Below are 111,443 nucleotides of genomic sequence, written 5' to 3'. Positions count from 1 at the left end.
CATCAACGACCTGCCCAACCTCGACGAAGTGCAGCGCACGGTGTTCGACGCCAGCTACCTGGTGATGGGTCTGGGCGACGTTTACCTCGGCGCACCGGTCGCCACTCCGCTCGATCCGCGTCATCGTCTGGTGACCACCAAGTACAACCCGGCCCGCACCTGGACCGCGGAAAATTCGGTGGGCATCGGCGGCGCCTATATGTGCGTCTACGGCATGGAAGGCCCCGGCGGTTATCAGTTTGTCGGGCGCACTTTGCAGATGTGGAACCGCTACCGCGAAGTCGCCGCGTTCGATGGCAAACCGTGGCTGCTGCGCTTCTTCGACCAGATCCGTTTTTACCCGGTGAGCGCAGACGAACTGCTGCGCATCCGCAAGGATTTCCCGCTCGGGCGTTTCGAGCTGAACATCGAACACAGCCAGTTGAACCTCGCGGATTACCAGGCATTCCTGGCGAAAGAAGCCGAGACCATCGCTGCGTTTCGCGATCAGCAGCAAGGCGCTTTCAACGCTGAACGTGAACGCTGGATAGCCAGCGGTCAGGCGCATTTCGACAGCGAAGAATTGGTCCCGGAGGCGACCGAAGATGCCGCCCTCGCCAGCGGTGAAATGAGCGTGGACAGCCACATCGCCGGCAACCTCTGGCAGGTTCAAGTAGAGACCGGCAGCCGCGTGGAAGCCGGCGATGTGCTGGTGATTCTGGAGTCGATGAAGATGGAAATTCCGCTGCTCGCGCCGACGGCTGGCGTGGTGCGTGAGATTCGTGTGCAGCCCGGTTCCGCCGTGCGCGCCGGACAGCGCGTCGTGGTGCTGGAACTCGACTGAACCCATTTCGAAAAGGATTAACCCCATGAACATCAATCTTCAACTCGACGCCCTGCGCAGCGCTTATCGCCTCGGCAACATCACGCCCCGTCAATTGCTGCTGGGCCTGCGCGATAAAGCGGCGGCGCTGAACCCGGACTATCACCTGTTCATCCACTTGCTCAGTGTCGAAGAACTGGAACCGTACCTCGCCGCCCTCGACGGCCGCGACATCGACAGCCTGCCGCTGTACGGCGTGCCGTTCGCGATCAAGGACAACATCGACCTGGCCGGTATTCCCACGACAGCGGCGTGTCCTGACTTTGCCTATGTGCCGGAGCAATCGGCGACCATCGTCGAGCAGCTGCTGGCGCTGGGGGCGATCCCGTTGGGCAAGACCAACCTTGATCAATTCGCCACCGGCCTCAACGGCAGCCGCTCGCCGTATGGCGCGTGCCCGAACAGCGTGTTGCCGGAATATCCGTCGGGCGGTTCCAGCGCTGGGTCTTCGTTGGCGGTAGCGCTCGGCGTGGCGAGTTTTTCGTTGGGCACCGACACCGCTGGATCGGGGCGTGTGCCGGCGGGGTTGAACAATCTGGTGGGATTGAAAGCCACCAAAGGATTGATCTCCACGGCGGGTGTGGTGCCGGCCTGTCGCACGCTCGATTGCGTCACGACCTTCACCGCGACCGCTCACGAAGCCAGTCAGTTGCTCGCGCTCACCGCCCACCTCGACCCGCGTGATGAATACAGCCGCCGCAATCCGCAGTGGAATGACGGCGCGGCATTCGGTACACCGCGCCCTTTCCGCTTCGGCGTGCCGCGCGTGCAAGACCTGGAATTTTTCGGTTGCCCCGAAGGCCCGCTGTTGTTCGGGGATGCCATCGACCGGCTCAAGGCGTTGGGCGGTGAAGCCGTCGAACTGGATATGTCGCCGTTTCTCGAAGCGGCCCGTTTGCTCTACGAAGGGCCGTGGGTGGCCGAGCGCTACAGCGTCGCCGGGGAATTGATGGAGCAAAACCCGCAAGCGGTGCTGCCGGTGATTTGTGCAGTACTGGCCAAGGCACCGGCGGTAACGGGCGTACAAACCTTCCGCGCGCAGTACCGGCTGCAAGCCTTGAAAGCGCTGTGCGACAAAGCGATGGAAGGCCTCGATTGTGTGCTCACGCCGACCATCGGCCGCCCGGTGACACTGGCGCAACTGGAGGCTGAACCGGTGCTGCGCAATTCGGAACTGGGTTACTACACCAACTTCATGAACCTGCTCGACTACACCGCCGTCGCCGTGCCCAGCGCCTTCATGGGCAATGGCCTGCCGTGGGGCGTGACCCTGTTTGGCCGGGCGTTTACCGATCAGTATTTGCTGAGTGTGGCGGACGCTTTCCAGCGCCAGCAAGGTTTGACCACGGCGGCGCCGACGACGGTTGCACGCAATGATCGGGCGCGGCTGGTGGTGTGTGGCGCGCACCTGGACGGCTTGGCGCTGAACTGGCAATTGAAGCGCCGCGGGGCCCGGTTGGTCGAGACGACGTTCAGTTCGCCGAACTATCAACTGTATGCCTTGGCCGGTGGCCCGCCGTTTCGTCCGGGGATGGTGCGGGTGAAGGATGGCGGCGTGGCGATTGCGGTGGAGGTTTGGGAATTGCCAAGCAGCGAGTTGGGCTCGTTTTTAACCGGCATCCCGGCACCGCTCGGATTGGGCAAAGTGCAACTGGCGGACGGTCGTTGGGAGAGCGGGTTTATCTGCGAGGCGTATGGCTTGGAAGGCGCAACGGATATCAGCCATCTGGGCGGCTGGCGCGCCTACCTACACTCCCGAACCTGAACCCAATCCCCTGTGGGAGCGAGCCTGCTCCGGGCGGCGTTCCGACGATGGCGTCAGCACATCCAACACAGATTTCGACTGACCCACCGCCATGGCGAGCAGGCTCACTCCCACAAGGTACGTGTCCGACGCAATGCAGCAGTTATTTCCCGGCAGTGCCGTTAGAATGCCTGCCTTTGGCGCACAGCCAAGCAATCCGGCCGTAATCGCACCTGCGTGGAAAGTCTCACTCCAGCTATGAATAATCCTGCATGAACAAGCCTGACTTCTGCCCGGCCTGCGGTGCGTCCAACGACTGCACCCTGGCCGATCCGAAAACCGCCGATCGCGCCTGTTGGTGCTACGGCGTCAGCATCGACCCTGCCGTGCTCGAAGCGCTGCCGCCGGAACTACGCGACAAATCCTGCCTGTGCCCACGTTGCGCGCAGGTCGAGGCGCAGCTGTAAGCAAGCGCCCGGCCGATCACGTAAGATACGCCGCCCTTTTCCCACCGAACCCTTGCCATGCGCGTTGACCGTTTCCTCAGCAACCTGCCGCGCTTCAACCGTAAGCAGGTGCGCCTGTTGCTGGTGGAAAAGCGCGTGCGGATCGACGGCAACATCGTCAGCGACCCGCATGCCGAGGTGCTCGAGTTCAGCCGCGTCGAAGTCGATGACGAAGTCCTGCAAGCCGGCAAGCCTGCGCGCTACTTCATGCTGCACAAGCCGCCCGGGTGCGTCAGCGCCACCCGCGACCCCGAGCACGCGACAGTCCTCGACCTGATCCACGAGCCGGACAAGCACGAGTTGCACATCGCCGGTCGCCTCGACTTCAACACCACCGGTCTGATGCTGATCACCAATGACGGCAGCTGGTCGCGACGCCTGACCCTACCGCAAACCAAACTGCCCAAGGTCTACTACGTCGAGACCGAGCAGGACATCGGCCCGGAATATGCGTTGAAGTTTACGGAAGGTTTGTACTTCGCCTTCGAAGACCTCACCACCCAGCCCGCCGGGCTGGAGCTGTTGGGACCGAAATCGGCGCGGCTGAGCATTGTCGAAGGCCGGTACCACCAGGTGAAGCGCATGTTCGGCCATTTCGACAACAAGGTCCTACGCCTGCACCGCGAACGCATGGGCCCGCTGCAGCTCGATAACGCGCTAAAACCGGGCGAGTACCGCGCATTGCGCACCGAAGAGATTCAATTGATCTAAGCAGGCGACCGCTCAGCAGAAGTTGTCGAACAATTTACCAAAGACACTTGCGCGAAGACGTCGCCCCTGCTTGAATCAGGTCGTCAGCCGAAATGTGACTGATGAGTCACACCATACTTCTAAGAAACTTTTTGTCGGTTAGAGAACCCTCAGGTTCCGCCTCAGACCGGCAGACTGCCCGCCAATAATAATACCCGTCGACCTGCTGTACGGATCGACATGGGCCTCCAAATTCCAGGCGTATGCCTACCTGTCACAAAGCTCGTGCAATCTCATTTGCGCGCATACCCGCTTGCCAGGAGTCTTATGACATGAGGCCAGAAATCGCTGTGCTGGATATACAGGGTCAGTATCGGGTTTACACGGAGTTCTATCGCGCAGACGCCGCAGAGAAGACCATTATCTTGGTCAACGGCTCGATGGCCACGACTGCGTCGTTTGCACAAACCGTGAAAAACCTTCATCCGCAATTCAACGTGGTTTGCTACGACCAGCCTTACGCGGGCAAGTCCAAGGCCCACAACCTGCACGAAAAATTGCTGACCAAGGAAGTCGAAGGGCAGATCCTCCTGGAGCTGATCGACCACTTCGGCGCCGAACACGTGCTGTCGTTTTCCTGGGGCGGTGCCGCGACCCTGGTCGCCCTCGCCCAACGGCCACGCCGGATCGAAAAAGCCGTGATCAGCTCATTCTCCCCGGAGATCAACGCGCACATGCTCGACTACCTCGAGCGCGGCGTCGACTACCTCGGCAGCCGCGACGGCGACCGGGTCGGCAACCTGGTGAACAGCACCATCGGCAAACATCTGCCGACCCTGTTCAAGCGCTTCAACTATCGGCACGTCAGCAGCCTGGCCGACCATGAATACGGGCAGATGCACTTCCACATCAGCGACCTGCTGCACAGTGATCGCCAGTGCTTCCTGAAGGCGGCGGAGAAAATCAACGTACCGGTGCTGTTCATGAACGGCGAATGGGACGAATACACCGCCGCCGATGGCGCGCGATTGTTTGCCAACCATGTGCAACACGCCACCTTCACCACCCTGGAAGCCACCGGCCACTTTCTCGACATGGAACACAAAGCCGCCTGCCGAGACAGCCGCAATGCACTGCTGGGGTTCCTGAAACCTGAACCACACGCCAGCCGAACGCGTTACCACTACGTCCAGGATCACCATGCACTGGCAATCTGAAACAGCGTCCTCGCGAGCAAGCGTCGCCCTACAGTAGTTGAACGCATTCCTGTAGGCGCGAGGCTTGCCCGCGATAGACCGTTTTGCGGTGTGTGCCTTGCTACATCTGCGCTAAAGCCGCCCAGCGCAAAGAAAAACTTCATTTCCACGCGCACATCTGGTACAAAGTCAGCCGCTCTGAGCGGGTGTCGTATAATGGCATTACTCCAGCTTCCCAAGCTGATAACGAGGGTTCGATTCCCTTCACCCGCTCCAATCGAATTTTGGTCTCACGTTGAGGTTGTTTTGACGGGGGATGTAGAGATAGAGAAAAACCGGTCCTGAGTGGCCGGTTTTTTTATGGGCGGGATTTGTGTGAACTGCCAATCAACACCTGCCAATTCAGGTGTAGATCAACCATTCACTGATGGCACGAAAGTGGCCAATATCCGAAAAGGCAACGTCCTACACGACACAGGGAATTGTCCGTACACTTGCGCATTGCTGTGCTTTTACCATGAAGCCTATAGTCGACCCACGCCAATAATGGCGTATCGGGTTTGGCGACTCGATTCCATGGTACAGAAGCCTTCGAGTATTTCTCGGAGCGTTTTTGAACGCACTTGGCTACCTCTTTTTTGGTGGCTGTGCGTGGGAGACCCTAGGGTCTGCCGGTTTTTACCATGGCCCGGTTCGCCAACCCGCGTACAGCTACCACCCTATTGTTTGGCGACGATTGAGTGGCAGGTCCTCCTCCTATCATGGTAATCACGCATGAAAGAATATATGGCTTTAACCAGCAACGCCGACGATCTCCCTTCCCTGTTCGTCAACACCACCCAACCGCTGCACTCACTGCTCAGCACGGCCAGTTACAGAATTCGAGCCGTGACGCAGATCCTCGAAAACCTCGCCATGCGAGGTGACATCACCACCGACTCGGTCATCCTCAGCGATTTTGCATTGCTCTGCTGTGTGCCTTTGCGCGACGGTTGCGATGTGCTGGACGTGATCGCTCGACGCATGGATGCAGAGCCGTCCTGATGTGATACGGGGCGCCTTTCGGGGCGCCTTCGATTCGCAGCTGGCGAAGCCTGCGTTCGGCTGCGTAGCAGTCGTTAAATCAGGCGATGCGGCGTTTCAGGAAGACTTCGCGGCTACATAAATGATGGAAGCCAAGATATGGCAGCCCCCCCTACTTAGCGGAGCGACTTCACCTCTGCGGCATTTCCAAAAGGCACGGCTGCAGGAAGAACAGGGTGGTGACTTCTGCGGCACACAACCGAGGCGACTCGGTTAATAGCGGTGCCTGGTCAGATTGGCATTCAGGACGAGGGACGATGTGCCGACTAATCCGGACTGGATTCTGCGGCAGGACCTGATGTGAGTTATACGACGCCGCCGATCAGTTGAGGACGGTAGATAGCCGACAAGCGCTAGTTGATGGGAGGTTGCCCGAGAGGCACAGCGATGAGGTTTGTTTCAGCGCCTCCGATAGTACGAAAGAAGGTTTCTGAGCCGACAGAGAATTAAAGATGCTTTGCGACAAAAGCGACTGCGACAAACAGGGTTAGCGCGAACGCAGCACCAATGCTGAACGGCAACAACGTAGTGCGGATTTTGGTCGGGGCCGGGCGTCTCATCTCTTCAGCTAAAGCCTCCATCTCACGATGCAATTGCTCGATGCTTGCTCGATTACGATGTGTGGACATGTTTCTTTCTCCTCTCGCGGACCGTTTTGGGTCCGTGAATTTTCGCGGTCGTTCTGGAGCATTGATCCTCCTTCTCGGCTTTTAGCCGCCAACCTAAGCATCGCTTTCTGCGAAGCCGGCAAAATCTGTCGGACGTCAATCACTCATCACCTATCAGCAGTCCGTTCTACGGAGCACTATTTCCTATCTACCCACCAGTGGATAGCGGGTGATTCCCGCTTAGGTTGTAGGCAAAATCCGAGAGCTGCGCATGAAAGAGCGTTAACTGTTTTCCGGTCGGTGGATCGTCTTGTTGACCCTTGTTTCTTCGGGATACTCTCGCATTTTCACCATTTCCAATGCCCCCCCGCGCGGCCGTCAACGAATACGCGCTACAACGCTTCGAGGGAAACCAATCGGCGTGCCCCAAGTGCCGCCCGTGAACGATCTCAACAGAGCAACCCGACATGACTCAAAACATCTACGACGATCCGGAGTTTTTCCAGGGCTACAGCCAAATGGGCCGCTCCCTTGGAGGCCTCGACGCGGCACCGGAATGGCCAGCACTCAAATCAATGCTGCCGCCGATGAAAGAGCTGAAGGTAGTGGACCTCGGTTGCGGTTACGGCTGGTTCAGCCGCTGGGCCAGTGAGTAAGGCGCTGACAGTGTGCTCGGCCTGGACGTCTCGGAGAAGATGCTGGAGCAGGCTCACTAGACCACATCGGCGGGCAATATCCAGTAATCACGGGCAGATCTGGAACAGCTTGATTTACCCAAAGGCGGTTTCGATCTGGCGTATAGCTCACTGGCGTTGCACTACATCAAGGATCTGCCCGGGTTGTTCGCCACGATCCACGCGGCCCTTAAACCAGGTTCGCGCTTTGTGTTTTCCATCGAGCATCCGATCTTCATGGCCCCGCGCAATCCGGGATGGTTGATCGACGGCGAGGGCCGCAAGCGGTGGCCGGTGGACAGCTATCAGCGGGAAGGCGGGCGGGTGACGAACTGGCTGGCGGAAGGCGTGATCAAGCAGCACCGAACCCTTGGCACGCTGTTCAATACGCTGATTGGCGCGGGTTTCAGCATCGAGCATGTCAACGAATGGGGGCCGAGCGATGCCGAGGTGGCGGCGCAACCGGCGCTGGCTGAAGAGCGGGAACGGCCGATGATGTTGCTGGTAGCGGTCGAGCGCTGATTGCCGCAGCGATGGATAACCTGTGGCGAGGGAGCTTGCTCCCGCTGGGGTGCGGAGCGCCCCCCTCTTCACCAAAAAAGAAGGGACTGCTGCGCAGTCCAGCGGGAGCAAGCTCCCTCGCCACAGGTTCAGTGTGTTCTTAGCGTGTCGCTACAATAAACAACCGCGGGAACGGCAACAGCACCGAGCCATCGTTCAACGCCGGATAAGCCTGCTCGATCGCAGCGTGATATCGCTTGATGTATTGCGCCTTTTCCGCCTCATCCAACGGTTCGAGAAACGGCCGCAAGCCGCTGCCCTTGAACCACTCGACCACACCCGACGCGCCACCCGCCAGCGGATGATGGTAAGTGGTGCGCCACACATCGACGCGCGCACAGTGTGGTCGCAGCATCGAGTAGTAATCGCTGGCACTGGCCATCTCTGTGCGTTGCCCGGCGGCGTCCGCCAGTTTGCTGGCCCACGGACCTTCGGCAGCGACTTCGCGCATCAGACGATGGGAGGGTTCGTTGAGGTTGTCGGGCATCTGGATTGCCAGGCTGCCGCCCTCGGTCAGCCGGGTGGCCAGCGACGGCAATAACGTCGCGTGATCGGGCAGCCATTGCAACACGGCGTTAGCGAATATCACGTCAAACGGGCCGCGATCGTTCCAGGTTCCGATATCAACGGTGTCGAACTGCACATTTGGCAAGCGCTTGCGAGCGGCCTCGATCATGTCGGTCGAACTGTCGACGCCCCGCACCGTGGCGCCGGTGAAGCGCTTGACCAGCAACTCGGTCGAATTGCCGGGACCACACCCGATGTCGATGGCCGAGCGCGCCTCCACCGACGGGATGGCGGCGAGCAGGTCTCGCGCCGGGCGGGTGCGTTCATCTTCAAAAGCGACGTATTGTTTGGCGGACCAACTCATTGCGTTCTCCTGTCGGTGCGTTGTTGTGGGCCAGAGGCAGACAACCGGTCCGATACGATACCTCGGCAGGAGCTGTCTGCCCTATCCCACCTTTGGCCAGCGCAATCATTGTTCGGTTGCGTCGCCGCTGAATCCGCAAATGTAAGTCGAATTTTCAACACGCCGTCGCTGTCTGAAATTCAGGCGCATCCCAATAAGGAACACGGCAATGAAATTCGCAAAGATCTCGCAGAAACTCGCCCTGTGGGCCGGCAGCCCAATGACATTCATGGGCGCGCTGATTCTTATTATTCTGTGGGCCCTGAGCGGCCCTATTTTTGGTTTCAACGACACCTGGCAACTGGTCATCAACACCTCAACCACGATCATCACGTTCCTGATGGTGTTCCTGATCCAGAACACGCAGAACCGCGACACCGACATCCTGCATTTGAAAATCGATGAGTTGCTGCGGGTGAACAAGGAGGCGCAGAACGCGATGCTGGGGCTGGAGTTGCTGGACCTCAAGCAACTGGAGGCGCTGCGCCGGCACTATCGGGCCATGGGCGAAAAAGATGTGCATGACCTGGCGGGGCTGGCGACGACGAGCCAGCACAAACACGGTTTGAACAAGTGCTGAGCAAAAACAAAAACGGCGCGTGATGTGAATCACGCGCCGTTTGCTTTAAACATCGTAAACCCGGGTTATAGACCGGCCTGCAACGCCCTGGCCATTTGCAGATGGTTTTGCAGTTTGGGCAGGGTTTCTTCAGCAAACGCTTTGATTTGCGGTATGTCCGTGGTTTGCGCTTCCTGCTGAAGTTGTTCGATGGCTTGCTGAGTGGTTTTCACCTGACTGGCGGCGTAGGCCTGATCGAAGGTCGCGCCGTCCATCGCTTGCGGCATCAAGGCTTTGGCCTTGTCGACCACTTCTTCGCGCGGGGCCACCGGCAGATCCAGTTGTTTGGCAATTTTCGCCAAGTGTTGGTTAGCGGTGGTGCGGTCGTTGATGACGACGATGGTGTAGTCCTTGACCTCTTTGGATTCGGTTTTCTGGTGCGCCAGGCGACTGGCTTCGATGTCGGCCATGCCTTGGGCCGAGGCATCGTTGATGAATTCGGCGGGGGACTGGGCAAAGGCACTGCTGGCGCACAATCCCAGTAACGTGGCAAAACCTGCATGACGTATTCGGGTGGCCATCCGGCTCATGGTCGCGCCCTCCTTCTGAAAAAATTCAAACGGGAGCTTGCGCCCCCGCCTCTCGATCAAAACCACCTTCAATCACTACTTGGACTTCTGAGGACCTTTGCGGCCCATCTCGGGTTTCGTAGAGTCTTTATCGACAGTCGTTGTGGTGGTTTTCCCACCTTTGCGACCGGCTTCAGACGCCTTCGTTCGATCGTTGGCGAAGTTTCCCGAGTTCGAGTTTCTTGAGTTAGGCATGATTCTCTACCTCTTGGTAAATGATCCAGGCGAGCAACAGCCCGCATAAAATCAGAATGAACGAGCCCAAAAAGGTTTAGAAAACCTGAAAACGCCGCGACGAACGGCGGCGAAATCTCAGACTTCGAGGCGCAGGTGATGCTGGCGTTTGGCGGCGTACATGGCCTCGTCGGCATGCTTGAACAACTGCTTTTCTTCGGTGCCGTGCTCGGGGTAACGAGCGACGCCGATACTGGTGTGGATGTTCAGGTTATGCCCATCCAGACGCAGCGGCTGCGCCAGCACCTGGAGGATTTTTTCCGCCACGCTGTCGGCGTCTTCCAGGCCGTGGATGCTGTGCAACAACACCACAAACTCGTCCCCACCGATGCGCGCCACGGTGTCGGTTTCGCGCACGCAACCCTTGATCCGATTGGCCACCGCTTGCAACAGCATGTCGCCCACCGCATGGCCGTGGGTGTCATTGACATCCTTGAAACGGTCGAGGTCGACGTACAGCAACGCCATGCGCCCGCCATCGGCCCGGGCCAGCGCCAGTGAAGCCTTGAGACGATCTCGCAGCAGCTCGCGATTGGGCAGTTGAGTCAACTGGTCGTACTGCGCCATGCGCTGCAACCGGGCATGCAATTGCTTGCGCTCGATGGCAGTCGCGACCTGGGCGCAGACGTATTGCAGCAGTTCCTTGTCCCGCTCGGTGTAGCGTTCGCCACCCGGAACGCTTTTGACGATGAGCGCGCCGATGGTGCCGTTCTGCGAATTCAGGGGCACGCCCAGCCAGCACGGTGAATTCGGCCCCTCGACCAACGTCTCAAAGCCTGCGGGCGAATGGCCCTGGTCCGGGGTCAGCAAAATTGGCAGGCCGCTGCGGATCACTTCCGCACACAGGCGCCCGGTGATGGTGCCGGGCTGCTCGGGTTGCAATTCGTGGTCGTTGACGTGGTAGGGAAAATTCAGCTGCGCGCAGTGTTCGTCATACAGCGCCACGGAGAAATTCAGCGCGGGCAGCCATTCGCCGATGATCAGGTGAATGCGCTTGAACAGCGCCAGCAAGTCTTCCGCCGCGTGAGCGGCCTCGGAAATCGCGTACAACGCTGCTTGTCGGGACTCGGCCAGCTTGCGTTCGGTGATGTCCCGGGCCACGGCGATGCGCAATTGATCGACTTCCGACCAGCGCGCCGACCAGAGGATGTGCACCACCTGACCGTCCTTGCGCAGGTAGCGGTTTTCGAAATTGAGTTTGGGCTCGCCGCCCATGATTTCCCGTGCGGCGTCGAGGGTGCGCTGGCGGTCACCGGGATGCACCATGTCGATCATCGGCTGACCGATCAGTTCATCGGCGGTGTAGCCGAATATGCGCTCGCACGCTGCACTGACAAAAACGAAGCGACCTTGCTTGTCGACCGCACAAACGGCGTCCAGCAACAGATCGATGTAGCTCGCCAACGGCGCGGAATTTCTGGATGCCATGGTGTCCTGCATATGGCCTCAAGCCTTGTTCGTGACCAGCCCCGGCAACGCGTGCACCAGGGCATTAATGGCAAAACCGATAAACATGACCCCACACAACCGGGTGATCGCCAGTTCGTGGCGTTGATACAGGGTCCGAACCTGCCGCGCACCGACGATGCCGATGAGAATAGCGTAGGCGATCAGGCCACCGACGAAGCTCAGCGCAATCAACCACGGCAGCATCGACCAGTGCAGCAACTCCGCGCGGCTAGACAGCAGCGCCGTGAAGGTCGCCACTGCCACCGGGTAAGCCTTGGGGTTGGTCAGACCGAACAGAATGCCGTGCCAGAACGGCTGGCGGGCCGCGCCTTGCGGCGCTTCGGCACTGCTGCGTTTCGCCCGCACGGCACGCAAGCCGAGCCAGAACAAATACAACCCGCTGAACACGCCCAGCACATCGAATGCCGTGCTACCGATTTCCCGTGCGCCGACAATCGCAATCAACGCGGTGCTGCACCAGACCACATCGCCCAGCAAATGCCCGCACAAGAACCCCGCCCCCGCCCGCCGACCGCGCGCCGCGCCAATGCCGAACACCGCCAACACACCCGGCCCCGGCGTGATGCCGTAGATAAAGCCCGAGGCGAGAACAGCCATTAGCAGCGATGGGGTCATCAGGAAATCCTTTTGAACTGTCTGGTGAATGGGCGCCAGTCTATCTCAGGTCCTTGCGCGTGGACTTACAGATCGTCGAAGAACTTCATTGCGGCATAAGGCCGTCGTCGATAAGCCCTCCGCAATCCGCCCATTCAACCAATTCAACGCCTGATCCCCTCCCCGCCGCTTGTGCCAAACCAACACGAATGTAAACGACGGAATATGAAACGGTGGCGGGACGACGATCAGCGACCGCTGATCGATGTTGAGCAAACCTCGCGAAGCCACCGTCAGGATCAAATCCGTACCACTGATGAACTCCGGCGCAACGCTCCAGTGCGGCAGGCTGACGGCCACTCGGCGGCGCTCGCGCAACGCGGTCAGCGCCCGTTCGATTTCGGGCGTGCCGCTGCCGCGCATTTCCAGCAGGACATGCGGGCGGGCGAGGTAGGTTGGCAGGTCGAGGATGCCGTCGGCCGGCAGGCTGTTGCGGTCGATAAGGCAGGCGTAGTGCTCTTCGAACAACGGGGTGCTGCGCAGCTCGTTCGGCATTTCCGGAAATACCCCCGCCGCCACGTCGATATCGCCGTTGAGTACGCCATCGAGCATGCCCTCGCGGCTGGCGTGGGTGATTTGCAGGTCGATCCCCGGCGCTTCCCGGCGCAAGGTTCGAATCAGCCCCGGCAAGACAATAGCGGCACCGTAGTCCGACATCGCCAGGCGAAAGGTGCGTTTGGCGGTGGCCGGATCGAACGCGTTGGGTGCCAGCAGCGATTGCACCTGGGCCAGCGCCTCGGCCAGCGGTGTCATTAACTCCAGCGCTCGCGGCGTGGCGACCAGCCCCGCACCCGCGCGCACCAGCAATGGATCGCCGAGCATGTCCCGCAACCGCGCCAAGGCGTGGCTGACCGCCGGCTGACTGAGGTGCAGGCGCTCGGCGGCGCGGGTCACGTGCTGCTCGCTGAGCAGGGCGTCGAGGATCACCAGCAGGTTGAGGTCGATGCGCCGTAGATCATTCATCTGATGCATGTTCTGGATAGCAATTCGGAATTTAAATCTGCGCGACGAATACTCTAGAGTCCAGCAAAACCTGTTGGAGATGGATCATGAGTACGTTGCATTGGGCCGGGCTGTTGCTGCTGGCCGTGATAGCCGGGGCGGTGGTGCCTTTTCAGAGTGCGATCAATGCCAACCTCACGCGCGGTCTGGGGCATCCGTTGTGGGCGACGCTGGCGTCGTTGCTGGTGAGTATCGGGGTGTTGTTGCCGATTATGTTGGCGCTGCGCTTGCCGTTGCCATCGCTGTCGTTTATCAGCAAGGCGCCGCTGTGGATATGGGCTGGAGGGGCGTTTGGGGTGTGTTTTGTTGCGTTGTCGCTGATCATGCTGCCAAAACTGGGGGCGTCAGGGTTTATTGCGCTGGCGCTGGCGGGGCAAGTGGTGGCGGCGCTGGTGTTGGATCACTTTGGGTGGTTCGGCTTAGTGGAGCGGCACATGACCTTGCCGCGGGTGTTGGGGGCTGTTTTGTTGGTGGCAGGGGTGGCGTTGATTCAGTTCAGTGGCGCGCCAGCGAAGGGCTTGGTGGCGACGGGTTGATGGGCGCATAAAAGATCGTCTGTGAATGTCAGTCCGTCTTCGCGAGCAGGCTCGCTCCCACAAAAGATCTTTGGCGTGACAAAAATCCAGGGTGGGAGCGAGCCTGCTCGCGAAAGCGATCTATCTGACAATGCAGATTTTAGAACTTGTCGAGCGTGCGCAGCTTCTGCGGCAACCCCCACATCAGCAGCGCAACCGCGATCAGCGCGCAGACACCGATGACATACAGCGCCGGCGTTGTGCTGCCGGTCAGGTCCTTGATCCGCCCGACCATGACCGGACTGACGATGCCGCCAAACTGGCCCAGGGTGTTGATCACCGCAATCCCGCCCGCCGCCCCTGCACCGGCACCTGCCAGCAGTTTCGGCGGCAGGGTCCAGAAGCTCGGGATCGACGCGATGATCCCGGCGCCAAGCAAGCCCAGCGCAACAATCAGGAAGGTCGTGTGATCAGCGAAGATCCCGGCGCAGAAGAACCCTACCGCGCCCACCGCCACCAGGCCGGCGACAAACTTGCGCCGTTCGCCGGTCGAGTCGGACAAGCGCCCGATCACCACCATGCTGATCGCGCCGCAGATGTAAGGAATGGCGGTGAGCAAACCGATCATCACCGGGCTTTCGGTGCCGGCACTGCGGATCAGTTGCGGCGCCCAGAAATTCAAGCCGTAGGACGCCACCTGGATCAGGAAGTAGATCAGCCCCAGCTTCAGGAAGCCCGGAATACGCAGCGCGGCGAGCAGCGAGCCGCCACTCTTGTGCGGTTCATGGTGCGCGATACGGCTGGCCAGCAGGGTCTTCTCGGAAGCGGTCAGCCAATGGGCGTCTTCGATGCGGTCCTTGAGCAAGGTCAGCACCAGCAAACCGAGGCCGATGCACGGCACGCCACCGAGCAGGAACAACCAGTGCCAGCCGCGCATGTCGAGGAAACCGTCGAGGTGTTGCAGCACCAGCCCGGAGAACGGCGCGCCGACCAGACCGGCAAACGCCGACGACAGAAACAGCATGGACGTAATCCGGCCGCGATAGTGCTGCGGGAACCACAGCGTCAGGTAATACAGGACGCCCGGTGCAAAACCGGCTTCCATCGCACCGATCACAAAGCGCAGCGCGTAGAACTGCCATTCGCTGTTGACGAAGACCATGGCCGCGGTGGCGAGGCCCCAGGACATCATGATCCGGGCGATCCAGCGCCGCGCGCCGACCTTGTACAGCATCATGTTGCTTGGCACTTCGAACAGCACGTAGCCGACCACAAACAGCCCGGCGCCGAGGCCGTAAGCGGTGTCGCTCAGGCTCAGGTCAGTCTGCAACTGGAACTTGGCGAAGCTGATGTTGATGCGGTCGAAAAACGCGAACAGGTAGCAGACCATGATCAGCGGCATCAGGCGCCAGGCGACCTTGCTGACCAGGGCTTTTTCTTCGTCGTGGCTAACGGACGGGCTCGCGCCCGCCTCCAGTACATTGAGGCTCATGGTGGTTCTCCAGGCGGACTTCCCGTGGGTGTCCGATTGTTTTTGTTGTCTGGTTGAGAGGCTTGGTTGCAGAGCTTTTCATTGTGGGAGCGAGTCTGCTCGCGAAAGCGGTGTATCAGCCGACATCCATGTCGGATGTGACTCAGTCTTCGCGAGCAAGCTCGCTCCCACAGGGGTGATCGTGGTGGGTCAGGAAGGCGTCGGGTGCAGGTCGCAATTGCGGCCGGCCTTGGCCAGTTGACCCGGCACTTCGTGGCCCAGCAGTGCGGGCAATCCTCGGGATAATCGCAGCAGCAGCGGCAGGTCGATGCCGGTGTGAATGCCGATTTCATCGCACAGATTGACCAAGTCTTCAGTGCAGATATTGCCCGAAGCACCCGGCGCGAACGGGCAGCCGCCAAGGCCGCCGAGCGCTGCATCAAAACGTCGGGCTCCGGCCTCATAAGCGGCCAACACGTTGCACAAGCCGAGGCCGCGAGTGTTATGAAAATGCAGAGTCAAATCCGCGGGCGAAACCCGTTGCAGGACACGACGTACCAGCCGATCAACCTGTCGTGGATTGGCCATGCCAGTGGTGTCGGCCAGAGTAATCCCTTGGATCCCAAGCTCTTGATAAGCATCGACGATTTGCAGCACGCGATCCTCATCAATCTTGCCTTCGAACGGGCAGCCAAACGTGGTGGCGATGCTGCCGTTGAGCCGCACCTGCGTGCCGCCGACGTACTGCACGATCTCACCGAACGCGGCCAGCGAGTCTTCGCAGCGCATACGCATGTTCGCCAGGTTGTGGGTCTGGCTGGCAGACATCACCAGGTTCAGCTCATCGGCCCGCGTCGCCAATGCCCGTTGCGCGCCCTTGAGGTTGGGGATCAACGCGACGTAGATCACCCCCGGTTGCCGGGTGATGCCCTTGAACACCGACTCGCCATCGCGCAATGCCGGAATGGCCTTGGGCGAGACAAACGAACCGGCTTCGATACGGCTGAACCCGGCCAGCGACAGTTGATCGATCAGGGCAATCTTGTCGACGGTTTCGACCCAGGTCGGCTCGATCTGCAAACCGTCGCGCGGCGAGACTTCCTGAACGATCAGGGTCTGCGAAAAGTCAGTGATCATTGCACCACCCCTTCAGTTTTCAGGCGTTCGATATCGGAGTCCGTCAGGCCTAGCCCGGCGAGAATTCCGTCGGTGTGCTGGCCCAGGCTCGGCCCCGACCAGTTCACACCGCCAGGGGTTTCCGAGAGTTTCGGCACGATGCCCGGCATCTTCACCGTGGCGCCGCCCGGCAGGTCGGCGCTGAGCAGCATATCCCGCGCCTGATAATGCGGGTCGGCGACGATGTCGGCCACCGAATAGATGCGCCCGGCGGGGACTTCGGCCGCTTCCAGCGCCGACAATACGGCGTCGATCGGCAGGCTGCTGGTCCAGTGGGTGATCGCAGCGTCGAGCACATTGCTTTTCAATGCACGGCCGTCGTTATGGGCAAACTCCGGCGCGTCCGCCAGATCGCGCCGGCCGATGACCTCCATCAAGCGCTTGTAGATCGGGTCGCTGTTGCCGGCGATAACCACGTAAGCGCCATCGGCCGTCAGATAGGTATTGGACGGGGCGATACCCGGCAAGGCACCACCGCTGCGCTCACGGACATGGCCGAGCATGTCGTATTCCGGCACCAGGCTTTCCATGACGTTGAATACGCTTTCGGCCAGCGACACATCGACGATTTGCCCGCCGCCCTGCCCGGTCTTGACCCGCAGCAGCGACATCAAGGCACCGATCACTGCGTGCAGCGATGCGAGGGAATCACCGAGGCTGACGCCCACCCGCGCCGGCGGTGAGCCGGGGGTGCCGGTGGTGTAGCGAATCCCACCCATGGCCTCGCCGATGGCACCGAAACCCGGACGATCACGGTAGGGGCCGGTCTGGCCGTAACCGGAAATCCGTACCAGCGTCAGGTTGGGATTGAGGGCGTGCAACACGTCCCAGCCCAAGCCCAGTTTTTCCAGGGCGCCGGGGCGCAGGTTTTCGATCAACACGTCGGCGCTGGTCGCCAATTGCTTGACCAGTTCGATGCCTTCAGGGGATTTGAGATTCAGCGCCAGGGACTTCTTGTTGCGCGATTGCAGGTACCACCACAGCGAGGTGCCTTCGTGCAGCTTGCGCCATTTGCGCAGGGGATCGCCCTGGCCCATGGCTTCGATCTTGATCACTTCGGCGCCGAATTCGGCGAGCATGCGCGCGGCGAAGGGGGCAGCGATCAGCGTGCCGATCTCGATCACTTTGATTGCACTTAACGGGGCAGTCATCGCGGGGTACCTCTTGTTCTTGGAATATGTGCCAAGGCTAGAGGAGCCGGGGTCAAGGAATCCAACCTTCAGTTGGCAACGGGCGTTCGTGAAACGCGAACGCTCGGCTGGCGATGTTCGGTGAATTCAGGGCCGCCTTCGCGAGCAGGCTCGCTCCCACATTTGATCTGCGGCGTCCACAAATCCCCTGTGGGAGCGAGCCTGCTCGCGAAGAGGCCCGACCATCCAACCGAGAAACATCAAAGCGCCCCACGCAACTGCTCAAACAACATCCGGCTAACAGGCGACAACCCCGCCTCATCCCGCACCACAATGATCAACGCCCGATCCGACCACTCATCCGTCAACGGCACCGCATGCAGCCCCAACGCCCGGCCAAACAATTCATAGGCCTTCTGCGGCAAAATCCCGATGCCCATGTTGGCCTGGACCATCCGGCACATCGCATCAAAACCCGGCACATGAATGCGTAATCGCAACACCTTGCCCGCCTGGCGCGCCGCCGCATGGGTGCGCATGTTGATCGAACTGGCCGAATGCAGTCCCACATAATCGCTGTCCAGCGTGTCCGCAAACGCCAGGCTCGAACGGCTGGCCAACGGATGATCGGGCAGCATCAACACCATCAACTTGTCCTGCCGGTACAGCACGCTGTGCAAACCCTTGGTGTCGCTGTCGATGGAGCAAATGCCCAGGTCCGCCACGCCATCCAGCACCCCCTGGATCACCCCGCTGCTGGGGCGTTCCTCGAGGTCGGTCTTGACCTGCGGATGGCGCTCGGAAAAGTCGCGCAAGTCCTCGGGCAAAAACTGAATGATCGCCGACAGGTTGGCGAGCATCCGCACATAACCGCGAATGCCGTGGCTGTGCTCACCCAGCTCGAGCCCCATTTTCTCGACATTGAACAGCATCTGCCGGGCATGGTGCAGCAGGGTTTCGCCGGCCGGTGTCAGGGTCATGCCCTTGGCCTGGCGTACGAACAGACTGATCCCCAGCGCCTCTTCCAGTTCCATCAAGCGCTTGCTGGCCGCCGACACCGCGATCGCTTCACGCGCGGCGGCGCGGGTCAGCGTGCCTTCTTCGTGGACGGCGACGAACAATTGGAGGGTGATCAGGTCGAGACGGCGGATCAGGCTTTTTTGCAGCATGGAGGGCTCGATGACTTCAGTTCGGCTGAGTCGGCAGGATAGCCCGGTTTTGGCCCACAACCTCACACGCCATCGCCCTACACGTAAATCTCTTGTAACACTCAACCGAACAGGAAACGGCCGATTCAGCGCCCACACCGCACGCTGTAAAGTCTGGAAACACACGGACGGTTTCATCACTCAAGGACAGACACGTCACATGGACCAGACAACACGCGCGGCAAACACCTTCACCAACTATCGAAAACTGATCTCGCTGGCCGATCACGACTGGGAAACCGCAGAAGCGGGAAAGGTCGCGGGGCTGAACGTCGACATCAGAAGCAGCAACCGCATGGTTGACCAGCACGGACGCGCCTTTCATCACTTTTGCACCACCTCCTACCTCGGCCTGGATCACCACCCCGACTTGCTCGACGGCGCCATGACCACCCTGTGGGAAACCGGCACCCTGCGTATCGCCAACTCGAAAAACCGCTGCAAACTGGCGATCCTCGATCAGTACGAAACCGAGCTGTCAGCGTTGTTCGGCGCCACGTGCCTGAGCACCTTGTCGTGCAGCGCAGCCAGCGCCGGCATCCTGCCGCTGCTGGCCAGCGGCGTGTTCACCGAGAACCGGCCGCCGGTGATGGTGTTTGACCGCTTGGCGCACTATTCGATGAGTCACCTCAAAGCCGCCTGCGCCGACGAAACCAGGGTCGTGACCAGCCCGCACAACGACATGGATTTTCTGGAAACGCAGTGCCAGCAACATACCAGGGTCGCGTATGTGGCCGACGGCGCGTACAGCATGGGCGGGGTCGCCGACCTGGACAGCCTGTTGTACCTGAAGGACCGCTATGGCTTGTTTCTCTACCTCGACGATTCTCACGCACTGTCCGCCGTCGGTACTTTCGGTGCCGGTCTCGTGCGTCCCAGGTTGCAGGCCCTGGAGGATGACGCCTTGATTGTCGCCTCATTGGCCAAGTCATTTGGCGCCAGCGGCGGGCTGGTGATGCTGGGCAACGAACGGCAGAAAAAGCTGATTCAACGCTACGGCGGCCCCAGCAACTGGTCGCAAAGCCTGAACAGCGCGTCTATCGGCGCGGGCAGAGCGTCCATCCAGTTGCATCACACGCCTGCATTGACTGCGTTGCAGGAAAAACTTCAGGTTAATATCCGCCTCTTCGACAGCCTGATTCGAACCGCACAACACGGCAGCAACATGGCGATTCGCTTGATCCACTGCGGTGAAGCGAGGCTGGCCAACCGTATTGCCATCGAATTATCCAATCTTGGTTTCTTTACCTCGGCGGTGTTTTTCCCCGTGGTTGCACAAGGCAAGGCCGCGATCAGAATCACGCTGCGCGCCGACATGGAGCCGCCGCTGATTCGACATTTTTGTGAACTCGTCACCGAGCTTTTGCGCACATGCTCCGGGGACGCCCGCTAGACATCCAGGGATGATTCCATGAAGAGCAGCACCACCCTCCTCGTCACCTGCAGCACGGTTTTCCTCGCGCAATTGGGCATGAGTATTTATCTGCCAGCGCTGCCGGAGATGGCCCGGCATCTGTCCGCCGACGCTTCGCAGGTGTCCTGGGGACTGGCGGTGTACCTGATCGGCATGGCGCTGCCGATGTTGTTCTGGGGCAGCCTCGGCCAGCGCATCGGCCGCAAACCGGTGCTGCTCGCGGCGCTGGGTATTTATGGCTTGGCCAACCTTGCGCTGCCGCTGGGCCAGACGCTTGAAGCGTTTCTGTTTTTTCGGTTGCTTCAAGGCATTGGTGCCAGCGGGATTTCAGTCATGGCACGGGTGCTGATCCGCGACAGTTTCCGCGGTGACCTGTTGGCCAAGGCGTTGTCGTGGATTTCGATTTCGTTCGTGATCGCGCTGGGCATCGGTCAGTACCTGGGGTCGGTTATCCAGGTGGCATTGGGCTGGCCGGCGATTTTCTATCTGCTGGGTGGCGTGAGCCTGTTGATGGCGACAGTCGTGGCGCGGGTTTCCTTTGCGGTGCTGGTCGAGGACAACATTCAGTCGTCCGCGTGGCCCAGTTACTGGCGCATTCTGCGTGATCGGGCGTTCTTGCTGCCGGCGCTTACCGGCGGCCTCGGCTACGGGGTGATCATTGCCTTCAACACGGCCGCACCGCTGATTCTGCAAGGTCCGTTCAACTGGTCAGCCGTGGAATACGGCTTGCTGGGCTGGCCGATCAGCGCGGCGTATTTTCTGGGAGCGCTGGGGGTCAATGCCTTGGTACTGCGCACCGGTCAGCGCCGATTGATGACGGTGGGCGTCGCTCTGGTGCTGACCGGGAGCGCGATGATGTTGCTGGGCAGCATCATCGGCACCCCCATTGCGCTGCTGCTCTGGCTGCCCTATTGCGTAGCGGTGTTCGGGCAGTCGTTGACGTACCCGATCAGCCTGTCGCTGGCCAACGACGGTTCACCGGTCGGGGGGGCTTATGCGATGGCGTTGAGCGGCTTTATTCATCAACTGATGGCGGCGATCATTGGCGGTGTTGCCAGCTTGATCGCCAGCCAGCAGGCGTGGCCGCTGTCGTTGCTCTGCACCTTGCTGGCGTTGGGCGCGATGCTGTGTGTCATGCTCGCGCCCGGTCGCAAAACGGCCTAAAAGGCGCTGCGGAAAATCTCCTCGATCTGGCGCTGATCCGCCGCCCGGGGATTGGTTAAACCGCAGGCGTCTTTCAGCGCATTGGTGGCAAGCATGGGGACGTCGTTGAGTCTGGCGCCGAGCTCACGTAATCCGGCAGGGATGTCCACGTCACTGGACAGGCGTCGGATCGCTGCAATAGCCGCTTGAGCCCCCTCTTCAGGGCTGAGACCACGGATATCGACGCCCATCGCATGAGCCACGTCGGTCAGGCGCGGGGCGCAAACCTGAGCGTTGAAGCTTTGAACGTGGGGTAGCAGTACGGCGTTGCAGACGCCATGAGGCAAGTCGTAGAACCCGCCCAATTGGTGAGCCATGGCGTGGACATAACCCAGCGACGCGTTATTGAACGCCATGCCCGCCAGGAACTGCGCGTAGGCCATGTTTTCCCGCGCGGCCATGTCCTCGCCGTTGCGTACCGCCAGTCGCAGGTTGTTGCTGATCAACGTGATCGCCTTCAGTGCGCAGGCATCGGTGATCGGGTTGGCGGCAGTGGAAACGTACGCTTCGATGGCGTGGGTCAATGCGTCCATGCCGGTGGCTGCCGTCAGCCCCTGAGGCATTGCAACCATCAGCGCCGGGTCGTTGACCGACAGCAGCGGCGTGACGTTGCGGTCGACAATGGCCATTTTCACATGGCGCGATTCGTCGGTGATGATGCAAAAACGTGTCATCTCGCTGGCGGTGCCGGCGGTGGTGTTGATCGCGATCAGCGGCAGCTGTGGTTTGCTCGATTGATCGACACCTTCATAGTCGCGAATCTGTCCACCGTTGGTCGCACACAACGCGATGCCTTTGGCGCAGTCGTGGGGCGAACCACCGCCCAGGGACACCACAAAATCGCAACGGGATTCCTTGAGCAGGCCCAGGCCAAGTTCGACGTTAGCAGTGTTCGGGTTGGGTTTGGCACCGTCGAAGATCACCGAGTCGATGTCCTGCATCGCCAGTTTTTCCGCAATCATTTTCGCTACGCCGGCCTTGGCCAGCCCAACGTCGGTGACGATCAGCGCTTTGCGAAAGCCGTACTTGCCAATGACGTCCATGGCTTCGTCGAGGCAACCCGTGCCCAGGATGTTCACAGAGGGAATGAAAAACGTGCTGCTCATGAGCGATTCTCCTGTCTGGGCCGAATCGGCGACGCCGATCCAGCGGGACGCTCACAGCTTCGACCCTTCGCTCACGCAGTAACTTGATCTGGCTCAAGTCATGGTCGTGATAAAGTCGCCGCCCATCAGACCTTTTGCTTTGAGACTTTGACCGCAATGACCGATTTCCAGGATGTTGATGCCCAACTTGAAGACTGGAACGCCTTGCGCGCCACCGCCTCGTTCAGCGGCCTGCTGGTGGGCAACGGCGCCAGCCGTGCGGTGTGGGACGATTTTGGCTACGACTCGCTGTTCGAGAATGCGCGCACCGTCGAAGAAAAACCGCTGAGCCAGTCCGAGCTGAGCGTGTTCGAGGCGATGCAGACACGCAGTTTCGAACAGGTGCTGAGCGCGCTGAAAACCACCAGCCGAGTGAACAAGGCACTGGCCGTCAGCTCCGCCGCACCGCGCAATCGCTACTACGCGATCAAGGAAGCGCTGATCAACACCGTTCATGCGGTGCATATTCCGTGGCGGCTGGTGGTGCCTTCGACCCTGGCGACCATCCGTTCGGAACTGGGCAACTATCGGACGGTGTTTACCACCAACTATGACTTGCTCAATTACTGGTCGATCCAGCAGCAGCCGGACGCGATCACCGACCTGTTCCACGGCGCCGAGCCGGGCTTTGACCTGAGCGCCACGGCGACCGATAAAACCCGTTTGCTGTACCTGCACGGTGGTTTGCACCTGGTGCGCAATCAGGACGGCACGGCGCGCAAGCTGATGTCGACAGAGGGCACGTTGCTTGGCAGTTTCGCGATCAACAATACGATCAAGACCCTGGATGACGTGCCGCTGTTCGTGAACGAAGGGCCAGCGCAGGACAAGCTCAAGACCATTCGCAGCTCGGATTATCTGTCGTTCTGTTATGACCAGTTATTGGGGCATGGCGACGGGTTGTGTGTCTTTGGGCATGCGCTGGGTGAGCAGGACAGCCATATCGTTCATGCGTTGCGCCAGGCGAAACCGTCGGTGGTGGCGATCTCGATTTATCCGCGCAGCAAGGCGTTTATCCAGCATCAGAAGCGGCATTACGCGAAGGTGTTCGAGGGGACGGGCTCGGAGCTGCGTTTTTTTGATTCGAAGACGCATGCGTTGGGGAATCCGAAGCTTACGGTTCCGGTTGAGGTTTAGCGGCGAGGCAGCTGACGCCTTCGCGAGCAGGCTCGCTCCCACAGGGGATATGTGTACACCGCAGATTCAATGTGGGAGCGAGCCTGCTCGCGAAGCTTTTGCAGTCAACTCATTCCTCGCTGCTATGCACCACCACCAACAACTGCGCCTGAACCTCCCCCACTGAGCGAATCCTGTGCGGTTTCTGCGCATTGAAATGCAGCGCATCCCCACGATCGAGCAGCACCCGCTCGTTCATGAAGTCCACTTCCACCTGCCCTTCGTGGACGAACAAAAACTCTTCCCCGGTGTGTTCCTTGAAGGTTTTGTCGGCGAATTCGAACGGCGGATAGATGATGAACGGCAGCAAGCTGCGCTCACTGACCTGATGGGCCAGCACCGCGTAGCCGGGGCTTTGATCGTTGGCGGCCAGGGACTGACGCTCGTCGCTGCGCACCAGGCTGTAGCTGTCGAGGCTGACGTTGTCTTCGGAGAACAATTCCTCGACTTTCACGTTCAGCGCCTTGGCCAGTTTCAGCGCCGCAGCAATCGACGGCGTGTTCAGCCCGCGCTCGACTTTCGACAGGTAGCTCTTGGTCATGCCGGATTTTTCGGCCAGGGCCTCCAGTGTCACGCCAAGTTTTTTTCTTAGTAATTTCAAACGGATAGACATGGAAAACGATTAATCCATCAAGGAGGCGACGGTTTGTGCTTGCCAATGACACTTTGTGTCATATAGCCTCTTTAGTGTCATTTGCATGAACCCACCAAAGGACACTGATATGGCCAAGACATTAGCACTGCCCAAAGACCAACTGGTCAAGCAAGCGCTGACACAGATGCAAAATACCCTGGCGGATAATACGTGGACTGACCGGCAAAAGCTGGCCCTGACCTGCCGGATTCTGTTCGAGAACGGCCACGACTCGGGGTTGGCCGGTCAAATCACCGCTCGCGGTCCGACACCGGGCACCTACTACACTCAGCAACTGGGCCTGGGGTTTGATGAGATCACCGCGAGCAATCTGCTGCTGGTCAACGAAGACTTGGAAGTACTCGAAGGCCACGGCATGCCCAACCCGGCCAACCGCTTTCACAGCTGGGTCTACCGCGCCCGACCGGACGTGAACTGCATCATTCATACGCATCCGACGCACGTCGCGGCGCTGTCGATGCTCGAAGTACCGCTGCAGATTTCCCACATGGACCTCTGCCCGCTGTATGACGACTGCGCGTTCCTTGAAGGCTGGCCCGGCGTTCCGGTCGGTAATGAAGAAGGTGAATTAATTGCCGGCGCACTGGGCGACAAACGGGCGATTCTGCTTTCGCACCACGGCCAGTTGTCCACCGGCACGAGCATTGAAGAAGCCTGTGTCATCGCGCAATTGATCGAGCGCGCCGCCAAGCTGCAACTGCTGGCGATGAGTGCCGGGGCCATCATGCCGATCCTCCCGGAACTGGGCCGTGAAGCCCACGACTGGATTGCCCGGCCAAAACGCCACGCCGCCGCTTTCAACTACTACGCCCGGCAGAACCTGCGCCAACACGCCGATTGCCTGAACTGAACCCACCCAATTTCATAAGGAGCGTCGCCATGTCGACCCCAAACATTCACGGCATCATCGGCTACACCATCACCCCGTTCACCGCCGACGGCGAAAGCGTTGACCTGGACGCGCTCGGGCGCTCCATTGACCGTTTGATCGAGGGCGGCGTGCATGCCATCGCGCCACTGGGCAGCACTGGCGAAGGCGCTTACCTGAGCGATGCCGAGTGGGATCAGGTCAGCGAATTCAGCATCCAGCACGTGGCCAAACGCGTGCCGACGATTGTCAGCGTGTCTGACCTGACCACCGCCAAAGCGGTGCGCCGCGCACGCTTCGCCCAAGCTCATGGCGCTGACGTGGTGATGGTGCTGCCGGCGTCCTACTGGAAACTCAGCGAAGCGGAAATCCTCGCCCACTATCGCGCCATCGGTGACAGCATCGGCGTGCCGATCATGCTCTACAACAACCCGGCCACCAGCGGCACCGACATGTCGGTGGACCTGATCCTGCGCATCTTCAACGCCGTTGAAAACGTCACCATGGTCAAGGAAAGCACCGGCGACATTCAGCGCATGCACAAGCTGCAACTGCTCGGCGAAGGCCAGGTGCCGTTCTACAACGGCTGCAATCCACTGGCGCTGGAAGCCTTTGCGGCGGGCGCGAAAGGCTGGTGCACGGCAGCGCCGAACCTGATCCCGCAGCTCAATCTGGATTTGTATGAAGCGGTGTTGGCCAATGATCTGGGCAAGGCCAGGGCGTTGTTCTATCGCCAATTGCCGCTGTTGGATTTCATTCTCAAGGGGGGATTGCCGGCGACGATCAAGGCCGGGCTGGGTATGACGGGGCTGGAAGTCGGGCAGCCGCGATTGCCGGTGTTTCCACTAGCCGACGCCGGGCGCAGTCAACTGCAACACTTGCTGACTGCCCTACGCTGATCCCAAAAAACACACAAATCAAATGTGGGAGCGGGCTTGCTCGCGAAAGCGGTATGACATTCAACATCATCGTTGAATATTAAGCCGCTTTCGCGAGCAAGCCCGCTCCCACATTTAGTCGTCGGCGTGACTTAAAGCACCGGCAAGGTCTTGTCCTTGATCACCGTGGTCGGCCCGTTGGTTTTCACACTGGCAATGCCCTTCTCCATCGCTGTAGCGGAAGAGTAAGACTCGCTGCTGCCGATAATTTCGTGGTTACCGGCCTTGAGGTTGAAATAAGGATGGCCATCCTTGGTGGTCTTTTTCTCGTAGCGCTCATCCAGCGGGCTGTTGGACTGAACCGATGCAATGCCTTTGTCGGCAGCGGCGCGGGTGGTGTACAGCTCGCTGGTCAGAATGGTTTCGGCGTTGGCGGCCTTGAGGACAAACCTGAACTGGCCACTGCTGCTTTTGCTCACTTCGTACCATCCGGACATGCTCTTTCTCCTTGGCGATTGAGAGGTTTCGCGCTTCAGAGTAAAGACCAGCCCCGGACATCTGTCGCCTCTCCCGGTCCCTTCGCGAGCAGGCTCGCTCCCGCAGGGGATCGCATTTCCATTGTGGGAGCGAGCCTGCTCGCGAATGAGTCGACGCGGTATTCGCTACTTCACCACTGCCCGAACCACCGACAACTCCGGCACAGCCACCCGCCGCTGACTCAAATACCGCATACAACTCACCCGCAAAAACGACGCAAAATTCACCACTTCCCCCCTGTAGTCCATCACCTCTTCATACAGCTTGGCGATCAGCTGGTTGGTGGTCATGCCATCGACTTCGGCGATTTCGCTGAGGATGTCCCAGAACTGATTCTCCAGCCGCAGGGTGGTGACCACCCCGCAGATGCGCAGCGAGCGGGAGCGCGATTCGTAGAGGATCGGATCGGCCTTGACGTAAAGCTCGCACATGGAAAGGTCCCTCGTTACAGCGTGATTTTGGTGCCCAGCAATCCGAGGAAACCGGCAAGCCAGTTCGGGTGTGCCGGCCACGCCGGAGCAGTGGCCAGATTGCCTTGAACATGGCCCTCCGTCACCGGGATGTCGATGAACGTGCCGCCCGCCAGGCGCACTTCCGGGGCACAGGCTGGGTAAGCGCTGCACTCGCGGCCTTCGAGAATTCCGGCCGCTGCCAGCAATTGCGCGCCATGACACACGGCAGCAATCGGCTTGCCGGCCTTGTCGAAGGCACGCACCAGGTCCAGGACTTTTTCATTCAGGCGCAGGTATTCCGGTGCACGACCGCCGGGGATCAGCAGCGCGTCGTAGTCGGACTCAGCGACTTTGGCGAAATCGAAATTCAGGGCGAACAGGTGGCCGGGTTTTTCGCTGTAGGTCTGGTCGCCTTCGAAGTCGTGGATCGCCGTGCGCACGGTCTGGCCGGCGGCTTTGTCCGGGCACACGGCATGGACGGTGTGACCGACCATCAGCAGCGCCTGGAACGGCACCATCACTTCGTAGTCTTCAACGTAATCGCCGACCAGCATCAGGATTTTCTTGGCAGCCATGGGGAGGACTCCTCTGGGGGAACGGTGGCAGGAGTATTCAAGGTAGTCCTTATCCAGAGGGTCGGGTAATAACCAGCTACTACCGCGGTATCGTTCTTCGCGAGCAGGCTCGCTCCCACAGGGGATTTGTGAGCACCCCAGATCCAATGTGGGAGCGAGCCTGCTCGCGAAGGGGCCCTCGAACTGTACGGATAACTCTGCGCCTAGCTGTAACAGCGCAGCCAACGCGGTTTGTGGCTAGATGAAGGCACTTCCCATCACCCTGAATTCTGGTCCCCCATCATGTCCTCGCGCGAAAACACCGGCATGGCCCTCGGCCTGCTCGGCGTTGTGATTTTCAGCCTCACCCTGCCCTTCACGCGAATCGTCGTGCAGGAACTGCATCCCCTGCTCAACGGCCTCGGCCGGGCGCTGTTCGCGGCGGTGCCAGCGGCGATCCTGTTGCTGTGGCGACGGGAGAAATGGCCGACCTGGAAACAGGTCAAAGGCCTGACGCTGGTGATCGCCGGGGTCATTCTCGGTTTTCCGGTGTTGTCGGCGTGGGCCATGCAAACCTTGCCCGCGTCCCACGGTGCCTTGGTCAATGGTCTGCAACCGTTGTGCGTGGCGCTGTACGCCGCGTGGTTGTCCCATGAACGTCCGTCGAAAGCCTTCTGGGCCTGCGCCGCGTTGGGCAGTGCATTGGTGCTGGGTTATGCGCTGATCAGCGGTGCCGGCAGCATTCAGGCCGGTGACTTGTTGATGCTCGGGGCGATTGCGGTGGGTGGTCTGGGCTACGCCGAGGGCGGCCGGTTGGCCAAGGAGATGGGCGGCTGGCAGGTGATCTGCTGGGCGCTGGTGCTATCCACACCATTGTTGATCGGGCCGGTGGTGTATCTGGCGCTGCAACATCAAGGTGAGATTTCGGCGAAGACCTGGTGGGCGTTTGGTTATGTCTCGCTGTTTTCGCAGTTCATCGGCTTCTTTGCCTGGTACGCGGGATTGGCGATGGGTGGGATTGCCCGGGTCAGCCAGATCCAGCTACTGCAAATCTTTTTCACCATCGCCTTTTCGGCGCTGTTCTTTGGCGAACACATCGAGCCGATCACCTGGCTGTTTGCTGCCGGGGTGATCGTGACCGTGATGCTGGGTCGCAAGACCGCCATCAAACCTCCTGTGGGAGCGAGCCTGCTCGCGAAGGCGGACTAATAGCCAACACAGATGTTGGATGTGACGGCCCCTTCGCGAGCAGGCTCGCTCCCACAGGTTTAGAGGAGTCCGTCAGCTCGCAGCAAGGTCTCGAGGCAATGCTCGCTGATGTGGTAGAAATCCTTCAGCTCCTGAATCTTCACCAACAGCTGGGCCGGGTCGACCGGCTCGGCGCGTTTGACCGCCAGTATCATCTTGTTCTTGTTGGTGTGGTCCAGCGAGATGAACTCGAACACCTTGGTTTCATAACCGCAGGCTTCGAGGAACAACGCACGCAAGCTGTCGGTGACCATTTCCGCTTGCTGACCCAAGTGCAAACCGTATTGCAACATCGGCTTGAGCAGGGCCGGGCTCTGGATCTGCAGGCGGATCTGTTTGTGGCAGCACGGCGAACACATGATGATCGAGGCGCCGGAACGAATGCCGGTGTGGATCGCGTAGTCGGTGGCGATGTCGCAGGCATGCAGCGCGATCATCACGTCCAGCTCGCTCGGTGCCACGCTGCGCACGTCACCGCACTTGAACACCAGCCCCGGGTGCTCGAGTTTCGCTGCAGCGGCGTTGCACAGGTTGACCATTTCTTCGCGCAGCTCGACGCCCGTCACCACGCCTTCGGCGTTCAAGGTGTTGCGCAGGTAGTCGTGGATGGCGAACGTCAGGTAACCCTTGCCCGAACCGAAATCCGCTACCTGCACCGGCTTGTCCAGCGCCAGCGGTGAGGTGGTCAGCGCATGGCTGAAGACTTCGATGAACTTGTTGATCTGCTTCCACTTGCGCGACATCGCCGGGATCAGTTCGTGTTTGCTGTTGGTCACGCCAAGGTCGGCGAGGAACGGTCGGCTCAGGTCGAGGAAGCGGTTTTTCTCGCGGTTATGCTCGGCGGACGGCACTTCACGCAATTGCTGAGGTTTGCTCTTGAACAGCGAAGACTTGCCCTTTTTGCTGTATTCGAGCTGGGCTTCGTCGGTCAATGACAGCAAATGCGCATTTTTGAACGAAGCCGGCAGCAGCGCGGCGAGGGTCGCGACGCCTTCGGCCCGCGGCAGGTTCTTGGTGATGTCGCGGGTTTTGTAGCGGTAGACGAAGGACAGGCAAGGCTGATCCTTGACCGTCAGTTGCTTGATGATCAGGCGCTGCAAATCCGCTTCAGTGCCGACGTACTTGGCCAGCACCAGTTTGATGAAGGCGTTGGCGTCGAGGCTGGTTTGCAGCAGGTCGATGAACTGGGCGTGGTGATCCGGCGCGAGGCTGGCGGGAGTGGCGGTGACGGACATGGGCAAAACGGCCTCGGGCGGAGCGAATCGGGGAATGGCGGGTATTTTAGGGGGGATGTGGATGCAGGGCACGGGTAATTTCCCGAACGGCACGAATCCTGGGCAAGACTACATAAGTGCCGAGTAGGCTTTTGTGGCGAGGGAGCTTGCTCCCGCTGGGTCGCGAAGCGGCCCCAAAACCAGCAACTGCGGCCTGCCAGGCAAACAGAGTGGACGGTTTTGCGACTGCTGCGCAGTCGAACGGGAGCAAGCTCCCTCGCCACAAAAGCGCATCACCTTCCAGATTGGAAATGACGTCAGCCCAACACCACCAACCGGTTCGGCAATTCATTGCGCACCTGCGTCACCGGCACATGCACTTTGAGCAACTCGCCACAGGCCTCGATGCACGTCACGAACCCTTGCAACGTCTGTCCTTGTTTCACCTGCTGGGTGAAGGCCGCCACAATCGAATCCCAGTTCTTGTTGTCCAGCCGTTTGGAAATCCCTTCATCCACCAGGATTTCCACGTACCGCTCCGCCTCGCAGACAAAAATCAGCATCCCGGTGCTGCCGACCGTGTGGTGCAGGTTCTGCTCCAGGAATTGCCGACGCGCCAGGTTCGAGGCGCGCCAGTGCCGCACGGAACGCGGGACCAGGTGCGTGGTGACTTTCGGAATACGGAACACCAGGCACAGCACGATAAAGGTGATCCACTGCACCAGCAGCAAGCTGTGCATGGTCAGCCATCCCGTCAGGTAATGCACGATCCCCGGCACCATCAGCGCCAGCAGGCTGGCCCACAGCAGCGGGATGTACGCGTAGTCATCGGCGCGGGCAGCGAGCACGGTCACCAGTTCGGCGTCGGTGTCGCGCTCGACCCGGGCAATCGCCTCGGCAACTTTGCGTTGTTCGTGTTCAGTCAGTAATGCCATGTTGAAAAGTGCCTGCTCATTATTGTTATCACCAGCCGCCCGACGAACCGCCGCCCCCGAAACTGCCCCCGCCGCCGCTGAAGCCCCCGCCACCGCCGCCACCACCAAAACCACCGCTGCCGAAACCTCCGCCCGAACCACCCGAGCCTCCTCGGCCGGCGGGCAGAAGCCCGAGCATCTGCAACACAAAAATCGTCAGGATGAACAGCATCACCAGAAACACGAAGACGCCGGGATGGCGCGCCACAAAGTCGCTGTCCTCATCACCGCGCGGTTCATAAACGGTCGACGGTTCATCCAGTGGGCTGCCGCCCAACACCACCAGCATCGCCGCGACCCCGTCGCTGATGCCTTTACTGAAATTGCCAGTCTTGAACGCGGGGGTGATCACCTGATTGATGATCACTGAACTTTGCGCGTCGGTCAGGCGGTCTTCGAGGCCGTACCCGACTTCGATGCGCAATTTACGCTCATCGCGCGCAACGATCAGCAGCGCGCCGTTATTTTTATCTTTCTGGCCGATGCCCCAGGCACGCCCCAGTTGGTAGCCGAAGTCCGCGATGTCGGTGCCTTGCAAGTCCGGCAACGTGACCACCACCAGCTGCTCGCCGGTGGCGCTTTCATGGGCCTGAAGTTGTTGCGTCAGTTGCTCGCGCACCGACGGCTCGATCATCTGGGCGTTATCGACCACCCGCCCGGTCAACGGCGGAAACTTCAACTCGGCCTGCGCCGTCAGGGCACACACCCAGAGCAACAGCAGCAGCCCCACTTTCAACACGCGCATTGGCAACCTCATCCGTGGTGATGCTTTTAGCCGGTCAGAACTTTACTTGCGGCGCCTTATCGGCATCCGGCGTGGTCGCCTCGAAGGTTTCGCGGATCGGCAAATCGCTGTACATAACGCTGTGCCACAGGCGACCGGGAAAGGTGCGAATTTCCGTGTTGTACTTCTGCACCGCGAGAATGAAGTCGCGACGGGCCACGGCGATGCGGTTTTCGGTGCCTTCAAGTTGCGACTGCAAGGCGAGGAAGTTCTGGTTGGCCTTGAGGTCCGGATAACGCTCGGACACCACCATCAAACGGCTCAAGGCACCGGTCAACTGGTCCTGGGCCTGCTGGAACTGCTTGAGTTTCTCCGGGTTATCCAGGGTCTTGGCGTCCACCTGGATCGACGTCGCCTTGGCCCGTGCTTCGACCACCGCGGTCAGGGTTTCTTCTTCGTGCTTGGCATAGCCCTTGACGGTTTCCACCAGGTTGGGGATCAAGTCGGCGCGGCGCTGATACTGGTTCTGCACCTGGCCCCACGCGGCCTTGGCCTGCTCGTCGAGGGTCGGAATCGTATTGATGCCGCAGCCCGCGAGCACGCTGGTCAACAGCATCAAGGCCGCCACCTGCAAGCTCGAGCGATAGTGGTGTCTTGCATTCATCTGGGTCACTCCCTGGCACATTCCGTTGAAAAATTAACCACACCCTTCTGACTGGGCACTTGGGGCATAATCTGCCGCCGCCACTGGATTGCATCGAGCCAATGGGCTAAAAGATGCCCCTGCACAAAAAACACGCAGAAGTGTGCTGCATTTACCTGAACAACAATAGTCGCTCCCTAACTTTTGGCTGACCGGCGCGTATTCACTGCCGTTTAGGCTTTTGAGAAAACTATTCATGAAGAAGCTGTGTTTGCTGGGCCTGTTCGTCAGCCTGGCCAGTCATAACGTATTGGCCGCCACGACCCCCGCACCTCTGGAGAACAAGGACGCCTTCATCAGCAACCTGATGAAGCAGATGACCCTCGATGAAAAGATCGGCCAATTGCGCCTGATCAGCATCGGCCCGGAAATGCCACGCGAACTGATCCGCAAGGAAATCGCGGCCGGCAACATCGGCGGCACGTTCAACTCGATCACCCGCCCGGAAAACCGTCCGATGCAGGACGCGGCCATGCGCAGCCGGTTGAAGATCCCGATGTTCTTCGCCTATGACGTGATCCACGGCCACCGCACCATTTTCCCGATCCCGATTGCCCTCGCTTCGAGCTGGGACATGGACGCCATCGGCCGGTCCGGGCGCGTTGCCGCCAAGGAAGCCGCGGCGGACAGCCTCGACATCACCTTCGCACCGATGGTCGACATCTCCCGCGACCCGCGCTGGGGCCGGACTTCCGAAGGCTTCGGTGAAGACACCTACCTCGTGTCGCGCATCGCCGGCGTGATGGTCCGGGCCTTCCAGGGCTCAGGTGCCAACGCGGCCGACAGCATCATGGCCAGCGTCAAGCACTTTGCCTTGTACGGCGCGGTCGAGGGCGGTCGCGACTACAACGTGGTCGACATGAGCCCGGTCAAGATGTACCAGGACTACTTGCCACCGTACCGCGCGGCGATTGACGCCGGTGCCGGCGGGGTGATGGTTGCCCTGAACTCGATCAACGGCGTGCCGGCCACCGCCAACACCTGGCTGATGAACGACCTGTTGCGCAAGGAATGGGGCTTCAAAGGCCTGGCGGTCAGCGACCACGGGGCGATTTTCGAGCTGATCAAGCACGGCGTCGCCGCTGACGGTCGCGAAGCCGCGAAGCTGGCGATCAAGGCCGGCATCGACATGAGCATGAACGACACCCTCTACGGCAAAGAACTGCCGGGGCTGTTGAAAGCAGGCGAAATCGAGCAAAGCGACATCGACAACGCCGTGCGTGAAGTGCTCGGCGCCAAGTACGACATGGGCCTGTTCAAGGACCCGTACCTGCGCATCGGCAAGGCTGAAGATGATCCGGCCGACACTTACGCTGACAGCCGCTTGCACCGCCCCGAGGCCCGTGACGTGGCGCGTCGCAGCCTGGTGTTGCTGAAGAACCAGAACGAAACACTGCCACTGAAGAAAACCGCGAAAATCGCGTTGGTCGGCCCGCTGGCCAAGGCGCCTATCGACATGATGGGCAGCTGGGCAGCGGCCGGTAAACCGGCGCAATCGGTGACCCTGTTCGACGGCATGAATGCCGCCGTCGCCGACAAGGCCACGCTGATCTACGCCCGTGGCGCCAACATCACCAGCGACAAGAAGGTCCTGGATTACCTGAACTTCCTTAACTTCGACGCACCGGAAGTGGTCGATGACCCTCGCTCGGCGCAAGTGCTGATCGACGAAGCGGTTAAAGCGGCCAAAGATGCCGACGTGGTGGTGGCAGCGGTGGGCGAGTCCCGTGGCATGTCCCACGAATCGTCGAGCCGCACCGACATCAACATCCCGACCAATCAGCGCGATCTGATCAAGGCCCTGAAAGCCACCGGCAAACCGCTGGTGCTGGTGTTGATGAACGGCCGTCCGCTGTCGATTCTCGAAGAAAAAGACCAGGCTGACGCGATTCTGGAAACCTGGTTCAGCGGCACCGAAGGCGGCAATGCCATCGCTGACGTGCTGTTCGGCGACTACAACCCGTCGGGCAAACTGCCGATCACCTTCCCGCGTTCGGTGGGTCAGATTCCGACCTACTACAACCACCTGAGCATTGGCCGGCCGTTCACGCCGGGCAAACCGGGCAACTACACCTCGCAGTATTTCGATGACACTACCGGTCCCCTGTTCCCGTTTGGTTTCGGGCTGAGCTACACCGATTTCAGCCTGAGCGACATGGCCCTGTCGTCGACCACGCTGAACAAGACCGGCAAGCTCGACGCCAGCGTCACGCTGAAAAACACCGGCAAACGCGACGGCGAAACCGTGGTGCAGTTGTACATCCAGGACGTGACCGGCTCGATGATCCGGCCGCTCAAGGAATTGAAGAACTTCCAGAAAGTCATGCTCAAGGCCGGCGAACAGAAAGTCGTGCACTTCACCATCACCGAGGACGACTTGAAGTTCTACAACACCCAGCTCAAGTTCGCTGCCGAACCAGGCAAGTTCAACGTGCAGATCGGCCTGGACTCCCAGGACGTGACGCAACAGAGCTTTGAGTTACTGTAATCCCCCAGGCAACACATCACCCATGTGGGAGCGAGCCTGCTCGCGAAAGCGGAGTGTCAGTCGACAGCATAATTGACTGATACGCCCCCTTCGCGAGCAGGCTCGCTCCCACAGTGGTTTAGGGGGTGGCGGAGATCGGGGTTAACCCCTTCGATCCAGCAGGTTCACCACCAGCCGATCCACCCAACCCCAGATCCGTTGCTTGACCCGCTTCCACAATGGCCGGCGTTGCCATTCCTCCAGGCTGACTTCCTGGCTCTGCGCGAAGTCCCGTTCGAAACTCCCCGCCACGGCCAGCGTCAGCCCTGGGTCCAGCGCTTCGAGGTTGGCTTCCAGGTTGAAGCGCAAGTTCCAGTGATCGAAATTGCATGAGCCGATGCTCACCCAATCATCGATCAGGACCATTTTCAGGTGCAGGAAACACGGTTGGTACTCGAAGATTTTCACCCCGGCCTTGAGCAGTCGCGGGTAGTAGCGATGCCCGGCGTAGCGCACCGACGGGTGATCGGTACGTGGCCCGGTCAACAACAGGCGCACGTCAACACCCCGTGCAGCAGCCCTGCGCAATGAGCGGCGGACTTTCCAGGTCGGCAGGAAGTACGGGGTCGCCAGCCAGATGCGTTGCCGGCCGCTGTTCAACGCGCGCACCAGCGATTGCAGAATGTCGCGGTGCTGGCGGGCGTCGGCATAGGCCACCCGGCCCATGCCTTCACCCATCGACGGCACGCGCGGCAGGCGCGGCAAGCCGAAATGCGAGGCCGGTTTCCACGCGCGTCGATGGCGGTTGGCGATCCATTGGCGGTCGAACAGCAACTGCCAGTCAATGACCAAAGGCCCGGTGATTTCCACCATCACCTCGTGCCATTCGCTGGTGTCTTCACCCGGCGTCCAGAACTCATCGGTGACGCCCGTGCCACCGACCACCGCCAGGCTTTGATCGACCAGCAACAGCTTGCGGTGATCGCGGTAGAAGTTGCCGACCCAACGCCGCCAGTTCAGGCGATTGTAGAAACGCAGTTCGACCCCGGCCGCCGTCAGCCGCTGGCGCAACGTCAGGGTGAACGCCAGGCTGCCATAGTCATCGAACAGGCAACGCACCCGCACACCACGCTCTGCCGCCGAAACAAGGGCTTGCACCATGGCCTCGGCGCAGGCGCCCGCCTCCACCAGATACAACTCCAGCTCGACCTGTTCTTCGGCGCGGGCAATCGCGACCAACATGCGTGGGAAAAACTGCGGACCGTCGATCAGCAGCTCAAAGTGGTTGCCTTCACGCCAGGGAAAGATTGCACCGGCCATGTCAGCGCGCCGTGAAAATCAGTACCGCACCCACCGGTACCGACAGACTGATGGCCGACAGATCGGCGACCTTGCGCAACGCTTCCAGCCCGGGGGCAAGATCAAAGTCTTCGGCATTGATCACCAGCGGCTCCAGCGTTACCACTTGAAAGCGTCGGTCATCGAGACGCGTCGCCAGCAGTTCGGCGTTGTATTGATGTTGCTTGCCATGCAGGTTGACGGTCAGCGGCAAGCGCAACTCCAACTGCGCGCCGGGCGCGAGGTCGTTGATCGGGCGCAGATCAATCTGCGCGGTGATCAACGCTTCGGGAAAGGTCTGGATTTCAAACAGCTCTTTGCGCATGCGTTCATCGCGCAAGGGGATGCCACTGTTCACCGACTCCAGCTCGACTTCCACCTCGGCCAGGCCCTTGGCGTCGACCTTACCGTGCAGCACCAGAAAGCGCTGCACTTCGGAGAGGTTGGCGTTTTTGGTGCTGATGAACGACAGCCGCGAGGACTCGCCGTCCAGATACCAATCGGCGTGGGCCGACAGCGTGGCACCGGCCAACAGCAGGAATGCGAGGGTATTAGAGAGGGAGCGGTTGAACATAGAGACTCATGTGCAGATAAACCTGCACGAACCTTAACCGCCCGTGAGCAAGATGCAAACTGTCCGTCACCGACACCGCACTTTTGTGGTGAGGGAGCTTCAGCACAAATCACTATTGCAGGCGGCAGCCTTGGCGTTCGCCGATCCACGTGGCGCTGTTGCTGCGGCCCATACCACTGACGGTCACGCGTTTGCTGGCGGCGTCATCGACAAAGCTGCTGGTCGGCAGCCACTGCTTTACATAGCGGCGGCAATACCCGGCCTCGTTGTTCATCACATACCGGCACGAGCAATATTCCTTGGCGGTGTAGGCGCTGATGATGTCGGGGAACGCCCACAGCGCCACGCGCTCCTGCCAGATCCAGCCGAGCAACGCGACCAGCAATACCAGGAACAACGCGCTGAACGGCCGATGTCGAAGAAAACTCATGGCTGCACCTTCTGAACAAACGCCTTGAGCGCGAACTTGAGCAATTCGTTGTGCTGGTAGCTTTCATCGCGATCATCGCCATAGCGCACGATCACCAGGTTTTCGCTGGGGATCACGTACATCGCCTGGCCCCAATGCCCCAGCGCGGCGAAGGTATCGGCCGGCGCATCGGGCCAGGGTTGGGCCGCCCCGTCCACCGCGCGATTGAGCCACCATTGACCGCCAGGCACGGCGTCATCCTGATGCGCGTGATAATGGGCGAACGGTTCACGATTGAAGGCGACCCAGTCTTTGGGTAGCAACTGGCGACCCTGCCAACGCCCGTCGCGCGCCATCAACCAACCGATTCGTGCCAGATCCCGAGCCGTGAGGTAGGCGTAAGAGGAAGCGACAAAAGTGCCCGTGGCATCGGTTTCCCAAACGGCATGACGGATGCCCAAGGGCTCGAACAGCGCGGTCCATGGAAAGTCTGGATAACGTGTCGGGCCGACGATGTTTTTCAACGCAGCGGACAGCAGATTGCTGTCACCGCTGGAGTAACGAAAGGCCTGACCGGGCTTGGCGTACTCGCCATGGTCGGCGGTGAACGCGGCCATGTCCTGATGGCCACGGGTGTAGAGCATCGCCACTACTGAGGACTTCAACGGGGCGTATTCATAGTCTTCCTGCCAGTCCAGCCCCGAAGCCCAATGCAGCAAGTCGGCCATGGTCACGCCGGGGTGTTTTTTCATCGGTGGATAAAACGTCTGTACCGGGTCCTGGAGTTTGAACAGCCCTTCGCCATACGCCACACCCAGTACCGTGGCCATGAGGCTTTTGCTGATGGACCAGGTCAGGTGCGGCGTGTCGGCGGTGGTCGGGCCTGCGTAGCGTTCGTAGATCAATTGACCGTCGCGGATCACCAGCAAGGCATCGGTGCGCACGCCTTTTCGGGTGTTGTCGTCACGGGGTGGGAAGGCGTAGGTTTCCAGGGCTTGAAGCGCGGGTCCGGTGATGACCGGGCCGGTTGACCATTGCTCGGCGGGCCAGTTTTCGGCGTGGGCCGCGAGGCTGAGCAGCAGCATGACGATCAGGGACAAGCCTTTGAACATGGCGTGGGCTCGGAGGGGGTAACTGGCAGAGCGTAGTTGAGGTTGATGACAGTTTGGGGATTTGTGTTGTCGGTCAGATCACCTTCGCGAGCAGGCTCGCTCCCACAGGGGAACGCATTTCAAAATGTGGGAGCGAGCCTGCTCGCGAAGGGGCCAGTCAATCCAGCGAAGATCCCGCCAACGCCTTGGCCAACCGCTTCCCCCGAGCCCCAGCCGCCAACGCCATCACCGCCTGATCCCGCTGCCACATCGCCGCCCAATGCGGCGGCCCATCGGCCAGCGCTTGATCAATTTCGACCTTGAGCCCCTCGAACTGCGCAAACAACCCACCCAGCAACACATGTCCGGCCGCATTGTTTGGCGCCTGCCGGCTGACTTCCGCGCACCCGGCCAGCAACGCCAGTAACCGCAACTGCAACGCTTGCGGCCAGTCACTGTCCTGACCAATGCCATACAACCACGCCGTCATGGCGCTCAATACGTACACATCTTCAAGGGTGCGAAACGGTTTGACGTAAGCATCCCAACCATCCCCCGCCAACAACTCGCACTGGGCATTGTCAAGAAACAAGCGGCCATGGCTGATGTCCGGCATCAGCGGGATCGCCGGCAGTTTTTCCAGGCGCACGCCCGGCTCATCGGGATAGACCACCGCCAGGCTCAGGCTTACCGGGTCGCCGGGTGCTTCACTGCGGGCGGCGATCAGCAGCCATTCGGCGGCATCACCGGCGGTGACGAAATCCTTGCGCCCGCTCAGGCGCAAATCGGTGAGGCGGGTTTGCATGTCCGCCGGTCGCAGGCTGCGCTGTTCGGTCGCACACAGGGCGCCGAGGCTCAGCGGCGCGCTTGGCCAGAGCATGCGTAACGCTGCCTGATACCCCACCAGAAACGCCAGCCCCGGCGTGGCCATCAAACGCCCGCCAGCCACTGCCAATTCAAACGGCGTCACCGTGCCCAACTGGTGCAACAAGGTCACGAAACCTTCCGCCAGATCCGGGTTGGCGGGCAGACGTTCGTGGCGGTTCAACAGGTTTTGCCAGGGCATAAGAGGCTCCTCGTGGGCTGTCATATAAGCATCACCAAAGCTTAATGGCGATGACACCGGGGCTACATAGCCTGACCTTGCACAAAACGGCTGCATAAAGAAAGTCGATCCGCTGTAACCCAAGACGGGTGAGCAGCCCGCACGGAGAATCGCCATGACTCAGATCGCCCGCATCCGCGACACCGGCAACGACCGCCGCCTGCAAGCCGAACGCCTGATCGGCAGCCAAGCCTTGCAGGAAGCCCAGGCCTTGCGCTTCAACGTGTTCAGCGGCGAGTTCAACGCCAAGCTGAAGGGCGCGGAGCTGGGTCTGGACATGGATGACTATGATGTTCATTGCGCCCACATCGGCGTGCGTGACTTGAATACCGGGCGCCTGGTGGCGACCACCCGTTTGCTCGATCACACCGCGGCCAGCAGCCTGGGCAAGTTCTACAGCGAAGAAGAATTCAGTCTGCACGGCCTGGTGCATCTCAAAGGCCCGATCCTGGAAATCGGTCGCACCTGCGTCGACCCGGCCTACCGCAATGGCGGCACCATTGCCGTGCTCTGGGGTGAACTGGCCGAAGTATTGAATGAGGGCGGCTACAGCTATTTGATGGGCTGCGCGAGCATCCCGATGCAGGACGGCGGCATCCAGGCCCACGCGATCATGCAGCGCCTGCGCGAACGCTATTTGTGCACCGAACACCTGCGCGCCGAGCCGAAAAACCCGCTGCCCACTCTGGATATCCCCTCCAACGTGATCGCCGAAATGCCGCCGCTGCTCAAGGCCTACATGCGCCTCGGCGCGAAGATCTGCGGCGAGCCGTGCTGGGACGAAGATTTCCAGGTGGCCGACGTGTTCATCCTGCTCAAGCGCGACGAGCTCTGCCCGCGTTACGCCAAGCACTTCAAGGCGGCCATGTGATGAGCCGGTTGCGGGTGTACGCGCGGATTGCGCGAGTGCTGGTGGTGGTCGCTCTGGGATTGAGCATGGCCACGGTGTTCGGTTTGTTCGAGCGCATGGGCATCGCCCACTCGATGGTCCGCCGCCAGCGCTGGTCGCGGTTTTTCATGGCGCGGTTGAGCAATGCCCTGCCCTTCCAGGTCACCGTTCACGGTGAACTGCCCAAGCAACCGATGCTCTGGGTCAGCAATCACGTGTCCTGGACCGACATCCCGCTGCTGGGCATGCTCACGCCGATGTCGTTCCTGTCCAAGGCCGAAGTGCGCACCTGGCCAGTGGCGGGCTGGTTGGCGGCCAAGGCCGGCAGTCTGTTTATCCGTCGCGGGTCGGGCGACAGTCAGTTGATCCGCAAACAAATGACCCGCCACCTGGAACAGGAGCATCCGCTGCTGATGTTCCCGGAAGGCACCACCACCGATGGCCGTTCGTTGCGTACCTTCCATGGTCGCTTGCTATCGGCGGCGATTGATTCAGAGGTGCTGCTGCAACCGGTGGCGATTCGTTATCTGCGTAACGGTCAGCTCGACACCCTGGCACCGTTCATTGGCGACGATGATCTGCTGTCGCACTTGATGCGTTTGTTTGCCAATGACCGGGGGGATGTGGAGATTCATCTGCTCAAGCCGATCGCTTGCGAAGGTCGGGAGCGAGCGGCGTTGGCGTTCGAAGCGCAGCAAGCGGTGCAGAAAGCGTTGTTTGGGGCGATTCCGGAGAAGCAGCAAGCGCCGATGCGCCCAGCCATCGCTGCTTAAACACATCCCCCTGTGGGAGCGAGCCTGCTCGCGAATGCGGTGTGACAGTCAACAATGATGTTGGATGTGACGGTCCCTTCGCGAGCAGGCTCGCTCCCACATTTGGATTTATGTTGTTGGGTAGTTTTGGGCGAAGTCCTGAAGCTGCGGGTAGAAAAACCTGAAGTCTTCACTCAACGGTTCATACAACACCCGCAATTCCTGCATCGCCCCCGCCAGTTCCTCCGGCCGGGTCAACCGCCGCGAAATCCCCCGCAGCACCTGCTCCAGCACCTCGAACTCCTGATACGACCCCAACCAGTCATTCGCCACCATGTGCGGCGCGATCTTCGCCAGGCGCTCCGGCAACTGCGGCTCGGCCGTCAGCACCCGGTACACATCCGACGTGAACAGCTCCAGTGGCCGGTCGGCGTACAGCGTCCAGTCCCGTGCCAGGCAGTGGTCGAAAAACACGTCGAGCACGATCCCGGCGTAACGCCGGCGCGTCGTGGAGAACCGCGACAACGCCACATCCACCAGCGGATGGCGGTCGGTAAATACGTCGATGCTGCGATGCAGCTGGATGGCCGCTTCGATCTCCGGCGCGTACTGCCCTTGCAGCCGTCCTTTGACGAAATCGCCATAGAGACTGCCGAGCCATTGGCCGGGACGCTGGCCACCGAGGTGAAGATGTGCGAGATAGTTCATGGGCGCAGCTTAGCACTGCGCCTTTGGATCGTTACACCCCACGTATCGTTATAACTCGATATACCGAATTGTTAGCGGCTCAGAGCCAAATCATATTTGTATATCGCGAAATACCGATTTAAAGTTCGCCTCATCGCGATATAGCGTTTCAACCATCACGAGCTCACCCCCATGACCATTAATCTCGACGAAATAATAAAAGCCCTGGCACACCCAGTACGGCGAGAAATCCTGCACTGGCTCAAAGACCCGACCGTCGAATTCCCGGACCAGTCCCACAGCAACGAGCACGGCGTTTGTGCCGGGCAGATCGATCAACGTTGCGGCTTGTCGCAGTCCACGGTGTCCGCGCACCTGGCGACCCTGCAACGCGCCGGCCTGATCAGCAGCCGCAAAGTCGGCCAGTGGCATTTTTTCAAACGTAATGAGGAAACCATTCAGGAATTCCTCAAGACCTTCAGTAAAGAGCTCTGACCCTTAACGTCAGTCAGCCCAAAAGGAATTCAACGATGCCCCTCTCGCTCCTCATTCTGGCCTTGAGCGCCTTCGCCATCGGCACCACCGAATTCGTCATCATGGGCCTGCTGCCCGATGTGGCGGCGGACCTCGGTGTGTCGATCCCCGGCGCCGGCTGGTTGGTGACCGGTTACGCCCTGGGCGTGGCCATCGGGGCGCCGTTCATGGCGCTGGCCACCTCCCGACTGCCGCGCAAGGCCGCACTGGTGGCGTTGATGGGGATCTTCATCATCGGCAACCTGCTCTGCGCCCTCGCCAGTGACTACAACGTGTTGATGTTTGCACGCGTCGTCACAGCCCTCTGCCACGGTGCTTTCTTCGGTATCGGTTCGGTGGTGGCGGCAGGCCTGGTGCCGGCCAACAAACGCGCTTCGGCCGTGGCCTTGATGTTCACCGGCCTGACCCTGGCCAACGTGCTCGGCGTGCCACTGGGCACCGCGCTTGGCCAACAGGCCGGCTGGCGTTCGACCTTCTGGGCCGTGACCGTGATTGGTGTGATCGCCCTGATTGGCCTGATCCGCTTCCTGCCGGCCAAGCGCGATGAAGAAAAACTCGACATGCGCGCCGAACTGGCCGCGCTCAAGGGTGCCGGCATCTGGTTGTCCCTGAGCATGACTGCGCTGTTCGCTGCCTCGGTCTTCACCCTCTTCACTTACGTCGCGCCGCTGCTGGGCGAAGTCACCGGCGTCTCGCCACGTGGCGTGACCTGGACCCTGATGCTCATCGGCCTGGGCCTGACTGTTGGCAACATTATCGGCGGCAAACTGGCGGACAAAGGCATGGCCGCGACGCTGATCGGCGTGTTCATCAGCATGGCCGTGGTCTCCACCGTGCTGACGTGGACCAGCGTCGCGCTGATCCCGACCGAAATCACCCTGTTCCTCTGGGCCACCGCGTGTTTTGCCGCCGTGCCTGCCCTGCAAGTCAACGTGGTGACCTTTGGCAAAGCGGCACCGAACCTGGTGTCGACCCTGAACATCGGCGCTTTCAACATCGGCAACGCACTCGGTGCCTGGGTCGGCGGCAGCGTCATCGCCCACGGCTTCGGCCTGACCAGCGTACCCCTCGCGGCTGCCGCACTGGCGGTACTCGCCCTGTTGGTGACCCTGATTACTTTCCGCCAGAGCGGCAATCCCGAACTGGCTCCAGCGACTAACTAATCCACTTAAACCTCACGAGGGTGATTTCATGACGACTATTTTCGATCCGATCAAACTGGGCGACATCGAGTTGGCCAACCGCATCATCATGGCGCCGCTGACCCGTTGCCGCGCCGACGAAGGCCGCGTGCCGAACGCGCTGATGGCCGAGTACTACGTCCAGCGCGCTTCCGCTGGCCTGATCCTCAGCGAGGCCACTTCGGTCACGCCAATGGGCGTCGGCTATCCGGACACCCCGGGCATCTGGTCCAACGACCAGGTCCGTGGCTGGGCTAACGTCACCAAAGCAATCCACGGCGCGGGCGGCAAGATCTTCCTGCAACTGTGGCACGTCGGCCGGGTGTCTCACACCTCGTACCTGAACGGCGAAGCGCCGGTCGCACCGAGCGCCATCCAGCCAAAAGGTCACGTCAGCCTGGTTCGCCCGTTGGCCGACTATCCAACGCCGCGTGCCCTGGAAACCGCTGAAATCGCCGACATCATCGACGCTTACCGCACCGGTGCCGAAAACGCCAAGGCTGCAGGTTTTGACGGCGTGGAAATCCACGGCGCCAACGGTTACCTGCTCGATCAGTTCCTGCAAAGCAGCACCAACCAGCGCACCGACAACTACGGTGGCTCCCTGGAAAACCGTGCACGCCTGCTGCTGGAAGTGACCGACGCAGCGATCGAAGTCTGGGGCGCCGGCCGCGTGGGTGTGCACCTGGCACCACGCGCCGACTCCCATGACATGGGCGACGACAACCTGGCCGAAACCTTCACCTACGTCGCTCGCGAACTGGGCAAGCGTGGCATCGCCTTCATCTGCTCCCGCGAGAAAGAAGCCGGCGACAGCCTCGGCCCACAACTGAAAGAAGCCTTCGGCGGCCCGTACATCGCCAACGAACGTTTCACCAAGGACAGCGCCAACGCCTGGCTGGCCAGCGGCAAGGCTGATGCGGTCGCCTTCGGCGTGCCGTTCATTGCCAACCCGGACTTGCCGGCCCGTTTGAAGGCCGATGCGCCGCTGAACGAAGCACGTCCAGAACTGTTCTACGCCAAAGGTCCGGTCGGTTACATCGACTACCCGGCGCTGTAAGTAACCGTCAGTGAAACGCAAAAAGCCCCGACTCGTGAGAGCCGGGGCTTTTTGGTTTTTAATGTGGCGCGATCACACACATTCACACGCAAGACACAAAATTCCTACAAAATACGTAGCTCGCTACCTGTCATCCTGGCGAGCGTCCGTATATAAAAGCACCCCATGGAATCGGCACCCGCCCGGAAAGTTGACACGGGCGAAGCCAATTACGCATTTTGTTTCATTTGCGCAGGCTGGGGCTCAAGCGCAGCATGTCCAGCCCGGCCTCGACCCAACGTTCGGCTTCGGCGTGCAATTGAAAGCTGTCGGGGGCCAGCAACCACTGGTACAGAATGCCATCGATGTAAGCGTGCAGGCTGATGGCCGCGCGCGCCGTGTCGAGGTCTTCGGGCATTTGCCCCCGATTCACGGCATTACGCAGGGCCAGGCCGATGCGCACATTGCAATCGAGGCTGGCCGTCAGGCGCTGTTGGCGCAGATCGCACATTTCATCGGTGAATTCGCACTTATGAAACAAAATCTCATTAATGCGTCGGGTTTTCGGGTCCAGTGCAACTTGATGAAACAAATGAATCAGCAGCTTGCGCATGCAGCCGAGTGGATCGAGTTCCTCTTCGCTTTCGCTGGCCCTGGCCATCTCATCAAGTGGCTCATGCAAGGTATCCAGCATGGCCTGCACCAGATCGGCCTTGTTGCTGAAATGCCAATAGATGGCACCGCGAGTCACGCCGGCCAGGGTAGCGATGTCCGCCAGCGTCGTGCGCGCCACGCCCCTTTCATAAAAGGCTTTCTCTGCCGCTTCGAGTATCTGGGCGCGGGTTTCTTGAGCTTCCTCTTTGGTGCGACGGACCATGGCAGTAAAACCTCAATCAGGATGCTTCAGTGATGTCTGAACATCAGCTGAATAAAAGTGGAGCGTTCGCTCTTGGGCGCCGTCCCCGTCTTAGAATTCAAACCTTCGAACGGCTTTTGTAGCGAAGTGGGTACGCAGCCAAGGTGTTTACAAACAACCATGAACGTAAGTATATTCCTTAGCAAGCTACTTATCCACTCAGCACCCTATTTTTACCCTTCCACCTTTCTAGTGCGCACTTTGCGCGCCTGACCCGAGGATTTTCATGCAATTCAAGCCAGCTGTTACCGCTCTGGTCACTGCCGTCGCCTTGGCATCGCTGCTCAGCGGATGCAAAAAGGAAGAAGCTGCACCAGCCGCACCGCCTCCTCAGGTCGGCGTCGTTACCCTGCAGCCGCAAACGTTTACGCTGACGTCCGACCTGCCGGGTCGCACCAGCGCGTACCGCATCGCCGAAGTGCGCCCTCAGGTGAACGGCATCATTCTCAAGCGCATGTTCAAGGAAGGCGGCGACGTCAAAATTGGCCAACAGCTCTATCAGATCGATTCGTCGGTGTATGACGCTACCCTGAAAAGTGCCGAAGCCAACCTGCAACAGACCAAGTCGATCTCCGACCGCTACAAGCAATTGGTCAACGAACAAGCCGTCAGCCGTCAGGAATACGACACCGCAGTGGCCAACCGCATGCAATCGGAAGCTGCCCTGCAGACTGCCCAGATCAACGTGCGCTACACCAAGGTCTACGCACCGCTCACCGGCCGTATCGGTCGCTCGAACGTGACTGAAGGCGCGCTGGTCACCAGTGGCCAGGCCGATCCGATGGCAGTGATCCAGCAAATCGACCCGATCTACGTCGACGTGACGCAGTCCTCGGTGGAATTGCTGCAACTGCGCCGTGAACTGGAAAGCGGTCGCCTGCAAAAGGCTGGCGACAACGCGGCTACGGTCAAGCTGACCCTCGAAGACGGCAGCCAGTACAAGCTGGACGGCAAGCTCGAATTCTCCGAAGTCTCGGTTGACCAGACCACCGGTTCCGTGACCCTGCGCGCCGTGTTCCCGAACCCGGAACACACTCTGCTGCCGGGCATGTTCGTGCACGCCCAGTTGCAATCCGGAGTGAACGCAGCAGCTATTCTGGCGCCGCAACAAGGCGTGACCCGTGACCTGAAAGGCACCCCGACTGCACTGGTCGTCGGCCCTGACAACAAGGTCGAGCTGCGTCAGCTCAAGGCCAGCCGCACCGTCGGCAGCCAATGGCTGATCGAGGACGGCCTGAAGGCAGGCGATCGCCTGATCACCGAAGGGCTGCAATTCGTCAAACCTGGCATCGAAGTCAAAGCCAGTGAAGCGACTAACGTTGGCGTAAAGAACCCGGCCCCCGCACAGGCAGCTGATAAGGCTTCCAGCGGCAAAGGGGAGTAAACCATGTCGAAATTTTTTATCGACCGTCCGATTTTCGCCTGGGTAATTGCCCTGGTGATCATGCTGGTCGGGGCACTATCGATCCTCAAACTGCCGATCAACCAGTACCCGAGCATTGCGCCTCCGGCGATCGCCATCTCCGTGACCTACCCAGGTGCTTCGGCACAAACGGTACAGGACACCGTGGTGCAGGTGATCGAACAACAGCTCAACGGCATCGACCACTTGCGTTATGTGTCCTCGGAAAGTAACTCCGACGGCACCATGACCATCACCGCGACCTTCGAGCAAGGCACCAACTCCGATACCGCGCAGGTTCAGGTCCAGAACAAGCTGAACCTGGCCACCCCGCTGCTGCCGCAAGAAGTGCAGCAGCAAGGTATCCGCGTGACCAAGGCAGTGAAGAACTTCCTGTTGGTGATCGGTGTGGTCTCGCGTGACGGCAGCATGACCAAGGACGACTTGTCCAACTACATCGTGTCGAACATGCAGGACCCGATCTCGCGAACCGCCGGTGTCGGTGACTTCCAGGTGTTCGGTTCCCAGTACGCCATGCGTATCTGGCTCGACCCGGCCAAGTTGAACAACTACAACCTGACCCCGGTTGACGTCAAAACCGCCATCGCCGCGCAAAACGTGCAGATCTCGTCCGGTCAACTCGGCGGTTTGCCGGCCCTGCCCGACACCCAGCTGAACGCCACGATCATCGGCAAGACCCGTCTGCAGACCGCCGAGCAGTTCAATAAAATCCTGCTCAAGGTCAACAAGGACGGCTCTCAGGTTCGCTTGAAAGATGTCGCCGACGTTGGTCTGGGTGGTGAAAACTACAGCATCAACGCCCAGTTCAACGGCGCTCCGGCGTCCGGTCTGGCGGTGAAACTGGCCACTGGCGCCAACGCTCTGGATACCGCCGCAGCCCTGCGCAAGACCATCGACGACCTCAAGCCGTTCTTCCCGCAAGGGATGGAAGTGGTGTTCCCGTATGACACCACTCCCGTGGTGACCGAGTCGATCAAAGGCGTGGTTCACACCTTGGTCGAAGCCGTCGTGCTGGTGTTCCTGGTGATGTTCCTGTTCCTGCAAAACTTCCGCGCCACCATCATCACCACGATGACGGTGCCGGTGGTACTGCTGGGTACGTTCGGCATCCTCGCGGCCGCCGGTTTCAGCATCAACACCCTGACCATGTTCGGTATGGTCCTGGCCATCGGCTTGCTGGTGGACGACGCCATCGTCGTGGTGGAAAACGTCGAACGGGTCATGAGTGAAGAAGGCCTGTCACCCAAGGAGGCCACCAAGAAATCCATGGGGCAGATCCAGGGTGCACTGGTCGGTATCGCCATGGTGCTGTCGGCGGTTCTGCTGCCAATGGCGTTCTTCAGCGGCTCCACCGGCGTGATCTACAAGCAGTTCTCGATCACCATCGTCTCGGCCATGGCCTTGTCGGTACTGGTTGCACTGATCTTCACCCCGGCGCTCTGCGCCACCATGCTCAAGGCCATTCCCAAGGGTGAGCACGGCACACCCAAGCGTGGCTTCTTCGGCTGGTTCAACCGTAATTTCGACCGTGGCGTAAGAAGCTATGAGCGCGGCGTGGGCAGCATGCTCTCGCGCAAGGCGCCGTACCTGCTGGCTTATCTCCTCATCATTGTCGGCATGATCTGGCTGTTCACCCGTATTCCGACGGCGTTCCTGCCGGAAGAAGATCAGGGCGTACTGTTCGCCCAGGTGCAGACGCCGGCCGGTTCAACCGCCCAGCGGACCCAGGTGGTCGTGGACGAGATGCGTGAATTCCTGCTGCGTCCAGGCAAGGATGGCGGTGAAGGCGATGCGGTGAACTCGGTGTTTACCGTGACCGGCTTCAACTTCGCCGGTCGTGGCCAGAGCTCGGGCATGGCGTTCATCATGCTTCGTCCATGGGACGAACGTAACGCCGACAACAACGTGTTCAAGGTGGCGGCCCGTGCCCAGCAGCACTTCTTCACCTTCCGCGATGCCATGGTGTTTGCCTTTGCGCCACCGGCGGTACTGGAACTGGGTAACGCCACCGGTTTCGACGTGTTCCTGCAAGACCGTGCCGGCATTGGTCACGACAAGCTGATGGCTGCCCGTAACCAGTTCCTCGGCATGGCCGCGCAGAGCAAGATTCTGACGCAAGTGCGCCCGAACGGCCTGAACGACGAACCGCAATACCAACTGGAAATCGACGACGAGAAGGCCAGCGCCCTGGGCGTGACCATCGCCGACATCAACAACACCCTGTCGATTGCGCTGGGCAGTAGCTACGTCAACGACTTCATCGACCGTGGTCGAGTGAAGAAGGTGTACGTGCAAGGCCAGCCTGGCTCGCGTATGAGCCCGGAAGACCTGAAGAAATGGTATGTGCGCAACAGCGTCGGCACCATGGTTCCGTTCTCGGCGTTTGCCAAGGGTGAATGGATTTACGGCTCGCCGAAGCTGGCCCGTTACAACGGCGTGGAAGCGATGGAAATCCTCGGCTCCCCGGCGCCGGGCTACTCCACCGGTGAAGCCATGGCCGAAGTCGAAGCGATTGCCGCGAAGCTGCCGGCGGGTGTCGGTATTTCCTGGACCGGCCTGTCGTACGAGGAACGCTTGTCCGGTTCCCAGGCGCCAGCGCTGTATGCCCTGTCGCTGCTGATGGTGTTCCTGTGTCTGGCGGCGCTGTATGAAAGCTGGTCGATCCCGATTGCGGTGATGCTGGTGGTGCCGCTGGGGATCATCGGTGCACTGATGGCGACCAGCCTGCGTGGCCTGTCCAACGACGTGTACTTCCAGGTGGGCCTGTTGACGACCATCGGCCTGGCGGCGAAAAACGCCATTTTGATTGTCGAATTTGCAAAGGAACTGCATGAACAAGGGCGTAGCCTGCGCGATGCGGCAATTGAAGCCTGCCGGATGCGTCTGCGACCGATCATCATGACCTCGCTCGCCTTCGTTCTCGGCGTGGTACCCCTGGCGATTTCCACCGGTGCAGGTTCGGGTAGCCAGCATGCCATCGGCACCGGCGTGATTGGCGGTATGATCACCGCCACCGTGCTGGCGATCTTCTGGGTCCCACTGTTCTTCGTCACTGTGTCGTCCATCGGTCAGCGCAAAAAAGTCGACCAGGATGACGCCACTGAAACTCCTAAAGAGGCTGGCCAATGAGCAAGTCGCTACTTTCCCTAGCCGTTGCCGCGTTTGTGCTCGGTGGTTGCTCGCTGATACCCGATTATCAGCAACCTGCGGCACCGGTGGCAGACCAATACCCGCAAGGTCCGGCGTACTCGCCGGCCCAGGCGGCTGGCCAGGCGGCAGCAGAGCAAGGCTGGAAGCAGTTTTTCCATGACCCGGCCCTGCAACAGCTGATCCAGGTCGCACTGGAAAACAACCGTGACCTGCGTGTCGCGGCCTTGAACATCGACGCTTTTGCGGCTCAATACCGCATCCAGCGTGCCGACCTGTACCCGGCCGTTTCGGCCAATGGCACCGGCAGCCGTCAGCGCCTTCCGGCTGACGCGTCGCAGACCGGTCAGGCGGGCATCAGCAGTTCCTACTCGGCCACGGTCGGCATCAGTGCCTATGAACTCGACCTGTTCGGTCGGGTTCGCAGCCTGAGTGAAGAAGCACTGCAGAAGTACTTCGCCACTGAAGAAGGTCGACGCAGTACGCAGCTCAGCCTGGTGGCCAGCGTGGCCAACGCCTACCTGGCCTGGCAAGCCGACAAGGAACTGCTGAAAGTCACCCAGGACACCCTCGGTGCGTTCGAGGAGAGCTACAAGCTCACCGCGCGCAGTGCCGAAGTCGGTGTGGCCTCGGCGCTGGACCTCGCCCAGTCGCGCACCTCGGTGGAAACCGCCCGGGTTCAACTGGCGAAGTACACCCGCCAGGTCGCTCAGGATGAAAACAGCCTGGTGCTCCTGCTCGGCACCGGCATCCCTGCCAACCTGCAAGCCGCCAAACCGCTGTCTGACGATTTGCTGAGCGACGTGCCCGCCGGTCTGCCATCGGACTTGCTGCAACGTCGTCCGGACATCCTCCAGGCCGAATACAACCTGAAAGCTGCCAACGCCAACATCGGTGCGGCACGGGCTGCGTTCTTCCCGAGCATCAGCCTGACGGCCAACGCCGGCACCCTGAGCCCGGACTTGTCCGGACTGTTCAAGGGCGGTTCGGGCACCTGGCTGTTCTCGCCGCAGATCAACCTGCCGATCTTCAACGCCGGCAGCCTGAGCGCCAGCCTGGATTACTCGAAAATCCAGAAAGACATCGGCGTGGCGAACTACGAGAAGTCCATTCAAACGGCCTTCCAGGAAGTCGCCGACGGCCTCGCTGCCCGCGAGACCTATACCCACCAGTTGCAGGCGCAGCGTGACAACGTCACCGCCAACCAGGAGTACTACCGCCTGGCCGAGCGTCGTTACCGCATTGGTGTCGACAGCAACCTGACCTTCCTCGATGCCCAGCGTCAGCTGTTCAACGCGCAACAAGTGCTGATCACTGACCGTCTGGCGCAACTGGTCAGCGCGGTCAATCTGTACAAGGCACTGGGTGGTGGCTGGAATCAGCAGACCGCCAAGGTCGAACCGCTGAAAGAAGAAGCGCCGAAGATGAAGATGTTCTGATAGCGCTGTGAAAACAGGAAGCCCACCTTTTGGTGGGCTTTTTGTTGGGTGCGGAAAAAGTGGCGGCGCGATCACTGGCCCCTTCGCGAGCAGGCTCGCTCCCACATTTAATCGGGTTCCTCCAGAAGGAATGCGGTCAAATGTGGGAGCGAGCCTGCTCGCGAAGGGGCCGGTACATACACCCTAAAATCCTGATCAATCTTATGTTCGATAATCGCCCAAAACCCGCTTTCACAGATTGAACCATCCAGTACATTCCACGCACCATTCCTCGCACAAGACCAACAACATCAGGTTCACCCTCATGCTCCCGCGCCCTGCCCTGTCCGGCTGATTCCGCTGCGTTTTTTTCAATCGATCAAATCTTTTGTCTGCACCCCTGGGTTGCGGCATCACCGCGCTTCATCCCCAACAATTAGAGAGACCCGAGCCCATGACGCCTTCCACCGCGCAGTATTTCTTCCCCGGCCTTCTAGCCATCGCAGTGGCCGGCGCAGCCCTGCCCGCTCAAGCCGAGGAATCGGGTTTTGTCGACGGCGCCAAGGTCAACCTGAACCTGCGCAACTTCTACATCAACCGCAACTTTACCAACCCGACCAAAGCCCAGGGCAAGGCCGAAGAGTGGACGCAAAACTTCATCCTCGACGCCAAATCCGGCTTCACCCAGGGCACTGTCGGCTTCGGTATGGACGTGTTGGGGTTGTATTCGCTGAAGCTCGACGGCGGCAAAGGCACCGGCGGTACGCAGTTGCTGCCGCTGGACCATGACGGACGTCCGGCGGACAACTTCGGCCGCACCAACGTCGCGTTCAAGGCCAAGCTGTCCCAGACCGAAGTGAAGGTCGGTGAATGGATGCCGGTGCTGCCGATCCTGCGTTCGGACGACGGCCGTTCCCTGCCGCAAACCTTCCGTGGCGGCCAGATCACCTCAAAGGAAATCGCCGGCCTGACGCTCTACGGCGGCCAGTTCCGCGCCAACAGCCCGCGCGACGACAGCAGCATGAGCGACATGTCGATGAACGGAAAACCGGCCTTCACCGCCGACCGTTTCAACTTCCAGGGCGGTGAATACGCCTTCAACGAAAAGCGCACCCAAATCGGCCTGTGGAACGCTGAACTCAAGGACATCTACAGCCAGCAATTCGTCAATCTGATCCACAGCCAGCCACTGGGCGACTGGACCCTGGGCGCCAACCTCGGCTTTTTCTACGGCAAGGATGACGGCAGCGCCCGCGCCGGCGATCTCGACAACAAGACCTGGTCCGGCCTGTTCTCGGCCAAATACGGCGGCAACACCTTCTACGTCGGCCTGCAAAAACTCACGGGCGACAGCGCCTGGATGCGCGTCAACGGCACCAGCGGCGGCACCCTGGCCAACGACAGCTACAACGCCAGTTACGATAACGCGCAGGAAAGATCCTGGCAGGTGCGCCACGACTATAACTTCGTAGCCCTCGGCATTCCGGGCCTCACCCTGATGAACCGCTACATCAGCGGCGACAACGTCCACACCGGCACCATCACCGACGGCAAGGAATGGGGCCGCGAATCGGAACTGGGCTACACCGTGCAAAGCGGCGCGTTAAAGGACTTCAACGTCAAATGGCGCAACTCGACCATCCGCCGCGACTTCAGCAACAACGAGTTCGATGAAAACCGGTTGATCATCAGCTATCCGATCAGCCTGTTGTAACCCCCCATCACCAGTAGGTGTGAGCCATTCAATACCTATGTCGACTGATAGACCGCTTTCGCGAGCAGGCTCGCTCCCACAGTTGAACGAGTTCCCCCAGGGAGAATGCGGTCTAAATGTGGGAGCGAGCCTGCTCGCGAAGGCGTCAGTTCAGGCACCATCAAAACCCGAGGTCACTCCCGCGACTCAACCCCCAACTCATCCCAAACCGACTCCGCCAAATGGAACGTCGCGTTCGCCGCCGGGATGCCGCAGTAGATTGCGCTCTGCATGATCACTTCCTTGATCTCGCCACGGGTCACGCCGTTGTTGGCGGCGGCGCGCAGGTGCAGCTTGAGTTCTTCATTGCGGTTCATGCCGATCAGCATGGAAATGGTGATCAGGCTGCGGGTGTGACGCGGCAAGCCTGGGCGGGTCCAGATATCACCCCAGGCGTGGCGGGTGATCATCTCCTGAAACTCCGAGTTGAACTCGGTCAGGGTGGTCAGGCTGCGGTCGACGTGAGCGTCGCCGAGTACTGCGCGACGGACTTTCATGCCCTCGTCGTAACGTTGTTTTTCGTCCACAACCATCCCCTTATTAAGCTGACAAAAACGCCAACACCCGCGCGCTGAACGCGTCGCCGGCCTGGACGTTAGACAAGTGCGCGGCATAGAAGTCGGCGTATTCGGCGCCCTGCACGTGCTCTTGAATGAAGTGCCCACCGGACGGTGGCGTCACTGCGTCTTCAGTGCCGGCGATCACCAGCAACGGCGCCTTGATCGACGACAACTGATCACGGAAATCGGCATCCCGCACTGCTGCACAATTGGCTGCATAACCCTCAGGTGACGTGGCGGCGAGCATGTCGGTGATTCGCTTCGCGGCAGACGGATTGGCGGCAGCAAAGTCCGGGGTAAACCAGCGCGCAATCGAGGCATCGCGCAGCGCAACCATCGCGGCCGGACCGTCACGCAGCACCGTTTCAATGCGCGGGTTCCAGATCGACGGATCGCCGATTTTCGCCGCGGTGTTGCACACCACCAATTTGTTCAGTCGATCAGCGGCGTTGATCCCCAGCCATTGGCCGATCAAACCGCCCATGGACAATCCGCAGAAATGCGCACGTTCAATGTGCAAGGCGTCCAGCAGTGCCAGTACGTCGCGACCCAGTTGCTCGATGCTGTACGGGCCGGGTGTCACCAGAGACTGGCCGTGGCCACGGGTGTCGAAACGCAGCACCCGGAAACGTTCGGTGAACGCCGCAACCTGCGCGTCCCACATGTGCAGGTCAGTGCCCAGCGAGTTGGACAGCACCAGTACCGGCGCATCTTCAGGTCCATCCAGTTGGTAGTGCAGTTCGCCCTCGGCGAGTTGTACAAAAGCCACAGCAATCTCCTTCAGGCAATCAACGCAGAATGTTCAGCCAACGCCCGCTCGACCCAGGTTTGGGCCTGACCGAGGTAATGGGCGGGGTCCAGCAAATGATCGAGTTCAGCCGCCGAAAGCTCGGCGGTCACTTGCGGTTCGTCACCCAGCACGGCGCGCAGATGCCGCTGTTCAGCCACCGCACGTTTGCAGCAGCGTTCCAACAGATGATGCGCAGTGTCGCGGCCGACCCGTTGGGCGAGGACGATGCTCACCGCTTCGGCCAGCACCAGGCCTTGGGTCAAATCGAGGTTGCGAGCCATGCGATCCGCATCCACTTCCAGCCCCTGAGCCACCAGCAAGGCTTGCTTGAGGCTGCCAGACACCAGGCAACAAATCTCCGGCAGGGTTTCCCACTCTGCATGCCACAAGCCGAGGCTGCGCTCGTGCTCCTGCGGCATGGCGCTGAAGAGCGTCGAGAGCAAACCGGGAACGCGTGTCGCCGCACCGATCAGCACCGCAGCACCCACCGGGTTGCGCTTGTGCGGCATGGTCGAAGAACCGCCCTTGCCCGGCGCCGACGGTTCAAACACCTCACCGGCTTCGGTCTGCATCAACAGGCTGATGTCGCGGCCGAGTTTGCCGAGGCTGCCGGCGATCAATCCCAGCACCGAGCCAAACTCCACCAGACGATCACGTTGGGTGTGCCAAGGCTGATCCGGCAAGCTCAGCTGCAACTCGCCGGCCAGCGCTTCGGCAATCGGCATCGCCTGTGCGCCGAGGGCGGCCAGGGTTCCGGAGGCACCGCCAAATTGCAGCACCAGCAGACGCGGCTTGAGCTCTTGCAAGCGCTGACGGCTGCGGGTGACCGCGCCCAGCCATCCGGCGATTTTCATGCCGAGGGTGACCGGCGTGGCGTGCTGCAACCAGGTGCGTCCGGCCAACGGCGTGGCGACATAGCGTTTGGCTTGAGTGGCGAGGATGTCGCCTAGTTGCGCGAGATCGCTTTCGATCAATGCCAGTGCCTGGCGCAGTTGCAACACTAGCCCTGTGTCCATCACATCCTGGCTGGTCGCACCCAAATGCACATAGCGCTCGGCTTCGGCGTCGCTGGCCGCGATCTGTTTGCCCAACGCCTTGACCAATGGAATGGCCGAGTTGCCGGCCGTGGCAATCGCCTCGCCGAGGACGGCGAAGTCGTAATGCCCGGCCTGGCACGCCGCTTCAATCGAAGCGACAGCCGATTGCGGGATCAGCCCGACACGCGCCTCGGCCCGGGCCAGCGCCGCCTCGAAATCGAGCATGGCCTGCACGCGGCCCTGATCGCAGAACACCTCACGCATATCGCGGGCAGTGAAATAGGCATCGAACAATAGATTGCCCGGTCGATCGTTCATAAACAGTCCTTGATGGCGCGGGCCCGTCAGGCCCACGCGGAAAGATCAGAGGTCGTGGTGCAAATATTTCGCCTGTTTGGGCAGACGCAAACTGAACAGGAACGCCACCGCCATCATCACCGTAACGTACCAGTAGAAGGAGTTTTCCATGCCCACGGCTTTCAGGCTCAGGGCCACGTATTCCGCCGAACCACCGAAGATCGCATTCGCCACCGCGTAGGCAAGGCCGACGCCGAGGGCGCGCACTTCCGGCGGGAACATCTCGGCTTTCACCAGGCCACTGATCGAGGTGTAGAAACTCACGATCGCCAGCGCCACGGTAATCAGCACGAAGGCCAGGAACGGACTGCTGACACTTTTCAGGCTCAATAGAATCGGCACGGTGCACAAGGTCCCGAGGGCGCCGAACCAGAGCATCGAATTACGCCGACCGATCTTGTCGGCGAGCATGCCGAAGAACGGTTGCATGCACATATAAAGGAACAGCGCGCCGGTCATGATGTAACTGGCGGTCTTGGCCTGCATGCCGGCGGTGTTCACCAGGTATTTCTGCATGTACGTGGTGAAGGTGTAGAAAATCAGCGAGCCACCGGCGGTGTAACCGAGCACGGTAATGAACGCGGCTTTATGGTCGCGGAACAGTGCGGCAATACTGCCGGCGTCCTTGTTTTCGCGCATTTCCTTGCTGCTGGTTTCCTTCAGCGAACGACGCAGGAACAGCGAAATCAGCGCAGCCGCCGCACCGACCACAAACGGAATCCGCCAGCCGTAGGCACGCAGCTCATCTTCACTGAGGAACTGTTGCAGGATCACCACCAGCGACACCGCCAGCAATTGTCCGCCAATCAGCGTCACGTACTGGAACGAGGCGAAAAAGCCGCGCTGGCCCTTGAGCGCGACTTCGCTCATGTAGGTGGCGGTGGTGCCGTACTCGCCGCCCACCGACAACCCTTGAATCAAACGCGCGAACAGCAACAGCACCGGCGCCCAGACGCCGATGTCCTTATAGGTCGGCAGGAACGCGATGAGCAACGAACCGAAGCACATCATCAGAATCGAGATCATCATCGAGTTCTTGCGCCCGTGCTTGTCCGCCACCCTGCCGAAAATCCAGCCGCCGATGGGGCGCATCAGGAACCCGGCGGCGAACACGCCAGCGGTGTTGACCAGTTGCACCGTGGGGTTGTCGGACGGGAAAAAGGCCGGGGCGAAATAGATCGCGCAAAAGGCGTAGACGTAGAAGTCGAACCATTCCACGAGGTTGCCGGACGAGGCGCCGACAATGGCGAAGATGCGCTTGCTGCGCTCTTCGCCGGTGTAGTGTTCTGTTGAAGCAGCGGTCGTTGTCATTGTTTTTCACTCAATGGGGACAGTGAGAGTCTAGACACACTTCGCAACAGTCCTGTTCCCCAGATAGATCAGCCACACAAATCCCCTTGTGGGAGATGATCCCTTGTGGGAGCGAGCCTGCTCGCGAAAGCGGTCTAACAGTCAACATTGATGTTGAATGTAATGTCCTCTTCGCGAGCAGGCTCACTCCTACAGGGATTTGCGGTGTTGATTCAATAGTCGAAGAACACCGTCTCGGCATCAGTGCCTTGCAGGATCACATTCCACTGGTACACACCGGACGCATCCTGCTTCGCCAGCAACGTGGTGCGACGCTCGGCCGGTACGCACTCCAGCAGCGGATCCGACACATTCGCCGCTTCACCCTCAAAGTAAATCCGCGTCAGCAAATGCTTCACTAACCCGCGGGCAAACACCAGCACCACCAAGTGCGGGGCCTGGGTCGAGCCTTTCAGGCCTTCGACCGTGCCCGGCTTGATGGTGGTGAAACGAAAGCGCCCTTCTGCATCCACCGGCACCCGGCCAAAGCCTTCGAAGTTCGGGTCCAGCGGTTTGTCCTGATCGTCTTCCGGATGGTCGTACTTGCCGGCGGCGTTGGCCTGCCAGACTTCCAGCATCGCGTCGTTGACGACATCGCCGTTGCCATCGATGACTTGCCCGGTGATCGCCACGCGTTGGCCGAGGGTTTGTTCGACGGTCAGGTCTTCGCGGTTCAGCCAGGTCAGGCCGATGTGGTAATACGGCCCGACGGTGTGGGACGTGGTCGCGTTCAGCGTCATCTTATTTCTCCATCGGCGTGGCGTCGCGGCCGCGCAAGACGATGTCCCAGCGATAACCGAGGGCATAGGAAGGGACGGTTTTTTCCAGATCGAACGTCGCGATCAAGCGCTCTTTGGCGCTGGTATCGGGCACGCAGTTGTAGATCGGGTCATAGGCCAGCAGCGGGTCGCCCGGGAAATACATCTGCGTGACCAGACGCGTGAGAATGCTCGGCCCGAACAACGAGAAATGGATGTGCGCCGGGCGCCATGCGTTGTGGTGGTTACCCCACGGGTAGGCGCCGGGCTTGATGGTCTGGAATTGATACCAGCCATCGGCATCGGTCACGGTGCGGCCGGTGCCGGTGAAGTTCGGGTCCAGCGGCGCGTCGTGCAGGTCGCGGGCATGGTTGTAGCGACCGGCGGCGTTGGCCTGCCAGATCTCCACCAGAATCCCCGGCACGGGCAGACCGTTTTCATCGAGCACACGGCCGTGAATGATGATCCGTTCACCCAGTGGCTCGCCCTTGTGCTGAACGGTCAGGTCGTTGTCCTTCTCGCTGACACGATCGGCGCCGATGGTCGGGCCGGTGATTTCCGACAACGAATGGGGCAGAAACACCAACGGCTTGGACGGCGAGCGAAGGTTGGTGGATTGATACGTCGGGTGCAGGTATTCCGGCTGAGTGCCTTCCTGCGGACGACGGTAACCAGGCTTGTCAGTCATTGCGCTTTCCTCTGTTCTTGTTTGTCGACGCGGCGTGTCAGACGCGTTCGATCGCCAGCGCCAGACCTTGGCCGACACCGACACACATGGTCGCCAGGCCTTTCTTGCCGCCGGTTTTTTCCAACTGATGCAACGCGGTCAGGACCAGGCGCGCACCGCTCATGCCCAGCGGATGGCCCAAGGCAATGGCGCCACCGTTCGGGTTGACCTGGGCCGCGTCGTCGGCAATGCCCAGTTCGCGCAGCACCGCCAGGCCTTGGCTGGCGAAGGCCTCGTTGAGTTCGATCACGTCGAAATCGCTGACCGCCACGCCCAGACGCTCGGTCAGTTTGCGCACCGCCGGGACCGGACCGATGCCCATCACCCGTGGCGCGACACCGGCGCTCGCCATACCCAGCACTTTAGCGCGGGCGGTGAGGCCGTGTTTTTTCACGGCTTCGGCCGAGGCCAGAATCAACGCCGCCGCACCGTCGTTGACGCCCGAAGCGTTGCCAGCGGTGACGGTTTTGTCGGGGCCATTGATCGGTTTGAGTTTGGCCAGCATCTCCAGGGTGGTATCGCCACGAGGATGCTCATCCTGCGACACGACCGTTTCACCCTTCTTGTGGGCAATCCGCACTTCGACGATTTCTTCAGCGAAAAATCCTGCAGCCTGCGCGGCGGCGGTGCGCTGTTGGCTGCGCAGCGCGAAAGCGTCCTGATCCTCGCGGGACACTTGGTAATCGTCGGCGACGTTGTCGGCGGTCTGCGGCATCGCATCCACACCGTATTGCGCCTTCATCAACGGGTTGATGAAACGCCAGCCGATGGTGGTGTCTTCCAGCTTCATATTGCGCGAGAACGCCGCGTCGGCCTTGCCCATCACGAACGGTGCGCGGGACATCGACTCGACACCACCGGCAATCGCCAGCTCCACTTCACCGCTGGCGATGGCACGGAACGCCGTGCCGATAGCGTCCATGCCCGACGCGCAGAGGCGATTGAGCGTGATGCCGGGAATGCTTTCCGGCAGCCCGGCCAGCAGCAACGCCATGCGTGCGACGTTACGGTTGTCTTCGCCGGCCTGGTTGGCGCAGCCGAGGAACACCTCGTCCACCGCCGTCCAGTCCACCGACGGGTTGCGTTCCATCAGCGCCTTGATCGGCACCGCGGCCAGATCGTCCGCGCGAACGGCCGACAGACCGCCGCCGAAACGGCCGATGGGGGTACGAATGGCGTCGCAGATATAAACGTCACGCATCAGGCTTCTCCGGGGGCTTGGCCATGAGCGGCGGCGGTGCGGGCTTCAAGATCGCGCAGTGCCGTCAGTTCAACGTCGGTGGGCTCGGCGGTGTTTTCAACCGTGTCAGCGAAACGAATCGGCCAACCGGTGGCGGCAACCACTTGCTCACGGGTCACACCAGGATGCAGCGCGGTGACCACAAACTCATGGGTGCCGGCTTCCGGTTCCATGATGCACAGGTCGGTAATGATGCCGACTGGCCCTGCGCCCGGCAGACCAAGACGCTTGCGCGAATCACCGCCCTCGCCATGGCCGACCGAGGTAATGAAGTCGAGCTTGTCGACGAAAGAACGCGCCGACTGCTTGAGGATGATCAATACACTTTTGGCCGAGCCGGCAATTTCCGGCGCGCCACCGGCACCCGGCAGGCGGACTTTCGGCGAGAAGTAATCGCCGACCACGGTGGTGTTGATGTTGCCGAAACGGTCGACTTGCGCAGCGCCGAGGAAACCGACGTCGATACGCCCGCCCTGCAACCAATAGCGAAAAATCTCACCGGTCGGGACCACGGTGTCGGCGGTTTCCGCCAGCTCACCGTCACCAATCGACAGCGGCAATACGCTCGGTTTGGCACCGATCGGGCCCGATTCGTAGATCAGGACCACATCCGGCGACGACGTCAGGCGCGCCAGGTTGGCCGCTTTCGACGGCAGGCCGATGCCGACGAAGCACACCGAACCGTTCTTCAAACGGCGCGCGGCGGCGACGGTCATCATTTCATTGGTGGTGTAAGTCATTACTTGGCCTCCGAAGCAGCGGCCAGCTTGGCCTGGAACTCGCTGAAGTCAGCGCAGCCGTGGATGTATTCGTTGATCCACGCGGTGAAGGTTTCACGGTCGCGGGCAATCGGGTCCCAGGCCTGGTAGAAACGGTTGTCACGCTCGTTGTATCCATGGGCGTAGGACGGATGCGCGCCGCCAGGGACGAGGCAAACCGCGCTCAAGGCCCAGGTGGGCAGGACGCAGGAGTTCATCGGTGCATTGAGGTCGTCGACGATTTCTTCGACGGTGACGATGCAACGCTTGGCAGCCAGTGCGGCTTCTTTCTGCACACCGAGAATGCCCCACAGCAGCACGTTGCCTTTGCGGTCGGCTTTCTGCGCGTGGATCACGGTGATGTCCGGACGCACCGACGGCACGGCCGCCAGCACTTCACCGGTAAACGGGCAGGTGACGGTCTTGATCAGTGGATTGACCTTCGGCAGGTCGGAACCGGCGTAGGCCCGCAGCACCGCGAACGGTAGGCCGGAGGCGCCAGCGACGTAGGCATTGGCCAGGTCGGCGTGGCTGTGCTCTTCGATCTCCAGTGGATGCGGCCACTGCTTCTCGACGGCATCACGCAGACGGTGCAGCGAACCTACACCCGGGTTGCCGCCCCAGGAGAAAATCAACTTGCGAGCACAACCGGCGCCGATCAACTGGTCGTAGATCAGGTCCGGGGTCATGCGCACCAGCGTCAGGTCTTTCTTGCCCTGACGAATGATTTCATGACCCGCCGCCATAGGGATCAGATGGGTAAAGCCTTCGAGCGCGACCGTATCGCCGTCGTTTACGAATTGCTTCACCGCGTCGTGCAGCGAAAGGATTTCAGCCATGGGGCAGGCTCCCGTTTTGTTATCAACCGACAGTGGAAGAAAAAGGCGCGATGCGCAGCGCCGGAATGACTGAAGGTTAAGCCTGTGCAAAACACCAAACAATCCGATAATCGACTATGTGTTCGTTTATCGAACAGATTGTTGGCAACCTATCGAAGATCAAAAGCATCGCGAGCAAGCCCGCTCCCACAGGGGAACGCGGTCGCCTGTGGGAGCGAGCCTGCTCGCGAAGAGGCCCTCAAAACCGCTGAAGATGCCGGATCAGCCCCTCAAGTAGCATCCGCATGACTGACCATGCCCTTGATCACCACCGCCGTGGTCGCCAACGCCGCCGGAATCACCAGTGCCGTCAGCACCTGCTCGAAATTCCAGCCCAACCCGAGCAGCGTCGCACCCATCCATGCCCCGAGAATCGCGCCAAAGCGGCCAATCCCGAGCATCCATGACACCCCGGTCGCCCGCCCTTGTGTCGGATAAAACCGCGCCGCCAGGGAAGGCATTGCCGATTGCGCACCGTTGACGCACATACCCGCCACCAGCACCAACGTCGCCAACAGGGTGATGTTGCCCAGGCTCTGCCCCACCGCGTAGGCAAACACCCCGGCCAGCAGGTAGAAAATGCCGATGACCTTGTGCGGATTGAACCGGTCCATCGCCCAGCCTACGCCCACCGCACTCAGCACTCCGCCAAACTGGAACAGTGCGCCGATGAACGCGGCCTGCTCCATGCTCGCGCCGCTGTCGCGCATCAGTGTCGGCAGCCAACTGGTCAGCAGGTACACAATCACCAGGCCCATGAAGTAAGTCAGCCACAGCAGCAATGTGCCGGTGCTGTAGGTGCCGGAGAAGATCACCGCGAATACGTTGCGCGCCTTCACGGTTTTCTGTTCCGGCACGCTGAAGCTTGAAGCCTGGGCGACGATGGTCGGGTCGATGGGCGCCAGGGTCTTGCGTACTTTGTCGGTGCCACGGTTACGGACTACAAGGTAGCGCGCCGATTCCGGCAGCCAGAACAGCAGGACGACCGAGAGGATCAGCGGCAGAATCCCGCCGATCAACAGCAAACTGTGCCAACCGAACGCCGGGATCAGCTTGGCCGAGATAAACCCTCCGCCGGCCATGCCGAGGTTGAAGCCGCAGAACATGCTGGTCACCAGCAGGGATTTCTTGCGCTCCGGGGTGTATTCCGACAGCAACGTGGTGGCGTTCGGCATGCCGGCGCCAAGGCCAAGGCCGGTGAGGAAACGCAGCACCAGCAATTGATCGACGTTGGTGCTGTAGGCCGATGCCAGACTGAAGGCACCAAACAACAACACCGCGCCAACCAGCACGACTTTGCGCCCGAAACGGTCAGCCAACGGACCGGAACCCAGCGCGCCGAAGACCATGCCGATCAATGCGGCACTCATCACTGGGCCAAGACTGGCGCGGTCGATCCCCCAATCCTGCGACAACGCAGGCGCAATAAAGCCCATGGCCGCGGTATCGAGGCCATCGAGGAAGACAATCAGGAAACACAGGATCACCACTCGCCACTGATAGCGCGAAATGGGTTGAGCATTGATGAAGGACTGCACGTCGAGGCAGTTACCTACAGCAGACTGGGGCTGGTTCATTATTTTTATTCCACGCAAGAACGCAGTCGAACAGGTGCCAGCCTGAGCTGGCGCTGCCGCGACAGTAATGATCCAAGGGAAAGAGCGTCAATTCGATAAACGCGAGTCTGTGCGTTTATCGAACATCTTAGATAAAAGCTTAGGCGAAGAGCTGTGCGCTGAGGTCGCGGCTGGCGCTGAGCAGGCCGGGCAGGAAGCGTTGTTCCAGTTCGTTGCGACTGACACGGCCGGCGTGAGTGCTGACGTTCAAGGCGGCCACTACCTGGCCGGACGCGTCGTACACCGGCACGGCAATCGAACGCAGGCCCTGCTCCAGTTCCTGATCGACGATGCACCAGCCTTGTTGCCGCACCTCTTGCAGGCATTCGAGCAACGCCTCGGGTGTGTGCAGCGTGCGGCTGGTCTTGGCTTGCAGTTCTGCGTGATCGAGGTATTCACGCAACGAAGTGTCGTCCAGCGCGGCGAGGAGAATCCGGCCCATTGAAGTGCAATACGCCGGCAGGCGACCGCCCACTGAAAGGTCGACCGAAATCAGGCGTTGCGTGGTCGCCGAGCGGGCGATGTACAAAATGTCATCGCCTTCCAGCGTGGCCATGTTGCAGGCTTCGTGCAGTTGCTCGCTCATGCGGTCCAGGTACGGCTGGGCCGACACCGCCAGTGGCGTCGAAGACAAATAGGCATGGCCCAGGGTCAACACTTTGGGCAGCAGTGAATAGGTGCGGCCGTCGGTGGTGGCGTAGCCGAGTTTGATCAATGTATGCAGGCAACGTCGCACGGCGGCGCGGGGAATTTCCGTGCGATGGCTGATCTGGGCAATGGTCAGGTGGCGCTTGCGCTCTTGAAACGCTTGCACCACCGCCAGGCCACGCGCCAGGGAGGTCATGAAATCAGGGTCGCCGGTCAGGGCCTGAATGCGCTTCGCGGGTGAGGCGACGATCGGCGGCGCCACTGAAGTGAATGAGTTGCGCATTTGATCGTTCATGACAGGTCCTTTCCGAGGCGGATCAGCGGCTATTACACGCGGCCCCTGCTCCTGCACACAAGACCGGGACCGCCAAGATTGGGCGATTATCGGACGACAGGCCGATAATCGCAATCGATGCCACGCAAGGTCTGATACGACTCACGCCATTAACTGCCCGTTTTATTTTTTGTCTGGTCGACTTCTTAAAGGTCGATGTAAGCGGTTTAAGTTGTTCACCTTAATGGCGCCAGAAAGACATCGCTGCACAATGACATCATCGGATCCTAGTTGCCGTTAACACTTGTCAGTAACAAAACAATCACACATGACGAACTACTTTTAACGCCTCGGTGATAGTGTTCTTCGAATCGACCGCTATAATGCAATTCAGTGGCGAAACGGTTTTTTATCCACCGGCTCCGTCACCCGGCAGCGCGATGTCCCATCGTCGTTGCCCGCAGCAAGCGCCTGACGCTCATCTCATATGCTCCGCCAAAGCGCTCGCTGAAACAGGAACCTGATGCTACGTCAGCTGTTTTTCTCTGGTGTCGTGGCCGCCTGCAACATGGAAGTATTGTTCACATGCCGTCAAAAGGTTGCCTTCCCGGGCATTACCCTTTTTATGAGCGTGGTCAATCGACTCGATGCAGCGCGTTTCACCGGAAATTATCCCAACTCATACAGGTAGCACTGTGACGAAAGACGAACTGCGCGCGGAACTTGAGCGCCAGGAACAACGTTACAAGGAAGTTTACGGCGGGGAAGTCACCACCTACGCCGCCCAGCCCGAACCGGAACGTAAACCCTGGCGTAAACGCGCCACCGTTCAGGACCAGGCGTTCACCCAGGAACTGCAGAAGATGGAAAAGGAACTCAAAGCCGAAGAGCCTTGACCGCCTCGGCCCGAATTCTTTCAGGGGTCTGTGTCGGCTCCCGCTAAAAGCGGGTGGCATCGATCAAGCCTTTCGTGCCCGCTACAAGCGGGCAGCGGCCACCTCACCCCTCGGATGAGGCAAATGGCTCGTTTCTGACCCTCTTCTCAGATATTTCATACAAGCGTTGAAGCCTCTCGACCACACGAGAGAAACCCTTGTGCCTGCGGCTTTTATCTATTAATTCAATGACTTGAAAAACCCGGTAAAACGCTGGGAGATTGGCGTCCCTCACCATTTAATTCGTTGAAGAATGTTACCGATGAGCAGCAAGTGCATTGATTAGCAGTCTTTTCTGGCATAATCGCGCCCCCTTACGACCGGGTCAGAAAACCTTCATGATCGATTTATTCAGCGGACTGGATGCTTGGGTGCTTGTGAGCCTCTTGCTCGCCCTGGCCTTTGTCCTCGCCTTCGAGTTCATCAACGGCTTTCATGACACCGCAAACGCGGTGGCCACTGTTATCTACACCAAAGCCATGCCGCCTCATCTGGCGGTGTTCTTTTCCGGGGTGTTCAACTTCCTCGGCGTGCTGCTGGGCGGTGTTGGCGTGGCGTATGCCATCGTTCACCTGCTGCCGGTGGAACTGCTGATCAATGTGAATACCGGTCACGGACTGGCCATGGTGTTCTCGCTGCTTGCTGCCGCCATCACCTGGAACCTGGGCACCTGGTACTTCGGTATCCCGGCCTCCAGCTCCCACACCCTGATCGGTTCGATCCTCGGTGTCGGCCTGGCCAACGCCTTGATCAACGACATTCCGTTGGCCGATGGCGTGAACTGGCAGAAGGCGATCGACATTGGTGCCTCCCTGGTGTTCTCGCCAATGGCCGGCTTCCTCGTCGCGGCACTGGTGTTGATCGGCCTTAAATGGTGGCGTCCACTGTCGAAGATGCACAAGACACCGGATCAGCGCCGCAAGCTCGATGACAAGAAGCACCCACCGTTCTGGAACCGTCTGGTCCTGGTGATCTCGGCCATGGCCGTGAGCTTCGTGCACGGCTCCAACGATGGCCAGAAAGGTATCGGCCTGATCATGCTGGTGCTGATCGGTATCGTGCCGGCGCAGTTCGTACTCGACCTGGGCAGCACGACGTACCAGATCGAACGGACCCGCGATGCGACCCTGCACCTGAGCCAGTTCTACAAGCGCAATGCCGACACCCTGGGTGAATACCTGGCACTGGGTAAAAGCATCGAAGGTGATCTGCCGGAGAAATTCCGTTGCAACCCGCAACAGACCGAACCGACCATCACCGCCCTGCTCGGCACCCTTAAAGGTGTATCGGACTACCACTCGTTGTCGTCGGAAAGCCGCATCGAAGTGCGCCGCTACTTGCTCTGCCTGGATGACACGGCGAAGAAAGTCGGCAAGTTGCCTAGCCTCAATGCCCGTGAAAAGGCTGACCTGGACAAACTGCGCAAAGACCTGACCACCACCACCGAATACGCGCCGTTCTGGGTGATTTTGGCGGTTGCCCTGGCACTGGGCCTGGGCACCATGGTGGGCTGGAAACGTGTGGTACTGACCATCGGCGAGAAGATCGGCAAGCAAGGCATGACTTACGCACAAGGCATGTCGGCGCAGATCACCACCGCGTGCATGATTGGCCTGGCGAATATCTTCAGCCTGCCGGTCTCCACCACCCACGTGCTGTCCTCGGGCGTGGCCGGGACCATGGTCGCGAACAAAAGCGGCCTGCAAGGCGGCACGGTGAAAACCATCCTGCTGGCCTGGGTCCTGACCCTGCCAGCGACGGTGGGCCTGTCGGCCGGCCTGTTCTGGCTGGCGTCGAAGGCGCTGGGTAGCTGATCCATCGCCAAGCAATGAAAAAGCCCGACCATTGAGTCGGGCTTTTTTGTGGGCGCAATTTCAAATTCAACCGCTCCCACAGGGTTTTGTATTGCCAGATCTAAATTGCAGGCAAAAAAAAGGGCAACCGAAGTTGCCCAAAATGCCTTGCGTGCTCATTACACCTGGAAAGAACTACGGTTTGCGCTTGTGCGAATCCTTCCAGATAAAAAATCCAAACCCTGCGAAAAACATAACCATGAGGCTGACAGTCAGCACTCCGGCGATCACCACGTTGTCGAAAAACATGACTGGCCTCCTGGGCTTGCCCTGTTGCGATAGGGCTAAGTTAACCAAACAGGCAGAAGAGAAAATTGACCTGGATCAATGTCGCCCGAGACCGGGCTTAAAGGCGGGGTAATAACTGACCTGCATCAAAAGATGCAGGGGGGTTCAACGCTTTTTTGGTTTGTTCTTCGGTTTCTTCTTGGCTTTGCCTAATGGCATTGCCTGCTCGAACGCCTGTCGAACTTCATTCAAGCGTTTTTCATTAAGGTCGTGAACCCGCTTGGCGCGTTCAGAGTTGAGATCAATCAGCTTATCGTCTTGGCTCATGGTGCTCAGTGCATCGTTTGACGGGTATAGCGCAATAATGCGGGCTGACCCGCCACAACTCAAATCTGAATATCGACCCACAAGCCCTGACGCGGCTGATCTTCCATCAACGGCGCCACCGGCACGGTGTTGTCGGCATTCAGTTCGTCACCGGGAATGGCCAGGTGCTCCTCGGGGTCTTCATCGGCCTCGCGGCGACGACGCTCGCGCTCCAGCTTGCGGCGCTGTTCCTCGCGCAGCTGAAAAGCCGCTTCTTCGGGATCACGCTGCTGCAGGTCGATGGTGCTTTCGTTCGAGCTTTCCTGCACCGGCACCACTGGCGGAATATCCGGGCGCTGGCGGATCGGGTCGTGCTGTGAGGTGATGGGCACGGCACTCAAGGGGAGCATCGGTAGCAGCATAATTTTTTAGTCTCCTGTCAGCAGGCTGTCGGCTGCGGGGATGGCGACTTGAGCCATCGGTCGCAAACTGTGACCCGTTTGGCACTCATCAGTGCCCTGGCCGGCAAGCACCGCCTCATTGGGCTAACGTAAGACTGCGAGTTTTTATGAGAGTCCTTTGGCCCTGAGGGCCTCCTTCCGTTAAGATAGCCCGCTTTTTCAAGGTGGGAGTCAGGCAGCATGGCGCAGCAGTATCAACCGGGGCAACGCTGGATCAGTGACAGCGAAGCCGAGCTGGGTTTAGGCACCGTTCTGGCACAGGACGGCCGCTTGTTGACCGTGCTCTACCCGGCCACTGGCGAGACTCGCCAGTACGCGCTACGGAATGCGCCCCTCACCCGCGTGCGGTTTTCGCCCGGTGACTCGATCACTCACTTCGAAGGCTGGAAACTGACGGTCCAGGAAGTCGACGACGTCGATGGCCTGCTGGTCTACCACGGTCTCAACGCGCAGAACGAAAGCGTGACCCTGCCGGAAACCCAACTGTCGAACTTCATTCAGTTCCGTCTGGCCAGCGACCGTCTGTTCGCCGGGCAGATCGACCCGCTGGCCTGGTTCTCCCTGCGTTACAACACCCTGGAACACACCAGCCGCCAATTGCAGTCCGCGCTGTGGGGCCTCGGTGGCGTGCGTGCACAACCAATCGCGCACCAGTTGCACATCGCCCGCGAAGTCGCCGACCGCATTGCGCCGCGCGTTCTGCTGGCGGACGAAGTGGGCCTGGGTAAAACCATCGAAGCCGGTCTGGTGATCCATCGCCAATTGCTCTCGGGCCGCGCCAACCGCGTGCTGATCCTGGTTCCCGAGAACCTGCAGCACCAGTGGCTGGTCGAGATGCGCCGCCGCTTCAACCTGCAAGTTGCGCTGTTCGACGAAGAACGCTTCATCGAAAGCGATGCCACCAACCCGTTCGAAGACACCCAGCTTGCGCTGGTTGCACTGGAGTGGCTGGTCGAAGACGAAAAGGCCCAGGACGCGCTGTTTGCCGCCGGCTGGGACCTGATGGTCGTCGACGAAGCCCACCACCTGGTATGGCACGAAGACAAGGCCAGCGCGGAATACACCCTGGTCGAACAACTGGCCGAGACCATTCCCGGCGTGCTGCTGCTGACCGCAACCCCGGAACAACTGGGCCAGGACAGCCACTTCGCCCGTCTGCGCCTGCTCGACCCGAACCGTTTCCATGACCTGGCCGCCTTCCGCGCCGAGAGCGAAAACTATCGCCCGGTGGCCGAAGCCGTTCAGGAGCTGCTGGACAAGGGGCGCCTGTCGCCTGAAGCACACAAGACCATTCACGGTTTCCTCGGCAACGAAGGCGAAGCCTTGCTGACCGCCGTGAACGATGGCGATACCGAAGCCAGCGCGCGCCTCGTGCGTGAATTGCTGGACCGCCATGGCACCGGCCGCGTGCTGTTCCGTAATACCCGCGCTGCCGTACAGGGTTTCCCGGAGCGCAAACTGCACCCGTACCCGCTGCCGTGCCCGGATGAATACCTCGAACTGCCGCTGGGCGATCACGCCGAGCTGTACCCGGAAGTCAGCTTCCAGGCCCAGCCGGACGCCAACGAAGAAGAGCGCTGGTGGAAATTCGACCCGCGCGTCGAGTGGCTGATCGACACCCTGAAGATGCTCAAGCGCACCAAAGTGCTGGTGATCTGCGCCCACGCCGAAACCGCCATGGACCTGGAAGACGCCCTGCGCGTGCGTTCCGGCATCCCGGCCACGGTGTTCCACGAAGGCATGAACATCCTCGAGCGTGACCGCGCCGCCGCTTACTTCGCCGACGAAGAATTCGGCGCACAAGTGCTGATCTGCTCGGAAATCGGCAGTGAAGGTCGCAACTTCCAGTTCTCGCATCACCTGGTGCTGTTCGATCTGCCGGCGCACCCGGACCTGCTGGAGCAGCGGATCGGTCGTCTGGACCGGATCGGCCAGAAACACATCATCGAACTGCACGTGCCGTACCTGGAAACCAGCCCGCAAGAGCGTCTGTTCCAGTGGTACCACGAAGCGCTGAACGCCTTCCTCAACACCTGCCCGACCGGCAACGCCTTGCAGCATCAGTTCGGACCGCGCCTGCTGCCGCTGCTGGAAGAGGCCGACGACGGCGAGTGGCAAGCGCTGATCGACGAAGCCCGCACCGAGCGTGAGCGTCTGGAAGCCGACTTGCACACCGGCCGTGACCGTCTGCTGGAACTCAATTCCGGCGGCGCTGGCGAAGGCGATGCGCTGGTCGAAGACATTCTTGAGCAAGACGATCAGTTCACCCTGCCGATCTACATGGAAACCCTGTTTGACGCCTTCGGCATCGACAGCGAAGACCATTCGGAAAATGCCCTGATCCTCAAGCCGAGCGAAAAAATGCTCGACGCCAGCTTCCCGCTGGGCGACGACGAAGGCGTGACCATCACTTACGACCGCAACCAGGCGCTGTCTCGCGAAGACATGCAGTTCATCACCTGGGAGCACCCGATGGTTCAGGGCGGCATGGACCTGGTCCTGTCCGGCTCGATGGGCAACACCGCCGTCGCGCTGATCAAGAACAAGGCGCTCAAGCCCGGCACCGTGTTGCTGGAACTGCTCTACGTCAGCGAAGTGGTTGCCCCGCGCTCGCTGCAACTGGGCCGTTACCTGCCGCCGGCCGCCCTGCGCTGCCTGCTCGATGCCAATGGCAACGACCTGTCGGCCCGCGTGTCGTTCGAGACCTTGAACGATCAGCTGGAAAGCGTTCCGCGTGCCAGCGCCAACAAGTTCATCCAGGCTCAGCGTGATCAGCTGACGCCTCGGATCAACGCCGGCGAAGAGAAGATCCTGCCGCGTCACGCCGAGCGTGTGGCCGAGGCGCAGCGTCGCCTGGCAGCGGATACCGATGAAGAACTGGCGCGCCTGACCGCGTTGCAAGCCGTGAACCCGACCGTGCGCGACAGCGAACTGGTGGCCCTGCGCAAACAGCGTGAGCAAGGGTTGGCCATGCTTGAAAAGGCTGCGTTGCGGCTTGAAGCGATTCGGGTGTTGGTGGCGGGTTAAGTCCCCTGCCCTACCCGGTTAAATAAAGAAGGCCCGCAGTGATGCGGGCCTTTTTTTGTCTGCTGATACCTATGGTGTTGCTGAAGGCCTGCTCGCGAAGGCGATCAAGCAGTCGCCACAGCAACCCCAGGCTCAACCACCGCCACCAACCCTTCCTTCATCCGCTTCGCATCTCGCACAAAACACCGCGACGCCATAAACAGAAACACCATGGTGAAGAACAACGCCACCGGAATCAGGTACATCGCGTCATGCAGCCCGACGGCCTTGAACGCCTCGGTCATCTGCTCGGCACCCGCCGCCAGCATCGCCGTGTGCGCAAAGTGATCGGACAAGCCACCCACCACCACGGGGCCCAATCCACCGCCGAGCAAATACAGCCCGGCAAAGAACAGCGCCATTGCCGTCGCCCGCAAACGCGGCTCGACCACGTCCTGAATCGCGGTGTAGACGCAGGTGTAGAAGTTGTAGGCAAACAGCCAGCCCACACTGAAGACCGCGACAAACACGCCAATTTCGATGCGTCCGGCGTGCAGTGCCCACGCCGTGCACACGGTCGAGATAATCAAACTGAACGCTGCAAACAACAGCCGCCCGTTGGCCACTCGCTGGTGAATCTTGTCAGCGACCCAACCGCCTAGCGTCAGGCCGAACAAACCGGTCACCCCGACGATCACCCCCGTGGCCACCGCGGCTTCCTGCAACGGCATCAGGAAGTAGCGTTGCAGCATCGGCACCAGGAATGAGTTGCAGGCGTAGGTCGCGAAGTTGAAGCACAGCCCGGCCATCACCAGCCACAGGAACGTCGGCACCGCCAGCACCCGGCGGATCGGCCGGTCTACGCGCTCCTGCGACACCTGCACGGTTTCTGCTGCGCCGCGCTTCGGCTCTTTGATGAAGAACATGAAAATCGCCAGGATCAACCCCGGCACCGCCGCGATAAAGAACGGCGCGCGCCAGCTGTCGAACGCCTTGACCATCGCGCCGATGGTGAAGAACGCCAGCAACAAGCCCAGCGGCAGACCCAGCATGAAGATGCCCATCGCCCGCGCCCGACGATGCGCCGGGAACAGGTCGCCGATCAGCGAGTTGGCAGCCGGTGCGTAACTGGCTTCACCGATGCCGATGCCCATGCGCACGATCAGGAAACTCCAGAAACTGCCCACCAGTCCGTTGACCGCGGTCAGCCCGCTCCAGACCGCCAGGCCCCAGCCCATCAGTTTGCTACGCGAACCGGTATCGGCCATCCGCCCCAGCGGCAGGCCGGCAATCGCGTAAACCAGGGTGAAAGCGGTGCCGACGATCCCCAGCTGAAAGTCGCTGAGGTGCCACTCCATGCGGATCGGCTCGATGATAATGGCGGGAATGGTGCGATCGAAGAAGTTGAACAGGTTGGCCAGGAACAACAGGAACAGAATGCGCCAGGCATTCGCCGCTTGGGTCGAGTTCTGCATGGGTCCGTCTCTTTTATTGTTATTGGGGCCTCACTGTCCCCGGAACCGTCAATCTAGACAGGGCCGCCCACACTGTCTGTCATTATTTGTAAGGCTGATATCAGGCCATGGCGCTCACGCAGGCGCACTGACCACCGGGCCCAGGATTCACGGGTGTCCGACCGCTATTTTCAGGGCGCCGTCCGTCGCTTAAAAATACCTTTCATACCCCCTTCCAAAGCCCGTTGCGAAGCCTAGAATAGCGCCCCTGTCCGCACCCCCTGCGTACCCCTCCTGCGTAGATAAATCGACCATGTCCGAAGTCAGTCCGTGTCTGAATTGCGGTGCCTGCTGTTCCCATTTCCGTGTGTCTTTTTTCTGGGGTGAATGCGCTTCGTCCGGGGGCACGGTGCCGGATGATCTGGTCGCGTCGATCAGCCCCAGTCGCGTGGCGATGCTCGGCACCGACTGTAAACCCACCCGCTGCATCAGCCTGGAAGGAGACGTCGGCTGCGAGGTCAAATGCTCGATTTACAACGAACGCTCCAGCACCTGCCGGGAGTTTGAGGCGTCTTGGGAAAATGGCGAGGCGAACGTGGACTGCGACGCGGCCCGGGCAGCCTTCGGCCTTCCAGCCCTGCAACCGGCGTACGAAATCCCTTTTGAACAAAGCGCCTGAGGCTTAGTACCAAACGCGATTAGCGTGATGCCAAAATCATATGGAACCATTTTGACATCACCGCTTGCACTCCAGACACGGCCTCTATACTCGTGACATTCGCTGGCGTTCATTAAGCCGGCCAGGATGACAACGACGGGGCGTGCTATGGAGTGGCTTGGTCTGCATTTCATTACCGAGCTGACAGCGAGCGGGCAATTCATACTCAATTGCACGCATGACCCTTTTCTGGTGCTGCTGGCTTATGTAGTGGCGTGTGTCGGCTGTTTTGCCACGCTGGATATGGCAGAGCGTGTGGCGCATGCGGAAAGTCCGGCCTCGCAAAGGCTTTGGCGCTGGGTCGGCAGCGGGTGCCTGGCGGGCGGTATCTGGGCCATGCATTTTATTGGCATGCTGGCGTTCCAGGCGCCTGTCGAACTTCACTATCAACTTCCCGTCACCCTGCTCTCACTGCTGATCGCCCTGTGCACGTCATGGCTGGTGATGCACACCCTCAGCCTCCCCGACCTGAATGTCCGGCATTGCCTCAAGGCTTCCGTGTGGGTCGGGCTGGGGATTACCGCCATGCATTACGTCGGCATGGCGTCGATGCATTCGAGTGCCACGGTCTACTACCAGCCGGCGTTGTTCGCCTTGTCCATCGTCATCGCAATTGGCGCCAGCCTGGCGGCGCTGTTGCTGTCGCGGTATTTGCGCGACGGCACCGGGATGTTTCACCAACTGCTCAAGTACAGCGCCAGCCTGCTCCTCGGGGCCGGCATCCTGTGCATGCACTTCACCGGCATGGCGGCCTTCAATCTGGTGATGCCTCACGATAGCGTCCTGGCGCCGGCCAGCGAACACAGTCACCTGCAACTGGCGTTGACGGTAGCGGTCATGACGCTGCTGATCATAGGGAGCAGCATCAGCGCGGCACTGGCGGACAAAAAGCTGCAACACAAGGAGCGTGACCTGCAGCGGGTCAACTCGCTGCTCAGTCAGCTGGACCAGGCGCGCCTGTCGCTGCAACAAGTGGCGCACTACGATCCCTTGACCAACCTGATCAACCGTCGTGGCTTCAATCAGATATTCGCCGAGAAGCTGATCGAGAAGACCAACGAAGGCGGCATGCTCGCGGTGATGTTCCTCGACATCGACCACTTCAAGCGCATCAACGACAGCCTCGGCCATGACGCGGGCGATGAACTGCTCAAGGTGCTGGCCGGCCATATCAAAAGCTCGGTGCGCAGCCACAAGGATGTCGTGGCCCGATTTGGCGGAGACGAGTTCTGCATCCTCATTGGCCTGAATGATCCCGAAGAAGCGCAGCACATGGCCCAGCGCATCATGCTGAAAATGAAGGAGCCCATCGAGCTCTCCGGGCGCAACATGGTCATGACCACCAGCATCGGCATCAGCCTGTTCCCGCAAGACGGCAAGACCTGTGAAGAACTGCTGAAGAACGCCGACCTGGCGCTGTACCAGTCCAAGGACGCTGGTCGCAACGGCCTGAATTTTTTCAGCTCCATTCTCAAGACCCGCGCCACGATGGAGCTGCAGCTCGAAGAAGAACTGCGGCACGCATTGCGTAAAGACAATGAGTTGATGCTGTATTACCAGCCAATCTTCGACCTGAAAACCGGCCAGGTCAGCAAGCTCGAAGCCCTGGTTCGCTGGCAACACCCGGTTCACGGTTTGCTCGCACCTGATCGGTTTATCGCCATTGCCGAGGCGAACGGCCTGATCCGCGAGCTCGACAACTGGGTGCTGCGCAAAGCCTGCGAAGACCTCGGTGAACTGTCCCGCAACGGTTGCGAAGAACTGAAGATCGCCGTGAACTGCTCACCGCTGAACCTGGCGCGCGAGGATCTGGCCGATGAAATCGAATTTGCGCTGCACGCCTCCGGGGTCGCGCCGCAACGGCTGGAGCTGGAAGTCACCGAAAACGCGTTGATGGGCAACCTCGCCAACACGCTGGTGCTGCTGCGGCAGATTCGTGCCCTCGGGGTTTCGTTGTCGATCGATGACTTCGGCACCGGTTATTCGTCCCTGGCCTACCTCAAGCGCCTGCCGCTGAACACGCTGAAGATCGACCGCTCGTTTATCCAGGACATTCCCAAAGCCACCCAGGACATGGAAATCGTCCAGGCGATTATCGTCATGGCTCACAGCCTGCATTTGCAGGTGGTCACCGAAGGCGTCGAAACCTTTGAGCAGTACGATTTTCTCGAACGCCTGGGCTGTGACTTTGTGCAAGGTTATCTGCTCAGCCGCCCGGTGCCGCTGGCCGAGTTGCGTCCGGTGCTGAACGAAATCAACCAGCGCAGGCATTCGTGCAACGTCACGCCTTTGAGTCTGGCTCGCGGTACATCTGCACTAACGTCGATGGATCTTTTTCCAGGAATCCCTGGCTCCCATGCAGTCGCATCAATTGCGCAGCCAATCCGCTGAGCGGTGTCGCCGAACCCTGTTCACGGGAAAATTTCACGGCGGTGTCGAGGTCTTTGAGCAGCGTGCGCACGTGCCATTTCACCGGTTCGAATTGGCTCTCGGCCATTTGCGGGGCGAGGATCTGCAACGGTTTTGAATCGGCAAAACCACCGGCAAGGGCTTCGGCGATCAATCGGGCGTCAACGCCGGAAGACTCGGCCAGCGCCACCACTTCGGCAATGACCAGCGCGTTGCACGCCACGATCATCTGATTGCACGCCTTAGTCACCTGCCCGGCCCCGACGCCGCCCATGTGGGTGACACGCTGGCCCAGGGTCAGCAATAGCGGACGCACTCGCTGCAAATCCGCTGCTTCGCCGCCCACCATGATCGCCAGACTGCCAGCCTCAGCGCCGACCACGCCGCCGGACACCGGAGCATCCAGCCAACTCATGCCGGTGCTGTCGATCAGTTGTTTGGCCATTTCGCGCGTAGCACTGGGCTCCAGGCTGGAAAAGTCCACCAGCAACTGGGCGCGTTTCGCCCCAGAGGCCACCCCGGTCGGGCCAAACACCACCTCACGCACCACCGCGGTGTCCGCCAGGCACAGCATGACAATGTCGGCGTGCTGACACAGTTCAGCGGGGGTTGCCACCTGTCGGGCACCGGCCTCAACCAACGGCGCGCACTTGGCCGGATTGCGGTTCCACACGGTCAACGGATAACCCGCAGCCAGCAGGCGCCGGCACATGGGCAGGCCCATCAGCCCAATTCCGGCGAACCCCAACGAAGGTAGTGTTGACATCATTTAGCCTTCTCTTTGATTAAAGATCGCCGAATATTGGCCGATTCATCATGACTAAGGAAAGGATTCCACCCACTGTTGCTCAGGCGAGTCCCTGAGACTTTGGCCAAATACGCGCAAAAAAAAGACGCGAGATCCCATTCCGTGAAGGTTTGACGACAGTTGTCGCTCAGCCAACCAGTCCAGGTAGATGGCGCCCAATGACTTCTAAAAATAACCCGGCCACTACGGTCTCCGATCTGACTCTGAGCCCCGCGGCGAACAGCCCCTCATCGTCGAAGCCATTGACCCCGACGCGCCCGCTGGCCACTCAGCAATACCTGTATTTCACCGAAACCAATACCGACCGCATCCTCGATAACCTCGACGGCCTGCGCGACATGGTGTTCCCGCGCCCGCCCCATCTGGAAGGCGCCAGCGAACAACACAACGACCAGGAATTCCCGTCGGTATGCCTGATCGGTCTCGGTCGTTGCGGCTCCAACATCGCCCTGGACGTCGCGGAGCTGGTGTACAACGCCCGCAAGTTCTATCTCAACGAATTCAACAACGAAGACCGTCCGTCGTCAGACAAACGCTATGCGGAAAAGGGCTACAGCCCGGCCCAATGGATTCGCAACAACTTGCGCCTGGGCACCAACAAGGGCGCCAAACCGGTGTTCCTGGTGGAACCGCTGGTGATGCTCGGTGACCTCGACAAAGACATTGCCGGTCGCATCCGTTTCTCGCGCAAAGGCGAAAAAAGCGGCTTCCTGCGCGACTACAGCAAAATGAAAATCATGGACTTGTCGGAAGTCCACGCCGGTGGCGCCGGTAACGCGCCGATCCTCGGTCAGTACCTGGCCAAGATCATCCTGAACAAGGACACCCAGCGTTTCTCCAGCCCTGACTGGAAGATGATTCACTCGTACCTGATCGACAGCTGCGGGATCAAGGCCAACCAGTCGCGCCTGTATTTCTCGATCTTCAGTGCCGGCGGCGGTACCGGTTCGGGCATGGCCTCGGAATTCGGCCTGGCCCAGCAGCACTCGTACATGAACAAGACGTTCGACACCAAGCCGATGGACGAACATGACGGCAAGAGCGGTCATTCCTTCGTCTTCGAGCCGATCTTCACCAGCGGCATTTGCGTGCTGCCGAACATTTCCGATCACCGCAGCGAAATGTCCGAGGCGCTGCACATCAACGCCGGTCGCCTGTTGTGCAAATACCTGTCGGAAGAGTGGGACTTCTCCTACAACTTCGCCAACGAAGACAGCAGCGAAGCCAGCGTCATGGGCCGTATTCGCCCATGGAACGCCATGATGCTGATCTCCAACGACATCATGCGTTATGCCGAAGAAAGCGATGACGGCAACATCCAGAACATCGACGTCAACGCGATGGAAAAGCACGCCAACCAGTACATCTCACAGCAGATCTTCAACATTCTGACGGCGCAGGCGGTGACCACTGACTACGACCAGAACTATTTCCGTCGCGCCGGCATCGACATCGGCGAAACCATTCGCCTCGATGCCAACGACCTGTTCATGAGCCTGGCCGGCCCGGTGGCGATTGCCTACGCCGAGTCCGTGGTGCCGGAAACCCCGCCGCCAAGCAGCGACAAGTTCAAGGTCTTCGAGAAAGAGCCGCAGCGCCTGAACATCGATGATTTGTTCTTCCGCTCCATCGACCTGCCGCACTTCAACAAAGTGACCCAGGCGATCGAAGGCATCAGCCTGCTGCCGATCGAGTCCAAGCGCTATCGTGCGTCGCTGGAGCAGTACAAGAATTCCGGTTACGACGCGGCCGCGTTGCACGACCTGCACTTCTTCAAGAACTGCTCGTCGGTGGTGTCGATCGTTTCCTTGCCGAAAGACTACAAGCTGTCCTACATGGACTTGAACCGGTTGAAGACCCACCTCAACAGCCTGTTCCCGAACACCACGCTCAAGCGTTACGCGCTGGTGATCGGCGCCTCGGCCAACTTGTCGCTGACCACCCTGATCGCCAAGAGCCCGTGCCTGTCGGACGATTTCCTGACGCTGATCGTCGCGTTCATCAAGCGCTGCTTCGCGAAGAACCCGTACCGCTTCGACGAGACGCTGGACAACTCGATCCTCGACTTCATCATCAATGAAGAGTTCGACGAAGACCGGATCGACGACTTGCTCAACGAATTCGAGAACCCGGCGAAGATCCTCGATACCAACTGGTACGCGATCAAACCGATGTACGAGAAGAAGTACCGCGAGCTGATCAACGACAAGGACAAGTTTGTCTCGATCAACGACATTCGCCTGTCGCGTGATTGCGTGAAGAAAGCGATCAAATACCTGCGCGAGATCTACCGTCACCGCATTGGCAAGACCAAGGTTATTTCGCTGAATAACCATACTGGCAAGACTGCCTGAGACTGGCTCGATACCGCGCCGCGCCCTTCGCGAGCAGGCTCCTCCCATAAGGTGAACACTGAACCCTGTGGGAGCGAGCCTGCTCGCGAAAGCGGCCTCGGATTCAACACAAATCCTACATCCAGAAACAATTAAGCAGCCCTTCGGCTGCTCACTGAACTGTGCCCATTACGTTTACGTTACCGTGATGCTGGCCCTGCACGTGGCCTTTCTCTACGGCAACGTGCCATCACGCTACTCACCTACACACTTTTCCTTGCCTGCACGGCGCACCAATAAGGCGCAGCGACTCAGCTCGTCGCCCTTTCCTGGATCAGGATCCACGGCGAAACCACCACCGCCCACAACTGCGGGTCACGTTCGAAAAGATCCAGCGCCCGCGTTTCAGACAGCTTGGCGACTTGGTCAGCGGCCAGCCAGGCAGCCACTTTCTCCCCTTCGTCCGTGGCCACGGCCTCGGCGGCAGCGATCAAATCAAGACCAGGGTCGACCCACAATAGGGCACCCCTGGCGAAGAACGGCTCCAACTCTTTCCAGGTAATAGATGCGGTTTCACCAAGCAGCTTGGCATAGAGGGTGCTAGGTTCTTGAGTCATGGGTCCTGTCCGGAAAAGAAATCGACGCGAATGATAACGTTGGTGGTCCGCCAGAAAAACCCGGTTGCAATTGAGTCACCGATTGAAAAGAGCAGGAAAGCCAGGGAATGCCGCTGAATCAAGCAATTAGCCAGCTAACATCCCGCCGCTATTCTGTCTTTTTCTTTCAAAAAAGCGACACCCTCAGGTTTTGCCCCCTGGCGCCAGCTTCCCAGGCTAACAATTGGCGCTCTACACTGTACCGGTACAGTTGCCGGGGGCATTTTCCGGAGGATATCGAAGATATCTGACCCGGTTCTGCTGCTACGGCGCCAGGACTATAAAAACTACAACAGTAAGAGTGGAGCACTATGACTAAGGCTACTAAGCAGATTTCCAAACTGTTTGCCGCTATGGTTCTGGCCGGGGTTGCCAGCCATTCGTTCGCAGCTGACACCATCAAGATCGGCATCGCCGGCCCTAAGACCGGTCCTGTAGCCCAATACGGCGACATGCAGTTCAGTGGCGCCAAAATGGCCATCGAACAAATCAACGCCAAAGGCGGCGTAGACGGCAAGAAACTCGAAGCCGTTGAATACGATGACGCCTGTGATCCAAAACAAGCGGTAGCGGTCGCGAACAAGGTCGTCAACGACGGCGTCAAGTTCGTGGTCGGTCACCTGTGCTCCAGCTCCACTCAACCGGCTTCGGACATTTACGAAGACGAAGGCGTGATCATGATCACCCCGGCTGCCACCAGCCCGGACATCACCGCTCGTGGTTACAAAATGGTATTCCGTACCATCGGTCTGGACAGCGCCCAAGGCCCTGCCGCCGGTAACTACATTGCCGATCACGTAAAACCGAAAATCGTTGCTGTCCTGCACGACAAACAGCAATACGGTGAAGGCATCGCCACCGCCGTGAAGAAAACCCTGGAAGGCAAAAACGTCAAGGTTGCCGTGTTCGAAGGCATCAACGCCGGCGACAAGGACTTCTCCTCGATCATCGCCAAGCTCAAGCAAGCCAACGTCGACTTCGTCTACTACGGCGGCTACCACCCGGAGCTGGGGCTGATCCTGCGTCAATCCCAGGAAAAAGGCCTGAAAGCCAAGTTCATGGGTCCGGAAGGCGTGGGTAACGACTCCATTTCGCAGATCGCCAAAGACGCTTCCGAAGGTCTGCTGGTAACCCTGCCGAAATCCTTCGACCAGGATCCGGCCAACGTTGCCCTGGCTGATGCGTTCAAGGCGAAGAAAGAAGACCCGAGCGGTCCGTTCGTGTTCCCGGCCTACTCGGCTGTGGAAGTGATCGCTGAAGGCATCAAGTCTGCCAAGTCCGAAGATACCGCCAAAGTGGCTGCTGCCATCCACGCTGGCACCTTCAAGACCCCGACTGGCGATCTGCAGTTCGACGCCAAGGGCGACTTGAAAGACTTCAAATTTGTGGTTTACGAGTGGCACTTCGGCAAACCAAAAACTGAAGCTTCGCCTCAGTAAGGCCTTGCCTGACTGACTGCCAACAAAGCCCACGGCGTGCCGTGGGCTTTGTTTTACGAACGTTTTGGGCCGCGCTGGCGTGATCCGCCAGTCTCCCCACCTGAAAATCTCAAAACCGTCATCAGCGGTTCGCTGGCAAACCTCGCGTTCGAAGTGGATGCAGATCCACGGGGCTCGAGCGGGAAAATGACTCCACCAGTGAAATGCGTATCAGGTTTTTAGGAGCGCTGTAATGCCTGACATCTATCACTTTTTCCAACAGCTGGTTAATGGCCTGACCATTGGCAGCACGTATGCCCTGATCGCCATCGGCTATACGATGGTTTACGGCATCATTGGAATGATCAACTTCGCCCACGGCGAGGTGTACATGATTGGTTCCTACGTGGCGTTCATCGCCATCGCGGGCCTGTCCATGATGGGACTCGACAGCGTTCCGCTGTTGATGACTGCCGCTTTCCTCGCGACCATCGTCGTGACCAGTGCCTACGGCTACAGCATCGAACGGATCGCCTACCGCCCCTTGCGCGGCAGCAACCGTCTGATTCCGCTGATTTCCGCCATCGGCATGTCGATCTTCCTGCAGAACACGGTTCTGCTGGCGCAAGACTCCAAGGACAAATCCATCCCCAACCTGATCCCTGGTAACTTCACCATCGGGCCAGGTGGCGCACATGAAGTGCTGATTTCCTACATGCAAATCGTGGTGTTCGTGGTGACCTTCGTCGCCATGCTCGGCCTGACGCTGTTCATCTCCCGCTCTCGCCTGGGTCGCGCCTGCCGTGCCTGTGCCGAAGACATCAAGATGGCCAACCTGCTGGGTATCAACACCAACAACATCATCGCCCTGACCTTCGTCATCGGTGCTGCACTGGCGGCCATCGCGGCCGTACTCCTGAGCATGCAGTATGGCGTGATCAACCCGAACGCCGGTTTCCTCGTCGGCCTAAAGGCCTTCACCGCAGCGGTATTGGGCGGTATCGGCAGCATTCCCGGCGCCATGCTCGGCGGGATTGTGCTGGGGGTAGCGGAAGCTTTTGGTGCCGATATCTTCGGCGACCAGTACAAGGACGTCGTGGCTTTCGGTCTATTGGTTCTGGTGTTGTTGTTCCGGCCTACCGGCCTGTTGGGCCGTCCGGAGGTTGAAAAAGTATGACTAGGAATCTTAGACAAGCGCTGTTCAGCGCTTTGCTGGTGTGGGCAGTCGCCTACCCGGTACTCGGTTTGAAACTGACCATCGTCGGCATCAACCTCGAAGTCCACGGCACCAGCAACACCACCCTGCTCATCATCGCCGTGTGCTCGGTGCTGATGTTCCTGCGAGTGTTGTTCGACAAGTCGATCAGCGCGGCCTGGAAATCCTCGCCGAGCATGCCGGGCATGCCGGCCAAGGCCAGTAACTTCCTGACCCTGCCGACCACCCAGCGCTGGATCATCATTGCGCTGATCATCGGTGCACTGGTGTGGCCGTTCTTCGGCTCGCGCGGCGCAGTGGACATTGCCACCCTGGTGCTGATCTACGTAATGCTGGGCCTGGGCCTGAACATCGTGGTCGGCCTGGCGGGCCTGCTCGACCTCGGCTACGTCGGTTTCTATGCCGTCGGCGCCTACAGTTATGCGCTGCTGTCGCATTACTACGGCCTGAGCTTCTGGATCTGCCTGCCGATTGCCGGCCTGATGGCAGCCACGTTCGGCTTCCTGCTGGGCTTCCCGGTGCTGCGTTTGCGGGGTGACTACCTGGCGATCGTGACCCTGGGCTTCGGTGAAATCATCCGTCTGTTCCTGCGTAACCTGACCGACATCACCGGCGGCCCGAACGGCATCAGCAACATTCCCAAGCCAACGCTGTTCGGACTGACGTTCGATAAAACCGCCGCAGAGGGAATGCAGACCTTCCACGAGTACTTCGGTCTGGCCTACAACCCGGTGAACAAGGTGATCTTCCTTTACCTGATCGCGGTGTTGTTGTCGCTGTTCGCCCTGTTCGTCATCAACCGCTTGCTGCGCATGCCTCTGGGCCGTGCCTGGGAAGCCCTGCGTGAAGACGAAATCGCCTGCCGGGCGCTGGGCCTGAACCCGACGGCGATCAAGCTTTCTGCGTTCACCCTGGGTGCGTGCTTCGCCGGTTTCGCCGGCAGCTTCTTCGCCGCGCGTCAGGGCCTGGTGACACCGGAGTCCTTCACCTTCATCGAGTCGGCGACCATCCTCGCCATCGTGGTGCTGGGCGGCATGGGCTCGCAATTGGGCGTCGTACTGGCGGCCACGGTGATGATCCTGTTGCCGGAAATGATGCGTGAGTTCAGTGAATACCGCATGTTGATGTTCGGCGCCTTGATGGTGCTGATGATGATCTGGCGTCCTCAAGGCCTGCTGCCCATGCAACGTCCTCACATGGAGCTGCGCAAATGAGCCGCGAGATCCTGAAAGTAGACAATCTGAGCATGCGCTTCGGCGGCTTGCTGGCGGTCAACGGCGTCGCCCTGACCGTGAAGGAAAAACAGGTCGTGGCATTGATCGGCCCCAACGGCGCCGGCAAGACCACGGTGTTCAACTGCCTGACCGGTTTCTACAAGCCGAGCGGCGGCAGCATCCTGCTGGACGGCGAGCCGATCGAAGGCCTGCCGGGCCACAAGATCGCCCTCAAAGGCGTGGTGCGCACCTTCCAGAACGTGCGGTTGTTCAAGGACATGACCGCGGTCGAGAACCTCTTGATCGCCCAGCACCGTCACCTGAACACCAACTTCCTGGCCGGCCTGTTCAAGACCCCGAGCTTTCGCAAAAGCGAACGCGAAGCCATGGAATTCGCCGAGTACTGGCTGGAGAAGGTCAACCTCAAGGCCTTCGCCAACCGTCCGGCCGGCACCCTGGCTTATGGTCAGCAACGTCGTCTGGAAATCGCTCGCTGCATGATGACCCGCCCGCGGATCCTCATGCTCGACGAACCGGCTGCCGGCCTGAACCCGAAGGAAACCGAAGACCTCAAGGCGCTGATCAGTGTGCTGCGTGAAGAGCACAACGTGACCGTGCTGCTGATCGAACACGACATGAAACTGGTCATGAGCATTTCCGACCACATCGTCGTGATCAACCAGGGCACCCCCCTGGCCAACGGCACGCCGGATCAGATCCGCGATAATCCCGAAGTGATCAAAGCCTACCTGGGGGAAGCGTAAATGCTGCAATTCGAAAACGTTTCCACCTTCTACGGCAAGATCCAGGCCCTGCACAGCGTCAACGTGGAAATCCGCCAGGGCGAAATCGTCACCCTGATCGGCGCCAACGGCGCGGGTAAATCCACCCTGCTGATGACGCTTTGCGGTTCGCCGCAGGCCCACAGTGGCAGCATCAAGTACATGGGCGAAGAGCTCGTGGGGCAGACCTCGGCGCAGATCATGCGCAAGAGCATTGCCGTGGTGCCGGAAGGTCGTCGGGTGTTCTCCCGCCTGACCGTGGAAGAAAACCTCGCCATGGGCGGCTTCTTCACCGACAAGGGCGACTATCAGGAACAGATGGACAAGGTTCTCGGACTTTTCCCACGCCTGAAAGAACGTTTCGCCCAGCGCGGCGGCACCATGTCCGGCGGCGAACAGCAAATGCTCGCCATCGGCCGTGCGCTGATGAGCAAGCCCAAGCTGCTGTTGCTCGACGAACCTTCGTTGGGCCTGGCACCGATCATCATCCAGCAGATCTTCGACATCATCGAACAACTGCGCAAGGATGGCGTGACCGTGTTCCTGGTCGAGCAGAATGCCAACCAGGCGCTGAAAATTGCCGACCGTGCGTACGTTCTCGAGAACGGCCGGGTGGTGATGCAAGGCACGGGTGAAGCCCTGCTGACTGACCCGAAAGTGCGCGAAGCGTATCTGGGTGGTTGAGTCGTTGCGGTAAACAAAAAACGGCCTTCGGGCCGTTTTTTTGTGCCTGCCACAAATTTTGTAGACGATGCCCCCCCCTGTGGGAGCGAGCCTGCTCGCGAAGGCGGTGTGTCATTCAACATGCCTATTGACTGACCCAACGCCTTCGCGAGCAGGCTCGCTCCCACAGGTGGATGGGTGATGGCTTCAGGTTTGTTAAAAAAATTTTGGAGACAGCTGTAACGCATCGCCATGACCTTTCTCTAGAGGGGTAAGCCAGCACAAACGCTGCTGACCAACACCTCAAAAACCGGAGAAACATCATGACTGCTACCACCCGCACCCTGTCCGCCACTGCCCTGGTTCTGGCCCTCGGTTCTGCCTTGAGCATGGCCGCCGTGACCACCGCCCACGCGGCCGACGACATGGAAAAATGCTTCGGCGTGGCCATGAAAGGTCATAACGATTGCGCAGCAGGCGCCGGCACCACCTGCGCCGGCACGTCGAAAACCGACTTCCAGCCAAACGCCTGGAAACTCGTCCCTAAAGGCACCTGCGCCACCACCGAAAGCAAGACCTCGCCGACTGGTTTCGGGCAGATGGAAGCGTTCAAAGCCAAAGCCTGATCCCAACCCAGCCCGAGTGTCGACCATGAACAATCTACCGTTCGGGCTCCCGCCCCGCGCCGGGCTGGGCCTCAAGACCGAGCACTTTCGTGAAGTGCTCGGTTCGCAACCGGACATCGGCTTCTTCGAAGTCCACGCCGAAAACTACATGGTGGCCGGCGGCCCGTTTCATCACTACCTGGGTTTGATTCGCGAGCAGTATCCGCTGTCGCTGCATGGCGTCGGCTTGTCGATTGGTGCTGAAGGTTCACTCGACACTCAGCACCTCAAGCGCCTCGGCGCACTGATCGAGCGCTATCAACCCCAGTCCTTTTCCGAACACCTGGCTTGGTCCAGCCATGGCCCGGTGTTTCTCAATGACCTGCTGCCCCTGGCCTATGACACGCCGACGCTGAGCCGCGTCTGTGAACACATTGATCACGTCCAAAGCACCCTCAAACGCCCGATGTTGCTGGAGAACCCGGCAACGTACCTGGCGTTTGAACGCTCGACGTTCGATGAGGCCGACTTCATCAGCGAAGTCATCCGTCGCACGGGCTGCGGGCTGTTGCTTGACGTGAACAACGTCTACGTATCGAGCGTCAATCATCAGCGCGATCCGTTGGCTTACATCGACGCCCTGCCCCTCCATGCCGTCGGCGAGATTCATCTGGCCGGCTTCGCCGAAGACACTGACAGCCTCGGTGACCGTCTGCTGATCGATGATCACGGCGCCCCTATCGATAACGCCGTCTGGACCTTGTACCAGCACGTATTGGAGCGAACCGGCCCGATAGCGACCCTGATCGAACGCGACAATCAGTTGCCGGCCTTCAGCGTCTTGCACGCCGAGGCGCGTCAGGCCGATGAACTGTTGCTGTGCGCGGGAGGCCGGTCATGAGCACGCAAGCCGCTTTTGCTGCGGCCCTGCTTGATCCCCGACTGAACTGCCCCGAGGGTGTGTTCAGTGCCAATGGCGCCGATCCCGCCAGTCGTTTCGCGGTGTATCGCAATAACGTACAGAGCTCACTGATCAACGCCTTGGCGCACAGCTACCCCGTGGTTGCGCAATTGGTCGGCGATGAGTTTTTCCGTGCCATGGCCGGAATCTATTTACTCGGCAATGCGCCACAGAGCCCGTTGATCAAGGATTACGGCCACGACTTCGCGGACTTTATCGAAGGCTTCGAACCCGCGGGCAGCGTGCCGTACCTGGCCGATGTCGCGCGGTTGGAACGCCTGCGCACCCTCGCTTATCACGCGGCCGACGCCCAGTCGTTGAACCCTGAACAGATCGGCGCAGCGCTCGCTGATCCACACACCCTGAGCGAGCTCTGCGTCGAACTTCACCCCTCGCTCAACCTGCTGACGTCAACCTTCGCCGTGGTCTCCATCTGGGCTGCCCATCAGCAAGACGCAACACTGGCGGGGATCGATCTGGACCACGGGCAGCACGCGTTGATCCTGCGCAACGCTCTGGACGTTGAAGTCTTCGTCATCGAACGCGGCGCCAGCGACTTCATTCAGAACCTGCAAAACGGCCAGCCACTGACTCAGGCAGTGGCGTCCGTCCCCGCGTTCGACCTCAGCCACACACTGGCCCTGCTGATCAGCCACAACGCCATTACTCACCTACACCACAACAAGGTATTGCCATGAACACTCAGAACCCGATCAGCCGCGCCATCGCGCTGCTGGAGATGATTCCACAGAGCCTGATCGCCTTTATTGCGCGGTTCTCCATCGCGGCGGTGTTCTGGAAGTCCGGACAAACCAAGGTTGAAGGTCTCGCCATTGATCTGTTCGACGGCACGTTCCAGCTCGGCTGGCCACGCCTCGCCGACTCGACCATTCCATTGTTCAAGAGCGAGTATCACGTGCCATTGCTGTCGCCAGAGGTCGCTGCGCATTTGGCGGCGTTTACCGAACACTTGTTCCCGATGTTGATTTTGATTGGCTTTGCCACGCGTTTTTCGGCGCTGGCCTTGCTCGGCATGACCCTGACGATTCAACTGTTCGTGTACCCGGATGCGTACCCGACTCACGGCACATGGGCGGCGGTGTTGCTGTATTTGATGGCGACCGGGCCGGGGAAACTGTCGGTTGATCACCTGATCGCCCGACGCTTTGCCCGCTAATCCAATGTGGGAGGGTTCAAAATCTAGCGCTGAAGGCGATCCAGCGCCTCGCCGCTGCGCTTGAACCAGCCGATCAGGTAATCCGCCAGCACCTGCGTGCGTTTCGGCAAACCGCCCTGATACGGGTGAACCAGGTACATCGGCATGCGCCGCGTCTGATAATCACGCAGCAGCCAACGCAATCGTCCATCAGCCAATTCCGCCTGCAGTAGATAGGACGGCAGACGCGCAATACCGGCCCCCGCCAATGCAGCTTTTTTCAGCAAGCTGTAGTGGTTGCTGGCAAACGGCCCCGACACCCGCACGCGCAGCAACTCGTGTTGCTGGTGATAGAGCCATTCTTCACGACCGCTGTAATGGCTGTTGAGCAGGCAACGGTGTTCGGCCAGGGCCTGTGGCGTTTGCGGCTCACCATATTGTTCAAGATACGCCGGACTGGCGCAGGTCATTTCGTGCCAGGCGAGCAAGGGTCGAGCCACCAGACGCTCGTCCTTGCCCACCTCGGAGCGAATCGCCAGATCGAAGCCATCCCGGGACAGGTCGTGAAAGTTGTTGTTCAGATCGAGCTCAATCTGCACCTGCGGATACTTGCCGGAAAACTCCAGCAACAAACCATCGAAGAAGGTTTCCCCCAGCGATACCGGAACGGTCATACGCACCGGCCCGGCCATGTCGTCCTTCAACCGCGCCAATGCCTGACGCGCCCTTTCGACCTGGACTACAAGCGCCTGCGCTTGTGGCAACAGCGCCGCGCCTGCCGCCGTCAGACTTAAACGGCGCGTGGTGCGTTGCAACAGCACCACCGAAAACCGCGATTCCAGCAAGCTGATGCGCTTGGACAACTGGCCCTTGCTGCAACCCAGTTGCTGCGCTGCCAAGGTAAAACTGCCGGCTTCGATCAATACCGCGAACGCCGCCAGGTCATCCATCTCGCTCATGGATTGTTTCCATTTGAAAACCAAAGGTTGCCTATTAGTGCGCTTATCAACAGAAAAAACCACTCTAGACTGAGGTCACTTTCAACCAATCGAGAATCAGCACGATGAAAATTCTATTGATAGGCGCTAGCGGCACCATCGGCTCGGCCGTCGACAAGGAACTGTCCCAGCGTCACGAGATCATCCGCATCGGCCGCAACAGTGGCGACTTTCAAGTGGATATCAGCGACAGCGCCTCGATCCGCAAGCTGTTCGAACAGACCGGCAAGTTCGATGCCCTGATCTGCGCGGCGGGTAACGTAACCTTCGCACCACTGGATGAAATGAGCGAAGACAGCTTCGCCCTCGGCCTCAAAGACAAACTGATGGGCCAGGTCAATTTGTTGCTGATCGGTCGCGAGTTCGCCAATGACGGCGCCTCGTTCACCTTCACCACCGGCGTGCTCAGCCACGACCCGATTCGCAGCGGCGCCTCGGCAGCGTTGGTCAACGGTGCGCTGGACAGCTTTGTCCGAGCTGCCGCCATCGAACTGCCTCGCGGCCTGCGCGTGAACTCGATCAGCCCGAATGTGCTGCTGGAAGCCATGGGCAAATACGCGCCTTACTTCCGTGGGTTCAAACCGGTTCCCGCAGCCGATGTGGCATTGGCCTACGCCAAAAGCGTGGAAGGCTTGCAGACAGGTCAGACGTTTCACGTCGGCTGACCGTCCTCGCTGACAGGCGTTACTGGCGAGCGATCACGCCGCTCGCCAGGCGCTCGCGCCCAAACTTGCGCAGCCACTGTTGCATTGGCCGTTCGAACCAGCGATGGCAGATCAGGCTGACACTGATCAGTACTGCAAAGAACAGCAGCAGCGTCCACGGCTGATAAAAGACACTTCGCCCCGCAAAGAATTTATCGGCCAGCAGCGCGGCGATAATTTGCAGAGGGAAGTGCAGCAAATAGGAGGCGTAACTGATATCCCCCAGCCATGCCAGGCGCCGGGCAATCGGTTCCAGGATCTGATGACAGGCTGCAATGGCCATGATCGTCAGCGGGAACAACAGCGCAAACTTGATCAACGGCTGATCAGCACCGAACCACCACCACCCCGCCACACACCCTATCGTCAAACCCATTCCCACCCAGCGCGTTGGCATCCGTTGCAGCAGCCACGTCACCCACACATAGCCAACACCACCGCAGAAAAAGCTGAACACGCCCAGCGTGATTTTGTACTGCGCAGGAAACACGTAAGCGGCCACGGCGATCAAGAAAAGGCTGATCAGCATGGGCAGGGGCGAATAGCGCCACAGCAGGAAAAATGCCGCGTAGAGCAACACCTCAACCGAAATCGACCAGGCCGGGGCGTTGAATGACCAGCCTTGTTCCAATCCCCAGGCCGGGGCGAGAAACACGTTCAACACGCCGTGATAGAGATCGTTGAACGGATAGACAAAAGCGTTCCCCGTGTACCGTGTGTAGATCATCTGTAATAGCGCAACAGCGGCGAAGGTCGCCAGATGCAGCGGATAGATGCGGCTGAAACGCTCGATGAAGAACTGTTTTCCGCTCACGTCCCTGCGCGCCACGGCCTGGCCGAACAACCAGAAAAAGATGAACCCGGACAAGCTGAAGAACAGCGCAACCGCATCGCCACCGTGTCGATAAAACAAGGCGAAAACGCTATAGAAAGGTTGCTGTTCGGTTTGCAGCGGGCCTGGCAACGCCCCTTGAAAAAAGAAGTGCTGCCAATGCCAGAACACCACCGCCAACGCCGCGATACCACGTAGCGCATCCAGTGCGTACAGCCGTTTTGGGAAAACAGACAGGTGTTGGTTCATGCGCAAGTGGGCCCGATCCTGGACAAGGGCGCCACTATGCTGGGACGCACCCGGCAACTCAATCCCTGGCACACAAGCCTTGTGATCGCAGGCGTGCCTGAGTAACGTGGCGACACTTGTCTGGAGAGCCAAAGATGCGTGTTGCCCGTTCGTTAGTCGTCGTTGCCCTGCTGCCGCTGTTTGCCGCCTGTCAGTTGTTTGATGGCCCGCGTGAAAGCGCCTCCCACGCGGGTCAGACCCGCATGCAAGGCCAATTGACGGCGGCGGACGGCAAGTTGCTGTTCCAGCCCTGCAATGCAACCAGCAGCTATGTGGTCAACGACACTGGCGGCACCAGCGTGCTGCAACAGGCTGCGTCCCTGGCTGATAAACAGGGCAAGTTGTTTGCCGATGTGCGCGGGCGCATCGTCGACAGCCGCCTCGATCTCGAGCAGCTGTACCGCGTCGAGCGCTCGGGCACGGCGTGCGACGATCCCAATTTCAAACTGCAGATTCTGCGCGCGGCCGGTCACTCGCCTGAGTGGAACGTCAAGGTCAGCGGCAAAGGCATGGTCATCGATCGCGCCGGTCAACCGCCCCTGGCCGTCCCTTATGTGGAAGAACAGCTGGGCGACGGCCGTTTCAACCTCAGCACCGAAGCCAATAACCAACACATTGAACTGTGGGTTGCGCCGCAACGATGCACCGACAGCACCACTGGCAGCGTCCAGCACATGAGCGCCGAACTGCGCATCAATGGCCAGGTACAGCGCGGTTGCGCGTATTTCGGTGGTGCGCGTAACGACTGATCGTTTAAGCCTCACGGAATCCGTCTTTGGGGCTTATAATCACCGGTTTCCAACGCCTTGGCGCAGTTGTGCGCCCCGCGAACCGGGTCTTGCCATGTTACGAATCACTGAACTGAAGTTGCCGATCGACCATCCCGAAGAAGACCTGCGCCCTGCCATCGTGCAGCGCCTGGGCATCGCCAGCGATGACCTGCTCGATTTCACCTTGTTCAAGCGCAGCTACGATGCGCGCAAAAAGTCCTCCGAACTGTGCTTCATCTACACCATCGACCTCACCGCCAAGGATGAGGCCGCGATACTGCACAAATTCGCCGATGACCGTAACGTCAACGTGGCGCCGGATGTCAGCTACAAAGTGGTCGGCCACGCGCCGGCCGATCTGCAGCAACGCCCTGTGGTCGTCGGTTTCGGGCCGTGCGGGATTTTCGCCGGGCTGTTGCTCGCGCAAATGGGCTTCAAGCCGATCATCCTCGAACGCGGCACCGAAGTGCGCCAGCGCACCAAGGACACGTGGGGCCTGTGGCGTAAAAGCGTGCTGAACCCGGAATCGAACGTGCAGTTCGGTGAAGGCGGCGCGGGGACTTTCTCCGACGGCAAGCTCTACAGCCAGATCAAGGACCCGAAATTCATCGGCCGCAAAGTCCTGCACGAGTTCGTCAAGGCCGGTGCGCCGGACGAAATCCTCTACGTCAGCAAACCGCACATCGGTACGTTCCGTCTGACCGGCGTGGTGGAAAACATGCGTGAGCAGATTCGCGCGCTGGGCGGCGAAGTCCGCTTCCAGCAACGCGTCACCGATGTGTTGATCGAGGATGGTCAACTGGTCGGCGTCGAGCTCAATGGCGGCGAGCAGATCCATTCGAAACACGTGATTCTTGCCCTCGGCCACAGTGCCCGGGACACTTTCCGCATGCTCCACGGCCGTGGCGTGTTCATGGAAGCCAAGCCGTTTTCGGTGGGTTTCCGCATTGAACACCCGCAGTCGCTGATCGACCGCGCTCGGTTGGGCAAGTACGCCGGCCACCCGAAACTCGGGGCGGCCGATTACAAACTGGTGCACCACGCCAAGAACGGTCGCTCGGTCTACAGCTTCTGCATGTGCCCGGGCGGCACAGTGGTCGCGGCGACGTCCGAGCCGAACCGTGTAGTCACCAACGGCATGAGCCAGTACTCGCGTAACGAACGCAACGCCAACTCCGGGATCGTCGTCGGCATCACCCCGGAAGTCGATTACCCGGGCGGTCCGCTGGCCGGCATCGAATTGCAGGAACGCCTGGAATCCCATGCGTTTGTGCTGGGCGGCAGCAACTATGAAGCGCCGGCGCAACTGGTCGGCGACTTCATTGCCGGCAAGCCGTCAACTGAGTTGGGCAGTGTTGAGCCGTCCTACAAGCCGGGCGTTGCTTTGGGTGATTTGGCGTTGGCTTTGCCAGCGTTTGCCATTGAAGCGATTCGTGAAGCGTTGCCGGCGTTCGAGAAGCAGATTCGCGGTTACTCGCTGCATGACGCGGTATTGACCGGGATCGAGACACGCACCTCGTCGCCACTGCGCATTACGCGTAATGAGTCGATGCAGAGCCTGAACGTGAAGGGCTTGTTCCCGGCCGGTGAAGGCGCGGGTTATGCGGGCGGGATTCTGTCGGCGGGTGTGGATGGTATTCGGATTGCCGAAGCCGTGGCTCGCGACATCCTAGGCCTCGATGTCTGACAAACATCCCCCCTGTGGGAGCGAGCCTGCTCGCGAAGACGGATTAACATTCAACAGAGATGTTGACTGATCTACCGCTTTCGCGAGCAGGCTCGCTCCCACATTGGGTCTTCGGTGTGTCAGATGTTGGCGCGCAGTACCGTCGATGGGAGCGCCTCACCACGCTCGACACTCGCCGCCACCATCGCCATCAAAGCACTCAACTCATACCCTTGGCCCTTGAGCCAATCCTGATCGTAGTACGTGGTGGCATAACGTTCGCCGCCATCACACAGAATCGCCACGATCGAACCCGACTCCCCCGCCGCGGCCATCTGCTGAGCCGCCATCAAGGCGCCGATCAGATTGGTCCCGCTCGACCCGCCCACTCGCCGACCCAATCGCTGCGCCAGATAGTGCATGGCCGCCAGGGACAACGCGTCCGGCACTTTGACCATGGCATCAATCACCTTGGGCAGGAACGACGCTTCCACCCGTGGCCGGCCAATGCCTTCGATCCGCGAGCCGCACTCCAGGCGCAGGCTGGCATCGCCGGTCTGGTAGTAATCGAAAAACACCGAACGTTCGGCATCGGCGCACAGCACGCGGGTGCAATGCTGGCGATAACGCACGTAACGCCCCAGCGTTGCGGTGGTGCCGCCGGTGCCGGGGCTGGAGATCAGCCAGCTCGGCTCAGGGTGCTTTTCGAAACGCATCTGATGGAAGATCGATTCGGCGATGTTGTTGTTCGCACGCCAGTCGGTGGCGCGTTCGGCATAGGTGAACTGGTCAATGAAATGACCGTCATGCTCGCGCGCCAATCGTTCGGACTCGGCGTAGATCTGGGTCGGGTCGTCAACCAGATGACTCTTGCCGCCATAGAACGCAATTTGCGCGATCTTCTCTTTCGAGGTGGTCGCTGGCATCACCGCAATGAAGGGCAAACCCAGCAAGTTGGCGAAGTACGCCTCGGAAATCGCCGTCGAACCGCTGGATGCCTCGATCACCGGCGCACCCGGCTTGAGCCAGCCGTTACACAACGCGTACAGAAACAATGAGCGCGCCAGGCGATGCTTGAGGCTACCGGTGGGATGGCTGGATTCATCCTTGAAATACAACTCGATGCCCGGAAAACCCGGCAGCGGCAAGGGGATCAGGTGGGTATCGGCGCTGCGCTGGAAGTCCGCCTCGATGATCCGGATGGCTTCGCGGGCCCACTGTCGGTTGTCGCTCATGATCGTTTTCTCGTTGAGTCGGCCTTTTTGTAAGGCTCAGCCTTCAAGCTTAGGAAAAAACCTACATCCCGCACAGGTACAGCTGACGTTCAATACGGCCGGCAACTGCTAGGCTCAAGCCCGGTCCCGTCCTTCACGTTGTTACGGCATATAACAAAAAAGAATATAACTTTTGTTTTAACAACTAACAGTACGGGTTAGGGTGTGCCACCTTTTGAATTCATCGATGGAGAGCGACCTTGCCTCTGCGTAGCACTTTCACGCGTTTCTTTCAGTTGGAAGCTGCCAGCGGTCTGTTACTGATCGCCGCGGCAGCCCTGGCTTTAATCATCAACAATTCGTCGCTTTCGTGGCTTTATAGCGGGCTGCTGGACACCCCTGTCGTCGCTCAGATCGGCGCGCTGAAAATCGCCAAGCCGTTACTGCTGTGGATCAACGACGGCCTGATGGCAATGTTCTTCCTGCTGATCGGCCTGGAAGTAAAGCGCGAAGTCCTCGACGGCCAGCTGTCGAACCCTTCGCAAATCGTCCTGCCCGGCGCCGCGGCGATTGGCGGTATGGTCGTGCCGGCGCTGCTCTACTGGTTTCTGAACCGTGACGACCCGGCAGCCTTGGGCGGCTGGGCCATCCCGATGGCCACCGACATCGCCTTTGCCCTCGGCGTACTCGCCTTGCTCGGCAAGCGCGTGCCGGTATCGCTGAAGCTGTTCCTGATGACCCTGGCGATCATCGACGACCTGGGCGCGATCATCGTCATCGCGATCTTCTATTCCGGAACCCTGTCGACGCTGTCGCTGGCGCTGGCGGCCGCCTGCATCATCGCGCTGATCGCCATGAACCGGCTCGGCGTGGTGAAGCTTGGACCGTACATGATCATCGGCTTGATCCTCTGGGTCTGCGTACTCAAGAGCGGCGTCCACGCCACGTTGGCTGGTGTGACCCTGGCGTTCTGCATTCCGCTGCGCACCAAAAACGCCGAGTCTTCACCACTGCTGACCCTTGAACACGCCCTGCACCCGTGGGTGGCTTACGGCATCCTGCCGCTGTTCGCCTTCGCCAACGCCGGCCTGTCCCTGAGCGGCGTCACCGTTGAAAGCTTCACCCACCACGTCCCAATGGGCATCGCCACCGGCCTGCTGCTGGGTAAAACCGTTGGCGTGTTCGGCCTGACCTGGCTGGCGGTGAAAATCGGCATCGCCGCCCTGCCCCAAGGCGCCAACTGGGGCCATGTGCTGGGGGTATCGATTCTCTGCGGGATCGGTTTCACCATGAGCCTGTTTGTCGGCTCCCTGGCATTTGAACCAGGCGTCAGCGACTACGCCGGGATGGACCGGATGGGCATTCTGACCGGCTCGATTCTCGCGGCATTGATCGGTTATGCAGTGACCGCGATGGCGAGTCGCAAGAGCGCCGTGTTGCAATCCTGAACGAAAGAGAACGCTCCTAGCAGCATCAAGGACTCGTCCTACAGCCACGATCCACCTCGTTCGTTAACGTCGCACAGTCCCTTTATCGGGGGCTGTCGACGGACGAACGCAAGGAAGATCAGTGGCTGGCAACAAGGAAGTACCCAGGGTTCAAAACCCACCCTCCGGTGACGGTCATCACGTCACCCACCGCTTCATGTCGGCCACCGAACTGGCTCAGCGCGATGCGCGACAAAGCGCTTACGACGCCATGCTCGCCCGGCAGCAGGCTTTTGAAGATCGTCTTCAGGCCTCGACGAAAAAACCCGACATCCCTCGTGCGGGATGCGTCTTCGCCAAGTCCTGCAACCTGCCGGACGCCATAATCGATTACTCGAATCCTTCGGGTGTGGTTCCGACCGACAGCCTCAAGGATTACGGCGAAATTGCCTGGCTCGGTGCTCGTGATGCAGACGATGCCGGGCTGTTGAATCTCGAAACCATCAGTGGCAGTACGGTCTCGCTCGGCATTGGTCGACTGGCACTTAGAGCCCCGGCGCTCGCTGCCCCCTTATTGGCACTTGAGGCTGCCACTGCCGCCACATTGGCCGGTGTCGTCGCGTTGTTCTGGACGCCGAGCCTGGGTGATAGCGCGCTCTATACCGAAGATCAACTGCGTGCCCTGAAACAGGCCAGAACCCGCGTTCGTTTGCAGGTCGAGCAACAGGCTGACGGCAGCCTCAAGGGCTACGGGTTCTACACCGGTAAGAATCGCGATTGGGAAATGGTCGATGTCGTGCAGTTCACACTGCGCGGCAGCCAGCAGGTGGCGGATCTCGGGGAAGGCGTTGAACTGATCTGGACACCGGCCGTGGATGGCTCGGACACCCTCGGCATTCCAGCGCTGGAGGCTGCACCGCAGGCGCCGCATATCTGGGTGTATCCGCCGACGCCGGCGGCGGCCAGCATCATCGTGAACCCGGTGTATCCACCTGAGTACAAGGATTTCATTCTTGTATTCCCGGTGGGGTCGGGGGTGAGGCCGGTTTACATTGTTCTGTCGTTGCCTGGCGATCATAAATACTACGAAGATCCCGAAACGCTCCCAGGGTTTCCCGATGCATCCAGGGTCAAGCCGAAGGTCTCGGTTCAAGGCGGGGGCAAAAAGCGAGCCCGGTGGCTTGACCGTAGAGGCCGAATATATGAGTGGGACTCAAAAAGCGGCGCCGTAGAGCAGTACGATAAATTCGGAGTGCATTTGGGCGAGTTCAATCACATAACAGGTAAACGCACAAAAAAAGCGAAACCAGGCAGAAGGACCTCAAAATGACACAAGAGAAAAACACCATGCGCTACCTATCGATCACCGGTTTTTACCCCGACGAAAAACAAGACGACTCGCTGCAGTTCGAACTTAGCATCAGAGATGCTGAGCTGAATGAGGAATTGGCCCAATTGACCGAATCTAAAACATTTGAAGAACTAGAAACTGGTGAACTTGAGCTAACCGACAGTCAAATCCTTCAAATAGCACTGCTACTAAAAGTCGATTTTCCTGAAGGTTTGGAGTATTTCATCGGAACCCGCGCTGCACAGTGATCCGGTAACAGGTGAGCGACGATGGGCTTAAAACTAAGGCTGGAATGGTTTCACAAGCAAACGGAAAATTTTGAGGGCGAAGAATTCTCTGATGATCTGGGCGACGATGAATCAGTACTTAATGCTCTCGGAATTCCCGTAGAGAACAACATTAACAACGGAGGTTTCAATGTGGGTAGCCAATGGGCCGCCATTATCCAACCTTACTTCCGCCACACAATTGAAATCACCGATTCTGACTACCAAATCTCTTTTGACTACCGCGAAAACTGGTAATCGAAGAAGTACGAAGCCACAGACAAAAAAACCCCGACCAGTCACCTGATCGGGGTTTTTCTTTGCCCATTCCCGCTTAGTGCGAAACGCGGCTCGTACCATCAACAGTAGCAATCCGCACCCGCTCGCCAACGCGGAACACTTCATTCTCCTGAACTTGCTGAACATAGGCGCGCATGCTGCCGTCGTCTTCGCGAACGGTGATTTCGACGCCTTGGGTGCGGGTCAGGCCTTCTTCGGCCGCCGAACCTACCAGGCCGCCGGCGACTGCGCCGATGACTGCGGCAACGATGCTGCCTTTGCCGCCGCCGATGGCGCTGCCGCCAACACCGCCGACCGCAGCACCGGCGATGCCGCCGATTGGGGTTTTAGTGCCTTCGATTTTCACTGGGCGCAGCGCTTCGATGGTGCCCATGCGAATCGTTTGCACACGACGCGCTTCATCACGGGAGTAGGAGTCACCGGTCAGGCTGGATTGGCAGCCAGTGAGCAACATCGCCATCGTGGAAAAGGAAGCAACCAACAAAACAGACTTACGCATAGCATCAACTCCAAAGGACAGGTATTCATTAAACCCCGCAGCTTGACGCCTGTCACGGCATGGCCGGGATAAAAATGTTTTGATTCAGGCCCGGTACAGGCGCCCCTGCACATTTACGCCCCAAGGATCTTCATGGATTACTTCATCGTTTTCATCACTACCGTCGCCGGTCTGTACTTCCATTGGTGGCTGTACGTGCGGATAAAACGCTGGATGGACCGCGACCTGGCATTCGCTTTGGCTGGGAAGGACGAACAGAAAAAAGCTTTCATGCTCCAGCAACTGGCGAACGCTCACGCCCAGAAAATCAAGCGTCGGGACCTGCCCCAGTGGCTTGAGGCCGCTGCAGCAGGGTATCCCGAACGGTAGACTGCCTAGGGTGCCAGACGTTCAAGAATCCAGTCGGCACCCTGTAGACGGTAGTTGAGGCGATCATGCAGGCGGCTCGCACGGCCCTGCCAGAACTCGATGCGTTCCGGCAGCAAGCGATATCCGCCCCAGTGATCCGGGCAGTGCGGCGCTGTATCGCTGAAACGTTGCTCGGTGTTCTTGAGCAGCGCTTCCAGTTCGGCACGATCGGCAATTACCCGGCTCTGCGGTGACGCCCAGGCCCCGAGACGGCTACCCAGTGGACGTACCTGGAAATATGCATCGGACTCTTGCGGCGAGACCTTCACCACCCGACCTTCGATACGCACCTGGCGCTCCAGGGCCGGCCAGAAGAAGGTCATGGCCGCGAACGGATTCGCCGCCAGATGCTGCCCCTTGGCACTGTCATAGTTCGTGAAAAACGTAAAACCGTGCTCGTCCAGCCCCTTGAGCAACAGAATGCGGCAATGAGGTCGACCGTCCTGATCGACCGTCGCCAAGGTCATGGCGTTCGCCTCCACCGGCGCTTGCTCGGTTTTCACCGCGTCGGCGAACCATTGGTGGAACAGCCCGAACGGCTCTGCCGGGGCTTGCGCCTCGGTCAGGCCATCACGGGTGTAGTCACGACGCATATCAGCCAGGCCTTGGGTCATGGCGCATTCCTTTTGGTTAACGAATCACTTTTTGGTGGCGTCAGCCGCGACGTCGACTTTCTTGGCGTCGGCAACGGCTTTGGCTGGCACCGTCTTCTTCGCCGGCGTTGCAGTTTTAGCAGGTGCCTTCTTGGCGGTGGCTTTCTTGGCCGGGGCCTTTTTGGTCGCCGGTACAGCTGCTTTCTTCGCCGCTGGCGCAGGGGTGACCGGAGTTGCCACTGGCTTGATGTCCTTGGCCGCGATCAGGGTCACTGGCGCCGGGGCCGGCATGTTGTACTTGGCCAGCAGCGCCACCATGGTGTTCTGCGGGGTCACCAGCAATTCCACGCGACGGTTCAAGGCACGACCTTCAACACTGTCGTTGGCCGCACGCGGAGCGTCACCGCCCATACCGCGGAGCATCAGGCGATCACGCTGCAAACCGCTGAGACGGAAGATGGCGGCGACGGCTTGTGCACGTTCCTGGCTCAGTTTCACATTGGCCGGTGCGGCACCCGTCGTATCACTGTGACCGAGTACCAGCACGGCCGTTTTCGGATCGACTTCGAGGATTTTCGCGACACGGGTGAACGGACCGAGGGTGACCGGCAGCAGCATGGCTGGACGATCCGGGTTGAAGGAGCCTTCTACCGGTGCGGTCACTACCAACACGTTTTCGCGGCGTTCAAGTTGCAGATTGCTGTCCTTGATCGCTTCGCGCAGACGCGGTTCGTAGTCGTCGAGCCAGGCCTGGGTGACTTTCGGGTCGATTGGCGCAACTTTGGCAGCGCTCTGATCCTTGCCGCCGAACGGCCACCACCACGAGTTACCCGCGTCGGCATCAGCCTTGGCGACCGGGACCGGTTTGGCTTCAGGTTTTACTTCAGGCTTGGCAGCGGTCTTGGCAGCGGCATCATCGGAACCGAACGGCCAGTACCAAGGGCTGGCGCTCTCACTTTTGGCAACGGGGGCGGTGGCAGCAGGTTTCAGCGGGGACGGAGCTGGGGCCGCGGCTGGAGCTGGAGCCGGTTCTTTAGCGGCGACTTTGTCGGAAGAACCGAACGGCCACCAGCTGCCACCATCGGAATCACTTTTTGGGGTCTGTGCACAACCGGTGATAGCAAAGCACAGGGCCAGGGCGAGAGTTGGTTTGGATGACATCGGATATCCACGAAAAATGAAGTAATGAAAAGTCAGACCGAAGCGGCCCGCACAAACTGACGCTTTGAAACCGAAAAGGCTGCCGGGTTCCGGTACTGGAACCTTTGAGCGGGTTTTACAGACAAGTGGCCAGTACTCGCGCAAGCTTCTGCGCGCGTGGATCCATCAAGACGTACGGCCCCAGGGTATTTGTCACAAAACCGAAGGCAACATCGTGTTCCGGGTCAGCAAAACCGATGGAGCCGCCAGCGCCCGGATGGCCGAACGCACGCGGGCCGAGGCCGTAGGTCGCGTTGGGAACGTCCGGTTGATCGAGCATGCAACCCAGACCGAAGCGGGTCCGGGTCAATAAAGTCTTGTCGTCGCCGAGGCTGTGTTCGCGGGTCAACTCGTCGAGCATCTCGCCTTCGAGCAGGCTGCCATCCAGCAGGCCGGCGTAGAACCCAGCCAGGCTGCGTGCATTGCCGTGGCCATTGGCAGCGGGTTGCTGCATGCGCCGCCATTCGGGTTTGTTGGTGCTGGTCATGATCGACGGCGGATTGGTGAAAGCCCGGGTGGTCATGGCGGTCGGTTCGCGCATGGTCACTTGCAGCAGGCGCTGGGCGGCAGCATCGCCGACATTACCCTTGCCACGCGCGATGTGCGCCACGCGATGGAATTCTTCATCGGCCAGGCCGACATGGAAATCCAGGCCCAATGGCTTGGCGATCCGCGCCACGATGGATTCTCCCGGCCCACGACCGTCGGCGCGGCGCAGCAACTCGCCCACCAGCCAGCCGTAAGTGATCGCGGCGTAGCCGTGGCCTTGGCCCGGCGTCCACCACGGCGCTTCGGCCGCGAGGGCGTCGACCATGGTTTGCCAGTCGTAAAGCGCTTCCGGCGCCAGCAATTCGCGCAACGCCGGCAAGCCTGCCTGATGGCAGAGCAATTGGCGCAGGGTCACGGATTCTTTGCCGGCGGCGGCAAATTCGGGCCAATAGCGGGCAACCGGGGCGTCCAGCTGCAGCTTGCCTTCAGCCACCAGTTGCAGGGCCGTGACCGCAGTGAAGGTCTTGGTGCAGGAGAACAGGTTGGCGATGGTGTCACTGTGCCAGGCTTCGCTGCCATCCTTGTCGGCAGTGCCGGCCCAGAGGTCGAGGACGGTTTCACCGCCGACCTGGATGCACAAGGCTGCGCCACGTTCCTGAGGATCGTCGAACAGCGCCGCGAAAGCTTCGCGCACGGCTTCGAACTTGAGCTCGTAATGACCCTGAATCTGCACCCGCATTGCTCCCGGATAATCGCTATACAAAGTGGCCCGCATTGTTCCAGCCATTAGCCGTTTTGGGAACAGTGTCGGGCTGGGCGGTTATCGGCTTGTTTGAAGATATCGTTGATGCTTATGACGCCTTCGCGAGCAGGCTCGCTCCCACAAGGGATCTTTGGTGGACCGCAGATTCAGTGTGGGAGCGAGCCTGCTCGCGAAGAACGATGACGCGGTATTTCAGGACTCAGTGCCCTTGGCCAGAATGCCCACCGGCTCCCCTGCCCGGGCCTTTGCCGGCCTCGGCCTTTCTGCCGCCTTCGGCATCGTGGCTGGCCTTGTCTGCCTCGGCCGCCGCTTTCGCGGCCTCTTTGCCCAACTGATCGACAGCCGCCAGGTTGCTCTTGCGCACAGAATCGATAAAACCCTGGAACGGCAGATCAGTTATCCCCACCAGACCAAAGTGACCATTCTCACCGTCCAGCAAACGCCCGGTCACCGGTTGGTCCAGGTACTGGAACCAATGCACACCGACAATCGAAGGTTCACTCAGCGCCTGCTTGAGGAAGTTCGCGTAAGCCGGCCCACGGTCTTCTTCCTTGGCCAATTGCGTCACGCCGCCCCAGAACGGGCCGCGATCCGCCGAGCCGAAGTTGAACTCAGTGATCAGCACCGGTTTATCGAGGCTGCGCAGCTTGGCGAAGTCGTAGCCGTCCTGCGGTTGCAGGGTGTACATGTTGAAGCTCAATACGTCGCAATACTGGGCGCAGGAATCCACGGCTTCCGGGGTGCTGATGGCGAAACGACCGCCCAGCAACAGCTGGTTCGGCGCGTGCCACTTGAGCGAGTCGGAGATGGTCTTGAAGTAGGTATCAGCGAAGACCTTCTGGAAGTATTTGAAGTCGGCCTCGATTTCCGGGTGGTCAGCGCTTGGCAGCGGCGGCACGAAGCCCGGGTCTTCCATCAGTTCCCAGGCCGGCAAGTCGATGCCCCACGCCTTGGACAGCCCCGCCTGATTGCGGTATTTGTCGCGCAGTTGCTTGAGGAACGCGCGTTTGGCCGGCACGTCGGTGGTCATTTTCAAGGTGCCGTAAGCCAACGCGTAACGGGCTCTCGGGTCGTCACCGGGACCGGCCCAGGCCAATTCGTTGTCGGCGTAGTAGCCGATCAGCCATGGGTCGTCGCGATGATCACGGGCGGCGATGGCCACGGCGCGTTCGGTGGCCATGGCGAAACGCGGATCGAACGGGTCGGGCATGCCGCCCCACCAGTCGGTGCCGGTGCTGATGCTGGCGTAATCGCCGACGATCGACAACGGCAAGGTGTACGGCACGCGATCAGCATCGCCGAGCGCCGGGGCGCTCCAGTTGCCGATAGTGTTAAAGCCCCAGGCTTGCAGGCGATCCAGGGTGTGGCCGGTCCAGCGTTGTTCATCCACCACTGCTTTGCAGGGTTCTGCGGGTTTCTGCTCAGACGCTTTCGCTACGGTTGCTTCGGCGGCACCGGTCTTGGCCGCTTCTGCGACCCCGGATTCGGCGGTCGTTGGTGTAACGGGTTGCTCGGCAGCCTTCTCGACCGTCGCTTCAACCGCGTCGGCCTTGGCCGCTTCGGCGACACCGGCCTTGGTATCGCTGCCCAGCGCACACGGTTCGCCATACAGCCGCTGCAAGTTGGCGCCGTAAAAATCGTACCAGCGCCCGGCGTTGTAGCTACGGCCCTGATCGGCGCCGTTGCCGCCACGGTTATCACCTTCGCCAAAATGGCTAGCCAGCGGCTCGTCGGGTTTTGGCAGGGTCTCGAACATCCACTCACGGCCGGCGACGTAGGTCTGGTTGACGTCCGGGGTCACGGTATTGACCCCAAGCGAATAGAACGGATGACCTTGCGGCGTCACCAGGTACCAGCGACCGTCGCGTTTCTCGGTGCGGAAAAAGCCGCTGGCCTTGAACGTCGGGCCTTTGGTCCAGCCACCGAAAGTGTCCAGGGAGGTTTTTTCGCGCTCGGCCAGCCAGGTTTTCAGTTGTTGCTGTTCTTTGGCGGCGGCGCTTTTCAATTGTTCATCGCTACTGACCTTTTCCGGCCATTTGGCCCGGGTTGACTGACCGTAAGCATCTACCAATCCGCCATAAACGGCTTGGGTCACGGCGTCACCGTCCTGCACGCCAAAACGTTCGAGCAAGATGTTCTGGGCCACTTTCGGCTGATCCATCGACAGGGTCACCGACACCACCTGGCTGCGATCCAGTTCACCGGCACTGCTTGCCAGCAAAATGCGCTGGCCGTCGACCGTCATCGGCATCGGCGGCCCGGCTTTCATGCCCTGGCTCAACGATGAGCTTGCCACCAACGGCACCAGCAAGGTCTGCGCCGGGCCGGCCGGCAAATCGACGCGACTGACCAGCGTCTTGCCGTCATTGCTCTGGATTTTCACGTACAGGGTCACGGCCCAATCCATTGCACTCTGGATTCGCAGGCTCATGGCGCCCGACTGCGACCAGTCCCAGGCACCGGTTTGCGGGGTCAAACGCAAACTCGGCTGGGCCACCGGGTTGAACGTCACCCGGCGCAACACTTCGCCTTCGGCTGTTTGCTCAGCATTGGATTGCGGCAGGCTGGCGTCCTGAGTCGCCACCTGGACCACGTCAGCGGGGCGTACAAAGTTGAACAGCGTCTGTTGGCCGGCGGGGGCCGCCAGCAAAGGGGCTGCGAACATCAGGGCAAATACAGCGGGCAACGAACGGCGAATCATAGGAACGTGGTTCTCCCTAACGACCTTCAAGGGTCAGTGGAAAAGCGATGGTAGAGAGATAGACAACGCGGCGGGCAAATGTGCCCACCGGTGTATCAGGAAATTTCGCGACGGAACGGCGGCAGCGCATTGAGGATGGCTTTGCCGTAACGCTGGGTGACCAGACGTCGGTCGAGCAAGGTGATGGTGCCGCGGTCTTCTTCGGTCCGCAGCAAGCGACCGCAGGCCTGGACCAGTTTCAGCGAGGCATCCGGTACGGAGATTTCCATGAACGGATTGCCGCCACGGGCCTCGATCCATTCCGCCAATGCGGCTTCGACGGGATCATCCGGCACCGAGAACGGAATCTTCGCGATCACCACGTGCTCGCAGTACGCGCCGGGCAAGTCGACCCCTTCGGCAAAACTCGCGAGGCCGAACAGCACACTGGAGTCCCCGCCATCGACGCGTGCCTTGTGTTTGTTCAAGGTTTCCTGCTTTGACAGGTTGCCTTGAATGAACACTTGCTTGCGCCAGTCGCGGTCGAGGCCGTCGAACACGTCCTGCATCTGTTTGCGGGAAGAGAACAGCACCAGCGTGCCCCGGGAGCCTTCAACCAGTTGCGGCAGATCCCGAATGATCGCCGCGGTGTGGGCCGGTGCATCCCGCGGATCGGCTTTCAGGTCCGGCACTCGCAGCACGCCGGCGTCGGCGTGGTGAAACGGGCTCGGGACCACGGCGGTCACGGCTTTTTTCGGCAGACCGGCGCGCATGCGGAAACGGTCGAAAGTGCCGAGGGCCGTCAGGGTCGCCGAGGTCACCAACGCGCCGTAAGCGACATTCCACAGGTTGCGCCGAAGCATTTCTGCGGCAAGGATCGGGCTGGCGTTGACCTCGATGTCGAACAGCGAACCGCTTTCGGCCAACGTCAGCCAACGGGCCATGGGCGGGTTGTCTTCCGGGTCTTCAGCGGTGAACGCCACCCACAATTCCCAGTTGCCCGAAGAACGGGACAACAGGCTACCGAACAGTGGGTACCACTCTTCGGCCTGATTACTGGCGATGCCGATGTTGACCTCGCCGTCCATGCCTTCCTTGAGCAACTCGGTGAGCCGGGTGAACAGGTCGGTAAGCCGGGCAAAGCCCTTCTTCAACTCGACACCCATCTCGCGCATGTGCTCGGGAATCACTCCACCGACGAAGCGGTGACGCGGCCGCTCGCGGCCTTCGACGTCTTCGCCGGGTTTGAAGTCGGCGACCTGCTCGCAGGCGGTGAACATGAATTGTTGTTGGGTCTTGATCTCGCGGGCCAGTTCCGGCACTTGCTCGATCAACTTGCCCAAATCGCCGGGCAGCGGGTGCTGGGCCAGCAGTTTGGTGAGGTTTTTCGCGGTGGTTTCCAGCCAGTCGGCGGTGGAACGCAGCCGCGTGTAATGGGCGAAGTGGCCGATGGCCTTGTCTGGCAGGTGATGGCCTTCGTCGAACACGTAGATGGTGTCGCGCGGGTCCGGCAGCACGGCACCGCCGCCCAGGGCCAGGTCGGCCAGCACCATGTCGTGGTTGGTGACGATCACGTCGACCTTGCCCATGCCTTCGCGGGCCTTGTAAAAGGCGCACTGGCCGAAGTTCGGGCAATGGCGGTTGGTGCACTGGCTATGATCGGTGGTCAGGCGCGCCCAGTCGGCATCTTCCAGCGCCGTGGACCAACTGTCGCGGTCGCCGTCCCATTTATTGCCGGCGAGTTTTTCGATCATGCTGGTGAACAGCTTCTGACTGGCCTCGTCGACCTCGATCTTGAAGCCTTCTTCTTCGAACAGCTGCGCCGTGGCCGTTTGTGCGTGGCCTTCCTGCAGCAACATGTCGAGCTTGGACAGGCACATGTAGCGCCCACGGCCCTTGGCCAACGCGAAGCTGAAATTCAGCCCGCTGTTGCGCATCAGGTCGGGCAAATCCTTATAGACGATCTGCTCTTGCAGGGCGACGGTGGCCGTGGCGATCACCAGGCGTTTGCCAGCAGCCTTGGCGGTGGGGATCGCCGCCAGGCTGTAGGCCACGGTTTTGCCGGTACCGGTGCCGGCTTCCACCGCGACAATCGCGGGGTCGCCACTGCGCCGACCTTCGTCGTCGGTGTCGATATCCCCGAGGACCTTGGCAATTTCGGCGATCATCAGGCGTTGTCCGTAGCGCGGCTTGAGGCTCTTGGCTTCGAGAAAACGCGAATAGGCGCCCTGGATCGTGGTTTTGAGTTCGGTGCTGATCATGAATTGTCGGGCGCTAAAAACGCTGGATAAATTTTCAGTGGTTTCGGATGGCGGCTATCATACCCCGCTAATTAATCCCGCGCAGAACGGAGTACCCCAATGACACCTTTTGGCATCGTTTATACCCTGCATGTCCTGTCAGCCCTGGTGTGGGTGGGCGGCATGTTTTTCGCTTGGATGGTCTTGCGCCCCGCCGCCATGAAAGCGCTGGAAGGCCCTGCCCGCTTGAATCTGTGGGTGGAAGTGTTTCAAGGGTTTTTCCGCTGGGTCTGGGTCGCGGTAGTGCTGCTGCCGATCAGCGGTGTCGGCATGATTCATCTGCAATACGCCGGGTTCGAGACCGCGCCGCGTTATGTGCAGGTGATGATGGGGTTGTACGTGGTGATGACGGCGTTGTTTATCCGGATCCAGGCGTTGATGCTGCCGGAGTTGCGCATCGCAGTGACGGCGCAGGATTGGCCGGCGGGTGCGGCCGTGCTCGGGAAGATTCGGCGGTTGGTGGGGATCAATCTGATGGTGGGATTGCTGCTGGTGGCGATTGCTGCGGCCCGGCCGATGTTCTGAACCGTTCACATCCTGTGGCGAGGAGCGTCTGTGGCGAGGGGGCTTGCCCCCGTTCCAGTGCGTAGCACTGGCAAAATCGCGGAAACACTCCGGTATTGGGGAGGGTCGCTTCGCAACCCAACGGGGGCAAGCCCCCTCACCACAGGGGTTCTCGGTTGTTTTTTATAGGCGCTGAAGGGTTACAGAACCCGCCGCACCGGCAGGCCCAGGCTGGCCATCCGCGCCCGGACGGCCACTTTTGCCGCCATCGGCCTTGTACACCAGGCAGCCTTTGGACTGGCCACCCGCTCCCGGTTTACCACCAGGACCTGCAAGTCCACCGGCACCGCCAGCGACCTGCACCTTGATTTTATCCGCCGGGTAATCGCGCGGCACTTCCAGCTTCACCAGCGCACCCGGAGCTCCCGGCTGACCGTCACTGCCGTCGCTGCCATCGGCACCGCGACCGGCCTGGCCCCAGGTGCAACCCGGATCCTGGCCATTGGCGCCGTCAAGACCGAAAAACCCCGGTGCGCCCGCGCCGCCGCGAGCATCCACCAACAATTGCGGAGCGTTCAATGCCTTGATCTGCAAGTTCAGGTTGCGCCCCGAGCGTGCAGCCTTCTGGAAACTCCCCGGCGCGCCCCTCGCGGTGATCTGGCTGCCTTCCGACAACTCGGCACGGTGCACTTTAAATTCCAGTGGTTGCTCACTCGGCACAATGGCAATTCGCGCCTCACGCCCCAGGTGCAGTTCGCCCACGGTCACTTCGGTGACGTTCGAAGGAATCAGCAAAGTGCCGTAATCGGCGACTTCCAGCCGCTCCAGTTGCAACGTACTGGCGGTGTTGGGCAAGCGCATCAACGAGTTGGTTTCGACACTGACAACCTGTGCGCAGGCCAATGGACTGATAAATGCGGCGAGCAGACAGAGATTACGCATGGGAAGCCTTCGGTGCGGAGGGAGCCGGAATGGTTTGCAGGTGGAATACGCCGAAAATGGCAATCTGCAGGCGATCACGCCAAGGGTGGGCGCGGCCTTTGAGGCTGCGGTTGCAGAACACCAGCTCCAGCAGATGGAACAGTGCCAGCAAGCCCCCGGCCAGATTGACCAACGGGTGCAGCGGATAAACAAACGGCGTGAGCAGATTGACCAGCACCACCAACCAGAACAGCAGGGTCAATAACTTCCCCAGCCCCCAAAACACCTTCATACGCTCCCCCGTTGATCATTATTCTTTGGGCGCACAGTAACGGCTTCCACGAGGGATGCGCCAGAGGGCAACGGAAAATTCTTCATGAAGACCGCCGAATGGCCATCGGCACCACTGAATTGGCGTGCCGACGGCTCTATTTCGCGGCTTAGCGATTGATGTGCAATTCCACGCGACGGTTTTTCGCGCGGCCTTCATCAGTCGCGTTATCGGCGATGGGCTCACTTTCGCCCTTGCCTTCACTGGTGAGTTTGTTCGGGTCCAGACCCTGGTTCATCAGATAGGCCGCCACGCTGGTGGCGCGACGTTCCGACAACATTTGGTTGTAGGCATCGGAACCGACACTGTCGGTATGGCCGACCACTTTGATGCTCACCACATCGGCGCTTTGCAATTTCGGCATCAGCGCAGTCAGCTGATTCTGCGCAGACGGGGTCAGGTCGGATTGATTGAACGCAAACAGCACGTCGCCCGCATCGTTGAGGGTAATGACTTCCTCAGGTACAGGTTCGGCAGGTTTCACGCTGGCCGGGTATTGCGGCAGCGGGCAACCATGATGTTCTACCGGCGTATTGGCGGGAGTATCGGGGCAACGATCGCGTCGATCGAAAACGCCGTCGCCATCTTCGTCGCCATCCTGGGCGTAACAGATCAAGCCGCCAGTCAGGATTCCAAGCGCTGCTCCTCCGGCCGCCCAGCCGCCACTTTCGATTGCGCCCAAACCGCCGCCCACCAGCCCGCCAATGACGCTGCAGATCGGCCAGGTACGTTGATTGAGGGGGGCAGTGCCATCGCTGTGAGTTGCGCAACCGGTCAACAGGCTGCCAAGCAGCAGAACCGGTAGGACGGTCCTTGTGAGAACGCTCATATTGAAAGCTCCTGTGTTACCGGCCCATACCGGTTACACAGGAGTAAAGACCCGCATCCGCGACTATACAAGCCGCGGAGCGGAAGGGCTTAACGCTGGATATGGATTTCCGTACGACGGTTCTGCGCGCGGCCGTCAGCCGTTTTGTTATCGGCGACCGGCTGGCTTTCACCGGCACCGACCACAGACACGAAGCTGCTGCGAGGCACGCCTTGCTCGATGAGGTATTCAACCACCGAGTGAGCGCGTTTATCCGACAGTTTCTGGTTGTAGGCATCGCTGCCCACGCTGTCGGTATGACCAGTAACGGTCAGTTGAGCAGTAGGCGCTTCCGCCTTCAATTTAGTGGCGATCTTGTCGAGGACCTGTTTGTCGGATGGTGTGAGGGTGGCTTTGTCAAACTGGAAGTGAACATCGCGGATGACGATGGTTTCTTCCTTGACCACTACAGCCTCTTCAACCACCGGCGCAGGTGGAGGGCAACCGTCGGCATCGACTTTCACGCCGTGCGGTGTGCCCGGGCACTTGTCGCGGCTATCCGGTACACCATCACCGTCTTCGTCGCCATCACCGTGAACCCAGCAATAGGCCGCTGCCGTGCCGCCGACGAGCAGCGCGCCATAGCCTGCCCATGCGGAGCTCTCGGTCGCGCCGAGACCCGCACCCACGACACCACCGACGGCCGCACAGGTCGGCCAGTCGGTTTTCTGCAAACCTGCGCAACCAGTCAACACACTGGTGAGCAGAACCAAGGGTAATGCTGTCCGAACTATGCTCATCTAGTTTTCTCCTGAGGGATCGGCTTAGAACCGATTCAGGTAGTAAAGACCCGACTATTAATCTCCGCCAGCAATAGGCCATTGCTGTTTTATCCCGCGTTCACGACGGATTGGCGCATTTGCGTTAAACCCGCTCTAGGCCAGCACGTTTAGGCAGGCTAGTCTTGGCGCTCTGATTGAGGATCTTTGATGATTGCAGGTATTTCTTCGCGCACGCCGCAACAGGCGCTGGCCGCTTTGCTGGACCGTTACGCCCCCGTGCAGCTGTTGTTGATCGGCGCCAGTGAATTCCCCGCCCTGGAAGCATTCAAACTGGCCCACCCGGATACGTGTGTGGCCCACGCCGCTCCGGGGCCGCTGCCGGCGGACCTGGCAGCACGCCGGTTCGATCTGGCACTGGCGGTCGATTGCCTCGAACATTTGCCCAAGCGCGATGGCTTGAACCTGCTCGGCGGGATCCGCAACCTCAACGCCAGCCGCATTGCGGTGCTGACGGACATGTCGGCCAGCGGCTGGCAGGAGACGGATTTTTTCTCCCTGGCCCTGCAAGCCAGTGAACGCTTTCAGCGCGATGAACAGGTTTTGACCCTGTTCACCTATGATCTGCTTGAATACAAACAAGTACCCGACTGGCTCAACTCACGCTTTTGGGCCAATCCGGAAAACTTCGGGAAATATTGGTGGTAATGAGATGAGTACATCCATTTGCCCTTGCGGCAGCGGCACCCTGCTCGATGCCTGCTGCGGTCATTACCACGCCGGGCATCCGGCGCCGTGTGCCGAAGCCTTGATGCGTTCGCGCTACAGCGCCTACGTGCTGGGGCTGATCGACTATCTGGTGGCGACCACCCTGCCCGCGCAACAGGCCGGCCTGAATCGTCAGTCCATCAGCGACTGGAGCGCGCAAAGCACCTGGCTGGGCCTGGAGGTGGAAAGCTCCGAAGTCTTCGGTGGCCAGCCGGAACACGCTTTCGTGACCTTCACCGCGCGCTGGCACGACGGCAGCGGCGAACACAGCCACCGCGAGCGCTCGTCCTTCGTGCAGAACGCCGGCCACTGGTACTTCATCGACCCGACCGTGCAACTCAAGGCCGGGCGCAATGACGCCTGTCCATGCGCGAGCGGGCAGAAATTCAAGAAATGCTGCGCGGGGTATTTCAACAGTTGAGGTGAGCGACAGGTTCCAGGGAGATACAGGATCATGATCACCCGGCGACACGCACTTAATCTGCTCAGCCTGCTCCTGTTTCTGGGGCTCGCTGGCTGTGCGTCGTGGTTCGAGGATGACGAGCCAGACCCCGAGGTGCATCTGGTCAAGGTTGAAGTGGTGCGGGCAAAACTGCTGGAGCAGAAATTCATCCTGCACTTTCGCGTCGACAACCCCAACGACAGCGACTTGACCGTGCGCAGCCTTGAATACCGGATTCATTTGGGAGACATCCTGCTGACCGAGGGCGAGCACGATCACTGGTTTACGGTCGGCCCCAAACACAGCGCCTACTTCAAGGTACCGATCCGTACCAACCTGTGGCCCAAGGTGCGCGATCTGGTGAAAATGCTGAAAAAACCCGACCAACCCATCCCCTATCGTCTGGAAGGTGTACTGCAAACCGGTTTATTCATCGCGCATGACGTGCACCTTGCGCGCAATGGCGTGATAATCCCCGCCGATTTAATTCCGGAGCACACCCGATGACCCAGCAACCCCACGTCCATGGCCCTGACTGCAACCACGATCATGACCATCACGACCACCATGATCACGACCATGGCCATGTTCACGGCCCGAACTGCGGCCACGCTCAC

General features: G+C 60.1%; 109 protein-coding genes, 1 tRNA gene and 1 pseudogene (2 of these 111 cut by a window edge). 54 read left to right on the top strand and 57 right to left on the bottom strand.

The features are described 5' to 3' along the window. The 7 genes from uca to ACWKV5_RS06155 all read left to right on the top strand — a co-directional run. A protein-coding gene (gene uca, locus ACWKV5_RS06185; protein WP_483840596.1) for an urea carboxylase crosses the window boundary here: on the top strand, positions 1-823 show its end. The gene continues 2,819 nt to the left of window position 1, outside the view; only the last 823 of its 3,642 coding nucleotides appear in the window; its start codon lies off the left edge, out of view; it ends in the stop codon at positions 821-823. Between the two features lie 25 nt (positions 824-848). Then, the gene (atzF, locus tag ACWKV5_RS06180; RefSeq protein WP_483840595.1) at positions 849-2,627 is read left to right on the top strand and encodes an allophanate hydrolase; all 1,779 of its coding nucleotides are present in this window, start codon (positions 849-851) and stop codon (positions 2,625-2,627) included. A gap of 251 nt (positions 2,628-2,878) precedes the next feature. Next, entirely contained in the window at positions 2,879-3,073 is a 195-nt protein-coding gene (locus ACWKV5_RS06175; RefSeq protein ID WP_027925563.1) for a cysteine-rich CWC family protein, read from the top strand. Positions 3,074-3,130: 57 nt separating this feature from the next. After that, positions 3,131-3,823 (top strand): pseudouridine synthase, encoded by a 693-nt coding sequence (locus ACWKV5_RS06170; RefSeq protein WP_483840594.1) that lies wholly within the window; start codon positions 3,131-3,133, stop codon positions 3,821-3,823. A 311-nt stretch (positions 3,824-4,134) separates the two neighbouring features. After that, positions 4,135-5,019 (top strand): alpha/beta fold hydrolase, encoded by an 885-nt coding sequence (locus ACWKV5_RS06165; RefSeq protein ID WP_483840593.1) that lies wholly within the window; start codon positions 4,135-4,137, stop codon positions 5,017-5,019. Positions 5,020-5,200: 181 nt separating this feature from the next. Further along, positions 5,201-5,274 (top strand) — tRNA-Gly (locus ACWKV5_RS06160). Positions 5,275-5,772: 498 nt separating this feature from the next. Then, positions 5,773-6,042: a short-chain dehydrogenase gene (locus ACWKV5_RS06155; RefSeq protein ID WP_223511298.1), complete on the top strand. Its 270-nt coding sequence runs from the start codon at positions 5,773-5,775 to the stop codon at positions 6,040-6,042. A 485-nt stretch (positions 6,043-6,527) separates the two neighbouring features. On the opposite strand, the gene ACWKV5_RS06150 is transcribed toward ACWKV5_RS06155, so the two are convergent. Next, positions 6,528-6,710, bottom strand: a complete 183-nt coding sequence (locus tag ACWKV5_RS06150) for a hypothetical protein (protein ID WP_483840592.1) — start codon at positions 6,708-6,710, stop codon at positions 6,528-6,530. Between the two features lie 446 nt (positions 6,711-7,156). Between ACWKV5_RS06150 and ACWKV5_RS06145 the strand changes: the two are divergent. Then, positions 7,157-7,885 (top strand): annotated as a pseudogene (locus ACWKV5_RS06145) (class I SAM-dependent methyltransferase). A gap of 139 nt (positions 7,886-8,024) precedes the next feature. On the opposite strand, the gene tam reads toward ACWKV5_RS06145, so the two are convergent. Then, positions 8,025-8,795 (bottom strand): trans-aconitate 2-methyltransferase, encoded by a 771-nt coding sequence (gene tam, locus ACWKV5_RS06140; RefSeq protein ID WP_483840591.1) that lies wholly within the window; start codon positions 8,793-8,795, stop codon positions 8,025-8,027. A gap of 208 nt (positions 8,796-9,003) precedes the next feature. Here tam and ACWKV5_RS06135 point away from each other — a divergent pair, with 208 nt between their 5' ends. Continuing rightward, a complete protein-coding gene (locus tag ACWKV5_RS06135; RefSeq protein WP_483840590.1) occupies positions 9,004-9,414 on the top strand; it encodes a low affinity iron permease family protein in 411 nt (136 codons plus the stop codon). A 65-nt stretch (positions 9,415-9,479) separates the two neighbouring features. Here the strand turns inward: ACWKV5_RS06135 and ACWKV5_RS06130 are convergent, their stop codons facing one another. The 5 genes from ACWKV5_RS06130 to ACWKV5_RS06110 all read right to left on the bottom strand — a co-directional run bounded on the left by ACWKV5_RS06130 (position 9,480) and on the right by ACWKV5_RS06110 (position 13,352). Further along, positions 9,480-9,983, bottom strand: coding sequence for a DUF4142 domain-containing protein (locus ACWKV5_RS06130; protein WP_483840589.1), 504 nt, complete (start codon positions 9,981-9,983; stop codon positions 9,480-9,482). Positions 9,984-10,058: 75 nt separating this feature from the next. Next, positions 10,059-10,217 carry a KGG domain-containing protein gene (locus tag ACWKV5_RS06125; RefSeq protein ID WP_081744010.1) on the bottom strand — a complete coding sequence of 53 codons (159 nt, stop codon included), beginning with the start codon at positions 10,215-10,217 and terminating at the stop codon, positions 10,059-10,061. 117 nt (positions 10,218-10,334) lie between these two features. After that, positions 10,335-11,684 (bottom strand): sensor domain-containing protein, encoded by a 1,350-nt coding sequence (locus tag ACWKV5_RS06120; protein ID WP_483840588.1) that lies wholly within the window; start codon positions 11,682-11,684, stop codon positions 10,335-10,337. Between the two features lie 18 nt (positions 11,685-11,702). Beyond that, on the bottom strand, positions 11,703-12,341 hold the full coding sequence (locus ACWKV5_RS06115) for a LysE family translocator (protein WP_483840587.1): 639 nt from the start codon (positions 12,339-12,341) through the stop codon (positions 11,703-11,705). A 45-nt stretch (positions 12,342-12,386) separates the two neighbouring features. Next, the gene (locus ACWKV5_RS06110; protein ID WP_483840586.1) at positions 12,387-13,352 is read right to left on the bottom strand and encodes a LysR family transcriptional regulator; all 966 of its coding nucleotides are present in this window, start codon (positions 13,350-13,352) and stop codon (positions 12,387-12,389) included. Between the two features lie 77 nt (positions 13,353-13,429). Between ACWKV5_RS06110 and ACWKV5_RS06105 the strand changes: the two genes are divergently transcribed. Beyond that, positions 13,430-13,918 carry a DMT family transporter gene (locus ACWKV5_RS06105; RefSeq protein ID WP_483840585.1) on the top strand — a complete coding sequence of 163 codons (489 nt, stop codon included), beginning with the start codon at positions 13,430-13,432 and terminating at the stop codon, positions 13,916-13,918. Positions 13,919-14,057: 139 nt separating this feature from the next. Here the strand turns inward: ACWKV5_RS06105 and ACWKV5_RS06100 are convergent, their stop codons facing one another. The 4 genes from ACWKV5_RS06100 to ACWKV5_RS06085 form a co-directional block, all read right to left on the bottom strand. Continuing rightward, positions 14,058-15,389, bottom strand: a complete 1,332-nt coding sequence (locus ACWKV5_RS06100; RefSeq protein WP_483840584.1) for an MFS transporter — start codon at positions 15,387-15,389, stop codon at positions 14,058-14,060. Positions 15,390-15,578: 189 nt separating this feature from the next. Then, positions 15,579-16,505: a hydroxymethylglutaryl-CoA lyase gene (locus tag ACWKV5_RS06095; protein ID WP_483840583.1), complete on the bottom strand. Its 927-nt coding sequence runs from the start codon at positions 16,503-16,505 to the stop codon at positions 15,579-15,581. Then, entirely contained in the window at positions 16,502-17,695 is a 1,194-nt protein-coding gene (locus tag ACWKV5_RS06090; protein ID WP_483840582.1) for a CaiB/BaiF CoA transferase family protein, read from the bottom strand. The genes ACWKV5_RS06095 and ACWKV5_RS06090 overlap by 4 nt, the downstream gene beginning before the upstream one ends. A gap of 239 nt (positions 17,696-17,934) precedes the next feature. Then, positions 17,935-18,843 carry a LysR family transcriptional regulator gene (locus tag ACWKV5_RS06085; RefSeq protein WP_483840581.1) on the bottom strand — a complete coding sequence of 303 codons (909 nt, stop codon included), beginning with the start codon at positions 18,841-18,843 and terminating at the stop codon, positions 17,935-17,937. A 199-nt stretch (positions 18,844-19,042) separates the two neighbouring features. Between ACWKV5_RS06085 and ACWKV5_RS06080 the strand changes: the two genes are divergently transcribed. Continuing rightward, entirely contained in the window at positions 19,043-20,275 is a 1,233-nt protein-coding gene (locus ACWKV5_RS06080; RefSeq protein ID WP_483840580.1) for an aminotransferase class I/II-fold pyridoxal phosphate-dependent enzyme, read from the top strand. Positions 20,276-20,293: 18 nt separating this feature from the next. After that, on the top strand, positions 20,294-21,460 hold the full coding sequence (locus ACWKV5_RS06075) for an MFS transporter (RefSeq protein WP_483840579.1): 1,167 nt from the start codon (positions 20,294-20,296) through the stop codon (positions 21,458-21,460). On the opposite strand, the gene yiaY is transcribed toward ACWKV5_RS06075, so the two are convergent. Beyond that, positions 21,457-22,605, bottom strand: a complete 1,149-nt coding sequence (gene yiaY / locus ACWKV5_RS06070) for an L-threonine dehydrogenase (protein WP_483840578.1) — start codon at positions 22,603-22,605, stop codon at positions 21,457-21,459. The two genes, ACWKV5_RS06075 and yiaY, sit on opposite strands and share 4 nt — an antisense overlap. Before the next feature lie 156 nt (positions 22,606-22,761). On the opposite strand from yiaY, the gene ACWKV5_RS06065 reads away from it, so the two are divergent. Continuing rightward, the gene (locus ACWKV5_RS06065) at positions 22,762-23,781 is read left to right on the top strand and encodes a DUF4917 family protein (protein WP_483840577.1); all 1,020 of its coding nucleotides are present in this window, start codon (positions 22,762-22,764) and stop codon (positions 23,779-23,781) included. A gap of 109 nt (positions 23,782-23,890) precedes the next feature. On the opposite strand, the gene ACWKV5_RS06060 is transcribed toward ACWKV5_RS06065, so the two are convergent. Next, positions 23,891-24,433, bottom strand: a complete 543-nt coding sequence (locus tag ACWKV5_RS06060; protein ID WP_483840576.1) for a helix-turn-helix domain-containing protein — start codon at positions 24,431-24,433, stop codon at positions 23,891-23,893. Positions 24,434-24,542: 109 nt separating this feature from the next. On the opposite strand from ACWKV5_RS06060, the gene ACWKV5_RS06055 reads away from it, so the two are divergent. Together ACWKV5_RS06055 and ACWKV5_RS06050 are read left to right on the top strand one after the other, a co-directional pair. Next, positions 24,543-25,325, top strand: coding sequence for an aldolase (locus ACWKV5_RS06055; RefSeq protein ID WP_483840575.1), 783 nt, complete (start codon positions 24,543-24,545; stop codon positions 25,323-25,325). A gap of 29 nt (positions 25,326-25,354) precedes the next feature. Next, on the top strand, positions 25,355-26,242 hold the full coding sequence (locus ACWKV5_RS06050; protein ID WP_483840574.1) for a dihydrodipicolinate synthase family protein: 888 nt from the start codon (positions 25,355-25,357) through the stop codon (positions 26,240-26,242). A 131-nt stretch (positions 26,243-26,373) separates the two neighbouring features. On the opposite strand, the gene ACWKV5_RS06045 is transcribed toward ACWKV5_RS06050, so the two are convergent. From ACWKV5_RS06045 to ACWKV5_RS06035, 3 genes are all read right to left on the bottom strand, one after another. Beyond that, positions 26,374-26,718: a YegP family protein gene (locus ACWKV5_RS06045; RefSeq protein WP_483840573.1), complete on the bottom strand. Its 345-nt coding sequence runs from the start codon at positions 26,716-26,718 to the stop codon at positions 26,374-26,376. A 165-nt stretch (positions 26,719-26,883) separates the two neighbouring features. Then, positions 26,884-27,189 carry a ribbon-helix-helix domain-containing protein gene (locus tag ACWKV5_RS06040; protein ID WP_027925581.1) on the bottom strand — a complete coding sequence of 102 codons (306 nt, stop codon included), beginning with the start codon at positions 27,187-27,189 and terminating at the stop codon, positions 26,884-26,886. A gap of 14 nt (positions 27,190-27,203) precedes the next feature. Continuing rightward, positions 27,204-27,785: a DJ-1/PfpI family protein gene (locus ACWKV5_RS06035; protein WP_483840572.1), complete on the bottom strand. Its 582-nt coding sequence runs from the start codon at positions 27,783-27,785 to the stop codon at positions 27,204-27,206. Positions 27,786-28,067: 282 nt separating this feature from the next. On the opposite strand from ACWKV5_RS06035, the gene ACWKV5_RS06030 reads away from it, so the two are divergent. Next, on the top strand, positions 28,068-28,973 hold the full coding sequence (locus ACWKV5_RS06030; protein WP_483840571.1) for a DMT family transporter: 906 nt from the start codon (positions 28,068-28,070) through the stop codon (positions 28,971-28,973). A gap of 59 nt (positions 28,974-29,032) precedes the next feature. Here the strand turns inward: ACWKV5_RS06030 and ACWKV5_RS06025 are convergent, their stop codons facing one another. The 4 genes from ACWKV5_RS06025 to ACWKV5_RS06010 all read right to left on the bottom strand — a co-directional run bounded on the left by ACWKV5_RS06025 (position 29,033) and on the right by ACWKV5_RS06010 (position 32,588). Continuing rightward, positions 29,033-30,247 (bottom strand): class I SAM-dependent methyltransferase, encoded by a 1,215-nt coding sequence (locus ACWKV5_RS06025; RefSeq protein WP_483840570.1) that lies wholly within the window; start codon positions 30,245-30,247, stop codon positions 29,033-29,035. A gap of 296 nt (positions 30,248-30,543) precedes the next feature. Further along, complete coding sequence (locus ACWKV5_RS06020) at positions 30,544-31,161, bottom strand: TPM domain-containing protein (RefSeq protein WP_483840569.1); 618 nt, start codon at positions 31,159-31,161, stop codon at positions 30,544-30,546. 28 nt (positions 31,162-31,189) lie between these two features. Beyond that, positions 31,190-31,945: a TPM domain-containing protein gene (locus ACWKV5_RS06015; protein WP_483840568.1), complete on the bottom strand. Its 756-nt coding sequence runs from the start codon at positions 31,943-31,945 to the stop codon at positions 31,190-31,192. Positions 31,946-31,979: 34 nt separating this feature from the next. Then, positions 31,980-32,588, bottom strand: coding sequence for a LemA family protein (locus ACWKV5_RS06010; RefSeq protein ID WP_483840567.1), 609 nt, complete (start codon positions 32,586-32,588; stop codon positions 31,980-31,982). Between the two features lie 235 nt (positions 32,589-32,823). Between ACWKV5_RS06010 and bglX the strand changes: the two genes are divergently transcribed. Then, the gene (bglX, locus tag ACWKV5_RS06005) at positions 32,824-35,115 is read left to right on the top strand and encodes a beta-glucosidase BglX (RefSeq protein ID WP_483840566.1); all 2,292 of its coding nucleotides are present in this window, start codon (positions 32,824-32,826) and stop codon (positions 35,113-35,115) included. A 141-nt stretch (positions 35,116-35,256) separates the two neighbouring features. Here bglX and ACWKV5_RS06000 read toward each other — a convergent pair whose 3' ends face one another. The 5 genes from ACWKV5_RS06000 to ACWKV5_RS05980 all read right to left on the bottom strand — a co-directional run bounded on the left by ACWKV5_RS06000 (position 35,257) and on the right by ACWKV5_RS05980 (position 39,572). Continuing rightward, positions 35,257-36,414, bottom strand: coding sequence for a phospholipase D-like domain-containing protein (locus tag ACWKV5_RS06000; RefSeq protein WP_483840565.1), 1,158 nt, complete (start codon positions 36,412-36,414; stop codon positions 35,257-35,259). 1 nt (position 36,415) lies between these two features. Beyond that, complete coding sequence (locus tag ACWKV5_RS05995; protein ID WP_483840564.1) at positions 36,416-37,006, bottom strand: YceI family protein; 591 nt, start codon at positions 37,004-37,006, stop codon at positions 36,416-36,418. Positions 37,007-37,118: 112 nt separating this feature from the next. Next, positions 37,119-37,436 carry an amidase gene (locus ACWKV5_RS05990; RefSeq protein WP_483840563.1) on the bottom strand — a complete coding sequence of 106 codons (318 nt, stop codon included), beginning with the start codon at positions 37,434-37,436 and terminating at the stop codon, positions 37,119-37,121. After that, on the bottom strand, positions 37,433-38,527 hold the full coding sequence (locus tag ACWKV5_RS05985; protein ID WP_483840562.1) for a serine hydrolase domain-containing protein: 1,095 nt from the start codon (positions 38,525-38,527) through the stop codon (positions 37,433-37,435). Before ACWKV5_RS05985 ends, ACWKV5_RS05990 begins: the two co-directional genes overlap by 4 nt. Positions 38,528-38,684: 157 nt before the next feature. Then, the gene (locus ACWKV5_RS05980) at positions 38,685-39,572 is read right to left on the bottom strand and encodes an acyl-CoA dehydrogenase middle domain-containing protein (RefSeq protein ID WP_483840561.1); all 888 of its coding nucleotides are present in this window, start codon (positions 39,570-39,572) and stop codon (positions 38,685-38,687) included. Between the two features lie 154 nt (positions 39,573-39,726). Between ACWKV5_RS05980 and olsB the strand changes: the two genes are divergently transcribed. Together olsB and ACWKV5_RS05970 are read left to right on the top strand one after the other, a co-directional pair. After that, entirely contained in the window at positions 39,727-40,482 is a 756-nt protein-coding gene (gene olsB, locus ACWKV5_RS05975) for an L-ornithine N(alpha)-acyltransferase (RefSeq protein ID WP_483840560.1), read from the top strand. Continuing rightward, entirely contained in the window at positions 40,482-41,273 is a 792-nt protein-coding gene (locus tag ACWKV5_RS05970) for a lysophospholipid acyltransferase family protein (RefSeq protein ID WP_483840559.1), read from the top strand. The genes olsB and ACWKV5_RS05970 overlap by 1 nt, the downstream gene beginning before the upstream one ends. A gap of 108 nt (positions 41,274-41,381) precedes the next feature. On the opposite strand, the gene ACWKV5_RS05965 is transcribed toward ACWKV5_RS05970, so the two are convergent. After that, positions 41,382-41,960 carry an acyl carrier protein phosphodiesterase gene (locus ACWKV5_RS05965; protein WP_483840558.1) on the bottom strand — a complete coding sequence of 193 codons (579 nt, stop codon included), beginning with the start codon at positions 41,958-41,960 and terminating at the stop codon, positions 41,382-41,384. Between the two features lie 171 nt (positions 41,961-42,131). On the opposite strand from ACWKV5_RS05965, the gene ACWKV5_RS05960 reads away from it, so the two are divergent. Genes ACWKV5_RS05960 through ACWKV5_RS05950 form a run of 3 tightly spaced genes read left to right on the top strand, consistent with a single transcriptional unit; the run spans position 42,132 to position 44,714 of the window. Then, positions 42,132-42,434, top strand: coding sequence for an ArsR/SmtB family transcription factor (locus ACWKV5_RS05960; RefSeq protein WP_007983055.1), 303 nt, complete (start codon positions 42,132-42,134; stop codon positions 42,432-42,434). 35 nt (positions 42,435-42,469) lie between these two features. Next, complete coding sequence (locus ACWKV5_RS05955; protein WP_483840557.1) at positions 42,470-43,636, top strand: MFS transporter; 1,167 nt, start codon at positions 42,470-42,472, stop codon at positions 43,634-43,636. 28 nt (positions 43,637-43,664) lie between these two features. After that, the gene (locus ACWKV5_RS05950; RefSeq protein ID WP_027925598.1) at positions 43,665-44,714 is read left to right on the top strand and encodes an alkene reductase; all 1,050 of its coding nucleotides are present in this window, start codon (positions 43,665-43,667) and stop codon (positions 44,712-44,714) included. A gap of 223 nt (positions 44,715-44,937) precedes the next feature. Here the strand turns inward: ACWKV5_RS05950 and emhR are convergent, their stop codons facing one another. Further along, a complete protein-coding gene (gene emhR, locus ACWKV5_RS05945) occupies positions 44,938-45,570 on the bottom strand; it encodes an efflux system transcriptional repressor EmhR (protein ID WP_483840556.1) in 633 nt (210 codons plus the stop codon). 265 nt (positions 45,571-45,835) lie between these two features. On the opposite strand from emhR, the gene emhA reads away from it, so the two are divergent. From emhA to ACWKV5_RS05925, 4 genes are all read left to right on the top strand, one after another. Next, on the top strand, positions 45,836-46,993 hold the full coding sequence (gene emhA / locus ACWKV5_RS05940; RefSeq protein WP_483840555.1) for an efflux RND transporter periplasmic adaptor subunit EmhA: 1,158 nt from the start codon (positions 45,836-45,838) through the stop codon (positions 46,991-46,993). A gap of 3 nt (positions 46,994-46,996) precedes the next feature. Next, positions 46,997-50,161: an efflux RND transporter permease subunit EmhB gene (gene emhB / locus ACWKV5_RS05935; protein WP_483840554.1), complete on the top strand. Its 3,165-nt coding sequence runs from the start codon at positions 46,997-46,999 to the stop codon at positions 50,159-50,161. Then, the gene (gene emhC, locus ACWKV5_RS05930; RefSeq protein WP_483840553.1) at positions 50,158-51,618 is read left to right on the top strand and encodes an efflux RND transporter outer membrane subunit EmhC; all 1,461 of its coding nucleotides are present in this window, start codon (positions 50,158-50,160) and stop codon (positions 51,616-51,618) included. The genes emhB and emhC overlap by 4 nt, the downstream gene beginning before the upstream one ends. Positions 51,619-52,051: 433 nt before the next feature. Continuing rightward, positions 52,052-53,311: an OprD family porin gene (locus ACWKV5_RS05925; protein WP_483840552.1), complete on the top strand. Its 1,260-nt coding sequence runs from the start codon at positions 52,052-52,054 to the stop codon at positions 53,309-53,311. A gap of 173 nt (positions 53,312-53,484) precedes the next feature. On the opposite strand, the gene pcaC is transcribed toward ACWKV5_RS05925, so the two are convergent. The 11 genes from pcaC to pcaR form a co-directional block, all read right to left on the bottom strand. Further along, a complete protein-coding gene (gene pcaC, locus ACWKV5_RS05920; protein WP_140666156.1) occupies positions 53,485-53,877 on the bottom strand; it encodes a 4-carboxymuconolactone decarboxylase in 393 nt (130 codons plus the stop codon). Positions 53,878-53,890: 13 nt separating this feature from the next. Then, entirely contained in the window at positions 53,891-54,679 is a 789-nt protein-coding gene (gene pcaD, locus ACWKV5_RS05915; protein WP_483840551.1) for a 3-oxoadipate enol-lactonase, read from the bottom strand. 11 nt (positions 54,680-54,690) lie between these two features. After that, positions 54,691-56,055 (bottom strand): 3-carboxy-cis,cis-muconate cycloisomerase, encoded by a 1,365-nt coding sequence (locus ACWKV5_RS05910; RefSeq protein WP_483840550.1) that lies wholly within the window; start codon positions 56,053-56,055, stop codon positions 54,691-54,693. Positions 56,056-56,100: 45 nt separating this feature from the next. Next, positions 56,101-57,405 (bottom strand): MFS family transporter, encoded by a 1,305-nt coding sequence (locus tag ACWKV5_RS05905; RefSeq protein WP_310263174.1) that lies wholly within the window; start codon positions 57,403-57,405, stop codon positions 56,101-56,103. Between the two features lie 212 nt (positions 57,406-57,617). Next, positions 57,618-58,184 carry a protocatechuate 3,4-dioxygenase subunit alpha gene (gene pcaG, locus ACWKV5_RS05900; RefSeq protein ID WP_483840549.1) on the bottom strand — a complete coding sequence of 189 codons (567 nt, stop codon included), beginning with the start codon at positions 58,182-58,184 and terminating at the stop codon, positions 57,618-57,620. Between the two features lies 1 nt (position 58,185). Continuing rightward, on the bottom strand, positions 58,186-58,890 hold the full coding sequence (gene pcaH, locus ACWKV5_RS05895; protein WP_483840548.1) for a protocatechuate 3,4-dioxygenase subunit beta: 705 nt from the start codon (positions 58,888-58,890) through the stop codon (positions 58,186-58,188). Between the two features lie 37 nt (positions 58,891-58,927). After that, positions 58,928-60,133 (bottom strand): 3-oxoadipyl-CoA thiolase, encoded by a 1,206-nt coding sequence (gene pcaF, locus ACWKV5_RS05890; protein ID WP_483840847.1) that lies wholly within the window; start codon positions 60,131-60,133, stop codon positions 58,928-58,930. Next, on the bottom strand, positions 60,130-60,909 hold the full coding sequence (locus ACWKV5_RS05885) for a CoA-transferase subunit beta (protein ID WP_140666168.1): 780 nt from the start codon (positions 60,907-60,909) through the stop codon (positions 60,130-60,132). The genes pcaF and ACWKV5_RS05885 overlap by 4 nt, the downstream gene beginning before the upstream one ends. Continuing rightward, entirely contained in the window at positions 60,909-61,766 is an 858-nt protein-coding gene (locus ACWKV5_RS05880; RefSeq protein ID WP_483840547.1) for a CoA transferase subunit A, read from the bottom strand. The genes ACWKV5_RS05885 and ACWKV5_RS05880 overlap by 1 nt, the downstream gene beginning before the upstream one ends. A 269-nt stretch (positions 61,767-62,035) precedes the next feature. Further along, positions 62,036-63,382: a 4-hydroxybenzoate transporter PcaK gene (gene pcaK, locus ACWKV5_RS05875; RefSeq protein ID WP_483840546.1), complete on the bottom strand. Its 1,347-nt coding sequence runs from the start codon at positions 63,380-63,382 to the stop codon at positions 62,036-62,038. Positions 63,383-63,521: 139 nt separating this feature from the next. Beyond that, positions 63,522-64,364, bottom strand: a complete 843-nt coding sequence (gene pcaR, locus ACWKV5_RS05870) for a pca regulon transcriptional regulator PcaR (protein ID WP_027925617.1) — start codon at positions 64,362-64,364, stop codon at positions 63,522-63,524. A 674-nt stretch (positions 64,365-65,038) separates the two neighbouring features. Here pcaR and ACWKV5_RS05865 point away from each other — a divergent pair. Beyond that, complete coding sequence (locus tag ACWKV5_RS05865; RefSeq protein ID WP_007935837.1) at positions 65,039-65,239, top strand: hypothetical protein; 201 nt, start codon at positions 65,039-65,041, stop codon at positions 65,237-65,239. Between the two features lie 377 nt (positions 65,240-65,616). Beyond that, complete coding sequence (locus ACWKV5_RS05860; protein ID WP_483840545.1) at positions 65,617-67,092, top strand: inorganic phosphate transporter; 1,476 nt, start codon at positions 65,617-65,619, stop codon at positions 67,090-67,092. Between the two features lie 174 nt (positions 67,093-67,266). Here the strand turns inward: ACWKV5_RS05860 and ccoM are convergent, their stop codons facing one another. The 3 genes from ccoM to ACWKV5_RS05845 form a co-directional block, all read right to left on the bottom strand. Continuing rightward, entirely contained in the window at positions 67,267-67,380 is a 114-nt protein-coding gene (ccoM, locus tag ACWKV5_RS05855; RefSeq protein WP_027925619.1) for a cytochrome c oxidase subunit CcoM, read from the bottom strand. Positions 67,381-67,524: 144 nt separating this feature from the next. Beyond that, on the bottom strand, positions 67,525-67,686 hold the full coding sequence (locus ACWKV5_RS05850; protein WP_007935839.1) for a hypothetical protein: 162 nt from the start codon (positions 67,684-67,686) through the stop codon (positions 67,525-67,527). A gap of 59 nt (positions 67,687-67,745) precedes the next feature. Next, positions 67,746-68,087, bottom strand: coding sequence for a hypothetical protein (locus ACWKV5_RS05845; protein ID WP_027925620.1), 342 nt, complete (start codon positions 68,085-68,087; stop codon positions 67,746-67,748). Between the two features lie 219 nt (positions 68,088-68,306). Here ACWKV5_RS05845 and rapA point away from each other — a divergent pair, with 219 nt between their 5' ends. Continuing rightward, positions 68,307-71,153, top strand: coding sequence for an RNA polymerase-associated protein RapA (gene rapA, locus ACWKV5_RS05840; protein WP_310263190.1), 2,847 nt, complete (start codon positions 68,307-68,309; stop codon positions 71,151-71,153). A 104-nt stretch (positions 71,154-71,257) separates the two neighbouring features. Here the strand turns inward: rapA and ACWKV5_RS05835 are convergent, their stop codons facing one another. Then, a complete protein-coding gene (locus ACWKV5_RS05835; protein ID WP_483840544.1) occupies positions 71,258-72,607 on the bottom strand; it encodes a spinster family MFS transporter in 1,350 nt (449 codons plus the stop codon). Between the two features lie 292 nt (positions 72,608-72,899). Here ACWKV5_RS05835 and ACWKV5_RS05830 point away from each other — a divergent pair, with 292 nt between their 5' ends. After that, positions 72,900-73,265, top strand: coding sequence for a YkgJ family cysteine cluster protein (locus ACWKV5_RS05830; RefSeq protein WP_483840543.1), 366 nt, complete (start codon positions 72,900-72,902; stop codon positions 73,263-73,265). Positions 73,266-73,412: 147 nt separating this feature from the next. Then, complete coding sequence (locus ACWKV5_RS05825) at positions 73,413-75,695, top strand: putative bifunctional diguanylate cyclase/phosphodiesterase (protein ID WP_483840542.1); 2,283 nt, start codon at positions 73,413-73,415, stop codon at positions 75,693-75,695. Here ACWKV5_RS05825 and ACWKV5_RS05820 read toward each other — a convergent pair. Beyond that, positions 75,586-76,482, bottom strand: coding sequence for an NAD(P)-dependent oxidoreductase (locus ACWKV5_RS05820; RefSeq protein ID WP_483840541.1), 897 nt, complete (start codon positions 76,480-76,482; stop codon positions 75,586-75,588). The two genes, ACWKV5_RS05825 and ACWKV5_RS05820, sit on opposite strands and share 110 nt — an antisense overlap. 197 nt (positions 76,483-76,679) lie before the next feature. On the opposite strand from ACWKV5_RS05820, the gene ACWKV5_RS05815 reads away from it, so the two are divergent. Further along, positions 76,680-78,875, top strand: coding sequence for a hypothetical protein (locus tag ACWKV5_RS05815; protein WP_483840540.1), 2,196 nt, complete (start codon positions 76,680-76,682; stop codon positions 78,873-78,875). Between the two features lie 290 nt (positions 78,876-79,165). On the opposite strand, the gene ACWKV5_RS05810 is transcribed toward ACWKV5_RS05815, so the two are convergent. Then, on the bottom strand, positions 79,166-79,471 hold the full coding sequence (locus tag ACWKV5_RS05810) for a DUF2288 domain-containing protein (protein WP_140666187.1): 306 nt from the start codon (positions 79,469-79,471) through the stop codon (positions 79,166-79,168). 350 nt (positions 79,472-79,821) lie between these two features. Here ACWKV5_RS05810 and ACWKV5_RS05805 point away from each other — a divergent pair, with 350 nt between their 5' ends. From ACWKV5_RS05805 to ACWKV5_RS05765, 9 genes are all read left to right on the top strand, one after another. Further along, positions 79,822-80,949 carry a branched-chain amino acid ABC transporter substrate-binding protein gene (locus ACWKV5_RS05805; RefSeq protein WP_483840539.1) on the top strand — a complete coding sequence of 376 codons (1,128 nt, stop codon included), beginning with the start codon at positions 79,822-79,824 and terminating at the stop codon, positions 80,947-80,949. 232 nt (positions 80,950-81,181) lie between these two features. Further along, positions 81,182-82,105 carry a high-affinity branched-chain amino acid ABC transporter permease LivH gene (gene livH / locus ACWKV5_RS05800; RefSeq protein WP_027925628.1) on the top strand — a complete coding sequence of 308 codons (924 nt, stop codon included), beginning with the start codon at positions 81,182-81,184 and terminating at the stop codon, positions 82,103-82,105. Next, on the top strand, positions 82,102-83,358 hold the full coding sequence (locus tag ACWKV5_RS05795; RefSeq protein ID WP_483840538.1) for a high-affinity branched-chain amino acid ABC transporter permease LivM: 1,257 nt from the start codon (positions 82,102-82,104) through the stop codon (positions 83,356-83,358). Before livH ends, ACWKV5_RS05795 begins: the two co-directional genes overlap by 4 nt. Continuing rightward, positions 83,355-84,122, top strand: a complete 768-nt coding sequence (livG, locus tag ACWKV5_RS05790; protein ID WP_483840537.1) for a high-affinity branched-chain amino acid ABC transporter ATP-binding protein LivG — start codon at positions 83,355-83,357, stop codon at positions 84,120-84,122. The genes ACWKV5_RS05795 and livG overlap by 4 nt, the downstream gene beginning before the upstream one ends. Beyond that, positions 84,123-84,824 (top strand): ABC transporter ATP-binding protein, encoded by a 702-nt coding sequence (locus ACWKV5_RS05785; protein ID WP_027925631.1) that lies wholly within the window; start codon positions 84,123-84,125, stop codon positions 84,822-84,824. Positions 84,825-85,126: 302 nt separating this feature from the next. Then, a complete protein-coding gene (locus ACWKV5_RS05780) occupies positions 85,127-85,429 on the top strand; it encodes a BufA1 family periplasmic bufferin-type metallophore (protein ID WP_483840536.1) in 303 nt (100 codons plus the stop codon). Positions 85,430-85,454: 25 nt separating this feature from the next. Beyond that, positions 85,455-86,309 (top strand): MNIO family bufferin maturase, encoded by an 855-nt coding sequence (gene bufB, locus ACWKV5_RS05775; protein WP_483840535.1) that lies wholly within the window; start codon positions 85,455-85,457, stop codon positions 86,307-86,309. Further along, positions 86,306-87,067, top strand: a complete 762-nt coding sequence (locus ACWKV5_RS05770) for an HvfC/BufC N-terminal domain-containing protein (RefSeq protein WP_483840534.1) — start codon at positions 86,306-86,308, stop codon at positions 87,065-87,067. The genes bufB and ACWKV5_RS05770 overlap by 4 nt, the downstream gene beginning before the upstream one ends. Then, entirely contained in the window at positions 87,064-87,546 is a 483-nt protein-coding gene (locus ACWKV5_RS05765; RefSeq protein WP_483840533.1) for a DoxX family protein, read from the top strand. Before ACWKV5_RS05770 ends, ACWKV5_RS05765 begins: the two co-directional genes overlap by 4 nt. Positions 87,547-87,569: 23 nt before the next feature. On the opposite strand, the gene ACWKV5_RS05760 is transcribed toward ACWKV5_RS05765, so the two are convergent. Continuing rightward, positions 87,570-88,484, bottom strand: coding sequence for a LysR family transcriptional regulator (locus ACWKV5_RS05760; protein ID WP_483840532.1), 915 nt, complete (start codon positions 88,482-88,484; stop codon positions 87,570-87,572). Positions 88,485-88,588: 104 nt separating this feature from the next. Here ACWKV5_RS05760 and ACWKV5_RS05755 point away from each other — a divergent pair, with 104 nt between their 5' ends. Next, positions 88,589-89,188 carry a short chain dehydrogenase gene (locus ACWKV5_RS05755; RefSeq protein WP_483840531.1) on the top strand — a complete coding sequence of 200 codons (600 nt, stop codon included), beginning with the start codon at positions 88,589-88,591 and terminating at the stop codon, positions 89,186-89,188. A gap of 19 nt (positions 89,189-89,207) precedes the next feature. Here the strand turns inward: ACWKV5_RS05755 and ACWKV5_RS05750 are convergent, their stop codons facing one another. After that, complete coding sequence (locus tag ACWKV5_RS05750) at positions 89,208-90,308, bottom strand: acyltransferase family protein (protein WP_483840846.1); 1,101 nt, start codon at positions 90,306-90,308, stop codon at positions 89,208-89,210. Between the two features lie 134 nt (positions 90,309-90,442). On the opposite strand from ACWKV5_RS05750, the gene ACWKV5_RS05745 reads away from it, so the two are divergent. Both ACWKV5_RS05745 and ACWKV5_RS05740 read left to right on the top strand, forming a co-directional pair. Next, positions 90,443-91,096, top strand: coding sequence for a COG3650 family protein (locus ACWKV5_RS05745; RefSeq protein ID WP_483840530.1), 654 nt, complete (start codon positions 90,443-90,445; stop codon positions 91,094-91,096). A 94-nt stretch (positions 91,097-91,190) separates the two neighbouring features. Further along, a complete protein-coding gene (locus ACWKV5_RS05740) occupies positions 91,191-92,804 on the top strand; it encodes an NAD(P)/FAD-dependent oxidoreductase (protein WP_483840529.1) in 1,614 nt (537 codons plus the stop codon). A 119-nt stretch (positions 92,805-92,923) separates the two neighbouring features. Here the strand turns inward: ACWKV5_RS05740 and ACWKV5_RS05735 are convergent, their stop codons facing one another. After that, on the bottom strand, positions 92,924-94,021 hold the full coding sequence (locus ACWKV5_RS05735) for a PLP-dependent cysteine synthase family protein (RefSeq protein WP_483840845.1): 1,098 nt from the start codon (positions 94,019-94,021) through the stop codon (positions 92,924-92,926). Positions 94,022-94,257: 236 nt separating this feature from the next. On the opposite strand from ACWKV5_RS05735, the gene nhaA reads away from it, so the two are divergent. From nhaA to ACWKV5_RS05715, 4 genes are all read left to right on the top strand, one after another. Further along, positions 94,258-95,445 carry a Na+/H+ antiporter NhaA gene (gene nhaA, locus ACWKV5_RS05730; protein WP_027925641.1) on the top strand — a complete coding sequence of 396 codons (1,188 nt, stop codon included), beginning with the start codon at positions 94,258-94,260 and terminating at the stop codon, positions 95,443-95,445. Between the two features lie 121 nt (positions 95,446-95,566). Next, the gene (locus ACWKV5_RS05725) at positions 95,567-96,754 is read left to right on the top strand and encodes an S-type pyocin domain-containing protein (RefSeq protein ID WP_483840528.1); all 1,188 of its coding nucleotides are present in this window, start codon (positions 95,567-95,569) and stop codon (positions 96,752-96,754) included. After that, positions 96,751-97,023 (top strand): pyocin S6 family toxin immunity protein, encoded by a 273-nt coding sequence (locus tag ACWKV5_RS05720; RefSeq protein WP_483840527.1) that lies wholly within the window; start codon positions 96,751-96,753, stop codon positions 97,021-97,023. Before ACWKV5_RS05725 ends, ACWKV5_RS05720 begins: the two co-directional genes overlap by 4 nt. Positions 97,024-97,044: 21 nt before the next feature. After that, positions 97,045-97,299, top strand: a complete 255-nt coding sequence (locus ACWKV5_RS05715; RefSeq protein ID WP_483840526.1) for a colicin E3-like toxin immunity protein — start codon at positions 97,045-97,047, stop codon at positions 97,297-97,299. Positions 97,300-97,375: 76 nt separating this feature from the next. Here ACWKV5_RS05715 and ACWKV5_RS05710 read toward each other — a convergent pair whose 3' ends face one another. Beyond that, positions 97,376-97,840: an outer membrane lipoprotein gene (locus tag ACWKV5_RS05710; RefSeq protein WP_483840525.1), complete on the bottom strand. Its 465-nt coding sequence runs from the start codon at positions 97,838-97,840 to the stop codon at positions 97,376-97,378. 132 nt (positions 97,841-97,972) lie between these two features. On the opposite strand from ACWKV5_RS05710, the gene ACWKV5_RS05705 reads away from it, so the two are divergent. Next, the gene (locus ACWKV5_RS05705; RefSeq protein WP_483840524.1) at positions 97,973-98,209 is read left to right on the top strand and encodes a hypothetical protein; all 237 of its coding nucleotides are present in this window, start codon (positions 97,973-97,975) and stop codon (positions 98,207-98,209) included. A gap of 5 nt (positions 98,210-98,214) precedes the next feature. Here ACWKV5_RS05705 and pdxH read toward each other — a convergent pair whose 3' ends face one another. The 5 genes from pdxH to dinG all read right to left on the bottom strand — a co-directional run bounded on the left by pdxH (position 98,215) and on the right by dinG (position 106,234). Further along, on the bottom strand, positions 98,215-98,862 hold the full coding sequence (gene pdxH, locus ACWKV5_RS05700; protein ID WP_483840523.1) for a pyridoxamine 5'-phosphate oxidase: 648 nt from the start codon (positions 98,860-98,862) through the stop codon (positions 98,215-98,217). 24 nt (positions 98,863-98,886) lie between these two features. Then, a complete protein-coding gene (locus ACWKV5_RS05695) occupies positions 98,887-100,002 on the bottom strand; it encodes an OmpA family protein (RefSeq protein WP_483840522.1) in 1,116 nt (371 codons plus the stop codon). Between the two features lie 115 nt (positions 100,003-100,117). After that, a complete protein-coding gene (locus ACWKV5_RS05690; protein ID WP_483840844.1) occupies positions 100,118-101,263 on the bottom strand; it encodes a serine hydrolase domain-containing protein in 1,146 nt (381 codons plus the stop codon). 229 nt (positions 101,264-101,492) lie between these two features. Then, the gene (locus ACWKV5_RS05685; RefSeq protein ID WP_483840521.1) at positions 101,493-103,994 is read right to left on the bottom strand and encodes a beta-agarase; all 2,502 of its coding nucleotides are present in this window, start codon (positions 103,992-103,994) and stop codon (positions 101,493-101,495) included. A 95-nt stretch (positions 103,995-104,089) separates the two neighbouring features. Next, the gene (gene dinG / locus ACWKV5_RS05680) at positions 104,090-106,234 is read right to left on the bottom strand and encodes an ATP-dependent DNA helicase DinG (RefSeq protein WP_027925648.1); all 2,145 of its coding nucleotides are present in this window, start codon (positions 106,232-106,234) and stop codon (positions 104,090-104,092) included. Between the two features lie 99 nt (positions 106,235-106,333). On the opposite strand from dinG, the gene ACWKV5_RS05675 reads away from it, so the two are divergent. After that, on the top strand, positions 106,334-106,798 hold the full coding sequence (locus tag ACWKV5_RS05675; RefSeq protein ID WP_483840520.1) for a CopD family protein: 465 nt from the start codon (positions 106,334-106,336) through the stop codon (positions 106,796-106,798). A gap of 162 nt (positions 106,799-106,960) precedes the next feature. Here the strand turns inward: ACWKV5_RS05675 and ACWKV5_RS05670 are convergent, their stop codons facing one another. The 4 genes from ACWKV5_RS05670 to ACWKV5_RS05655 all read right to left on the bottom strand — a co-directional run bounded on the left by ACWKV5_RS05670 (position 106,961) and on the right by ACWKV5_RS05655 (position 109,637). Further along, complete coding sequence (locus ACWKV5_RS05670) at positions 106,961-107,719, bottom strand: collagen-like protein (RefSeq protein WP_483840519.1); 759 nt, start codon at positions 107,717-107,719, stop codon at positions 106,961-106,963. Further along, positions 107,712-107,990: a DUF1145 domain-containing protein gene (locus ACWKV5_RS05665; RefSeq protein ID WP_194939911.1), complete on the bottom strand. Its 279-nt coding sequence runs from the start codon at positions 107,988-107,990 to the stop codon at positions 107,712-107,714. The genes ACWKV5_RS05670 and ACWKV5_RS05665 overlap by 8 nt, the downstream gene beginning before the upstream one ends. Positions 107,991-108,138: 148 nt before the next feature. Then, a complete protein-coding gene (locus ACWKV5_RS05660) occupies positions 108,139-108,858 on the bottom strand; it encodes a PA1041 family peptidoglycan-binding anchor lipoprotein (RefSeq protein ID WP_483840518.1) in 720 nt (239 codons plus the stop codon). Positions 108,859-108,947: 89 nt separating this feature from the next. Continuing rightward, entirely contained in the window at positions 108,948-109,637 is a 690-nt protein-coding gene (locus ACWKV5_RS05655) for a PA1041 family peptidoglycan-binding anchor lipoprotein (protein WP_483840517.1), read from the bottom strand. A 189-nt stretch (positions 109,638-109,826) separates the two neighbouring features. Here ACWKV5_RS05655 and ACWKV5_RS05650 point away from each other — a divergent pair, with 189 nt between their 5' ends. The 4 genes in view from ACWKV5_RS05650 to ACWKV5_RS05635 are tightly spaced (at most 33 nt apart) and all read left to right on the top strand, a layout consistent with a single transcriptional unit that may run on beyond the window. After that, complete coding sequence (locus tag ACWKV5_RS05650) at positions 109,827-110,324, top strand: DUF6231 family protein (RefSeq protein ID WP_483840516.1); 498 nt, start codon at positions 109,827-109,829, stop codon at positions 110,322-110,324. A 4-nt stretch (positions 110,325-110,328) separates the two neighbouring features. Then, positions 110,329-110,805, top strand: a complete 477-nt coding sequence (locus ACWKV5_RS05645; protein ID WP_027925655.1) for a YchJ family protein — start codon at positions 110,329-110,331, stop codon at positions 110,803-110,805. A 33-nt stretch (positions 110,806-110,838) separates the two neighbouring features. Next, positions 110,839-111,333, top strand: a complete 495-nt coding sequence (locus ACWKV5_RS05640; protein ID WP_483840515.1) for an LEA/WHy family protein — start codon at positions 110,839-110,841, stop codon at positions 111,331-111,333. Beyond that, positions 111,330-111,443, top strand: partial view of an SEC-C metal-binding domain-containing protein gene (locus ACWKV5_RS05635; RefSeq protein WP_007906737.1) — the 5' portion only. It continues 96 nt past the right edge of the window; 114 of the gene's 210 nt are visible here — the first part of the coding sequence; its start codon is at positions 111,330-111,332; its stop codon lies beyond the right edge, outside the window. The genes ACWKV5_RS05640 and ACWKV5_RS05635 overlap by 4 nt, the downstream gene beginning before the upstream one ends.

The sequence above is a fragment of the Pseudomonas oplopanacis genome (genome assembly GCF_057128725.1).
Note: the sequence above shows the minus strand (reverse complement) of the source record. Positions and strands in the feature narration are given on the sequence as shown.

What these genes read in the sequence shown, in the direction of transcription:
- atzF (WP_483840595.1), top strand. Translation starts at nt 849, where the DNA reads ATGAACATCAATCTTCAACTCGACGCCCTGCGCAGCGCTTATCGCCTC.
- ACWKV5_RS06175 (WP_027925563.1), top strand. Translation starts at nt 2,879, where the DNA reads ATGAACAAGCCTGACTTCTGCCCGGCCTGCGGTGCGTCCAACGACTGC.
- ACWKV5_RS06170 (WP_483840594.1), top strand. Translation starts at nt 3,131, where the DNA reads ATGCGCGTTGACCGTTTCCTCAGCAACCTGCCGCGCTTCAACCGTAAG.
- ACWKV5_RS06165 (WP_483840593.1), top strand. Translation starts at nt 4,135, where the DNA reads ATGAGGCCAGAAATCGCTGTGCTGGATATACAGGGTCAGTATCGGGTT.
- ACWKV5_RS06155 (WP_223511298.1), top strand. Translation starts at nt 5,773, where the DNA reads ATGAAAGAATATATGGCTTTAACCAGCAACGCCGACGATCTCCCTTCC.
- ACWKV5_RS06150 (WP_483840592.1), bottom strand. Translation starts at nt 6,710, where the DNA reads ATGTCCACACATCGTAATCGAGCAAGCATCGAGCAATTGCATCGTGAG.
- tam (WP_483840591.1), bottom strand. Translation starts at nt 8,795, where the DNA reads ATGAGTTGGTCCGCCAAACAATACGTCGCTTTTGAAGATGAACGCACC.
- ACWKV5_RS06135 (WP_483840590.1), top strand. Translation starts at nt 9,004, where the DNA reads ATGAAATTCGCAAAGATCTCGCAGAAACTCGCCCTGTGGGCCGGCAGC.
- ACWKV5_RS06130 (WP_483840589.1), bottom strand. Translation starts at nt 9,983, where the DNA reads ATGAGCCGGATGGCCACCCGAATACGTCATGCAGGTTTTGCCACGTTA.
- ACWKV5_RS06125 (WP_081744010.1), bottom strand. Translation starts at nt 10,217, where the DNA reads ATGCCTAACTCAAGAAACTCGAACTCGGGAAACTTCGCCAACGATCGA.
- ACWKV5_RS06120 (WP_483840588.1), bottom strand. Translation starts at nt 11,684, where the DNA reads ATGGCATCCAGAAATTCCGCGCCGTTGGCGAGCTACATCGATCTGTTG.
- ACWKV5_RS06115 (WP_483840587.1), bottom strand. Translation starts at nt 12,341, where the DNA reads ATGACCCCATCGCTGCTAATGGCTGTTCTCGCCTCGGGCTTTATCTAC.
- ACWKV5_RS06110 (WP_483840586.1), bottom strand. Translation starts at nt 13,352, where the DNA reads ATGCATCAGATGAATGATCTACGGCGCATCGACCTCAACCTGCTGGTG.
- ACWKV5_RS06105 (WP_483840585.1), top strand. Translation starts at nt 13,430, where the DNA reads ATGAGTACGTTGCATTGGGCCGGGCTGTTGCTGCTGGCCGTGATAGCC.
- ACWKV5_RS06100 (WP_483840584.1), bottom strand. Translation starts at nt 15,389, where the DNA reads ATGAGCCTCAATGTACTGGAGGCGGGCGCGAGCCCGTCCGTTAGCCAC.
- ACWKV5_RS06095 (WP_483840583.1), bottom strand. Translation starts at nt 16,505, where the DNA reads ATGATCACTGACTTTTCGCAGACCCTGATCGTTCAGGAAGTCTCGCCG.
- ACWKV5_RS06090 (WP_483840582.1), bottom strand. Translation starts at nt 17,695, where the DNA reads ATGACTGCCCCGTTAAGTGCAATCAAAGTGATCGAGATCGGCACGCTG.
- ACWKV5_RS06085 (WP_483840581.1), bottom strand. Translation starts at nt 18,843, where the DNA reads ATGCTGCAAAAAAGCCTGATCCGCCGTCTCGACCTGATCACCCTCCAA.
- ACWKV5_RS06080 (WP_483840580.1), top strand. Translation starts at nt 19,043, where the DNA reads ATGGACCAGACAACACGCGCGGCAAACACCTTCACCAACTATCGAAAA.
- ACWKV5_RS06075 (WP_483840579.1), top strand. Translation starts at nt 20,294, where the DNA reads ATGAAGAGCAGCACCACCCTCCTCGTCACCTGCAGCACGGTTTTCCTC.
- yiaY (WP_483840578.1), bottom strand. Translation starts at nt 22,605, where the DNA reads ATGAGCAGCACGTTTTTCATTCCCTCTGTGAACATCCTGGGCACGGGT.
- ACWKV5_RS06065 (WP_483840577.1), top strand. Translation starts at nt 22,762, where the DNA reads ATGACCGATTTCCAGGATGTTGATGCCCAACTTGAAGACTGGAACGCC.
- ACWKV5_RS06060 (WP_483840576.1), bottom strand. Translation starts at nt 24,433, where the DNA reads ATGTCTATCCGTTTGAAATTACTAAGAAAAAAACTTGGCGTGACACTG.
- ACWKV5_RS06055 (WP_483840575.1), top strand. Translation starts at nt 24,543, where the DNA reads ATGGCCAAGACATTAGCACTGCCCAAAGACCAACTGGTCAAGCAAGCG.
- ACWKV5_RS06050 (WP_483840574.1), top strand. Translation starts at nt 25,355, where the DNA reads ATGTCGACCCCAAACATTCACGGCATCATCGGCTACACCATCACCCCG.
- ACWKV5_RS06045 (WP_483840573.1), bottom strand. Translation starts at nt 26,718, where the DNA reads ATGTCCGGATGGTACGAAGTGAGCAAAAGCAGCAGTGGCCAGTTCAGG.
- ACWKV5_RS06040 (WP_027925581.1), bottom strand. Translation starts at nt 27,189, where the DNA reads ATGTGCGAGCTTTACGTCAAGGCCGATCCGATCCTCTACGAATCGCGC.
- ACWKV5_RS06035 (WP_483840572.1), bottom strand. Translation starts at nt 27,785, where the DNA reads ATGGCTGCCAAGAAAATCCTGATGCTGGTCGGCGATTACGTTGAAGAC.
- ACWKV5_RS06030 (WP_483840571.1), top strand. Translation starts at nt 28,068, where the DNA reads ATGTCCTCGCGCGAAAACACCGGCATGGCCCTCGGCCTGCTCGGCGTT.
- ACWKV5_RS06025 (WP_483840570.1), bottom strand. Translation starts at nt 30,247, where the DNA reads ATGTCCGTCACCGCCACTCCCGCCAGCCTCGCGCCGGATCACCACGCC.
- ACWKV5_RS06020 (WP_483840569.1), bottom strand. Translation starts at nt 31,161, where the DNA reads ATGGCATTACTGACTGAACACGAACAACGCAAAGTTGCCGAGGCGATT.
- ACWKV5_RS06015 (WP_483840568.1), bottom strand. Translation starts at nt 31,945, where the DNA reads ATGCGCGTGTTGAAAGTGGGGCTGCTGCTGTTGCTCTGGGTGTGTGCC.
- ACWKV5_RS06010 (WP_483840567.1), bottom strand. Translation starts at nt 32,588, where the DNA reads ATGAATGCAAGACACCACTATCGCTCGAGCTTGCAGGTGGCGGCCTTG.
- bglX (WP_483840566.1), top strand. Translation starts at nt 32,824, where the DNA reads ATGAAGAAGCTGTGTTTGCTGGGCCTGTTCGTCAGCCTGGCCAGTCAT.
- ACWKV5_RS06000 (WP_483840565.1), bottom strand. Translation starts at nt 36,414, where the DNA reads ATGGCCGGTGCAATCTTTCCCTGGCGTGAAGGCAACCACTTTGAGCTG.
- ACWKV5_RS05995 (WP_483840564.1), bottom strand. Translation starts at nt 37,006, where the DNA reads ATGTTCAACCGCTCCCTCTCTAATACCCTCGCATTCCTGCTGTTGGCC.
- ACWKV5_RS05990 (WP_483840563.1), bottom strand. Translation starts at nt 37,436, where the DNA reads ATGAGTTTTCTTCGACATCGGCCGTTCAGCGCGTTGTTCCTGGTATTG.
- ACWKV5_RS05985 (WP_483840562.1), bottom strand. Translation starts at nt 38,527, where the DNA reads ATGTTCAAAGGCTTGTCCCTGATCGTCATGCTGCTGCTCAGCCTCGCG.
- ACWKV5_RS05980 (WP_483840561.1), bottom strand. Translation starts at nt 39,572, where the DNA reads ATGCCCTGGCAAAACCTGTTGAACCGCCACGAACGTCTGCCCGCCAAC.
- olsB (WP_483840560.1), top strand. Translation starts at nt 39,727, where the DNA reads ATGACTCAGATCGCCCGCATCCGCGACACCGGCAACGACCGCCGCCTG.
- ACWKV5_RS05970 (WP_483840559.1), top strand. Translation starts at nt 40,482, where the DNA reads ATGAGCCGGTTGCGGGTGTACGCGCGGATTGCGCGAGTGCTGGTGGTG.
- ACWKV5_RS05965 (WP_483840558.1), bottom strand. Translation starts at nt 41,960, where the DNA reads ATGAACTATCTCGCACATCTTCACCTCGGTGGCCAGCGTCCCGGCCAA.
- ACWKV5_RS05960 (WP_007983055.1), top strand. Translation starts at nt 42,132, where the DNA reads ATGACCATTAATCTCGACGAAATAATAAAAGCCCTGGCACACCCAGTA.
- ACWKV5_RS05955 (WP_483840557.1), top strand. Translation starts at nt 42,470, where the DNA reads ATGCCCCTCTCGCTCCTCATTCTGGCCTTGAGCGCCTTCGCCATCGGC.
- ACWKV5_RS05950 (WP_027925598.1), top strand. Translation starts at nt 43,665, where the DNA reads ATGACGACTATTTTCGATCCGATCAAACTGGGCGACATCGAGTTGGCC.
- emhR (WP_483840556.1), bottom strand. Translation starts at nt 45,570, where the DNA reads ATGGTCCGTCGCACCAAAGAGGAAGCTCAAGAAACCCGCGCCCAGATA.
- emhA (WP_483840555.1), top strand. Translation starts at nt 45,836, where the DNA reads ATGCAATTCAAGCCAGCTGTTACCGCTCTGGTCACTGCCGTCGCCTTG.
- emhB (WP_483840554.1), top strand. Translation starts at nt 46,997, where the DNA reads ATGTCGAAATTTTTTATCGACCGTCCGATTTTCGCCTGGGTAATTGCC.
- emhC (WP_483840553.1), top strand. Translation starts at nt 50,158, where the DNA reads ATGAGCAAGTCGCTACTTTCCCTAGCCGTTGCCGCGTTTGTGCTCGGT.
- ACWKV5_RS05925 (WP_483840552.1), top strand. Translation starts at nt 52,052, where the DNA reads ATGACGCCTTCCACCGCGCAGTATTTCTTCCCCGGCCTTCTAGCCATC.
- ACWKV5_RS05910 (WP_483840550.1), bottom strand. Translation starts at nt 56,055, where the DNA reads ATGAACGATCGACCGGGCAATCTATTGTTCGATGCCTATTTCACTGCC.
- ACWKV5_RS05905 (WP_310263174.1), bottom strand. Translation starts at nt 57,405, where the DNA reads ATGACAACGACCGCTGCTTCAACAGAACACTACACCGGCGAAGAGCGC.
- pcaG (WP_483840549.1), bottom strand. Translation starts at nt 58,184, where the DNA reads ATGACGCTGAACGCGACCACGTCCCACACCGTCGGGCCGTATTACCAC.
- pcaH (WP_483840548.1), bottom strand. Translation starts at nt 58,890, where the DNA reads ATGACTGACAAGCCTGGTTACCGTCGTCCGCAGGAAGGCACTCAGCCG.
- ACWKV5_RS05885 (WP_140666168.1), bottom strand. Translation starts at nt 60,909, where the DNA reads ATGACTTACACCACCAATGAAATGATGACCGTCGCCGCCGCGCGCCGT.
- ACWKV5_RS05880 (WP_483840547.1), bottom strand. Translation starts at nt 61,766, where the DNA reads ATGGCTGAAATCCTTTCGCTGCACGACGCGGTGAAGCAATTCGTAAAC.
- pcaK (WP_483840546.1), bottom strand. Translation starts at nt 63,382, where the DNA reads ATGAACCAGCCCCAGTCTGCTGTAGGTAACTGCCTCGACGTGCAGTCC.
- pcaR (WP_027925617.1), bottom strand. Translation starts at nt 64,364, where the DNA reads ATGAACGATCAAATGCGCAACTCATTCACTTCAGTGGCGCCGCCGATC.
- ACWKV5_RS05860 (WP_483840545.1), top strand. Translation starts at nt 65,617, where the DNA reads ATGATCGATTTATTCAGCGGACTGGATGCTTGGGTGCTTGTGAGCCTC.
- ccoM (WP_027925619.1), bottom strand. Translation starts at nt 67,380, where the DNA reads ATGTTTTTCGACAACGTGGTGATCGCCGGAGTGCTGACTGTCAGCCTC.
- ACWKV5_RS05850 (WP_007935839.1), bottom strand. Translation starts at nt 67,686, where the DNA reads ATGAGCCAAGACGATAAGCTGATTGATCTCAACTCTGAACGCGCCAAG.
- ACWKV5_RS05845 (WP_027925620.1), bottom strand. Translation starts at nt 68,087, where the DNA reads ATGCTGCTACCGATGCTCCCCTTGAGTGCCGTGCCCATCACCTCACAG.
- rapA (WP_310263190.1), top strand. Translation starts at nt 68,307, where the DNA reads ATGGCGCAGCAGTATCAACCGGGGCAACGCTGGATCAGTGACAGCGAA.
- ACWKV5_RS05835 (WP_483840544.1), bottom strand. Translation starts at nt 72,607, where the DNA reads ATGCAGAACTCGACCCAAGCGGCGAATGCCTGGCGCATTCTGTTCCTG.
- ACWKV5_RS05830 (WP_483840543.1), top strand. Translation starts at nt 72,900, where the DNA reads ATGTCCGAAGTCAGTCCGTGTCTGAATTGCGGTGCCTGCTGTTCCCAT.
- ACWKV5_RS05825 (WP_483840542.1), top strand. Translation starts at nt 73,413, where the DNA reads ATGGAGTGGCTTGGTCTGCATTTCATTACCGAGCTGACAGCGAGCGGG.
- ACWKV5_RS05820 (WP_483840541.1), bottom strand. Translation starts at nt 76,482, where the DNA reads ATGATGTCAACACTACCTTCGTTGGGGTTCGCCGGAATTGGGCTGATG.
- ACWKV5_RS05815 (WP_483840540.1), top strand. Translation starts at nt 76,680, where the DNA reads ATGACTTCTAAAAATAACCCGGCCACTACGGTCTCCGATCTGACTCTG.
- ACWKV5_RS05810 (WP_140666187.1), bottom strand. Translation starts at nt 79,471, where the DNA reads ATGACTCAAGAACCTAGCACCCTCTATGCCAAGCTGCTTGGTGAAACC.
- ACWKV5_RS05805 (WP_483840539.1), top strand. Translation starts at nt 79,822, where the DNA reads ATGACTAAGGCTACTAAGCAGATTTCCAAACTGTTTGCCGCTATGGTT.
- livH (WP_027925628.1), top strand. Translation starts at nt 81,182, where the DNA reads ATGCCTGACATCTATCACTTTTTCCAACAGCTGGTTAATGGCCTGACC.
- ACWKV5_RS05795 (WP_483840538.1), top strand. Translation starts at nt 82,102, where the DNA reads ATGACTAGGAATCTTAGACAAGCGCTGTTCAGCGCTTTGCTGGTGTGG.
- livG (WP_483840537.1), top strand. Translation starts at nt 83,355, where the DNA reads ATGAGCCGCGAGATCCTGAAAGTAGACAATCTGAGCATGCGCTTCGGC.
- ACWKV5_RS05785 (WP_027925631.1), top strand. Translation starts at nt 84,123, where the DNA reads ATGCTGCAATTCGAAAACGTTTCCACCTTCTACGGCAAGATCCAGGCC.
- ACWKV5_RS05780 (WP_483840536.1), top strand. Translation starts at nt 85,127, where the DNA reads ATGACTGCTACCACCCGCACCCTGTCCGCCACTGCCCTGGTTCTGGCC.
- bufB (WP_483840535.1), top strand. Translation starts at nt 85,455, where the DNA reads ATGAACAATCTACCGTTCGGGCTCCCGCCCCGCGCCGGGCTGGGCCTC.
- ACWKV5_RS05770 (WP_483840534.1), top strand. Translation starts at nt 86,306, where the DNA reads ATGAGCACGCAAGCCGCTTTTGCTGCGGCCCTGCTTGATCCCCGACTG.
- ACWKV5_RS05765 (WP_483840533.1), top strand. Translation starts at nt 87,064, where the DNA reads ATGAACACTCAGAACCCGATCAGCCGCGCCATCGCGCTGCTGGAGATG.
- ACWKV5_RS05760 (WP_483840532.1), bottom strand. Translation starts at nt 88,484, where the DNA reads ATGAGCGAGATGGATGACCTGGCGGCGTTCGCGGTATTGATCGAAGCC.
- ACWKV5_RS05755 (WP_483840531.1), top strand. Translation starts at nt 88,589, where the DNA reads ATGAAAATTCTATTGATAGGCGCTAGCGGCACCATCGGCTCGGCCGTC.
- ACWKV5_RS05750 (WP_483840846.1), bottom strand. Translation starts at nt 90,308, where the DNA reads ATGAACCAACACCTGTCTGTTTTCCCAAAACGGCTGTACGCACTGGAT.
- ACWKV5_RS05745 (WP_483840530.1), top strand. Translation starts at nt 90,443, where the DNA reads ATGCGTGTTGCCCGTTCGTTAGTCGTCGTTGCCCTGCTGCCGCTGTTT.
- ACWKV5_RS05740 (WP_483840529.1), top strand. Translation starts at nt 91,191, where the DNA reads ATGTTACGAATCACTGAACTGAAGTTGCCGATCGACCATCCCGAAGAA.
- ACWKV5_RS05720 (WP_483840527.1), top strand. Translation starts at nt 96,751, where the DNA reads ATGACACAAGAGAAAAACACCATGCGCTACCTATCGATCACCGGTTTT.
- ACWKV5_RS05715 (WP_483840526.1), top strand. Translation starts at nt 97,045, where the DNA reads ATGGGCTTAAAACTAAGGCTGGAATGGTTTCACAAGCAAACGGAAAAT.
- ACWKV5_RS05710 (WP_483840525.1), bottom strand. Translation starts at nt 97,840, where the DNA reads ATGCGTAAGTCTGTTTTGTTGGTTGCTTCCTTTTCCACGATGGCGATG.
- ACWKV5_RS05705 (WP_483840524.1), top strand. Translation starts at nt 97,973, where the DNA reads ATGGATTACTTCATCGTTTTCATCACTACCGTCGCCGGTCTGTACTTC.
- pdxH (WP_483840523.1), bottom strand. Translation starts at nt 98,862, where the DNA reads ATGACCCAAGGCCTGGCTGATATGCGTCGTGACTACACCCGTGATGGC.
- ACWKV5_RS05695 (WP_483840522.1), bottom strand. Translation starts at nt 100,002, where the DNA reads ATGTCATCCAAACCAACTCTCGCCCTGGCCCTGTGCTTTGCTATCACC.
- ACWKV5_RS05685 (WP_483840521.1), bottom strand. Translation starts at nt 103,994, where the DNA reads ATGATTCGCCGTTCGTTGCCCGCTGTATTTGCCCTGATGTTCGCAGCC.
- dinG (WP_027925648.1), bottom strand. Translation starts at nt 106,234, where the DNA reads ATGATCAGCACCGAACTCAAAACCACGATCCAGGGCGCCTATTCGCGT.
- ACWKV5_RS05675 (WP_483840520.1), top strand. Translation starts at nt 106,334, where the DNA reads ATGACACCTTTTGGCATCGTTTATACCCTGCATGTCCTGTCAGCCCTG.
- ACWKV5_RS05670 (WP_483840519.1), bottom strand. Translation starts at nt 107,719, where the DNA reads ATGCGTAATCTCTGTCTGCTCGCCGCATTTATCAGTCCATTGGCCTGC.
- ACWKV5_RS05665 (WP_194939911.1), bottom strand. Translation starts at nt 107,990, where the DNA reads ATGAAGGTGTTTTGGGGGCTGGGGAAGTTATTGACCCTGCTGTTCTGG.
- ACWKV5_RS05660 (WP_483840518.1), bottom strand. Translation starts at nt 108,858, where the DNA reads ATGAGCGTTCTCACAAGGACCGTCCTACCGGTTCTGCTGCTTGGCAGC.
- ACWKV5_RS05655 (WP_483840517.1), bottom strand. Translation starts at nt 109,637, where the DNA reads ATGAGCATAGTTCGGACAGCATTACCCTTGGTTCTGCTCACCAGTGTG.
- ACWKV5_RS05650 (WP_483840516.1), top strand. Translation starts at nt 109,827, where the DNA reads ATGATTGCAGGTATTTCTTCGCGCACGCCGCAACAGGCGCTGGCCGCT.
- ACWKV5_RS05645 (WP_027925655.1), top strand. Translation starts at nt 110,329, where the DNA reads ATGAGTACATCCATTTGCCCTTGCGGCAGCGGCACCCTGCTCGATGCC.
- ACWKV5_RS05640 (WP_483840515.1), top strand. Translation starts at nt 110,839, where the DNA reads ATGATCACCCGGCGACACGCACTTAATCTGCTCAGCCTGCTCCTGTTT.